Source organism: Streptomyces sp. NPDC006332 (genome assembly GCF_040612855.1).
Taxonomy (GTDB): domain Bacteria; phylum Actinomycetota; class Actinomycetes; order Streptomycetales; family Streptomycetaceae; genus Streptomyces.
This window is the reverse complement of the sequence record NZ_JBEXRA010000017.1, coordinates 57672-160699: the sequence shown is the minus strand read 5'-3', so window position 1 is coordinate 160699 and position 103028 is coordinate 57672. Positions and strand designations below refer to the sequence as shown.

Sequence of the window (103028 nt, the reverse complement as noted above, 5' to 3'; positions counted from 1 at the left end):
GGGCCAGCGGACGCAGACCCGCCTGCTGGAGCCGGCGCATGGTGAGCACCTGCACCAGGTGGCCGACGTGGAGACTGGCCGCCGAAGTGCGGGGTGTGCGCGGCACGGGACTGAGATCTGCCCGTGCTCGTAGCTCGTCGGACGACGATGGGCTCAGGCGACCGTGACCCCGTACGCCTCGGTGAACGCCTGCTGGGCGTACTCCTCCGAGGCGTAGCCGTAGCCGTCGTCGCCCCAGTTCGTGCCCCAGCTGTTGCGCACGATGAAGCGTCGCTCACGGGTGTAGCCGACGAGGGCGACGGCGTGGCCGCCGCGGGCTGTCTCCTGCTTGTAGTGGTTCAGCTCACCGTGCGTGGCCTTGGCCTCGTCCCAGGTGCGGTCCACACTGAGGCGGACCAGGATGGGGCCGCCGCCGGAACCGAGCCACTGCCGCCAATCGTCGAGTGTGCGGCCGAGATTGAAGTAGGCGGCGATGCGCATCTGTGCCGCCAGGGCGTAGAACGTCTCCGTGTCGCCGGGGTAGTTGAGCGGAGGGGGCTTGAAGGGGAGATCCTCTTCCCGTACGACGCCGAACCTGCGGGCTATGGCAAGAGCTGCCTTGAGGCTGGTGCCGTCACCCTCGATGAACGTCGTCGGCTCGGTGGTGAATTCGTCCGTCTCCTTGGATGCCATCCACATGTAGCGGACCGACAGCGAGTCGTCCTTGCGCAGACGGTTGATTTTGGTGAAGTGCCAGCGCAGCACGGAGTCCGCGCTCGCCCATCCCACGCATGAGCCTGTGGGGCCCTGGTCGCTGATGTGCCACCAGGGCTCCCGAAGATCGATCTCCTCGGGCAACTCCATGTCGGGGCCCGCCGCGAGTCCGGCCGCCTGGGCATGCCGCGATCGCCAGTCACGTTCGGTTTCCTTGGAGGGGATGCAGTTGAGAATCCTGTCCGCGGCCCCATTGCCGTTCCCGTTGTTCACGTATTCGGACACGATGACTCCCTGTCTCTCGGCGCTCCTCGTCATCGAGGAAGTGATTTCGGGCGAATAGTCGAATGTTGACGACGGCGCCTGCGGTCAGCTCGGGACCAGGGTCAGACAGTTGTCGTCGTCGTTCTTGATGAACAAGCCGCACTGGCTCGCGGCCGGGAGACGGTCCGGGGCGGAGGTGGATCGGAGAAGTTCCGCGAGGGGAACAGCGCAACCGGGAATGTCGAAAATTCGCAACTGTCGGGCGCGAGGCTCCATATGCCTACGCCATAAGCGTGACACCGCGGTGGACGGTCTGCAATTCGGAACCGCTTCTCCACGCTGTCACCGGATGACCTCCCGTTGGGAACGCACCTCTTTCTTGAGCGCTCGATCCAGATAGGTTACGGTGGGCGCATGGCAAGGACCCGTGAGTTCGACACCGACGCGGCGGCGGGCCGCGCGATGGAGCTGTTCTGGACGCGCGGGTACGAGGCGACCTCGGTGCGCGACCTGACCCAGCACCTCGGGATCGGACAGGGCTCCCTGTACGCCGCGTTCGGCGACAAGGACGGCCTCTACCGGGCCGCGCTGGAGCACTACCGCGCCACCTTCGCCACGGCCGCCCTGCGCAGCCTCGAAGAGGGGACGGACGCTCGATCGGCGATCCGTGCGCTGCTGGTCGAGCGGATCCGGATCGCCGTCGAACACGGCGGCCGCGGATGCCTGTTGATCAATGCCGCCACCGAGCGCCTACCGGAGGACCAGCCGACCCGGCGGACCGTGCGGGATGTGCTGGGTGCCAACGAGGACGCGCTCACCGACCTGCTGCGCGCGGCGGCGGAGCGCGACGAGATCTCGGCGCGGCACGACCCGCACACCCTCGCCGCGTTCCTCGTCACGTTCCTCAACGGCCTCCTCGTGTCCTCGAAGATCACGCCGGACGCCCGCGCCCTCGAACCCCTCGTGGAGGTCGCGCTGACCGCGCTCGATTGACTTTTTCGTACCCGGAATATGGATCGCTCGATCCAGATGAAAACTATCAGAAGGTGCTGAACGGATGATTTTCGACCATCAGGGAAAGCCTGTTCGCACAGGCCGTGCCGGTGTCAATGGGACGAGCCTGCACTACCGGACAGGTGGGTCCGGCCCGGCGGTGGTACTGCTGCACGGCGTGCCGAAGACCAGCTACCACTGGCGGCACCTCGTCCCGAAGCTGACGCCGCACTACACCGTCGTCACGCCCGACCTGCGTGGCCTCGGCGACTCCGCGCGTCCTGCGGACGGCTACGACTCCGCGACGATGAGCGATGACATCGCCGCGCTGATGGCCCACCTCGGGCACGACACCTACAGCGTGATCGGGGAGGACTGGGGCGCCGTGATCGGGTACCAACTCGCCGCCCGGCACCGCGACCACGTGGGCGCCCTGGTCTTCGCTGAGGCACTGTTCCCCGGGTTCGGCTTCGAGGACCACACCGCACTCACGCAGGAGAACGTCTCGAGCGGCATGCACCTGTGGCACCTGGGCTTCTACTTTCAGCCGGACGTGCCCGAGATGCTCATCACCGGACACGAACGCGAACTGATCACCTACATGATCAAATACGAGCGCAGCCACCCGGACACCGCCACCCCCGACGCGATCGAAGAGTACGTACGCTGCTACTCCATGCCTGGTGGCATCCGCGCGATGCTGTCGATCTACCGGGCGATGCTCGTCGACGCCGAGCAGAACCGGCAAGCAGCTCAGAAGAAGCTGGACATCCCGGTGCTGGCCCTCGGCGGCTCGGCCTTCATCGGCGAACGCAACGAGTCCCAGATGCGGCTGTTCGCCCACGACGTCACCGGCCACGTCTTCGACGCCGGGCACGACCTCGCCGAGGAGGTACCCGACGCGATGGCCGAGGTCACACTGCCCTTCCTGGCCAAGCAATGCGCAGCGTAGGAGCGCCCGTCGGGAACCCTTGCCTCCGCGTGTGGGAGGGGTGGCGTCACTCGCGTGCCCGTTGCGATCAGGAACGGTCGGAAAGGAGGCATTTGCTACAACTGCCGTGTCTACCCGGTCCCGGAGGCCACACTGGTCGCTCGACACGAGGGGGGCGCCAGTGGGAACCGTACGGATCACGTCCGGGGACGAGGGCCTGAGGGGCGAGCTGGGGGATCTGGGCGAGCTGGATGACTGGCTGCGGCGGGAGCCAGGACTGCGTGGGCGTGTGCGTCGGGAGCAGTCGCCGGCGCCGGGGACCTTGGGGGGCCTTCCCGAGCTGGTGATCGGCAGTGTCGTGTCGGGTGTCGCGGGGGCGCTCGCGACGGCGCTGGCACAGTCGCTGACCGGCTGGCTGAGGTCCCGGCGGACCCGTGGCGCGGGATCGCCGGGGGCGGCCCTGACGCTCACCGCGCAGGACGGACACAGCCTGACACTGGACGCTCGTTCCTCGGTGGACCCGGCGGAGGTCGAGAGGTTCCTGCGGGCCGCCTTCGGCGGGACCGTGCCCTCCCCGGACGCCGCGACCGCGCCCGCCGCACCGGTGGACGGCGACGGGAGCCTCTGACCGTGCGGCTGCCCGACCCCACGCGATCGAACGCCGTGCTGATCGGTACCGGCACCTTCCGGTCGTCCGACCTCCGGGACGTACCCGCGGTCCGGGGCAACCTCACCGACCTCGCGGCGGTCCTCAGCGACCCCGTGTTCGGGTCGTTCCCGGCGGGGCGGTGCGCGGTGGTGCCGGATCCGGCGGACGCGCGGACGGCGTGCCGCGCGTTGCGGGACGCGGCGGACGCGGCGGAGGACACACTCCTTGTGTACTTCGCCGGTCACGGGCTGCTCGGCGCGCGGGGCGAGCTGTTCCTGGCGATGGCGGACACGGATCCGGCGGAACTGCGGGTGAGCGCACTGGAGTACGACGTACTGCGGGAGGTCGTCTCGGAGTGCGGCGCGGACAACCGGGTCGTGGTGCTCGACTGCTGCTTCAGCGGGCGGGCCGTCCCCGCTCTGGGGACGGTGCTCAGTCAGACGGCGATCGAAGGGACGTACGTGCTCGCCTCGGCCCCGCCGAACGGGCTCGCCCTCGCGCCCGACGGGGCGGCACACACCGCGTTCACCGGCGAGCTGATCAGGCTCCTGCGCGACGGTGTGCCCGGTGGGCCGGAGCTGCTGGGCCTGGGCGAGATCTACCGCAGGCTGCTGCGGGCGGCCGTGCTGCGGGGGCTTCCCCGACCGGAGTGCAGTGGTACCGGCACATCGGATCTGCTGGCGCTGGCCGGCAATGCCGCCTTGGGCCCGACGAGTCCGGAGGTCCGCCGCGCTTCGGAGGTCCCGGCAAGCCCTGGAGAACCGGAGGCCGTTGGGTCGGCGAAGCCCGGAGCGTCCAAGACGCTGGTGGACGTACCGCCGCCCGGCACGCCGAGCACCACATCACCCAGCCCGACCCTCACCGGGCTCTCGCGGCGCCGGACTCTGGCGTCCATGGCCTCGGTCGCCGTGGCCGGTGGTGGGATCGGCATCGGCCTCACGGCGTGGAAGGTTCTGGACCGGGTGGGGAGTGGCGACGGTGACCACGCCGGTGGCCGGGCCTCCGGCGGTCCGTCGTCCGTCGGCGAGAGCAGCGCGACCACGAGGGTCACCGCCTCCCCCAGCGCGACCACGAGGGTCACCGCCTCCCCCAGCGCGACAGCCACCGCCAACACCGACACCAACACCAACACCAAGGCGAAGAACGGTGACGACTCCCACGCCGCCGGGGGTCCCTCCGCGGGCCCGTCCACCCCGGATGCGGGCGTTCCATCCAAGAGCGCCCCGACGACACAGGAAGACGCCTTCGCCTGGAGAGCGATCGCCGAGACGGCGGACGTCCCGGTCGGCGGCGGTCTGGTCGTCGCTCAGGAGAAGGTCGTGGTCACCCAGCCCCTACGGGGCGTGTTCCACGCGTTCACCGCGCTCTGCACGCACCAGGGCTGCACGGTGAGCACGATCAGCGAGGGGGCGATCCGGTGCCCCTGTCACGGCAGCGCCTTCGACATCACGGACGGCTCGGTGCGCAACGGCCCCGCCACCAAAGCGCTGAGCGTCCGCCGGGTACAGGTGCGCGGCGGCAGCGTCGAGATCACGGCGGACGCCTGAGGAGTGCTACCCGCCGAGCCGAGCGGACGAAGGCGGACTCCGACCCTCACGGGTTCGTCAGGATGACGAGTTGCTGGGTCGCCCTGGTCATCGCGACATAGCGGTCGACGGCTCCCTCCACGCCCTCGCCGAAGGTGTGCGGGTCGATGAGGACGACCAGGTCGAATTCGAGGCCCTTGGACAGTTCCGGGGTCAGGGAGCGGACGCGGGATGTCGTACGGAAGGTGGGGTCGCCGATGACGCAGGCGATTCCGTCGGTGTGGGTGGCGAGCCAGGTGTCGAGGATCGAGGGCAGGTCGGAAGTGGATCCGTGGCGGACGGGGACGCCGTTGCCGCGGATGGAGGTGGGCACGTTGGCGTCGGGGAGGACGGCACGGATGACCGGTTCCGCTTCCGTCATGATCTCTTCCGGGGTGCGGTAGTTGATGCTCAGGGAGGCCAGGTTGACGCGGTCGAAGCCGAGCCGTTCGAGGCGTTCCTGCCAGGACTCCGTGAAGCCGTGCCTGGCCTGGGCGCGGTCTCCGACGATGGTGAAGCTGCGGGAGGGGCAGCGCAGCAGCAGCATCTGCCATTCGGCGTCGGTGAGTTCCTGGGCCTCGTCCACGACGACATGCGCGAACGGGCCGGCCAGGAGGTCCGGGTCGACGGTGGTCAGTTCGGACTCGTCGACCAGGCTGACCTGGGCGTCCTCGCCGCGCAGCATCCTCACCAAGCCAATGCCCTCGTCACCGTCGGCACCGGAGTTGGCCACGGCGTCGATCAGGTTGTCGACGACCTGCGTCATGCGCTCGCGCTGACCGGCGATGACGGCCTGGTGCCGGCGCCTGCGCCGCGCCTCCTCCGGGTCGCCGAGCCGCTGCCGTGCCGCGTCCAGGAACGGCAGGTCGGACACCGTCCACGCCTGGGGCTGGGCGCGCTGCAGCTTGTGGACGTCGTCGCGGCTGAGCCAGGGGGCGCACATCCGCAGGTACGCGGGGACCGACCACAGGTCTCCGACCAGGTCGGCCGCTTCGAGCAGCGGCCAGGCGCGGTTGAAGGCCGTGCGCAACTCCCTGTTCTGCAGCAGCGACTTGCGCAGGAGGGCGGGTGAGACGTCTTCGCCTTCGTGCTTGTCCAGCAGGATCGTGAGGAGTTCCTCCCAGACCTGTTCGCGTGCCTCGTTGTGCGGGGTGCCGGGTTCCGCCGCGTCGAACGCCACGGCCCAGTCGTCGGCGCTCAGATGGATGTCGGACCAGTGGGTGGTGACCGTCATCGCGTCGGTGGGCGGCTCCTCGTAGAAGCGGACCGCTTTCTCCATCGCGTTCACCAGGTCCGCGGACGACTTCAGGCGGGCCACCTCCGGGTCGGCCTCGGGAGCCGCCGCGGCTCCCTCGGTGACGAGGTCCCGCAGGGTGCAGGTCTGCACGCCCTCCTCCCCGAGGCTGGGCAGGACGTCGGCGACATAGCCGAGGTAGGGCTGGTGCGGGCCGACGAACAGGACACCGCCCCGGCGGTGACCCAGGCGGGGGTCGGAGTAGAGGAGGTAGGCGGAACGGTGCAGGGCGACGACGGTCTTGCCCGTGCCGGGGCCGCCGTCGACGACGAGGGCGCCGCGGGACCCGGCGCGGATGATGGCGTCCTGGTCGGCCTGGATGGTGCCGAGCACGTCGCGCATCCGGGGCGAGCGGTTGCTGCCGAGGCTGGCGATGAAGGCGGACTGGTCGTCGAGTGCGGCGTGCCCGGCGAACCCGTCCGAGGTGAACACCTCGTCCCAGTAGTCGCTGATCCGGCCGCGGGTCCAGCGGTACCGGCGGCGGCTGGCCAGGCCCATCGGGTTGGCGTGGGTGGCTCCGAAGAACGGCTCGGCCGCGGGCGAACGCCAGTCGACCAGCAGCCGTCGGCCCGTGCTGTCGGTGAGGCCGAGCCGTCCGACGTACACGGGCTCGGAACTGTCCGCGCCGACCATGTGGCCGAGGCACAGGTCCAGGCCGAAGCGGCGCAGGGTGCGCAGGCGGCTGGTCAGTCGGTGGATCTCCGTGTCCCGGTCCATCGCCTCCCGGCCCATGCCGCCGGGTGCCCGGCGTTCGGCGTCGAGGCGGGCGGTCAGCTCGGCGATGGACTCCTCGAGGCACTGTGCGATGGCCGCGAAGTGCCGCTCGTCGTCGGCGATCAGGGCGGGGTCGGCCTTGGCGGCCAGGCGGTCGGGAAGGTCGAACGCGGTGGTGGTCAGGGGATTCACGTCAGTCGCTCCGTTTTTCCGCAGATTCTGGCCTCGGCCGGAGATTCTGCGGCACGACGGGGGGCTTGCCGCAAGCCCCCCGGTGCGCTATACGTTGAGAGTGGCAAGGAGTCCGGGACTCCTTGCCTTCGTTGTTTTTCGGGCCTGAAAGACGTCACCTGAAAGACGTCAGGCCTTGCGGTGGGCCCCCCAGGGGTCCGCTTTGCGCGCGAGGGTTCGGGCGCGACGGCGTACGTCCGGAGGCAGGTGGCGCAGGACCGTGCCGGCCGCTTGGCGGACTCGGGGGGACGCTGTCGTGCCGAGGAGGATGCGGTCGCGGACCGAGGCGTCGCCCGGTCGGCCCACGGACAGCCGGAGTTGACCGTCCCGGGCGAACCAGGTGGGAACGACCAGCCGGGGCGGCGTGCCGACGCTGACGGGGGCGAGGCCGGCGCCCCGACCGCCCGGGACGACGCGGGCCCTGCGGCCCACGCCCAGGAGTTGGGCGCTTCCCCACACCTCGTGCGTGCCGGGTTCCATCACGCCCCCGCCGGTCAGGGTGAGCGGGTCGATGACCGTCTCGCCGGTGACGACCACGCGGTGGCGGTGGCCGCCGAGGGGTTCGGTGCGCGGGGTGAGGTCGGCGTCCGGGAACCACCACAGGTCGCGGGCGGTGTCGTGGACGAGGAGCTCTCCGTGGGCGTGGCCGAGGGGGTGCGGGGCCTCCCAGTCCTCGGCGCCCTTGATGCCGGCCAGCAGGTCGGGGTCGAGCAGCATGCGGCCGTAGCGTTCGACGAGGGTGAGAGGGCGGCCGTCGGGGCGGCGCATGCCGATCGTGGTCGTGACGTGGAGCTTGCCGGCGCGCCAGCGGATGTCGTCGACGGTCAGCTCGGGTCTGATCCCCCGGGTGCGGCGGCCGAGTTCCACGAGAGAGTCCAGGTGGCCCTCCTCCAGCAGGTGCGCCCGGAGCCGGGTGAGGGCCGGGAGGCCGTCGCGCACGCCGGGCGGGTAGGCGTCGAGGGCCATGCGGCGTACGACGGAGAAGTAGCGTTCGAGGTTCTCGCCGGTGCGTTGGAGGACGCGGGACTCGCCGACCGGGCGGAGCAGTTCGACGCGGTAGGAGCGGCGTAACAGGTGGTCCTGGAGCGGGCCCGGCGGGGTGCCCTCCTTGATGGCCTCGACGACCGTGCGCAGGTGCCCGTAGTAGTCCTCGGGAGTGACCACCCGGCTGCTGGTGTTGCCGCCGTCGTCCCGGCGTTTCCACACGTAGCAGGGGTGGTGGGCGAGGATCGAGACCTTCTTGGCGCGCAGGTAGGCGCGGGCCATGAAGAGCTGGTCCTCCAGGCGCACCGGCCCCTCGGGGAAGGCGAGGTCGTGGGCGAGGAGGAACTCGCGGCGGAACATCTTGTGCGGGGTGAGGCTCTCCATCAGGGGCGCGGTCTCGACGGTGCAGTGGTCGACGGTGCGTTTGAAGACGTTGCTGGGGCCCGCCATGGTGCCGACGACCTTGCCGAGGACGATGTCGGAGCCGTTGCGGTGGGCGAGGCGGTGGAGGTGTTCGAGGGCCTCGGGGGTGAGTTCGTCGTCCTGGTCGACGAACTGGACGTAGTCGCCGCGGGCCAGCCGGACTCCGACGTTGCGGGGCTTGCCGGGCCAGCCGGAGTTCTCCTGGCGGATCACCCGCACGTGGGGGTGACGGGACGCCAACTGGTCGAGGCGCTGGGCGGAGTCGTCGGTCGAGCCGTCGTCGACGTAGATGATCTCGTAGGCGTCTCTGCCCAGGCTCTGGTTGATGAGCGACGGCGAGCAGAGGTCGATGTACCGGCCGGCGTTGTACACGGGCACCACGATGCTGACTTTGAGCGTCAACGCTCCCCCTAAGAGACCAAGTCGTCTGTCGTTCTCCTGTCGTTCTACGGACGTTCAGGCACCGGCAAGGGTTGTCCCGAGGAGAACAAGTTCAGGCGAATTCGTTCAGGTATGGCGTGATCACTCCCATCATCAGCGATCACTTCCGATCACGCGCGGCGCCACCCGTGGTCGGATCGGGTGAGTTCGTCACCGTATGGGCCTGGCATGTCGGGGAACGGCCTGATCAATCAGGAATCGAGAAGCGCGCGTCACGGAGTGTGTCTAGCCTGATCGTCATGGACATCACCATTCATACGAGCGTCCTGCCGCACGACGATCCGGACGCGTCGCTCGCCTTCTACCGCGACGTCCTCGGCTTCGAGGTCCGCAGCGACGTCGGGCAGGGCCGGATGCGCTGGATCACGGTCGGTCCGGCCGGTCAGCCCGACACGTCCCTCCTGCTGGCGCCGCCGGCCGCCGACCCGGGAGTCACCGAGGACGAGCGCCGCACCATCACCGAGATGATGGCCAAGGGCACCTACGGCTGGATCCTGCTGGCCACGCGGGACCTCGACGCCACGTTCGAGAAGGTGCAGGCCGGTGACACCGAGGTCGTCCAGGAGCCGACCGAGCAGCCATACGGCATCCGTGACTGTGCCTTGCGCGACCCTGCGGGCAACCTGGTCCGCATCCAGGAGCTTCGCTGAGCCGAACGGGTGGAAGGAAGGGGGAGTTCGCCCATGTGTCAGCCCGAGTGGCGGCGCGCACGCGTCGAGGCGCAGCGCCTGAGTGACCTCGCGCGGCTGCGCCGCGTCCGCGACCGGATCGACAGGGAGTACGCACAACCGCTGAACGTGGAGGCGCTCGCCCGCGGGGTGAACATGTCCGCCGGACACCTCAGCCGGCAGTTCCGGGCCGCGTACGGCGAGTCGCCGTACGCGTACCTGATGACGCGTCGCATCGAGCGGGCGACAGCGCTGCTGCGGCGTGGCGACCTCAGCGTCACCGAGGTCTGCTTCGCGGTCGGCTGCGCGTCGCTGGGCACGTTCACCACCCGCTTCACCGAGCTGGTCGGCATGCCGCCCGGGGCCTTCCGCAGCCGCGCGGCAGAGGCGGCGGAGGCGGCGGCCGACGGTGCCGAGGGGGCGCGTACGGGCGGTGGCGCGGGGCCCGCGGTCATGGTGGAGGGGATGCCGGCGTGTGTGGCGAAGCAGGTGACAAGACCGGTCAGGAATCGAGAAGCGCCGGCCACCGAGCGGCCCCTAGCGTGAATGCCATGACAACCACCGCATCCACCACGGCCCTCGCGTCCGTCACCCTCGAGGTGGCCGACCTCGACGCCGCCCACCGCTTCTACACCGCCTTCGGAGTGCGCACGCACATCAGCCTGCGGGCGTCCGAGACGCACTCCACCGGATTCCGTGGCTTCACCCTGGCGCTCACGGCGTCCCAGCCGGCCACGGTCGACGGCTTCCTCGGCGCCGCCGTGGACGCCGGCGCCACGGTGGTCAAGCCCGCGGCGAAGTCGCTGTGGGGCTACGGCGGCGTCGTCCAGGCACCGGACGGGACGATCTGGAAGGTCGCGACCTCCGCGAAGAAGGACACCGGCCCGGCCACCCGCGAGATCGACGAGATCGTCCTCCTGCTCGGCGTCGAGGACGTGAAGGCCACCAAGCGGTTCTACGTCGACCGGGGCCTGACCGTGGCCAGGAGCTTCGGCGGCAAGTACGCCGAGTTCGCCGCGGGTGACTCCAGCCCCGTCAAGCTGGCGCTGTACAAGCGCAGCGGCCTCGCCAAGGACCTCGGCGTCCCCGCCGACGGCACCGGCTCGCACCGCGTCGTCCTCGGCGGCACCGCCGGCCCCTTCACCGACCCGGACGGATTCGCCTGGGAGACCGCCACGCCGCTCACCCCCGCGCCGTCCACGACGTCCGCCAGGTCCTGACTTCTGGCTCCCGCGCGGACTCGGTGGCGGCAGCCCGTTCGATGCGCCGGGGGACCCGAGAGTTAGTCTCGGGGTTCGGTAATGGGCCAGTTCCGTACGTAGCAGGAGGCAGGCATGGCGAAGGTTCCCAGCGCGGTGGTCGCGGCGAGCGGGATCGTCGGCGGGTACGGCGTTGCCCGGTGGACCAGGAAGCGGCAGCTGGGCGGGGCCGTGCTGGTCGGCGCCGGGGCCGTGGCCGCGCAGCAGTGGCGGGAGCGGGCCGGCGGGAAGGCCGCGGGCGCGCTGACGGCGGCGTACGTCGCCGCCTTCGCCGGGTCCCACCCCCTGGCCAAGAAGGTGGGCGCCTGGCCTGCCGTGTTCGGGGTGGCGGGCGCGGTGGCCCTGGCGTCGTGGGCGGTCGCCGACCGGAACGGCTGACCGGCGGCGACAGCCCCCGTGCCCCCGCTACGCCGTGGCCGACCGCGGCCCCGACCCTGAAGCCCCTTCCCCCGAGGTCGCCGACGCCCCCGACTTCGACGGCGCCTGCGAGGTCTCCGAGGATTCCTCCGCCGTCAGTGGCGTGGCGATGTCCTCCAGGGAGCGGCGTTCCGCGCTGACCGCGAGGACCGCTGCGACCAGGCCGGCCAGGCACATCAGGGCCGCGCCGATCTGGAAGGCGAGGACCGTGTCGCCGACCTTGCCCGTGCCGGTGAGCTCGGCGAACAGGAGCGGGCCGCTGATGCCGCCGGCGGCGGTGCCGATGGCGTAGAAGAAGGCGATGGACATCGCGCGGGTCTCCATCGGGAAGACCTCGGAGACCGTGAGGTAGGCGCTGGAGGCGCCCGCGGAGGCGAAGAACAGGACCGCGCACCAGCAGGCCGTCAGGGTGGTCGCGCTCAGCGAGCCGCGGTCGAACAGCCAGGCCGTGCCGAACAGGAAAAGGCCGGACAGGAGGTACGTGGAGGAGATCATCACCTTGCGGCCGACCGTGTCGAACAGCTTGCCGAGCAGCATCGGGCCGAAGAAGTTGCCGACGGCGATGACGGCGAAGTAGTAGCCGGTGTCGCCGGTCGGAACGTCGTAGAACGTGGTGAGGATGGCGCCGAAGCCGAAGGTGATCGCGTTGTACAGGAACGCCTGGCCGATGAAGAGGGAGAAGCCGAGGACGGCCCGCCTGCGGTAGTCGGAGAAGACGGTGCGGCCGATCTCCACGAAGCTGACGCTGCGGCGCTGGTGGATGGTGATCTCACCCTGGGGCCGCGGGAGGGGGTCGCCCTGCTCGGCCTCGACCCGACGCTCGATCGAGGACACGATCCGTTCCGCCTCCTCGTCACGGCCGTGGATCAGCAGCCAGCGCGGGCTCTCCGGCACATGACGGCGGACGAGGAGGATCACCAGGGCGAGGACGGAGCCCAGCGCGAAGGTCAGCCGCCAGCCGACGTTCGCCGCGAAGAAGTCCGTGTTCAGCGCGAGGATCGACAGCAGCGAACCGCCGACCGCGCCCAGCCAGAAGCTGCCGTTGATCATCAGGTCGACCCGGCCGCGGTACTTCGCCGGGATCAGCTCGTCGATCGCGGAGTTGATGGCCGCGTACTCGCCGCCGATGCCGAAGCCGGTCAGGAAGCGGAAGGTGAGGAACCACCAGGTGTCGAAGGACACGGAGGTGAGCGCGGTGGCCGCGAGGTACACCGCGAGGGTGATCATGAACAGCTTCTTGCGGCCCCACTTGTCGGTGAGGCGGCCCCAGAAGAGGGCGCCCAGACACGCCCCGGCCACATAGAGCGCGGCGGCGATACCGGTGACCTGGCCGGAGCTGATCGGCAGGCCGCTGCCGGGCTCGGAGAGGCGGCCGGCGATGTTGCCGACGACCGTGACTTCGAGACCGTCGAGGATCCACACGGTCCCCAGGCCGATGACGATGGTCCAGTGCCAGCGCGACCACGGGAGGCGGTCGAGGCGGGCGGGGATGTTGCTGGTGACCGTTCGGCCGGTCGCGGCCTGCGCGGTGGTCATGGGCTCCCTCCCATCGAGCGTGACGTCTGCCCTCATCGGGCGAGAGCGTCCCGTCGGGTGCCCGCAACCGGCGCGCCTACGCCCCCAGCGCCCGCGACACCGTGTAGATCAACAGGCCCGCGAGCGAACCGACCACGGTGCCGTTGATCCGGATGAACTGGAGGTCACGGCCGATGTTCGCCTCGATCTTGCGGGTCGTGTGCTCGGGGTCCCAGCCGGCCACGGTGTCGGTGATCAGGGAGGTGATCTCCTTGCGGTAGGTGGTGACGACGTAGACCGCCGCGCCCTCGACCCAGCCGTCGACCTTGCCCTGGACCTTCGGGTCGGCGGCCATACGGGACCCCAGGGACAGCAGGGAGGCCCGCACCCGCAGCCGCAGCTCGCTGCGTTCGTCCTCGGCGGCCGAGACGATCATGGAGCGGACGGCGGTCCACGCGGAGGCGATCAGGTCCTGGACCTCGCCGCGGCCCAGCACCTCGCCCTTGAGCCGCTCCACCCGCGCGCGGGTGTCCGTGTCGGACTGGAGGTCGGAGGCGAAGTCGGTGAGGAAGCGGTCGAGGGCGCCGCGGGCCGGGTGGGAGGGCATGTCCCGCATCTCCGCGCAGAAGCGCAGCAGCTCCTTGTAGACGCGCTCGCCGACCTTCTTGTCGACGAACTTGGGGGTCCAGCCGGGCGCTCCGCCCTGTACGGCGTCCATCACGGAGTCGCTGTGCAGCACCAGCCAGTCGTGTGCCCGGGCGACGACCAGGTCGACGGCCCGGCGGTGGCCCCCGTCGGCGACGACCCGCTCCAGCATCTTGCCGATGCCGGGCGCGATCTCCTGCGCGTCGGCCCGGCGGGTGATCGCCTCGCCGACCACGGCCTGGACGTCCGTGTCCCGCAGGACGGTCAGGGCGCCCCGCAGTGCGGCGGACAGCTCCGCCGTGACCCGGTCAGCGTGCTCGGGTTGGGCCAGCCAGGTGCCGAGCCGGCTGCCGATGCCGACGGCCCGCAGGCGCTGCCGTACGACGGCCTCGGACAGGAAGTTCTCGCCGACGAACTCGCCGAGGGTGACGCCGAGCTGGTCCTTCTTCTTGGGGATGATCGCGGTGTGCGGGATGGGCAGGCCGAGCGGGTGGCGGAAGAGGGCGGTGACCGCGAACCAGTCGGCGAGCGCGCCGACCATGCCGGCCTCGGCGGCCGCGGTGACATAGGACGCCCAGGTGCCCGCGCCCTCGTTCGAGGCCCACTTGGCGAGGACGTACACCAGCGCCACGAACAGCAGTAGTCCGGTCGCGGTGAGTTTCATGCGGCGCACGCCGCGCTGCTTCTCCGCGTCCGCCTCACTGAACGTGTTCATGGCGCGGGCGGCCGCGGCGGGGACCCCGCGAGCGTCCGAAGCGGTCGCGGCGCCGTTCCCGGTCACCGCCGTCCGGGTGTCTCGCCCCACATCCAATGATCCCTTTTCGATAGATTTTGTCCGTTCCATTGACTCCACCCGTTCGTGATCTCCTGCACACATTGTCCCTTCCTGACCGACTCCTGGAACGAAACAAGAGTTCCCAGCGTCTGTCGGACGGGGGATCTCACGGAGAACTCCGCGGCCCAAAGGGGGGTCCCGTTCATCTACCCCTGACCTCATGACGCATCATGAGGTGATCACACCGGAGCCTCGGGCTCCCATCTCAAGGAGACACACAACCGCATGACCAAGCGTCACGGTTATGCGCTGCTCAGCACGATCACCGCTCTGATCGTCGTCCTGTCCGCCGCCATATACGTCGGGTTCGCCTCCGACCACGGCAGCGGCGAGAGCAGCAAGAACACCCTTTCCGGCGCCCGCGCCCCGCACAACTCCGCCGCCCCCGCGTCCACCGGCGTCTGGGTCGGCACCTGGTCCGCCTCGCCCGTCGGCGGGGAGCCCGGCACCGAGATCACCGGCATGGCCGGCCGCTCGGTACGCAACGTCGTCCACACCACCGTCGGCGGTACGAGTGCCCGTATCACGCTGTCCAACCTCTACGGCCAGGCACCGCTGACCATCACGCACGCCACCATCGCCGTCGCCGCGGGCAACGGCACCGCCGAGGCGGCCGCGGAGACCATGCGGCGCCTGACCTTCGGCGGCAACACCGTCGTCGTGGTACCGGCCGGACAGCAGGTGCTGAGCGACACCGTCGCGATCCGCGTCCCGGCGTACAGCGACATCCTGGTCACCACCTACTCCCCCACGGCGACCGGCCCGGTCACCTACCACCCGCGTGCCCGCCAGACCTCGTACGCCGCGGTCGGCGACCGCACCGAGGACGTGACCGGCACCGCGTACACCGAGCGGACCGAGTACTGGCGCTACCTGACCGCGCTGGACGTGCTCAGCGACGAAGCCCAGGGCACCGTCGTGGCCTTCGGCGACTCGCTCACCGACGGCGTCGGCTCCACCGAGAACACCAACCACCGCTGGCCCAACCTGCTGGCCGACCGGCTGCGGGCGGCGAGCGAGAGCGGCGGGGACGAGCCCCGCTACAGCGTCGTCAACCAGGGAATCGGCGGCAACCAGGTCCTCGCCGACGGCCTCGGCCGCCCCGCCGAGAACCAGGCCGGCGTGAGCCGCTTCGCCCGGGACGTGCTCGGCCGGACGAACGTCAAGGTCGTCGTCGTGGACCTCGGAATCAACGACATCCTGCGCAACCCCCACCTGGCCGACCCGAACGCCGTCCTCGACGGCCTGCGCACCCTGGTCCGCCAGGCCCACGCCCGCGGCATCAAGGTCGTCGGCGCCACCCTGATGCCGTTCGGCGGCCACCGCGGCTACTCCGCCGCCCGCGAGAACGTCCGCCAGGCGATCAACGCCCAGATCCGCGCGGGCCACGTCTACGACACCGTCGTCGACTTCGACAAGGTCGTCCAGGACCCCTACGACCCGCGCAGGTTCCGCCCCGAGTACGACTCGGGAGACCACCTCCACCCCAGCGACAAGGGGTACGAGCGGATGGCGGCCGCCTTCGACCTGGACTCCCTGAAGGGGTCGGCACCGGCGCGGCTCTAGGTCTGCCGATCTGGATCTGCCGATCTGGATCCGACGATCTGGATCCGCCGAGCAGGTGAGACGCGAGTGCCGGTCGGTGACCGGTACTCGCCCCATGGGCAGCGGCCGCCCGCGGTCAGTACTCGCCCTCGCGGCGCCGGTCCCGTTGCTGCCGACGCTCCCGCTGCCGCTCGCGCCTCAGGTCGTGATGGCCGTCCAGCATCCTGCGGTGGGCCTCATGGACGTCGTCGCGGTGCGACTCCCTGAGTTCCCGCCGTGACTCCCTGCGCTCCAGCTTCTCCTGGCGGCGCTCCTCCTTCAGGCGCTGCCGCTCCGCCCTGGTGACCTTGCGCTCGACACCGACACCGCCCCAGAAGGCGAAGCCCGTCACGATCACCCGCGGGGCACCCGGATCGCCCGGCACACCTTCCTCACGGTGGTCGAAGCCGCCCATGACGCCGATCCCCCGCACCACGACCTCGACGCCGGGCGGCACGATCACCTCCATCCCGCCCATGATCGCGATGCAGTTGATCTCGACCTCACCGGCCGCGAAGTCCGCCTCCCGCAGATCGATCTCGCCGCCGCCCCAGAACGCGAACGCCGTGAACCGCCTCGGCACCGTCCAGCGGCCCTTGCGCTGGAAGCCCGACATGACGGCGACCGCCCACGTCGACGACCCCTCGCGACCGGTGATCCGGCCCGCCCAACCCCCACTCGCCGCAGGGCTCTTGGTCATCGACACCTGAGGAGCGGGCCCGGCGGCCGCAGCGGACGGCAGGTCCCGGGTGATCGGCGCGAGTTCGCCGTACGTGCGGGCCCGGTACGTCGCGTCCAGACGCTCCTCGAACTCCTCCATGTCGAGACGCCCCTCCGCGAGGGCGTCCCGCAGAACCTCGGCGACTCGTTCACGATCGGCATCGGAGGCACGCAGCTCCGGAGCTTCCTCGGTCATGGCCAGCAGCCTACGAGGTGTCGGCGCCGGGCACTATGCGATCGCGCGGGGCGCTAGGGGGTGTCCGCAAAGTCGCGTCGTCCGCCCGAAGGGCGGGCCCTGCGACGTCATGGGGGTCCCCCCGCTCGAGCGAAGCCGAGAGTTGGGGGAGCGTGCTCTGGGGGTCCCCCCGGCCGAAGGCTGGGGGGAGTGCCGGGCGGACGCCCGCGTACTGGTCGTACTCGGGTGTTCGCCCGGTGCGGCGAGTGGGGGCACCTCCCACGCCCTTGAGGCAGTGGGGGAGGCGTGCCGGGCGTCGCGGGGCAGGCGGGACTTTGCGGACACCCCTAGAGGGCCGCCGGCTTTGGCGGGGGCCCCGGGACGTCCCCGGACGCATCCAGCATCTTCGCGATCACGGCCTCGATGTCCGGCTCCCGCACCGACAGGTCCACCAGCGGGTACTGAGCCGCGATCCCCGCGACCAGCTCGGCCGCCGACTCCGACGCCGGGAAGGCCAGCCACTGCCGGGGCCCCTCCACCTTCACCACCCGCGCGGGCGGCGGCGCGTCGATCGGCGGCAGCTCCCGCTCCAGGTCCACCACCAGCATCCGCTCGCTCTCCCCCGCCTCGTGCAGCCCGGCCAGCGCGCCGTCGTACATCAGCCGCCCGTGGTCGATGACCATCACCCGCGAGCACAACTGCTCGATGTCCTGGAGGTCGTGCGTGGTCAACAGCACCGTCGTACCGCGCTCGGTGTTCACCTCCCGCAGGAACTCCCGCACCCTGGCCTTGGAGACGACGTCCAGACCGATCGTCGGCTCGTCCAGGTACAGCACCTCCGGATCGTGCAGCAGCGCCGCCGCGATGTCGCCGCGCATCCGCTGCCCCAGCGAGAGCTGACGGACCGGCACGTCCAACAGGTCCGCCAGACCGAGGAGTTCGACGAGCCGGTCCAGGTTCTCCCGGTAACGGCCGTCGGGGATGCGGTACATGCGGTGCATCAGCCGGTACGAGTCGATCAGCGGAAGGTCCCACCACAGCGTCGTACGCTGCCCGAACACCACCCCGATCCGGTGCGCCAGCCGGGTCCGCTCCCGCGACGGGTCGATGCCGGCCACCCGCAGCCGTCCACCGCTCGGCGTCAGAATGCCGGTCAGCATCTTGATGGTCGTCGACTTCCCGGCACCGTTCGGACCGATGTAACCGACCATCTCGCCGCGCGCCACGGAGAACGACAGCGAGTCGACCGCGCGCACCTGACGCCGCTCCCGCCGCATGAAGCCGGTCTTACGACGCACGTCGAAGACCTTCTCCAGCCCGTCCACCTCGATGAAGGCGGTGTCGCCCACGCCCGTGCCGGTGCCCGCGTCCGCATCCGTGTCCGTGTCCATCAGTCCTCAGCTTCCCGTGCTCCGATACGACCGCAGCCCCGCCCGCCAGGCCAGCCCGGCGAGCGCACAGCACGCCACCGCCACCAGCGGAGGCGTGAACGCCACCCACTGCGGCAGCCCGAGCGGATACGGCCGCCCCAGCACATAGGTGCCGGGCACCCAGTTGACGAAGGCGAGCGGCAACACGAACGTCACCCCACGCACCAACTCCGTCGCGAACAGGGTCGGCGGATACTGCAGCATCGTCGTACCGCCGTACGTGAACGCGTTCTGCACCTCCGCCGCGTCCTGCGCCACGAACTGGAAGGCCGCGCCCGCCACGAACACCGCACAGAAGATCGCGAACCCGCTGACCAGCATCACCGGCATCAGCAGTACCTTCAGCACCGTCCAGTCGATGTCCGCGCCGGTCAGCGCGTACCCCAGGACCAGCGCCCCCTGCAGGATCCGGCCCAGGCGGCGCAGCGCGAAACGGTCGGCGGCCATCTGCGCGAGCGCGGGCGCGGGCCGCACCAGCAGCGTGTCCAGCGTGCCGTCACGCACCCGCTGCCCCAACCGCTCGATCGAGCCGACCGCCATGTCGGCGGCCCCGAACGTGGTGGAGGCCAGACCGTACAGGACGGCGATCTCCGGCAGCGTGTAACCGCCGAGCGCGTCCACCTGCGAGAACATCAGCAAGAGCGCGACGAACTCGAGCGCGGTCGTCGCGAAGCTCCCGAACGTGGTCATGGCGAAGGAGGCGCGGTACGCCATCGTGGAGCGGATCCACATCGCGGAGATCAGGCGGTACGCGCGCACCCCCTCGGTGAACCGGCCGAGCTCAACCACCCTGGACCACCACCCGCCGCGTCGCCACCGACTGCACCAGCCGCCCGGCCGCCAGCAGCGCCAGCGCCCACGCCCCCTGGAAGGCGTACGTGCTCCACGGATCGGCGTGCCCCAGCAGCACGTCCGCCGGCGCCTGGAGCAGCGACGACCACGGCAGCACCCGTACGACCTCGCCGAACGCCCCCGGGAACACGTTCAGGGGCAGCATCATCCCGGAGCAGAACCACCCGAGGAGCCACGCCATCTGCACGACGCCGGTGCCGTCCATCAGCCAGAACGCGGTCAGCGCCACCAGGTACCGGAGCGCGAAGCTGACCACCACCGCGAGCGCCACCGTGCCCAGGAAGGCGACCCAGAGCAGCGGATCCGAGGGCAGCGCCAGCCGAAAACACAGCGCCCCGACCACGAAGGGCACCACCCCACGCCCCAGCAGCTCGAAGCCCGCCCGCCCCAAGTCCGCCGAAAGCCACCACAGTTGGAGGTCCACCGGCCGGTACAGGTCGATTGCCACATCACCCGTGCGGATGCGTTCCATCAGCTCGTTCTCGACCCCGCCGCCACCGGACGCCACCGTCTTGAACAGCGACTGGCCGACCCACACATAGGTGAGCGCCTCCGCCAGGTCGTACCCGCCCAGCCCCGGCCGTTCGTCCCACAGAGCCGTGTACGTGAACACCATGATCAACCCGAAGACGGTGTTGGTGAACACCCCCGCCGCCGTGGCCGCCCGATACGTCGCGTACCGTCGGAAGGCCCCCGCCGCGACGGCCCCGTACAGCCGTGCCGAACCCACACCCACGGCCCTCCTCACCCGCACCGGACACCGAAGCGCAGGAGCCTAGTACGCGGGCGACCGGGCGGGCGAGCCATTTCGGCGGAAGTGGCCTGCCCGGAACAGCCGACCGGCCCGCCCTCCCGGCTCAACTCCACAGCGGATACCGCCGGATATGCCGCGCCCGCGCGGGCCGGCTCCGGCACCCGCGGGCCGCACACCCCCGCGACCGTCACCGCCCGATACGTCGCGTATCGTCTGGAGCCGCGCCCCGACGGCCGCGTACCGCTCTCCCCGAACCCACACCACGGTTCTCCTCGCCCGCGCCGGACACCGAAGCACGGCAGCCCGGTGCACGGAGGGACAGGCGGCGGGCGGGCCATTTTCGGGCGAGACGCGCGCCATATCCGGGAACGGAACGCCGGGTGCGAGAGTCTTCAGCAGGGGGCGCACAAGGCGCACGAGGCGTACGGGAACGTAAAACGCGAAACAGGAGTCCGTGCACGAGATGAGCGACGAGCCGCAGCCGCAGCCGCAGCAGCCGAAACCGCGCTGGGCGCAGAAAGCGCCGGAAACGGCCGGAGTGCCCGCGGCCGAGGGGACCGCCGTGCTGCCCGCGGTCGTAGCGCCCGCGGCCGAAGCGCCCGCCGCGGAGGCGTCCGCGGCCGAGGGGGCGGCCGGGAAGAAGCCCAAGCGGCCGGCCCGCACCGGCTGGAAGCGGATCATCCCGACCTGGCGCACGGTGCTCGGCACGTTCATCCTGGGCGTCATCCTGCTGGCGGGCCTGTTCTTCCTCGGCTACTCGATGGTCAAGATCCCGTCGGCCAACGCGTTCGCCATCAAGCAGAGCAACGTCTACCTCTACTCGGACGGCAGCCAGCTCGCCCGCGACGGCGAGGTCAACCGGGAGATCATCCCCCTCTCCCAGGTCTCCAAGGACGCCCAGCACGCCGTGCTGGCCGCCGAGGACCGCGACTTCTACACCGAGTCCGCGGTCGACCCCAAGGCGATGCTGCGCGCCGGCTGGAACACCGCCACCGGCAAGGGCAAGCAGTCCGGGTCCACGATCACCCAGCAGTACGTGAAGAACTACTACCTGGCCCAGGAGCAGACCGTCACCCGCAAGGTGAAGGAGTTCTTCATCGCGATCAAACTGGACCGCAACGAGTCCAAGGACGAGATCCTCCAGGGCTACCTCAACACCAGCTACTTCGGCCGCAACGCCTACGGCATCCAGGCCGCCGCCCAGGCGTACTACGGCATCGACGCCTCCGAGCTGGACCCCGCCAAGGCCGCCTACCTCGCCGCGCTGGTCAACGCGCCCAGCGAGTACGACGTCGTCGCCCACCCGGAGAACAAGGCGGCCGCCGAGGCCCGCTGGAACTACGTCCTGAACGGCATGGTCAAGAAGGGCTGGCTGGCCGAGTCGAAGCGGGCCCACCTCACCTTCCCCACGCCGAAGGAGAAGACCGTCGCCATCGGCAAGTCCGGGCAGCGCGGCTACGCCATCGAAGCGGTCAACCAGTACCTCACCTCGAACAAGATCATCAGCGCGGACGAGCTGGAGGCGGGCGGCTACCGCATCACCACCACCCTGCAGAAGAGCAAGCAGGACGCCTTCGTCAAGGCCGTCGACGACCAGGTGATCTCCAAGCTCGACAAGAAGAACCGCAAGGTCGACAACTACGTCCGCGCCGCCGGCGCCTCCGTCGACCCCAAGACCGGCAAGGTCGTCGCCATGTACGGCGGCATCGACTTCGTCAAGCAGTTCACCAACGGCGTGACCCGACGCGACTTCCAGGTCGGCTCCACCTTCAAGCCGTTCGTGTTCACCTCCGCCGTCCAGAACCACTCCGAGACGCAGGACGGCCGCGTCATCAACCCGAACACGATCTACGACGGCACCAACAAACGCCCCGTCCAGGGCTGGAGCGGTGGCTCGTACGCCCCGGAGAACGAGGACCAGGGCTCCTACGGCGACGTCACCGTGCGCGCGGCCACCGACAAGTCCATCAACTCGGTGTACGCCCAGATGGCCGTGGACGTCGGCTCCGACAAGGTCAAGCAGACCGCGATCGACCTGGGCATCCCCGCCACCACCCCCGAGCTGGTCGCCAGCCCCTCCGTCGCGCTCGGCGTGGCCCGGGCGAGCGTCCTCGACATGGCGGAGGCCTACGCCACCCTCGCCAACCACGGCCGGCACGGCACGTACACACTGGTCGACAAGATCACCAAGGACAGCAAGAGCGACGTCACGCTGCCGGATGAGCGGACCAGCCAGGCAGTCAGCCGCGAGGCCGCCGACACCACGACCTCCGTCCTGCAGAGCGTCGTCGACAACGGCACCGCCTCCGCCGCCCAGGCCGCCGGCCGCCCCGCCGCGGGCAAGACCGGCACCGCCGAGGAGGACACCGCGGCCTGGTTCGCCGGCTACACCCCCGACCTCGCCACCGTCGTCTCCGTCATGGGCCAGGACCCGGTGACGGCCAAGCACAAGTCGCTGTACGGCGCGATGGGCCTGGAACGCGTCAACGGCGGCGGACCGCCCGCGGAGATCTGGGCGCAGTTCACCGAGCAGGCCCTCAAGGGCAAGCCGGTCACCGACTTCGACCTGCAGCTCCAGCCGGGCTCCGACGAGTCCCAGGCCCCGAGCACCGAGGTCCCGGTGGACCCGACCACGGGCGGCATGGACACCGGCGGCACCACCGACGGCACCACCAGCGACCCGAGCACCGGAACACCCAGCGGGGACCCGACAGGCGCCGACCCCACCACGGACGGCGGCACCACCGACGGCACCACCGGCGACCCGTCCACGGGGACACCCGGCACCACCGGGGACCCGACAGGCGGCGACCCCACCACGGACGGTGGCGTCACCGACGGCGGCGCCACGGACGGCAGCAACGGCGGGGAGACCGACGCCGGCACCACCGAAGGCACCACGGACGGCAACGGCGGGGACGGAGGCGCCATGACCGAGGGCACGACGGCCGGGACGGGGTAGAAGACGTCGGTGAACTGAAAGGGGCTGGTGACCATGGTCACCAGCCCCTTTCACGCTGCTTCGAACCGCTGCTTCACAGGCGCATTACAGATACAGCCCCGTCGAGTCCTCGGACCCCTCGAACCGGTCGGCGGCCACCGCGTGCAGGTCGCGCTCACGCATCAGCACATAGGCGACACCCCGCACCTCCACCTCGGCGCGATCCTCCGGATCGAACAGAACCCGGTCGCCGGGCTCCACCGTCCGTACGTTCTGCCCCACGGCCACGACCTCGGCCCACGCCAGCCGACGACCGACGGCCGCGGTGGCCGGAATCAGGATCCCGCCACCGGAACGCCGCTCGCCCTCGCTGGTGTCCTGCCGCACGAGTACGCGGTCGTGCAGCATCCGGATGGGCAGCTTGTCGTTCAGGGTGCTGTGCTCTTTTCTCTTGGCGCTCACGGCACTGAACCTACCTGCCTTCTCCCGGCCCGTGAGCCGGTGGGTCGGCCTCGGTCAGCTCTGCCGCCGCCGGCTCCCCAGGACGAGCAGCCCCGCGAGCCCGACGACGACCAGCGCGACGGGGACGACCCGCTCCAGCCGAGGAGCACCCTCCTCGTCCACGAACTGGGACTTGACGTCACTCACGACCCGGTTGACCCCGACATAGGCCCGCCCCAGCGAGTGATCAATGTTCGACACGACCTTGGCCTTGGCGTCGCCCACGATCGTCTTCGGGTGCACCCGCACCCCGATCTCGTCGAGCGTCTCCGCCAGATTCTCGCGGCGGCGCCTGATGTCCGCCTCGATCTGCGCCGGGGTTCTGGTGTCCGACGTGTCCGCCACCGTGGGGCCTCCGAGTCAGCTGATACCGGTTGCTGCTGCCTGCTGATTGTTCTGAAAAGTTGCTCGTCCTGGACAGTCTGTCAGCTCCGCGCGCGGTCGCACGGCCAGGACCCCCGGTTACGCTTGCCCGATGAGCGAGCGACTCCAGCCCGGGGACGTAGCCCCCGCCTTCACCCTCCCCGACGCCGACGGCAACGAGGTCTCCCTGTCGCAGTACCGGGGCCGCAAGGTCATCGTCTACTTCTACCCCGCGGCCCTGACCCCAGGCTGCACCAAGCAGGCCTGCGACTTCACGGACAACCTCGACGTCCTGGCCGCCGCCGGCTACGACGTCCTCGGCATCTCCCCGGACAAGCCCGAGAAACTGGCGAAGTTCCGCGAGAAGGAGTCCCTGAAGGTCACCCTCCTGGCAGACCCCGAGAAGACCGTCACCGAGTCCTACGCGGCCTACGGCGAGAAGAAGAACTACGGCAAGACGTACCTGGGCGTCATCCGCTCCACGATCGTCGTGGACGAGGAGGGCAAGGTCGAACGGGCCCTGTACAACGTCCGCGCGACCGGTCACGTGGCGAAGATCATCAAGGACCTGGGTATCTGAACGAGATCCAGACGTCGGGAGTCAGGTCGGGCCGCCCGGGTTCCGGCCTGACCTCCTCGGACCACGCCTCCCCCACGAGCTCGGTCGCGACCCGCCGCCAGAAGCGGACGGCACCGGTGTTCTCGTACTGAAAGGGAATCTCCCAGGCCCCCGGATGCGCGGCGACCACCTCCCGTATGGCCTGGAGCCCCACCCCGCTCCTCCGTACCGCCCGCACGACGAAGAAGCTGTTGAGCACCCGAGCAGGCCCCCCGAGCGCCCGCACGAACGCGAACCCGACGGGATTCTGGCCGACACTGAACAGATACGGCGCCCAGTCCGGGTCACCGCAGAAGGCCGCCTCCAACCGCTCACTGCGGAACGTCCCGTCCGGGTTGGGCAGTTGCCCCCCGAACTCGGACAGGTCATGCCGGAAGAGCAGCCAGAGGCGTTCGACGGTTTGGCGATCGGCGGGGGTGGCCGGGCGAACGCCCAACCCTGAGTCCATGATCCTGGTCATGAAAAAAGCCTCCCGAGCGGACAAGCGTCCGCGCCTGGAGGCTTCACTGTGATCCGCAGCATATCAACGGACGGAGCGTGACTGTCCGATAACCGGGTCGTTACCCCGTGCGGGTCACGAACGTGTGGCCGAGATCGGAGGGGAACGATGGGGGCCAGTGCGTACCCGAAAGAGCGGCTGGAAGAGGCAGCTCGGGAGGCTCGGACATTGTCGGAGGCGTTGGAAAGGTTGGGGGTGGATCCGCGGAGTTCAACGCGGCGGTACATCTGCGAGCGAATGAAGAAACTGGGCGTCGATGTCTCGCACTTCGAGCGGGAAGGGGTGCGCTGGACTCGAGAGGTCCTCCAGTTGGCAGTCTCGGCGTCGACAAACATGTGCGAAGTACTGCGCCATCTCGGGCTCGAGGTGGTCGGGGGTCAGCACACGCACATCAGTCGGCGGATCAAGGCGTACGGGATCGACACCTCACATTTCCAGGTGCCGAGGCGGCGCGGCGAGCGTCGGCGCCCTCGCACGCCGGAGGGCTTTCTCGTCGAGCAGCCTGTCGGCGGGGCTCGGCGCATCCCAAGCGATCGGCTCAAGTGGGCGATGACAGCGAGGGGTGTGCTTGAGCGGTGCGCTCTGTGCGGCTCGGAAGCGGTCTGGCGAGGCCGTCCGCTCCCTCTGGAGGTCGACCATATCGACGGCAACTGGCGTGACAACCGGATTGAGAACCTGCGGTTCTTATGCCCCAACTGCCACTCGACGACGGACAATTACCGAGGACGGGGCAAGCGGAGCGCCAAGGACGGCGTCGAATGAGCGCGGGCGTCCAGTACACGCGCGAGCGACTGACCGAAGCCGCCGCACGCTGTTCCGACATCGACGAGGTCATCGTATTCTTCGGCACCACGCCATACGGGCAGCTCCGACGTTATCTCTTCAGTCGCTTCGACCACTTCGGCATCGACATCTCTCACATGCCGCGCCGGAGGCGGACCAAGAGACCCGACAAACCCGCGACCGACACGCTACGGCATGCCATCGGGCAGACGACTTCCATCGCCGGGGCCCTGCGGGCACTGGGGCTCGATCCCTACAACGGGCAAACGCGCACGCTGCTGCGTCAGTGGGTGACAGAGGATGGCCTGGACGTCTCCCACTTCTTGGGGCAGGCGCATCAGCGGGGCAAACCGGGCACAACCCCTCTCCGGCGGCCCGAGCAGATTCTGGTCAAGCACGACGGCCAGCAACGAACGAGAACTCACCTGCTACGTCGTGCTCTGCGGGAAGTCGGCGTACCCGAGGAATGCACCGTGTGCGGCGTCGGCGCCGAGTGGCACGGCAAACCCATGACACTGGAGGTTGATCACATCAACGGGGACTGGCGCGACGACCGGCGGGAGAACCTGCGGTTGCTGTGCCCAAACTGCCACGCGATCACCAGCACCTGGTGTCGAGGGGGCCGCCGACAGTCCCCCCAAGTGGATCCCAGATGACCGGTACCATGTCCGTGCAGGCGGCCGTTGCTGAATGGTATAAGCAGAGGTTTTAGGTGCCTCGGGGCATTTGCCCATGTGGGTTCGACTCCCATCGGCCGCACGCACAGAGGGGCCACCCAACAGGGTGGCCCCTCTCCTGTGCGTCAGCCCAACAGCTCACGAACCACCGGCACCAACCCCCGAAACGCCTCCCCCCGATGGCTGATCGCGTTCTTCTCCTCGGCGCTCAGTTCGGCGCACGTCCGGGTCTCGCCGTCAGGCTGGAGGATCGGGTCGTAGCCGAAGCCGTTCGTGCCGGTGGGGGTGTGGCGCAGGGTGCCTCGCAGGCGGCCCTCGACCACGCGTTCCGTGCCGTCCGGCAGGGCGAGGGCGGCCGCGCAGGCGAAGTGGGCGCCGCGGTGTTCGTCGGCGATGTCGGAGAGTTGGGCCAGGAGGAGGTCGAGGTTGGCGCGGTCGTCGCCGTGCTTGCCGGCCCAGCGGGCGGAGAAGATGCCGGGGGCGCCGTGGAGGACGTCGACGCAGAGGCCGGAGTCGTCGGCGACGGCGGGCAGGCCCGTCGCCTGGGCCAGGGCGTGGGCCTTCAGCAGGGCGTTCTCGGCGAAGGTGACGCCGGTTTCCTTGACGTCGGGGATGTCGGGGTAGGCGTCCGCGCCGACGAGGTCGTGGGGCAGGCCTGCGTCGGCGAGGATCGCCCTGAGTTCGGTGATCTTTCCGGCGTTGCGGGTGGCGAGGATCAGGCGGGTCATGCCCACCAGTATCCCGGCGTGTCCCGGGCGCGCCGGGCGGGGCTACGGCGGGGTCACGGCGTGCAGACCTTGGTCAGTTCGCCCGCCGCGTCCGTGACCGGGCTGAGGTCGGGTGTCTGGTCGCCGTTCTTGACCGCCGTACGGACGTTGCCGACCGCGGCATTGAGGTCGTCGACCGCCTTGTTGACGTCGGTGTTGTCGGTCTTGTCGCCGATCTCGTCGAGGTTCTTGTCGATGGAGTCGAGGGACTCCTCCAGCTGCGTCGGGTCGTTCGACGCGCTCTCCACGGCCTGTTGGAGATCGGTGACGCTGTCGGCGATGGCGTCGGCGGTCTGGACGCAGTCGAGGGCCTTGGTCACGGCGTCGCAGCCGGTGGTGAGGCCGACCGCCAGCCCGACGGCCGCGACGGCGGCGGCGATGGCGGTACGGCGACTACGGCGGCGTCGGCTCGCGGCCATGGATCTGTTCCCTCCCGTTGGTCAGGCCCCCGGTGGGCCCCCGTGTTGGCCGGGCGCACGGTGGTGTGCCGTGCGCCCGTACCGGTAGTGACGCGGGGACGGTCGGCGGGGTTGCCCGCGGCGGCCGTCCTTCTTGGTGCGCCCTTTACTTTTCGAGGACGGTATCAAGTGCCGCGCGCTGCAGGGCCGCCAAGTCGGCGCAGCCGGCGACCGCCAGGTCGAGGAGGGAGTTGAGTTCGTCACGGGCGAAGGGTTCGGCCTCGGCGGTGCCCTGGACCTCGACGAAGCGGCCGTCGCCGGTGCAGACGACGTTCATGTCGGTCTCGGCGCGCACGTCCTCCTCGTAGCAGAGGTCGAGGAGCGGGACGGAGCCGACGATGCCGACGGAGACCGCGCTGACCGTCCCGGTGAGGGGCTGGCGGCCGGCCTTGACGAGCTTCTTGCCCTGGGCCCAGGAGACGGCGTCGGCGAGGGCCACGTAGGCGCCGGTGATGGCGGCGGTGCGGGTGCCGCCGTCGGCCTGGAGGACGTCGCAGTCCAGGACGATGGTGTTCTCGCCGAGAGCCTTGTAGTCGATGACGGCGCGCAGGGAGCGGCCGATGAGTCGGCTGATCTCGTGGGTGCGGCCGCCGATCTTGCCGCGGACGGATTCGCGGTCGCCGCGGGTGTTGGTGGCGCGGGGCAGCATGGAGTACTCGGCGGTGACCCAGCCTTCGCCGCTGCCCTTGCGCCAGCGCGGGACGCCTTCGGTGACGGAGGCGGTGCAGAAGACCTTCGTGTCGCCGAAGGAGACGAGGACGGAGCCCTCGGCGTGCTTGCTCCAGCCGCGTTCGATGGTGACCGGGCGGAGTTGTTCGGGGGTGCGGCCGTCGATTCGAGACATGGCGATGAGCCTAGTGGTACCGACGCGAGGGCCCGTCCCTCGGTGGGAACGGGCCTCTCAGGGGGTGACGTCCGACGCGGCGTCAGAAGTGAGGCGGGGCTGGGAGTCGGGCATGAAGCCGGGGATGACTCCCCTGCTTCACATCATGTCTTCGATCTCCGCGGCGATCGGGTCGGCGTCGGTGCCGATGACGACCTGGATCGCGGTGCCCATCTTGACGACGCCGTGTGCGCCTGCGGCCTTCAGGGCGGCCTCGTCGACCTTGCCGGCGTCGATGACCTCGGTGCGCAGGCGGGTGATGCAGCCTTCGACCTCTTCGATGTTGTCGATGCCGCCGAGACCGGCAACGATCTTCTCAGCCTTGCTGGCCATGTTCTTCTCCCTGATCCGAACCGCTGGGTCGCAGAGATTCGCAGAAATCGTCCGCGGGTGGGCACCGCGAGGACGTAGCACGCCGTAACCCCGCAATCACGCGGAATTACCGCGGAATCGCGGGTTCCTTATCTCTCCTTCATCATGCTACAACGTGGTCTACACCAGTGAATGGTGTAGACCACCATCGATGGAGGAATCATGAGCTCCGCCACCGCAACGGCGGCCCCCGCGAAGAAACGGGGTTCCGGTCTGTTCCAGGGACTGCAGAAGGTCGGCCGCAGCCTGCAGCTCCCGATCGCCGTGCTGCCGGCGGCGGGTCTGTTGCTGCGGCTGGGGCAGTCAGACGTCCAGGCGAAACTGCACCTGCCCGCCGACGTCGCCAAGGTGTTCGCCGGGGCCGGCGGCACCCTTCTGGACAGCTCGTTCGGGCTGCCCCTGTTGTTCTGCATAGGCGTGGCCATCGGCTTCGCGAAGAAGGCCGACGGCTCGACGGCGCTCGCCGCGGTGGTCAGCTTCCTGACCTACTACGCGGTGATCCACCAGTTCCCGGTGAAGGAGGGGCACGAGGGCGCGACCTACACGGCCGTCGCCCCCTTCGGAGGCTTCTGGCAGAAGGGCAACGAGGCCGCCCAGGCCGCGACCTTCCAGAACCCGGGTGTACTCGGCGGCATCATCCTCGGCCTGCTGACGGCCGTGTTGTGGCAGCGCTACCACCGCAAGCGGCTCGTCGACTGGCTCGGCTTCTTCAACGGCCGTCGGCTCGTGCCGATCATCATGGCCGCCGTCGGTACCCTCCTGGGTGTCCTGGTCGTGCTGGGCTGGCAGCCCATCGGTGACGTCATCACCAACTTCGGCGAGTGGATGACCGGCCTCGGCTCCTTCGGTGCGGCCCTCTTCGGTCTGATCAACCGTGCGCTGATCCCGATCGGCATGCACCAGTTCGTCAACTCCGTGGCGTGGTTCCAGATCGGCGACTTCACCAACTCCGCCGGCGTCGTCTCCCACGGCGACCTGCCGCGCTTCTTCGCCGGTGACCCGTCCGCCGGTCTGTTCATGACCGGCTTCTTCCCGATCATGATGTTCGGTCTGCCTGCCGCCGCCCTCGCCATCGCGCACACCGCCCGCCCGGAGCGCCGCAAGGCCGTGCTGGGCATGATGATGTCGCTGGCGCTGACCTCGTTCATCACCGGAGTCACCGAGCCGATCGAGTTCTCGTTCATGTTCATCGCCCCGGTGCTGTACGCGATCCACGCGGTACTCACCGCCGTGTCGATGGCCGTGACGTGGGCGCTGGGCATGCACATGGGCTTCAGCTTCTCGGCCGGTCTGACCGACGTCGCGATCAACTGGGGCATCTCCACCAAGCCCTGGCTGCTGCTCCCCGTCGGACTGGTCTTCGCCGCCATCTACTACGCGCTCTTCCGCTTCGCCATCATCAAGTTCAACCTCCCCACCCCGGGCCGCGAGCCCGAGGAGGAGGTCGAGGACCTCACGAAGGCGTGAGCCTGCGCTGACAGACGCGAAGAGGCCCCGGAGCCGTGTGCTCCGGGGCCTTTGTCACGTCGTAAAACCTGGCGCAGGGGCCTAGATCTCGTACGACGCCCTCGGCCTCGCCAGTTCCACCGGGCCGTCGAACGTCGTGCGGGCGTCGGCGAGGTTGGCCTGGGGGTCGGTCCACGGGGGGATGTGGGTCAGTATCAGCCTCCGGGCGCCTGCCCGGGTGGCCGTCTCGCCCGCCTCGCGACCGTTGAGGTGCAGGTCGGGGATGTTCTCCTTGCCGTGCGTGAAGGCCGCCTCGCACAGGAACAGGTCGGCGTCCCGGGCGAGTTCGTCCAGCGTCGGGGTGACGCCCGTGTCGCCGGAGTACGTCAGGATCTTGCCGTCGTGCTCGATGCGGATGCCGTACGCCTCGACCGGGTGGGCCACGCGTTCCGTGTGGACGGTGAACGGGCCGATGTCGAAGGTGGACGGCTTGACCGTGTGGAAGTCGAAGACCTCGCTCATCGAGGAGGCGGTGGGGGTGTCCGCGTAGGCCGTGGTGAGGCGGTGCTCGGTGCCCTCGGGTCCGTAGACGGGGATCGGGTCGCAGCGGCCGCCGTCGTGGCGGTAGTAGCGCGCGACGAAGTACGCGCACATGTCGATGCAGTGGTCGGCGTGCAGATGGCTGAGGAAGATCGCGTCGAGGTCGTAGAGACCGCAGTGGCGCTGCAGCTCACCCAGGGCACCGTTGCCCATGTCGAGAAGCAGCCGGAAGCCGTCGGCCTCGATGAGGTAGCTCGAACAGGCCGATTCCGCGGACGGGAACGACCCCGAGCAGCCGACGACGGTGAGCTTCATAAAGCAGAAACCTCCGCTGGCGGGAATTCAGAAGATCGGGGAACAGGACGTCGGGGGGTCGTGCGGTCCGTCGAGCGTAAGGCGCAAAACACCCGGTCGCTCCTCCGGCAAGGGCTGTTGTGGGCGAACTCACCTGTGCTGTCACCGGTTCGGCTGGACCAGAGGCGCGTGAGGCTGACGAGGGGGCGCGTCGAGGGTCGCGCGCCGGTACCGTCGTCGGCATGCACACGTCCTGGTGGTTGGCGCTCGCGGCGGTGGTACTGCTCGCACTGGTCGCCACGCTCGTCGACGGTTGGGGCCGGGGACACCGGCCCGCGGGTCGCAGGACCCGGCCCTCGGGGCGCCCGAGGCGCTCCGGTGTCCGGCCCCGGCCGGCGGAGATCTGGTGGGCGATCGTGCCCTACGAGGACGAGCCGGAACCGGAGGGGGCCGCGAGACGGGGGTCTGCTGAGGGTGCCGGCGCCGGGGGAACCTCGGGTGAGTCGGCCGTGGGCGACGGGCGGGCCAAGGACCGGCCCTGTCTGGTGCTGGGGGTGCGTGGCGACCGGGCCACCGTCGCGAAGATCACCAGCAAGTACCACGTCGAGCGGGCCGGGGTGATCCCCCTGCCGCCGGGCTCGGTCGGTGACGCGCAGGGGCGCGCGAGCTTCCTGGAGACCGGCGAGCTGCGCGAGGTGCCGCTGGGGGACTTCCGGCGGCGGGCCGGGGAGGTGGACCCGGTCCTCTGGGACCGGGTCCGTCACCTCGCCCGGTAGGCCCGGGGCCGGTGGGGCTCGGGGCCGGTGGGGTGGGGACCGGAGGCACGGTCGCGCCTCCGGCGCCCCTGCGGCTTGGGCCGAACGACAGCCCTACGCCCAGAGCTGCCCCTGGAGCGCCTCGATGGCCTCCTCGGTGGTGGCCGCCGTGTAGACGCCGGTGGAGAGGTACTTCCAGCCGCCGTCGGCGACGACGAACGCGATGTCCGCGCTCTCGCCCGCCTTCAGCGCCTTCCTGCCGACGCCGATCGCCGCGTGCAGGGCGGCGCCGGTGGAGACGCCCGCGAAGATGCCCTCCTGCTGGAGGAGTTCGCGGGTGCGGGTGACCGCGTCGGCGGAGCCGACGGAGAAGCGGGTGGTGAGGACGGAGGCGTCGTACAGCTCGGGGACGAAGCCCTCGTCGAGGTTGCGCAGGCCGTACACCAGGTCGTCGTAGCGCGGTTCGGCGGCGACGATCTGTACGTCCGGCTTGTGCTCGCGCAGGTAGCGGCCGACGCCCATCAGGGTGCCGGTGGTGCCGAGGCCCGCGACGAAGTGGGTGATCGACGGGAGGTCGGCGAGGATCTCCGGGCCGGTCGTCGCGTAGTGGGCGCCCGCGTTGTCCGGGTTGCCGTACTGGTAGAGCATCACCCAGTCGGGATGCTCGGCGGCGAGTTCCTTGGCGACCCGTACGGCGGTGTTGGAGCCGCCCGCGGCAGGGCTGGGAACGATCTCGGCGCCCCACATGCCGAGCAGGTCCCGGCGCTCCTGCGAGGTGTTCTCCGGCATCACGCACACCATGCGGTAGCCCTTGAGCTTGGCGGCCATGGCGAGGGAGATGCCGGTGTTGCCGGAGGTGGGCTCGAGGATGGTGCAGCCGGGAGTCAGGCGGCCGTCCTTCTCCGCCTGTTCGATCATGTACAGGGCGGGCCGGTCCTTGACCGAGCCGGTGGGGTTGCGGTCCTCCAGCTTGGCCCAGACGCGGATGTCGGCGGACGGCGAGAGCCGCGGCAGGAGCACCAGAGGGGTGTTGCCCACCGCGGCCAGCGGGGAGTCGTAACGCATGGGTGGTCAGCGGGCCTTAGGCCATGCCGCCGGCCACGGCCGGCAGGATCGTGACGTTGTCGCCGTCGGCGAGCTTGGTGTTGATGCCGTCCAGGAACCGGACGTCCTCGTCGTTGAGGTAGACGTTGACGAAGCGGCGCAGCTGGTCGCCGTCCACGATGCGGGCCTGGATTCCGGTGTGACGGTTCTCGAGGTCGGCGAAGAGCTCGGCGAGCGTGTCCCCGTTGCCTTCCACCGCCTTCTGGCCGTCGGTGTAGGTGCGGAGGATGGTCGGGATGCGGACCTCGATGGCCATGGTTGCGGGCTCCTGTCGGAAGTGGTCAGGTCGGTGGGCGCACGACAGCGCGGTACAGCTGGGTTGTACGGGTGAGGTTCTCCCGCGCTCGGCCTCGCTCACGCGGGAGGTGCCCCCACCGGCTCACGGCCGTACGGCGGCACGGGGCAGCGTCAACAGATGGCGCTGGCGAGCCTGCACAGGTCGACGTGCAGCCGCGCCACGAGCAGCGTGCCCGGCGTCTTCTCGCTCACGTCGTCAAGAACCATGGGCTCATCGTATCGATTCCCGGTCCGGATCCCGGAGTACGGTCTCACATCGTGGGCGGTTGACGGCCGGAGAGTGAGACTGGCCAGCTCACGCGGACTCCCGGAGCACCAGTCGGGTGGGCACGACCACCGAGGACCGGGTCGGCGCGCCGGGGTTCTGTGTGATGTCGAACAGCAGCCGGGCCATCAGGCGGCCCATCTCCTCGACGTCCTGGTGGACGGTGGTCAGCGGCGGGTCGGTCGACTCGGCGATCTCCGCCAGGTCGTCGAACCCGACCACGGCCACGTCCTCGGGGACCCGGCGTCCGCTCTCCCGCAGCGTCTGCAGCGCGCCGGACGCCATCAGGTCCGAGGCGACGAAGACGGCGTCCAGGCCGGGCTGCCTCCGCAGCAGTGCGGCCATCGCGTCGGCGCCGCCCCGCAGGGTGTAGTCGGCCCGCTCGATCAGGTCCGTGGAGGCGGCGGGCAGGACGTCCCGGTACCCGGCGAGCCGGTCGGCGGCGGAGTTCTCCTGGTCGTAGGGGCCGGTGACGGTCGCGATGCGGGAGCGGCCGAGCGAGACCAGGTGCTGGACGGCCTGCCGGGCGCCCCCGCGGTTGTCGCCGTCGACGTAGGCCTGGCCGCCTCGCTCGGGGTCCCCGTCCCGCAGCAGCGGACGGCCGCCGAAGACGGCGGGCAGGCCGATCCGGTCGACCATCTCGTGCAGTCGGTCGCCGGGCCGCAGGGAGAACAGGAGGGCGCCGTCGACATGGCCGCCGCCGAGGTAGTCGGCGACCCGTGCGTAGTCGTCGGGGTCGTCCAGGAACAGCAGGACGGCCTGGGCGCCGTGGCCTGCGAGTTCCCGGCGGATGCCGCGCAGGAGGAGGTCGAAGAACGGGTCGAGGAAGAGGCGGTTCTCCGGCTGGGCGGCGACCACCGCGACCGCGCCGGTGCGGTGGGTGACCAGCTGGCGGGCGGCCTGGTTGGGCACGTAACCCAGTTCGACGATCACCTGCCGGACGCGGTCGACGACCTCGGCACTCACCCTGGGCTCCGCGTTGATCACCCGGGACACCGTGGACCTCGACACCCCCGAGCGCCGTGCGACGTCCTCGAGCGTGGGACGGTGACCGGTCGTCCGTCGCGTCAACACCATCTCCGATACGGCGAGTTGTCAGGGCGTACGACGATCAGTATGCCTCGACGACCTGTACCTCCTCCTCCGTCACCTCGCCCTCCAGGATCCGGAAGGAGCGGAACTGGAAGGGGCCGGCCTCGTCGGTGTCGGCGGTGGAGACGAGGACGTAGTGCGCGCCGGGCTCGTTGGCGTAGGAGATGTCGGTGCGGGACGGGTACGCCTCGGTGGCCGTGTGGGAGTGGTAGATGATCACGGGTTCCTCGTCCCGGTCGTCCAGCTCGCGGTAGAGCTTGAGCAGGTCGCCGGAGTCGAACTCGTAGAACGTGGGCGAGCGGGCGGCGTTCAGCATCGGGATGAAACGCTCGGGGCGGCCCGTGCCCGCCGGGCCCGCGACCACGCCGCACGCCTCGTCGGGGTGGTCCTCGCGTGCGTGGGCGACGATCTGGTCGAACAGGGCCTGGGTGATGGTCAGCATGCTGGTCAGGATAAGCAAAGGGGCCGCCCCGTACCGAGGAGTGGTACGGGGCGGCCCACATGGCGGACGTCCTGAGCGGCGGCCGCCGGGGGCTCCACGAGAGTTCCCGGTGGCCGGACGTCCGACCCGCTAGCGGGCGACCTTCTCGAACTCCGCGTCGCGGCGAGCGGTGCCGCCCGCGTTGCGGCTCTTGAGGACCAGCCAGCCGATTCCCAGGCACACGAACCAGAGCGCCATCACGTACAGACAGACGCGGGCGTCGGCGTCGTACGCGATCAGGCCGGTGACGAAGAGCAGGAAGGCGATGGCGACGTAACTGCACTTCGAGCCGCCCGGCGCCGGGAAGGAGGAGGCGGGCAGGCGGCCCGCTTCGACCGCGCGGCGGTAGAGGACGTGGCTGATCAGGATCATCAGCCAGGTCCAGATGCCGGCCGCGGTGGCCACCGAGGTGACGTAGCCGAAGGCCTTCTCCGGGACGATGTAGTTGAGGATCACGCCGATGCCCATGAAGAGCACCGAGACGGTGATGCCGAAGGCGGGGGTCCTGGACGCGGACAGCTTGCTGAAGACCCTGGGGGCCTCACCGCTGTCGGCCAGGTTCCGCAGCATGCGGCCCGTGGAGTACATGCCGGAGTTGCAGGAGGACAACGCGGCGGTCAGCACGACGAAGTTGACGATGCCGGCGCCCGCCGGGATGCCGATCTTGGCGAAGGCCTCCACGAAGGGGCTCACCCCGTCGGCGAACTCGGTCCACTTCACCACGCAGAGGATGACGGTGAGGGCGCCGACGTAGAACAGCGCGATCCGCCAGGGCAGGGTGTTGATCGCCTTGGGGAGGGTCTTCTCCGGGTCCTCAGACTCTCCGGCGGTGACACCGACGAGTTCGACGGCCAGGTAGGCGAACATGACGCCCTGCAGGGTCATCAGGGACGAGCCGATGCCCTTGGGGAAGAAGCCGTCGAAGGCCCACAGGTTGGAGACGGCGGCGGTGTCACCGGCGGAGCTGAAGCCGAAGGTGAGGACGCCGAGGCCGATCACGATCATGCCGATCAGGGCGGTGACCTTGACCATCGAGAACCAGAACTCCAGCTCGCCGAAGAGCTTCACGGAGATCAGGTTGACCCCGAACAGAACCACCAGGAAGACCAGGGCCGTCACCCACTGCGGGATGGACGGGAACCAGTAGTTCACGTAGATCGCGGCGGCCGTCAGTTCGGCCATACCGGTGACCACCCACATCAGCCAGTACGTCCAGCCGGTGAAGTAGCCGAAGAACGGGCCGAGGAACTCGCGCGAGTACTCCGCGAACGAGCCGGAGACCGGGCGGTAGAGCAGGAGCTCGCCGAGCGCCCGCATGATGAAGAAGATGATGACGCCCGCGAGGGCGTACATGAAGATCAGGCTGGGTCCGGCCTTGGCGATGTTCGCCCCGGCTCCCAGGAAGAGGCCGACGCCGATCGCGCCGCCGATCGCGATCATCTGGACCTGGCGGCTGCCGAGTCCGCGCTCGTACCCCTCTTCCGACTCCTTAGGGGCCTTTTCCTTGTCGACCTGCGCTGAGGTCATGTGTGGTGCGCCTTTCTCCATGCCGACCCGGGCCTCTCGTCGGCCACGGATCGGATCTCGATCCCCCCGGATTGCTGGAGCTGAGCGGAGTCCGCTCGTGCCTGGCCGGCGGTCGCCGGCTCGGTGGCGCACCCGGACGGACATGGGTGGTGTTCGCCGGGCGGTCGTGAAGATTTATCACGGCCGCAACACTGATCACTGGCGTGACATGTGAGGCAGCGCACAAGAAGAACCGGACAAAGAACACCGCGGAGGGTCATAGGTGCCCGCCGCGGTGATGTGATCGTTATCCGGATTTGAGCGTCCGTTGAGCGAACACAGAATCTACACAAGATGGGGCATATGCCCAGCGCTCACCCGCGCTCGCCCTGTGTCACCCACACTCCCACGCGCTCCCCCGCGCTTACGGCATCAGGGTGGTCACCAGCGTCTCCTGAAGCCCTCCCAGCCACAGGTACGCCATCACCATCGGCTTGCGCGGGTCGTCGTCCGGGAGGTGGTACAGGAGATCGCCGTCGTCCTCGTCGCTGATCTCCAGCCGGGAGCCGATCGCCAGCCGCAGGTCGTTGAGGGAACGAAGCCACTGCTGGGACTCACCGGGCGCCAGCTTGAGGATCGCGCCGCCCTCGCCGGACGGACTGAGCGCGTCCAGGGAGCGGATCACCGCGAGGGCGTTCTCCCGCTTGCCGGCCCTGAGGTCGTTCTCGGTGTAGCGGCGGAACTCGGCGGAGTACTCGCGCTCCTCCTCGGCGCGCTTCGGCCCGGCGGCGCCCTCCGGGTCGCTGTAGGCGTCGGGGAAGAGCCGCTTGAGGACCGGGTCGGACGGGGGTTCGCTGGGGCCCTCGGCGAACAGCTCGGCGAGCGGGTCGTCGGGGGCGTCCTCGGCTGGGCCGGGGCCGATGAGTTCCAGGAGCTGGACGGCCAGCGACCGGATGATGGAGATCTCGACGTCGTCGAGGGCGACGGCCGCGCCGCCGCCGGGGAGCGGTTCGAAGTGTCCTGGCATGGAATCTTTTCGCTGCTTGGCGGTCTGCTGGGCTGCTTCTCGGCGGTCTGTCGGGGTACCTGTCGGCGGCTGCCGGACTACTTGCGGTCCTGCTGGAGCGTGGCCCACAGACCGTAGCCGTGCATGGCCTGCACGTCGCGCTCCATCTCCTCGCGGGTACCACTGGAGACGACCGCCCGGCCCTTGTGATGGACGTCGAGCATGAGCTTGGTGGCCTTGTCCTTGGAGTAGCCGAAGTACGTCTGGAAGACGTACGTCACATAGCTCATGAGGTTGACCGGGTCGTTGTGGACGATGGTGATCCAGGGGACGTCCGACTCGGGGACGGCGAAGACCTCCTCCGCCGACTCGGTGCGTTCGATCTCTAGGGGAGCGGGTGACGTCACATGGCCATGCTGCCACGCTCCCCGTAAATCGTCACACTGACGAAATGGGGGTAGCATCCGTTCCTATGAACACAGCGGACCTTGGGCTGCCGGTGGACGTTCCCTCGACGGCGCTCTTCACGGACCAGTACGAACTGACGATGCTGCAGGCCGCGCTGAAGGCGGGTACCGCCGAACGGCGCAGCGTGTTCGAGGTCTTCACCCGGCGGTTGCCGGAGGGGCGCCGCTACGGCGTGGTGGCGGGCACCGGGCGCGTCCTGGACGCGGTGGAGAACTTCCGTTTCGACGCGGACGTCCTCGGCTTCCTGCGCGAGCACTCCATCGTCGACGAGGCGACGTCGGACTGGCTCGCCGCGTACCGCTTCTCGGGTGACGTCTGGGGCTATCCCGAGGGCGAGGTCTACTTCCCGGGCTCGCCGATCATGCGGGTCGAGGGCTCGTTCGCCGAGTGCGTGCTGCTTGAGACCGTGATCCTGTCGATACTCAACCACGACTCGGCCATCGCAGCGGCCGCCTCCCGGATGTCCTCCGCCGCCGGTGAGCGCCCACTGATCGAGATGGGGGCCCGGCGCACCCACGAACTGGCCGCGGTCGCCGCCGCGCGCGCCGCGTACGTCGGCGGCTTCACCACCACCTCGGACCTGGCGGCCGGTTTCCGCTACGGCATCCCCACCGTGGGCACCTCCGCCCACGCCTTCACCCTCCTGCACGACCAGGAACGGGACGCCTTCCAGGCCCAGGTGGACTCGCTCGGCCGGGGCACCACGCTGCTCGTGGACACGTACGACGTCGCCGAGGCCGTCCGGACGGCCGTGGAGGTCGCCGGGCCCGAGCTGGGCGCCGTGCGGATCGACTCCGGGGACCTGCTGCTGGTCGCGCACCGGGTACGGCAGCAGCTGGACGAGCTGGGCGCCACCGACACGAAGATCATCGTGACCTCGGACCTGGACGAGTACGCCATCGCGTCGCTGGCCGCGGCGCCCGTGGACGCGTACGGCGTCGGCACCCAGCTGGTGACCGGCTCCGGGCACCCGACGGCCTCGATGGTCTACAAGCTGGTCGCCCGCGCCGAGACCGCCGACCCGAAGGCCCCGCTGGTGCCGGTGGCGAAGAAGTCCTCCGGCGGCAAGACGTCCATCGGCGGCCGCAAGTGGGCCGCGCGGCGGCTGGACCGGTACGGGTCCGCGGAGACCGAGGTCGTCGGCACCGGGCCGGTGCCGGCCGAGCTGGCCGAGCGTCAACTGCTGGTCCAGTTGGTCAGGGGCGGGGAGGTCGTCGCGCGGGAGCCGCTGGATGTGGCCCGCGACCGGCACGCGGCCGCCCGGGCGGGCCTGCCGCTGTCGGCGACCCAGCTGTCCCGCGGGGAACCGGTCATTCCGACGGAGTATGTACAGGGGCGCTCGGGTAGTTAGAGCGGGTGCGCCCGTCCCTGTCGCTCGCGCCCTGCGACGCCCCCTCCCGCCCCGCCTCTCCAGTCCGTAGGCTCGGAGGTTCACCGGCCGGGCACCCCTTCTCTTCCCCGACCCCATAGTCGAAGGACACCGACCATGCGCCGCGCCTTGATCGTCGTAGACGTGCAGAACGATTTCTGCGAGGGCGGCAGCCTCGCCGTGACCGGTGGTGCCGATGTGGCCGCCGCTGTCACGGAGCTGATCGGTCAGGCGGGCGGGTCCGGTTACCAGCACGTCGTCGCCACCCGCGACCACCACATCGCGCCCGGCGGCCACTTCGCCGACAACCCGGACTACGTCCACTCCTGGCCGGCGCACTGCATCGCCGGCACCGAGGGGGTGGGCTTCCACCCGAACTTCGCCCCCGTGGTCGCCTCCGGCGCGATCGACGCCGTCTTCGACAAGGGGGCGTACGCGGCGGCGTACAGCGGGTTCGAGGGTGCCGACGAGAACGGGGTGACGCTCGCCGACTGGCTGCGGGCCCGCGAGGTCGACGAGGTGGACGTGGTCGGCATCGCGACCGACCACTGCGTCCGCGCCACCGCGCTGGACGCGGCCCGGGAGGGCTTCCGTACCCAGGTCCTGCTGGATCTGACCGCCGGGGTGGCCGAGGCCACGACCGGGCGGGCGCTGGAGGAGATGCGGGGGGCGGGCGTCGAACTGTCCGGCAAGCCCGTGGTGGCCTAGGACCTGCGCGGGCCTGGCCGGATGGTCAGACGAGGCGCTTGCGACCCCAGACGATGATGAATGCCGCGATGCCGACGGTCAGAGCCAGCAGGATCGAGGCGCCGAGCCACTGCATGCCGGACATCTCAGACATCGGGATGTAGTCGACCGACCAGCCGACCACCTGCGCCTTCTCCAGGCAGGCGTTCACGGCCTTGTCCGTCGCCGCGTTGCAACTGCCCCAGCCGATGGTGTCGCCCGAGGCCGTGAGGTAGGACTGGTCCACGACGTTGGCGCTGTCGGGCAGGTTCGGATAGACGTTGTCCCCCGTGACACCGTTGTGGGTGGTGGCCGTGACGACGTTCCCGAGGGACATCCGGAAGTGCGACCAGACCAGCCGCAGGACGACGGCGAAGCCCAGGGTGACGACCATGGACAGCAGGGTCCGCCGCAGCAGCATGCCGATCGCCACGCCGGCGACGACGGTGAGCAGGGTGAGTGCCACGGGCATGGGTCCACTGCTGTCGAAGCCGGCACCGTCGTACCAACTCAGGGCGTACGACGATGGCCTGACCGGTGACCACCACCACGTGAACGCGGCGGAGACCGCCGTGGTGCACACCACGACCACGAGTGCGCTCACACCGAGCTTGGTGGTGATCCAGCGGACCCGGCTGACGGACTGAGCGCTGACGAGCTTGGCGGTGCCGCTCTCCAGATCGCCGGCGAGCAGGGGCGCACCGAGGAAGACACCGATCAGGACGGGCAGGAGCTGGAGCACCTGAGAAGTCGAGTTGAGCGGCGCCGGGTCGAACTTGTCCTCCCAGCCGTCCTTCAGGTGGGGATAGCCGTACCCCTCGAGGTACGTCATCATCTGCTGGCGCTGGTAGACCATCACCGCGACGGCGATGGCGGCGACGGCCAGGAGCGTCCAGTACGCGGCGCGGTGCTGACGCCAGACGAGCCAGTTCATGCCGCTGAGCCGGAGGCGGCGGCCACGGCCGGCTTCGGTGCGCACCGAGTCGGAGGAGGTGCTGCCGGTGCTGATCATCGTGCTCATGCCGCCACCGCCTGCGGGGCGACGTAGGAGCTGGGACCGATCAGCGGCGGGGCTTCGGGTGAGCGCAGATAGGCGAGCAGGAGTTCCTCCAGGTTCGGGGTGCTCGCCTGCCATGGGCCGGTGACCGGCCCGTCGGGGCGGACCAGCGAGGTGAACTGCCGTCCACTGATACGGGTTTCGACGACCGTGTGGTAGGCCAGCTCCGGGGGCGTCCGCCCGTCGGAGTGGGCCCCGGTCAGCAGGGTGTGGGCGGTGCGGAGTTCGTCGACCTCACCGGCCATGCGCAGCTCGCCGCCCGCGATGACCAGCAGGTAGTCGCAGGTGTTCTCCAGCTCGGCGAGCATGTGGGTGGACATCAGCACGGTGGTGCCGTGTTCGGCGGCCTCGGCCAGCAGGACGCCCATCAGTTCGTGGCGCACCAGCGGGTCGAGGTCGGACATCGGCTCGTCGAGGAGCAGCAGGTCGGGGCGCTTACCGAAGGAGACGGCGAAGGCCACCCGGGTGCGCTGGCCGCCGGAGAGCGTGCCGATCTTCGCGTCGAAGGGCACATTGCCCGCGCGGACGATGTTCTCGGCGGCCCGCTGGTCCCAGTCGGGGTTCAGTTCGCGGCCCATGCGCAGGGTCTCGGCGACGGTGAAGCGCCGGAACAGGGGCTTCTCCTGGGCGAGGAACGCGGTACGCCGAGTGGCCTCCGCGGACTCCGGGGCCGCACCGAACACGCGCAGGGTGCCGGTGGTCGGCTCCAGCAGGTTGGCGGCGATGGCCATCAGCGTGGTCTTGCCGGCCCCGTTGGGGCCCACCAGACCGCAGATCCGCCCGGCCGGCAGCCGGAAGGAGCAGTCCCGCAGCGCCCAGCCCCGGCGGTACTTCCGGCCTAACCCACGGGCTTCTATCGCGGACGTGTCCGCCGACCCCCCGTGGCCTGTCTCGTAGCTCATCATGCGTGTCCTCTTGTTCCCATGGTTCCTGTTGCGCCTGTTGCGCCTGTTGTACCTGTTGCGCCTGTTGCGCTCGTTGTGCTCGTTGCGCTCGTTGTGCCTGTTACGTCTGTTAAGTCTGTTACGCCTGCGTGCCCGCCTGGTCGGCAGCGGGCCAGGTCGCGGCGTACCGCTCCTCCATCACCGACGTGACCAGAGCGGTCACGTCGTCCGGCTCGAGACCCGCCTCGCGGGCCCGGTCCATCCAGGCCTCCAGCTCACCGCGCAGCGGCGAATCGGCCGCCGCCTGTGGACGAGCGAGCGACTGCCGGACGAAGGTCCCCAGGCCCGGCCTCGCTTCGACCAGACCCTCCCGCTCCAGTTCGCGATACGCCTTGAGCGTGGTGTTGGGATTGACGGCGGAGGTCTGGGCGACCGCCTTGGCCGTGGGCAACTGGTCCCCGGGCACGAGTACGCCCAGCCGCAGCGCCTGCTTGGTCTGCTGCACGATCTGCTGGTAGGCGGCGATCCCGCTCCGCCGGTCGATACGGAACTCCAACCGCTTCACCATCATTCCACTAGTCGACTAGTGGAATGATGGTGAAGTACTGACCGCGCATCTGTCAAAGCTCACAGGTCGGGGCGCCGGCGGCGTGGCGGACGCACGCCGCGGGTCTGTCGCGTTGCCTGGGGCGGGGGGAGACCCTCCAGAACGGGCGGCACTTCCACGCCCTTGACGCATGCCAAAGGTGCGCCGGTCCGCTGACCTGCGCATTCATTGGCTTACAACCCGGTTGACTTTACTTTCTGTTTGCGATTGGCTGCGGGCTCCGACCTTCACGATCCGGGGGGATCCCATGAACCGCACCGTCCGCGCCGCCGTCTGTTCCGTCGCCGTCGCAGGCCTCGCGCTCGGCCTCAGCTCCTGCTCCGAGACGGTCGACAAGGTCGACAAGGCGGTGGACGAGACGTACGAGGTCACCTACGAGGTCACCGGGAAGAGCGTCGAGTCGATCGACTTCCACGGTGGCGGCGGCACGGCCATGGAGCCGAAGATCGAGTCGGTGAAGAAGCCGAAGCTGCCCTGGACGAAGACGGTCACCCTGCGCGGCATCATGCCCGCGGGGGTCATGCCCATCGGCACGGACCCCGAAGGCGCCCAGGTCACGTGCAAGATCACCCACAAGGGCAAGGTGCTGGAGGAGCAGCGCGGCAAGGGCCTGGTGGCCACCGGCGGCTGCATCGCGGAGTCCCCGGTCACGGGGTGACCCCGGGACCGGCACCACCGAACCCACGGCCGCCGGGGCGCTATGTCACGGTCGGCCCCGTCACGCCGGTGTCGTCATGGTCGGCCCTGTCACGCCGATGTCGTCGGGCGCCTCAGCAGCGACCGGATGGGGCGCCACAGCTCCTGGACCAGTTCCGGTCCGACGACACCGTTGTCAGGCGCCGTGCGCCATATCAAACCGTCCGGGTGGTGCAGGACCGCGGTGATCTCGTCCGGCGTCGGCGGGGCCGCGTTGCCCCGCAGGTAGACCGCGCGCATGCCCAGGTTGCGCAGCCTGGTCAGGGCGCGCGCACGGTTGCGGGCATGGACGAGGACGCGGACCGAGCCCACGCTCTCGGCGGCGGGGCTGGGCAGGTTCAGCGCCACCACCACACTGCCGGTCGGCAGCTTGCAGAAACCTCCTGCGGCCATGCGGTCATACCCCCGTGCGAGTCGGCGTCGTGGTCGGTGTCAATAAGGGAGTCACAGGACGCACCTAAACACGATCGGCGGCAACCCGCCAGGGGGTTGCCGCCGATACGCGTTTGACCTGCGGAAATACCGTCTACTTCGCGGACGGTCCGACCTGGAGCGAGATCGTGGAGCCGTCCAGCGGCTCCTTGGAGATCTTGATCCGGGTGTTGGTGTCAGTGATCTTGACGCCCGCGAGGGGGTTCGAGGCGTCGTAGTACGTCGACGTGCCGTCATCGAAGACCGGGACACCGGCCCGTGACTTGATCTTGGTCGGGACGCCCGCGTTGTGGAGCGTGATCGCGTCCGTCTGCTGCCGGCTGAAGGTCGAGTCGTAGGCCTGGATGCGGTTGCGCATCAGCGTGCCGTCGGACCACTTCAGCGGCGTCGGGTGGGAGTCGATCGGCAGGATCAGGCCCTGACCGGGGTGCTGGCTGGTGTTGTCGTCGGCCTGGGAGGTGTCCCACTTCCAGATCAACAGGCCGTTCTGGTAGGCGTAGTGCTCCACCCAGCCCGGACGGGTCGTCGAGAAGCCGTAGTTGTACGGGCCGACCTTGAGGGTCTTGTCGTACGACACGTACTGGCGGTTCTCGGCGATGTAGTACTGCGGGTAGTCGTCCGTGATGGACGCGCCGACCCGGGAGAAGCCGTTCGCGGCCCAAGCGGCGTCGGCGGACTCGGCGTTGTCGGAGAACAGGGGGGCGCCGTCGGCGGTCACCGTGATCTCGTCGGCCGTGAAGCCCTTCTGGGCCACGCCACCGTCGGTCTGGTAGCGGAAGCGCAGGCCGATCTTCTGGCCCGCGTAGGCGTCGAGCGGGTAGGTCAGCTTCTGATGGGCGTCCACCGTGCCGGTGAGGGCGGGCTTGCCGCTGGCGTCACGCGGGACGGCGCTGCCGTCGGCCAGCTTGCCGTCGATCGGCGTCCAGTTGGCGCCGCCGTCCGTGGAGACCTCGGTGTAGACGTAGTCGTAGTCCGTCTCGGTGTCCCACCAGCCGTCGAGGGTCAGGCTCGCGGCGGACTTGCCGGTCAGGTCCACGGTCCGGGAGAGCGTGTTGCGCAGGTCGTTGCCGCTGCCGCTCCACCACTGCCTGGTGCCCTGCGCCGGGGTGACGATCTTGGTGGTGACCGTCTTGTCGGGCAGTTGGACCACGAGGGCCTGCGGGTTCTTGGTGTTGTACTCGGCGAGCCCCAGGGTGTGGTTCGACTTCTTGCCCGCCTGGGCGATGTCGTAGTCGAGCCAGCCGAGTTGCAGCTTGTCCCAGGAGTTCATGTCGCCGGGCAGGTCGCCGATGGACTCCTTGCCGGTGCCGAGCCAGGAGCCGGACGACATCAGGGTCCAGAAACCGGTGGAGTTCTCGCCGCCGCCGGAGGTGTCGTACTCGTCGGGCAGGCCCAGGTCGTGGCCGTACTCGTGGGCGAAGACGCCCAGGCCGCCGTTCTCCGGCTGGATGGTGTAGTCGCCGACCCAGATGCCGGTGTCGCCGATCTGGGTGCCGCCGAGCTTGTTGCCTTCGGGGCCGGTGGAGCCGGCGTCGGTGCCGAAGGCGAACCAGCGGTGGGCCCAGATCGCGTCCTCGCCCTGCGCGCCGCCGCCCGCGGACTCGTCCTCGCCGGCGTGCACGATCTGGAAGTGGTCGATGTAGCCGTCGGGCTCGTTGAAGTCGCCGTCGCCGTCGAAGTCGTTGCGGTCCCACTGGTCGAACTCGGCGAGCTCGGCCTTGATCTCGGCGGGGGTGTCACCGGCCTCCTCGCGCTGGGCGACCCAGGCGGTGACGCCGTCCCGGACCGCGTACCAGGCGCCGGTGGTCGCGTCGTTGGAGCCGTACCGGGCCTCGTTGTAGGGGACCTTGACCCAGTCGGTCACCTCGCCCTCGACGGAGTAGCGGCCCGAGGACTGCTTCTCGTAGTACTTCTTCAGCGACTCGGTGTTCTTGCCGGTGCCGAAGTACAGCTGCTCGAAGTGCTGCTGGTTGTAGTCGGACTGCCAGGCCGTGCTGTTGTCGTCGGCACGGTCCGGCTGGGCTATCTGGTTGTGCAGCGGGCCGGGCGTGCCGCCGTAGCGGCTGTCGACCTGGTCGCCGAACTCGACCAGGATCGTGAAGATCTTGTCCGTCTTCTCGCGGCCGACCTCGACGTACTTGTCCTCGCCCTTGAGCTTGACGACCTTCGAACCGTCCCGGTCCTTGACCTTGGCGGCGCCGGATATGACCTGGTCGAGTGCTTCCTCGCGCTGCGCCTCCCGCGTCTTGGACAGCGGGCCGTCGAAGTCGTGCTCCCTGCTCTTGGCCGGCTGCGGGTCGTTCCCGTCCACGGCCGCGGGCGCGCCCGCGGCGGTCGAGTCGGCCTGGGCGACCGCGAAGGTCGAGAAGGTGGCGGTGGCCGCGGCCACCGCGACCACCGTCGCCGCCGTTCTGAACTGCCAGGATCTGCTGGTCACTTGAGTTCCTCCCCCGCGTCCGGGCGCGCGGAAGGAGGGGGGCCTTCGCCTGGTGTGTCCGCGCGCGCGTGTTCAACGCGTGTAGTCAAGTGACGACATTGGACTAGAGGTTGGCGAGAAAAGACAGATCTTGACTTGGACAAGTCAATTGCACTATGCGGAGTTGGCGTCCGCTTTACGAACGCCGGAGTGCGCCCCGGGCACGTCGGCCTCCGGTCGGCAGGGCGCCGGGGGCTCATCGAACGGGCGCGCGGATCTGTCCACCTGCTGGACCGCATGAACCCGTGCGCCCCCCGTGCACCGGCCCTGTTGGTCAGGTCACGCTTACCTGTCGTTCCGCTCGGGCATGCAGGCGATTAGAGTCGATTGGCGGAACGCCCTGAATTCGGCGGAAAGCCAGGCCGACGCCCCCGTGGACCCCCACTTCCGAGGACACGATTGCCATGCCTCGTCCGACTGTCACGCCTCGCCCGACGGCCGCACAGCTCGCCTACGGTTCGTGCACCGTGATCTGCTCGACGTTCGCCATGCTGCTGCTGTCACAGACGAGTTCCGGCGTGGGGATCGCGATCATCGCCGTCGCGGCGCTCGCCCTCGGGCTGCTGGTCGCCATGACGGTCCCGATGCCGAAGTCCCGCGTGGCCGCGGTGGACCAGCCCGCCGCACAGCCCACCGAAAGGGCACAGACGCCACAGGCGCCCGTACCGGCGGTCTCGGTCGCCGCGGTGACGCCCGAGCGGCCGGTGCACGAGCGGGCCGCCTCCTGACCCGGCCTACGGGTGCTCAGTCCGTCTTGACCACCACCGTCTTGGCCGCCTTGTCGTGCAGGCCCTGCTTGTAGGGCTTGTCGAAGAAGCTCCAGCCGCCCGCGATCGCGGTCCAGACACAGGCGCAGCAGAAGGCGAACGGGATCCACAGCACCGCCGAGCGGATCAGGTTGGTCTGCACGGAGGGGGTGGCCCCGTTGTCCAGGTTGGCCACCCGCATGCCCAGCCACTTCTTGCCGAACGTCTGGCCCGTCCGGCTCATCAGGATGGTGTCGTAGGCCATGTAGAGCACGGCCGCCACGATCGACTGTCCGAGGGACTTGCTGTACTCGATCTTGTCGTTGTCGAAGTCGTACTCGTGGACGTTGATGGCCCAGGTGAGCAGCCAGACGACGATCCCGACCATGATCATGTCGATGATCCGGGCGAGCGTGCGCCGGCCGCTGTCGGCGAGCGGCGGCATACCGGCCAGCGGGTCGCCGGGGTACTGACCACCACCGCCGTACGGACCGCCGCCACCGCCTCCGTACGGGTCGCCGCCGCCTCCCCCGTACGGGTCGCCGCCCCCGCGCGGGCCGCCGCCTCCGTAGGGGTCACCGCCCTCGTGGGGCGGGGGCTGAGCGCCGTACGGCGAACCCGAACCCTCGGAGGGCGGGGGCTGCTTCCTGAACGGGTCGTCTTCCGGCGGCTGACCGGAGCCGGGGGGCGGTTCGGTGCTCATGGCCCGAGTCGACCGCGAACCCTCCGGCTCCGCATCCGGCGAGCGGCCGTCCGGAGTACCGCGGCCTGCGGTACTCCCGGCCTGCGCGCATCCTGCGGTGCGTTCGCTCTGTCCGCTCAGCCCGCGACGAACGTGTGCGCGGCCTTGTCGTGCCAGCACTGGCGCCACGGACGGTCGAACAGGCCCCACAGGACACCCAGGACGCCGATGGCGAGCAGACCGGGCACGCTGTAGACGAGCCAGCGGCGCAGGGCGGCACCGAAGGACGGGGCCTCGCCGCCCTCGATGTCCCGCACGTCCAGCCCGAACAGCTTCTTGCCAAGGGTGCGGCCCCACTTGGCGGTGGGCAGCGCCTCGTACAGGACGCCGAAGACCAGCAGGACGGCCAGGACGATGCCCAGATACGTCGATGTCGTGCCGTCCAGCAGCCAGACCGTGACGGTCTCGCCGGACTGCTTGGCCACGTCGATCTTCTCGTTGACGTGGTCGAGCGCCTTCGTGCCGAGCGGTACGGCGGCCACGGCGGTGACCGCGGCGAGGACGATGGTGTCCACGAGCCGGGCGCCCAGCCGCTTGCCGAGTCCGGCGGGACGGGCCGACGACTGCCGCCTGGCGGCCGCCTGGAACACGTCGTCCACGGGCGGCTTCCAGGGCACGACGGGCTGCTCGTCGTCGGACGCGCCCGCGAGCCGGTGCACCTGCTGGGCCCAGGAGGGCTGCCCGCCACCGGCGCCGGGCGCCATGGGGCCGCCCGGCTGGGGCACGGCTCCCTGCTGAGGCACGCCGGGCTGCTGGGGCACGCTCGGGGCGGCGGCTTGGAGAGGCGTCTGCTGAGGGCCGGAGAGGGCACTGGGGGCCGCTGCGGCGGCCTGGGCGGCGGCTGCGGCCCCCGCTTGCCCCTGCGCGCCCGCCGCACGCGCGGCGGCGGCCTTACCGGCCCCGAACCCGGGCGTTCCGGGAGCGCCGGAGGACTCAGCGGACGCGGCGGCGTCCGGGGGCGTGGCCTGGGCGCCGATGCCCGGCTGGGCTGCGGCGCCGGGCCCGGCCTCCCGATGCCCCGCGCCCGCCGAGAACTGGGCGCCGAACGCTCCCGGGACCGCACCGGGAGCGGAGTGCGCGCTTCCGGCACCCGGGGTGCCCGTGCTCCCCTGATGCGCCCCCGCCGCCCCGTTCTGCTGGGCCGCGCGCGGGGAGAGCGCGCGGAAGGTCACGGTGCCCTCGTCGACGGGGCCACCGGGGCCCGGGACACCGGGAGTTCCGCCGTCGGCGCCGCCCGCCGCTCCCCCGGGTCCGGGCGTCGGCCGACGGAAGAGGAAGGTGTTGCCGGCCTCGTCCTGGTCGGCGGGCGGGATCGTCGCGCTGCCGTCGGTACGGGCGGAGCGGCCCTCCGGCTGGGGCGGGCCGTCAGCGGGCCCCGCCGCGCGCGGCACCCGCGGATCCGCACCCTGCGGTGCCCCCCACGACACCCGGCGGTCCTGGTCGCCGCCGAAGCCCGACTGCCGGGATCGGTCTGCGCCCCAGGCGGCCGCGGGTTCGGGCCGGTCACCGTGCTGGTCACCGGCCGGGGGCGGGTCCTCGTCGAAGAAGTGCGGCCCCGTCTCCTCGACCGGGGCGGCCGGGGACGGATCCGCATCCGCGCCGGACGGCGGCGCGAGCGGTACGCCGTCGGTCGGTGCCGGACGGCTGGTGCCCGGTACCCAGGAGGCACCGTTCCAGTACCGGACATATCCAGGAATGGACGGGTCCGGGTAATACCCTTCGCGGGGCCTGTCGTCACCAGGTGCCGGGGTTGGGGCGCTCATGTCCGTCGTCCCGTATCTGCTCGGGGGTCAAATGGGGGCCTCCACATCTATCAGACCGGCGCAACCCCCACCGCCAGTCCCGCCGGACCCACCCCCTTTCGGGCAATGCCGTGCACCGGCTTCACAGATCCGGAAAGAAATCCTCCGAACCCGCGTAATGCGCACCGCTCCCGCGCCTCTCCACTCGTACCGGCCCACCGCGGGCCCCTGCGAGCGAGCGCGAGAGAGGAAACACCGCCATGCGATACACCGTTGTCGAGCGCGACGTGGAGCTCAGACTGATTCTCTCCCGGGACCACGACATCCCGGTCCCGGCCCGGCTCGGGTACCGCACCGACGACCCGTACGCCGTCCACATCACCTTCCACACCGCCTCCGAGCAGCCGGTGAACTGGACGTTCTCCCGCGATCTCCTGGTGGACGGGGTGTTCCGGCCGTGCGGGTACGGGGACGTGCGGGTGTGGCCGGCGAGGGTGGACGGCCGCGGCGTCGTCCTGATGGCGCTGAGTTCACCTGATGGTGACGCCCTCCTCCAGGCCCCGGCCGCCCAGATGTCCGCCTGGCTGGAGCGGACGCTGCGGGCGGTACCGCCGGGGACCGAGGGCGAGCAGCTGGGGATCGACGGCGAACTCGACCAGTTGCTCGCCCAGTGACCGTGCCGGGGCTCGCGGGTCAGAAGAGCTTGCCGGGGTTGAGGATGCCCAGCGGATCGAACACCTGCTTGATCTGCCGTTGCATCTCCACCCCGACCGGGCCGATCTCGCGGGCCAGCCACTCCTTCTTCAGGACGCCCACGCCGTGTTCGCCGGTGATCGTGCCGCCGAGTTCCAGTCCGAGGGCCATGATCTCGTCGAAGGACTCGCGGGCGCGCCGGGACTCCTCGGGGTCCTGGGCGTCGAAGCAGACCGTGGGGTGGGTGTTGCCGTCGCCGGCGTGCGCGACGACCCCGATGGTCAGCTGGTACTTCTCGGCGATCCGCTCGGTCCCTTCGAGCATCTCGCCGAGCCTCGACCGGGGCACGCACACGTCGTCGATCATCGTGGTGCCCTTGACCGCTTCGAGCGCGGTGAGCGACAACCGCCGCGCCTGGAGGAGCAGTTCGGACTCGGCCAGGTCGTCGGCCGGGACGACCTGGGTGGCGCCGGCCGCCTCGCACAGCGCGCCGAGGGCAGCCAGGTCGGCGGCAGGGTCCGGGGTGTCGAAGGCGGCCAGGAGGAGGGCCTCGGTGCTCTCCGGCAGTCCCATGTGCGCGAGGTCGTTGACGGCCTTCACCGTCGTACGGTCCATCAGTTCGAGGAGGGACGGCACATGGCCGCCCGCCATGATCCGGCACACGGCGTCGCAGGCGGCGGCCCCGGACGAGAACTCGGCCGCCAGCACCAGCTGCTCGGGGGGTTTCGGCCGCAGCGCCAGGGTGGCCCCCACGACGATGCCGAGCGAGCCCTCCGAGCCGACGAAGAGGCGGGTCAGGTCGTACCCGGCGACGCCCTTGGCGGTACGGCGGCCGGTGGACATGAGCCGCCCGTCGGCCAGCACCACGTCGAGTCCGAGGACGTACTCCGCGGTCACTCCGTACTTCACGCAGCACAGGCCGCCCGAGGCGGTGCCGATGTTGCCGCCGATCGTGCACATCTCCCAGCTGGAGGGATCGGGCGGGTAGTAGAGGCCGTGTTCGCCCACCGCGCGGGAGAGCGTGGCGTTGACGACACCCGGTTCGACGACGGCGACACGGTCGACCGGGTTGATCTCCAGGATCCGGTCCATCTTCGTCAGGGACAGCACGACGCAGCCGTCGGAGGCGTTGGCCCCGCCCGACAGACCGGTGCGGGCGCCCTGCGGGACGACCGGGACGCGCAGTGCGGTGGCGGTGCGCATGACGTGCTGGACCTGTTCGACCGTGCGCGGCAGGACGACCACGGCGGGGGTACCGGCCGGGCAGAAGCTGGCCATGTCGTTGGCGTAGGAGGCCGTGACGTCCGGATCGGTGAGGACGGCGTCGGCGGGCAGGCCGTCCAGCAGACGGTCGAGGAGGTTGCCGGTGCCTGCCGTGTCTTCCTCGCGAGGCGCTTCGATACGGCTCATGATCACAGCTTGGCACCCGGGGCCATCGGTGTGAACCCCGTGTGGGGCAGCCGCCGTATGGCGGAGGGTGGTTCTCCGGTTGACGCACAGTGAGCGCCATGGAGAACCACGAGGAGGCTCCTTCGCCGGTGGGCGGGCCGTGGGGCAGGTGGCTGAAGGGCAGGCGGATCAGGGACCGTCGGGTCCTGGTCGTCTCCGTCGCCGCCTGCGCCGTCCTCGGCGGGGTGCTGACGCTGCTGCCCCGGGAGGGTGAGGCGACCCGGGCACGGGCGCCGGCGGCGCGGGCCCGAGCGGCGGTGGCCGCGGGGGCGCCGGCCGCGCTGCCCGACCTGGCGGTGCTGATCGGCGAACGCGAGGCGCGGGTGCGCGCGCGTCCCGGGGACGCGGGATCGTGGGCGGTGCTCGGGGCGGCGTACGTGGAGCAGGGGCGGCGCACCGCGGACCCGGTGTACTACCCGAAGGCCGAGCGGGCACTGCGCAGGTCGCTGGAGGTGCGGGGGAAGCGCGACGCCGAGACGCTCGGCGGGCTGGCGGCCCTGGCGAACGCGCGCCGGGACTTCCGGGCGGCGCTGACCTGGGCCCGGGCCGCCCAGCAGGCCGCACCCGGGCGCTGGACGACGTATCCGCCGCTGATCGACGCCTACACGGGGCTCGGTGACCTGAAGGCGGCCCGGGGGGCGCTGGGCCGACTGATGAAGCTGCGGTCCGGGCCGGCCGTGCTGGCGCGGGCGGCGGCCGTCTACCGGGACGGGGGGCGACGGGAGGACGCGGCTGTCGCGTTGTCCGACGCGGCGGCGGGCGCGCGGGCGCCGGCCGAGCGGGCGGCGTATCTGGAGCGGGCCGGGCAGCTGGCCTGGGAGCGCGGTGAACCGAGGGTCGCGCTGCGGTACTTCCGGGAGGCCCTCCGCCTCGACCCGGACCAGTCGGCCGCGCAGGCCGGGCAGGGGCGGGTGCTGGCGGCGCTGGGGCGCACGACGGAGGCGCTGAGCGCCTACCGGGCGGCGCTGGCCGATCAGCCGTGCCCGCAGTACGCGCTGGAACTGGGCGAGCTGTACGAGTCGCTGGGGCTCGGGCGGCCCGCCCGGGAGCGGTACGACCTGTTGCGGGCGCGGGTGCGTGAGGCCGCCGCGGGCGGGGTGGACGAGGAGCTGGTGCTCGGCCGGTTCGAGGCGGACCACGGTGACGCGAGGTCGGCAGTGCGGCGGCTGCGGGCCGAGTGGGCGCGGCAGCCGGGGATCGCGGTGGCCGACGCGCTGGGGTGGGCGCTGCACCGGGCCGGGGAGCACCGGGAGGCGTTGCGCTTCGCGACCCTGGCGACGGACGGGGTGCGCGGTGGGGGCGTTCGGAGTGCGCCGTACGCCTTTCACCGGGGCATGATCGAGCGGGAGCTGGAGCGGTACGGGCCGGCCCGCAGGCACCTTCGGGAGGCGCTGCGGATCAACCCGTACTTCTCGCCGGTCCACGCGCGGGCGGCTCGGGCGGCGCTGGCCGAGCTGGGTGAGCCGTCCTTGCGGGACGTGCCGGTGATGGAGGTGCCGGCGATGGAGATGCCGGCGACGGACGCGAAAGGAGTGACTACAGGTTGCCCCTCTTGTCCTGTTCCCGTTCGATCGCCTCGAACAGGGCCTTGAAGTTGCCCTTGCCGAACCCCATCGAGCCATGGCGTTCGATGATCTCGAAGAACACCGTCGGGCGGTCCTGGACCGGCTTGGTGAAGATCTGCAGCAAGTAGCCGTCCTCGTCGCGGTCGGCGAGGATCTTCAGCTCGCGCAGGGTCTCGACCGGGACGCGGGTCTCGCCGGCCCACTCGCCGAGGGTGTCGTAGTACGAGTCCGGGGTGTCGAGGAACCGCACCCCGGCCGCCCGCATCGTCCGTACGGTCTGGACGATGTCGTTGGTGTTGAGCGCGATGTGCTGGACGCCGGCGCCGCCGTAGAACTCCAGGTACTCGTCGATCTGGGACTTCTTCTTGGCGATGGCGGGCTCGTTGATCGGGAACTTGACCTTGAGGGTGCCGTCGGCGACGACCTTCGACATCAGCGCGCTGTACTCGGTGGCGATGTCGTCGCCCACGAACTCCTTCATGTTCGTGAAGCCCATGACCTTGTTGTAGAAGCCGACCCACTCGTTCATCCGGCCGAGCTCGACGTTGCCGACGCAGTGGTCGACGGCCTGGAAGGTGCGGTGGGCGGGCGGCTCGACGATGGGCTCGGCGTGCTCGTATCCGGGGAGGTAGGGGCCGTCGTAGCCGGTGCGCTCGACCAGGGTGTGGCGGGTCTCGCCGTAGGTGGCGATCGCGGCGAGGACGACGGTGCCGTGCTCGTCCTTGATGTCGTACGGCTCGGTGATCGAGCGGGCGCCGTGCTCGACGGCGTAGGCGTACGCGGCGCGGGCGTCCGGTACCTCGATGGCGAGGTCGACCACGCCGTCGCCGTGCTCGGCCACGTGCTGGGCGAGGAAGTGGCCCCAGGGGGTGGCGGCCTTGATGACGGAGGTGAACACGAAGCGGGCGGAGCCGTTCTCCAGCACGTAGGAGGCGGTCTCGCGGCTGCCGTTCTCCGGTCCGGAGTAGGCGACCAGCCGCATGCCGAAGGCGGTGGAGTAGTAGTGCGCCGCCTGCTTGGCGTTGCCCACGGCGAAGACGACGGCGTCCATTCCCTTGACCGGGAAGGGGTCGGCCTGCCGGGCGGTGTCGGGAGTGTGCTGTGTGGTCTGCGTCATAACGGTAGCGTCGTCCGTGGCGGCAAGGTGCGCAACGGTTCGTGTTTTCGCTGGACAACATGACCAGCGACAGGGCCGCATTGGCGGTCTTTCTGTACAGGATGACCAGGGTCCGGAGGGCTGACATGGGGATCGACCGGCTGGACGGGCGGATCATCGTGCTGCTGGCGCGGGAGCCGCGGATCGGGGTGCTGGAGATGTCCCGGCGACTGGGGGTCGCGAGGGGGACGGTGCAGGCGCGGCTCGACCGGCTTCAGTCGAACGGAGTCATCCGCGGGTTCGGTCCCGAGGTGGATCCGGCGGCGCTCGGCTATCCGGTCACGGCGTTCGCGACGCTGCAGATCAGGCAGGGGCAAGGGGCGGACGTCCGGGCACACTTGGCGACCGTTCCGGAGGTGCTGGAGCTGCACACCACCACCGGGAGCGGGGACATGATGTGCCGGCTCGTGGCCCGCTCGAACGCCGATCTCCAGCGGGTCATCGACCGGGTTGTCGGTTTTGATGGCATTGTCCGGGCCTCCACCGCCATCGTCATGGAGAACCCCGTTCCGCTGCGGGTCATCCCCCTGGTGGAGCAGGCGGCTCAGGACACGGAGGGAACCTAGGCCCTGTCGTTTGGATCAGGACGGCTACAGGTCACGGTGCCTTCCGGCCAACCCGAGCGGGGTCTGGTGCGTGCAGCTGCAAGGCGGAGGAGGGCGACAACGCGGTGGGGGTCCCCCCGCGCGAGCGAAGCCGAGCGTGGGGGAGTTGGCAACCGACGACAACGCCGCAGATGTGCGTGCCAGACCCCGCGACGCCGGGGTGATCCAAACGACAGGGCCTAGCCGACCTGGGGTGAGCGGAGTGAACTTCTGGGAGTACCTCGGCACCAGCCACCAGCAGCTGCTGACGGACGCCTACCAGCACGCGAGTGTCGTCTTCCAGTGCATGGTCATGGCGACGCTGATCGGGGTGCTCATCGGCGTGGCCACCTCCCGCAGCCAGTGGGCCGGCGGCCTCGCGACCACGACCGCCTCGATCATCCTGACCGTTCCGTCGCTCGCCATGATCGGTCTGCTCATCCCCCTGGTGGGCCTGGGTGTGCCGCCCACGGTGATCGCGTTGACGCTGTACGGGCTGCTGCCGATCGTGCGCAACGCGATCGTCGGACTGCGCGGGGTCGACCCCGCGCTGGTGGACGCGGCGAACGGCATCGGAATGTCCCGGCTGACGCGACTGGTACGGGTCGAGCTGCCGCTGGCCTGGCCGCCGATCCTGACCGGGATCCGGATCTCCACCCAGATGCTGATGGGCATCGCGGCGATCGCGGCGTACGCCTCCGGGCCCGGCCTGGGCAATGTGATCTTCCGGGGTCTGGCGTCCCTGGGCAGCAGGAACGCGCTCAACCAGGTCCTCGCGGGCACCCTCGGGATCGTCGTCCTGGCCCTGCTGTTCGACGCCGCGTACGTCCTGATCGGGCGGCTGACCATCCCCCGGGGGATCCGTGGCTGAGACAGCGGCCCTGGGCGCGTCCATCGAGCTGGAGAACCTCACCAAGCGGTATCCGGGCAGTCCGGGCCCGGCCGTCGACAACGTCTCCATGGAGATCAAGGCGGGCGAGATCGTCATCTTCGTCGGCCCGTCGGGATGCGGTAAGTCGACGACACTGAAGATGATCAACAGGTTGATCGAGCCGTCGGGCGGTCGCATCCGGATCGGCGGCGAGGACGTGACCGACATGGATCCGGTCAGGCTGCGCCGCAGGGTCGGCTACGCCATCCAGGCCTCAGGTCTCTTCCCGCACATGACCGTCGCCCAGAACATCGCGCTGGTCCCGAGGATGGTCGGCTGGCCGAAGGGGCGGATCAAGGACCGGGTCGAGGAGATGCTGGACCTGGTCGGGCTGGATCCCGGCGAGTTCCGCGGCCGCTATCCGCGTCAGCTGTCCGGCGGTCAGCAGCAGCGGGTGGGCGTGGCCCGGGCGCTGGCCGCCGATCCCCCGGTCCTGCTGATGGACGAGCCGTTCGGCGCCGTGGACCCGATCACCCGGGACCACCTCCAGGACGAGCTGATCCGGCTCCAGCACGAGCTGCGCAAGACCATCGTCTTCGTCACGCACGACTTCGACGAGGCGATCAAGCTGGGCGACCGGATCGCCGTCCTGCGCGAACACTCGCACATCGCCCAGTTCGACACCCCGGAGGCGATCCTCACCAATCCGGCCGACGACTTCGTGTCCGGTTTCGTGGGCGCGGGGGCGGCGCTGAAGCGCCTCAACCTCACCCGCGTACGGGACGTGGAGATCACCGACTATCCGACGGTGGCCGTGGACGACCCGCTCCAGGAGATCTTCACCAAGCTCCGCTCCAGCAGCACGAGCGAGATCCTGCTGCTCGACGGGCACGGCCGGCCGTACAAGTGGCTCCGGCGCGGGGACCTGATGCGCGCCAAGGGTTCGCTCGCCCGCGCCGGGACGCTGGTGAGCGACACGGTGACCCGGGACGCGACCGTGCGGGACGCGCTGGAGGCGGTACTCACGGACAGCGCGGGGCGGGTCGCGGTCATCGGGCGGCGCGGCGAGTACACGGGCGTGGTGGACGTGGAGACTCTGATGAACTCCGTGCACGAGCTGCTGGAGGCCGACCGGCTGGAGGCGATCGCGCACCGGCACGACCTGGCGGAGCTGCGGGCCACCCAGACCCACGCCGAGCAGGAGGGCGACGGAGGGGAGAGGAAGGCGTGAGCGTCCCCGTCGGCGTGACCGCCCGCCCGCCGGACAACGAGGGCCCCGGAGAGGTCGAGGCGGAGGCCCCGCCGCCACCGCCGGGTCCGTTGAAGCCGCGCGTCACCTGGCAGAAGCTGACGTTCCTGCCCGCGGCGCTGGTGGCGGTACTGCTGGCGACCTGGCTGTGGTTCGAACGGGCCGACCTCGACCCGCTCACCGAGAACGCGCTGTCGAACGGCCAGGTGACGAAGGCGCTGCGGCAACAGATCGAACTGACGGTGATCTCGACGTTCTTCGTGCTGATCATCGCGATCCCGCTGGGCATCCTGCTGACCCGGCGGGCGTTCCGCAAGGCGACCCCGGTGGCGATGGCCTTCGCCAACATGGGTCAGGCGACCCCGGCGATCGGCCTGCTGGCGCTGCTGGTGATCTGGCTGGGCATCGGCATGAAGGCGGCACTGATCGGCATCATCAGCTACGCCGTCCTCCCCGTCCTGTCGAACACGATCGCGGGCCTGAAGGCCAACGACCCGACACTGCTGGAGGCGGCGCGCGGCATCGGCATGTCACCGTGGGGCGTGCTCGGGCGGGTGGAACTCCCACTGGCCGTCCCGCTGATCCTCGCCGGTGTGCGTACGGCCCTGGTCCTCAACGTCGGCACGGCGACCCTGGCAACCTTCGGCGGAGGCGGCGGCCTCGGTGTGCTGATCACCACCGGCATCACCAGTCAGCGCATGCCGGTGCTGGTGCTCGGCTCGGTCCTCACCGTCTCCCTCGCCCTGCTGGTGGACTGGCTGGCCTCGCTCGCCGAACTGCTGCTGCGCCCGCGCGGTCTGGACGTGCGCACATGATCACGCGAAGGCGCACCTGTCTGTCGGCGGCCGTGGTGCTGGTCGCGGTGGCCGGCTGCGGTCTGACCAGCGGCTCCCCCATGGTCGACGACGTCTCGCCCGGCACGATCGGGCGGGGCAGGCCGTTGAAGGGCGCCGAACTCACCGTCGTGTCCAAGCAGTTCACCGAGCAGCTGATCCTCGGCGCGATCATGGGCATCGCCTTCGAGGCGGCCGGCGCGCAGGTGCTCGACCGCACCGGCATCCAGGGCTCCGTCGGCACCAGGGCGGCCGTCGAGAACGGCGACGCGGACGCCGCGTACGAGTACACGGGGACCGCCTGGATCACGTACCTGGGCAACAGCGAGCCGATTCCCGATCCGCGGCGGCAGTGGCGGGCGGTACGTGACGCGGACGCGAGGAAGGGGCTGACCTGGCTGCCGCCGGCGCCGATGAACAACACCTACGCGCTGGCGACGAACCAGGCCAACTACAAGAAGTACCGCACGACGACACTGTCGGACGTCGCGAGGTTGTCGAAGTCCGATCCCGGTGCGGTGACGCTGTGCGTGGAGGGCGAGTTCGCCAACCGCGCGGACGGGTTGCCGGGCCTGGAGAAGACGTACGGCATGGACCTCCCGGCCCGCAACATCACCCAGATGGACACCGGCATCATCTACACCCAGACCGCCAAGGGCGCCTGCACCTACGGCGAGGTGTACACCACGGACGGCAGGATCAGGTCGATGCACCTGGTCGTGACCCAGGACGACCGGAAGTTCTTCCCGAACTACAACGCGGCGCCCATGATCCGCACGGCCACCTTCGAGAAGTGGCCGGCGATCGCGAACGTCCTCGACCCGATCACCAGGAAGCTGGACAACTCGGTGGCGCAGGAGCTGAACGCGAAGGTGGATGTCGAGGGGGAGGATCCGCATGCGGTGGCGTTGGAGTGGTTGAAGGGGGAGGGGTTCGTCAAGTAGGGGCGGGGGGTGGGGACTTTCGGGGGTGGTGATGCAAAAGGTTGGTTGCAAAGGAAGCTTTGCAACGCTATCTTTGTACGCATGGACGACCCCAAGGCCCCGCAGGTCCGCAGTCTCGACGCCCGCTCCCTCCGGGGACTCGCGCACCCCCTGCGGATGCAGCTCCTCGACGCCCTGCGCTTCGGGGGACCTGCCACCGCGTCCCAACTCGCCGAGAAACTGGGCGAGTCGAGCGGCGCCACCAGCTACCACCTGCGCCAGCTCGCCACCCACGGCTTCGTCGAAGACGCTCCTGACCGAGGCAAGGGCCGGGAGCGGTGGTGGAAGGCGGTCCACCAAGGCCTGCGGTTCGACGACGCACTGCTCTCGGACGTCGATCCAGCAGTACGCGGGGCGGCCGACATGTACCTGCACCAGATCGCGACCACCCAGACCCAGGACCTCTCGACCTGGCTGGGCAACCGAGCCTCCTGGCCCGAGGAGTGGAACCGAGTCTGGGACATGAGCAGCGCGACGCTACGGCTGACACCCGAGCTCACCCGCGAACTCATCGAGAAAATGCACGCGCTGATCGACACCTACCGCGACCGGGCAGCGACCGAGGACGACGCCGACGTGGCCCAGGTACGCCTGCACACGCACGCCTTCCCGATCACCACTGACTGAGAGGCACCGCCCGATGCACCCCGAAACCCACCTCACCCTGCACCACACCCGCGCCGCCGAACTCCGCGCCCAGGCCGATGCCCACCGCCTCGCCGCCACCCACGCCAAGCCGCCGCACGATCTCCGTACCCGCCTCGGCTGGACCCTGGTGGAGGTCGGCTTACGACTGGCGACCCCGAAACCGGCCCTCTCCCCCAGCCCTAGCAGCTAGGGACGGAACCCTTCCCGCTCTCCAGCGCCGTCAGTGAGTTCACCGCGCTCTTGAGCGTGGTCACCGGAATCAGGCGGAGCCCCTTCGGCAGTTCGGCCTTCGCGTCGGAGCACTCCGCCTTGGGGACCAGGAACACCGTCGCCCCGTCCCTGCGCGCGGCCTGCGTCTTCAGGGCCACTCCCCCGACCGCGCCGACCTCACCGCCGGCGTCGATCGTGCCCGTACCGGCGATGGTGCGGCCGCCGGTGAGGTCGCCGCCGCTGCCGTCGCCGTTCAGCTTGTCGATGATGCCGAGGGTGAAGAGCAGACCGGCGCTGGGGCCGCCGACGTCGGCGAGCTTCAGGGTGACCTTGACGTCCTTGTCGTCGAGCTTCAGGTAGTTCAGGGCGGCCTCGGTCGCCGCGTCCTGGGACTGCTCCATCTCCGCGGTGTTGTGCTTCTCGATCTCCTTGACGCTCTGCCCGCTCGGGTAGACCGCGTCCCGCGGCATGACCGCCTGGTCGGTGCGGAACCAGCTGTCGATCACGTCGCCGAGCGAGACCCGGGTGTCCGGATTGGTCGCCTCGATCGTGGTCATACGCAGCTGCCCGCTTGTCTCCCGGGTGGGAGCGCCGGAGATCGTGATCACCTCGGTGCCCTTGTTCTCGCCGAGCACGTTCGCGGTCAGACCGGGCTGCGTGAGCGAGAACGGCAACGGCGCGAAGACCGCCGTGGCGATCAGGCCCACGACGGGCAGGGCGCAGACGGTGACGGCCCGGGGGCGCGAGAGACGAGAAAGCACGGGATCAATCTAACGCGGGGGTGGATTCCGGCCAGGCGCAGGTGGGCCCCCGTGCATCGGGGCCGTCAGCGCAACGCCTCGGCCACTTCCCGGGCCGCGTCCATCACCCGCGGCCCCACCCTCTCCGGCACCGCGTCCGCCAGCATCACGACCCCGACACTGCCCTCGACGCCGGTGACGCCGATCAGCGGCGCCGCGGCCCCGCAGGCTCCCGCCTCCAGCTCCCCGTGCGTCAGGGTGTACCCGGGGCCCTCCGGCACGTGTTGCCGCGCGGCGAGTATCGCGCGCCCCGCGGCTCCCCGGTCCAGGGGATGCCGGAACCCGGCCCGGTAGGCCACGTGGTAGTCGGTCCACGAGGGTTCGACGACGGCCACGGCCAAGGCGTCCGCCCCGTCCACCAAGGTCAGATGGGCCGTCGCCCCGATGTCCTCGGCCAGCGATCGCAACGCCGGCAGCGCGGCCTCCCGTACCAGCGGATGCACCTGCCGGCCCAGCCTCAGCACGCCGAGGCCCACCCGTGCCCGTCCGCCCAGGTCACGCCGTACGAGGGCGTGCTGCTCCAGGGTGGCGAGCAACCGGTAGACGACGGTCCGGTTCACGCCCAGTTTGTGGGAAAGCTCGGTGACGGTCAGCCCGTGATCCGTGTCGGCGAGCAGCTTGAGGACGCGCAGTCCCCGGTCGAGCGTCTGAGAGGTCTCCGCGGTCACGACGCCCACTCCTTAAGTGGTGAGTCGGCAGCCCCCGTCGCGGCAGATGCGTGACCGAGTCCCGTCGGCGACGCGCTGAAGAGGCCGCCGATCGGCCGGCGGCCCGGCCTGTCCGGACCGCGTCGCTTCACGGCTGCGCTCCGCGGCGGCGCTGCCACGGGGCGTATGCGTAGCGGGACAGTAGCGAAGCCGGTTCGCTGAGCGGAAGCCTCCGTCCAGAATCCGGTCAACCACCAAGCCAAACCCGTCCGCTTTGGATGCATTTGGGGTTCGGAGACCTGACCCGGGGGACTTGTGATCGAGCGCGCCGAAGCCCCACCTAAGGGGCGCGGGGAACTGCGCGCCAAGCCCCCACCAACCCGCACCCGCCCCACGACAGCCACCCCCCTGACCTGACCGCCCGCCCGCCAAGGCACAGCGCCCAGCGTCACCGCATGCGCGTAGCCCACTCCTGCACCTTGGCGATCCGCTGCCGCAACTGTCCCGCCGTGGCCTCCGCACTCGGCGGCCCACCGCACACGCGGCGCAGCTCGGTGTGGATGACCCCGTGCGGCTTGCCGCTCTGGTGGACGTACGCACCGACCATCGTGTTGAGCTGCTTGCGCAGCTCCATCATCTCCTTGTGCGAGACCACCGGCCGCCGCTCGGCGGGCAGTTCGAGCAGGTCAGCCTCGTCGTCCGGCTTCTTGCGGCTGTGCGCGATCTGCCGGGCCTGGCGTTTCTGGAGGAGGAGCTGCACCTGGTCCGGCTCCAGCAGTCCCGGGATCCCGAGGTAGTCCTGCTCCTCCTCGCTGCCCGGGTGGGCCTGCATGCCGAACTCGGCACCGTCGTAGAGGACCCGGTCGAAGACCGCCTCGGACTCCAGTGCCTCGAAGGAGAACTGCTCCTGCTCGCCGGTGTCCTCGTCCTGCTCCTTGTTCGCCTCGTCCATCTCCTTCTCGGACTCGGCGTACGGGTCCTCCTCGCCCTCCTTCTTCGGCTTGTCGAGGGCGTGGTCCCGTTCCACCTCCATCTCGTTGGCGAAGGTGAGGAGGTCGGGGACGGTGGGCAGGAAGACGGAGGCGGTCTCGCCGCGCCGCCGGGACCGTACGAAACGCCCGACGGCCTGGGCGAAGAAGAGGGGCGTCGAGATGGTGGTGGCGTACACACCGACGGCGAGCCGCGGTACGTCGACGCCCTCGGACACCATCCGCACCGCGACCATCCACCGGTCGTCGCTCGCGCTGAAGTCGTCGATCCTGCTGGACGCCCCGGCGTCGTCGGACAGCACCAGGGTCGCCTTGCTGCCCGTGATCTCACGGATGAGCTTGGCGTAGGCGCGGGCGGAGTCCTGGTCCGAGGCGATGACCAGGGCGCCCGCGTCCGGGATGGCCTTCCTGACCTCGGTCAGCCGCTGGTCGGCCGCCCGCAGCACGCTCGGCATCCACTCGCCGCGCGGGTCGAGGGCCGTACGCCAGGCCTGGCTGACGGCGTCCTTGGTCATCGGCTCGCCGAGCCGGGCGGCGATCTCGTCGCCGGCCTTGGTGCGCCACCGCATGTTGCCGCTGTAGGACAGGAAGATCACCGGGCGGACGACCCCGTCGGACAGGGCCGACCCGTACCCGTACGTGTAGTCGGCCGCCGACCGCCGAATCCCGTCGTTGCCCTCCTCGTAGGTCACGAAGGGAATGGGATTGGTGTCGGACCTGAAGGGCGTACCGGTGAGCGCGAGCCGCCGGGTGGCCGGCTCGAAGGCCTCCAGACACGCCTCACCCCACGACTTGCTGTCACCGGCGTGGTGGATCTCGTCGAGGATCACGAGCGTCTTGCGCTGCTCGACCCGGTTGCGGTGCAGCATGGGCCGTACGCCGACACCCGCGTACGTCACCGCGACACCGTGGTAGTCCTTGCCGAGCGGCCCCGCGCTGTACTCCGGGTCCAGCTTGATCCCTATCCGGGCGGCCGCCTCGGCCCACTGCTTCTTCAGGTGCTCGGTCGGCGCGACCACGGTGACCTGCTGCACGACATGGTGGTGCAGCAGCCAGGACGCCAGCGTCAGCGCGAAGGTCGTCTTGCCGGCGCCGGGCGTGGCGACCGCGAGGAAGTCACGTGGCTGCTCCTGGATGTAGTTGTCCATCGCCCCTTGCTGCCAGGCACGCAGCTTGCTGGCCGTGCCCCAGGGCGCGCGGCCGGGGAACGCGGGCGACAGGTGATGGGAGGAGGCGGCGGTGGTAGTCACGGTCTCCGTTGGTGGGTCGAGTGCGAGGGACCACGCGAAGTGCGTCGACTGTCGACTACGGCGACGGCGGACGACGGGCGGACGGCTCGGCGAACTGGTGGAACTGCTCGGCTACGTATGACAACCGGGCCACCCTACCGGCGGCCCGGCGGCGATCATGTTCGAACAAGGCCGGGGGGCCCGCAGGTGGGACTCACGTCACAGCAAGAGAAGGTACGGCGTCGCGTCAGCGCGCGAAGCGCGGCAGCAGGGCCGCGATCTTGGGTACGTCCAAGGCACCCTGGCAGACGTCCAGTACGAACCGTTCGGCCTCGTCGACGTCGAAGTCCGGGTCCAGAGGACGCCCGTTCATGTGCAGGTAGACCCAGGTCGCGTACCAGGCGATGCGCTTGTTGCCGTCGACCAGACCATGGTTGCGAGCGAGGGACTCCATGTGCGCGGCCGCCTTCTGCCACACGTCCGGGTAGGCGTCCTGCCCGAACACGCTCGACTGGGGGCGCGCCAGCGCGGAGTCCAGCAGCCCGTAGTCGCGCACCTCGTCCGCCCTGAGCCGCTGAGCGAGGTTCAGCAGCTCGGGCATCGTGAGGTAGTGCATCAGGCGAGTCGCCTGTTCAATTCGGCACTGGCCTTCAGCACATGCTCGGCGGCCTCGTTGAACAGCCGCGAGTGCTCGTTGATGGCCGCGATCACCGCGTCGTGCGCGAACGCCTGCATGCTGCGCCCCTCCGCCGCCGCCCGCTCCCGCAGCGCATCAAGCTCTTCGTCCGTGAATCGCAGGTTCAGTCCAGCCATGTACCGACGGTACTACGTGGTACCACTTAGTGTCACCCGGATAGCACCCGAACCCGGGCAGCCACCCAAGCCCCCACCAACGCCACCCCCGCCATCGGCAGGAACACGGCCACGAACGCGGCAGGATGCGCACCGGACGCCTCTGTCGCCGCGTGGCGCACCGTCCCGCCGCCCAGGGCCGCGAAGGCCGCGCCGCCCGTCGAGAGCAGGATCACGTTGGAGAGGCCGTCGGAGATCTGGAGGGCGGCGGAGTTGGTGCCGGCCTCCTCCGGGGCGGAGAGCTTGAGCAGGAGCACGCTGGTGGAGGAAATCACCAGGCCCATGCCGAAGCAGCCGAAGGCCCAGGCGACGGCGACGGTCCAGGCGGGCACGGACGGGATCAGCACACTGGGCGCGGCGGCGATCGCGGCGGCGACCAGCACCATCCCCACCGTCATCAGCCGTTGTTGGTACGGCTCCACGCGCGGCCGGGACTGCACCCACGACCCCAGCGCCCACGTCCCGCCGCCCGCCGCGAGCGAGAACCCGGCCAGCGTCGGGGACAGCCCCCGCTGGGTGACCAGCATCAACGGCACGAAGGACTCGGCCGAGATGAAGGACCCCGCGGCGACCCCGCGCAGCAGCACCACGGACGGCAGTCCGCGCGCCGCCCGGTACGTGCCGCGCGGCAGCAGCCCCAGGGCGGCCGGCACGAGCAGCGCGGCACCCACCGCACCGGGGGCCAGCGAGAACCACCGCAGATCCTGCGCCGCGTACTGGAGCAGCCCCGCGCCGAGGGAGATCCCCAACGCGAGCCGGATACGCCGCCGGTCGAAGGAGCCGCGGCCTCGCACGGACCGCCCACGCTTCACGGAACCGCTGTCGCTGCCGAGGCCGCTGCGGTCGTCGGCGTCGGCGAACGGAGCGATCACCGGACCGGCCGCCCGCCGCCGTATCTGCGGCAGCGCGAGCGCCAGCGGGAACACCACCAGCACCGGAATCCCGATGAACACCCAACGCCAGCCGAGGTGCTCGGTCACCGCACCCGCGGCGAGCGGACCGACGATCGACGGCACGACCCAACTCGCGGCGAAGGCCGCCATGATGGCCGGACGCAACCGCTCCGGGTACGCCCGCCCCACCACGACGTACAACGCGACGATCACCAGCCCGCCCCCGAGCCCCTGCACGGCCCGCCCGAGGATGAACAGCCACATCGCGCTCGCCGTCCCCGCCAACAGCAGCCCCGCGGCGAAGGCGGCGATCCCCGTGGTCAGCGCCCCGAGCGGGCCCCGCCGGTCCGACCACTGCCCGGCGAGCACCATCCCGAACAGGCTGGTCGTGAAGTACCCGGAGAACGCGAACGCGTACAACGACACCCCGTGCAGCTCGCGCGCCGCGACCGGCATCGCCGTCCCGACCGCGGTCGCCTCGAAAGCGATCAGCAGCACGACGGAGACGATGCCGATGCTGAGCGCCCGAAGCGGACGGCTCAACACGGTCTCGTCCCGCGCCGGGCCGGAGGATGAGGCGGCTAGGTCCGCGACCTCGGCGTCACGGCGTTCCAGGGCGGTCATGGTCGCCAGCGTAAGAGCCACGAACGACTTTGACCCCTGTCTGAAGCCTGCCCCGACCTCAGACCTTGGTCGTACGACCACCCCGGCCCCCGTCCCCTTTCATGAACGCGGTGTGGCAGTCCCATTGCAGCCCCAGGCTTTCTCTTGAGCCCCCTTCCCACCACGCCATACGGTCGTTCCACCGGGTTCGGCAGGAGCACCACGCTCCACCGACACGGCCGTGTGCCCGAGTGGTTCAGGGGCTCGCCTGCAAAGCGAGTTACGTGGGTTCGAATCCCGCCACGGCCTCCAGTGCCTGACCGTGCGGGAGCGCCTCAGGCCTCCGGGTCGCGCAGGCCGACGCAGTCGTAGGCCCAGAAGACCTCGGAGTAGACGAAGGTGCCCGTCATCCACGGCTCGTGGGCGGACAGCCGGGCGACCTGGAACGCGGCTTCCGGGATACGCAGCGACGGGGAACGGAAACCCGCCGTGCCGGCGCCCTCGAAGCCGCGCGTGCCGTAGTAGGCCGGCGAACCCTCCAGGAACACCGCCGGCACACCCTGGCTGTCGGCGGCCGCGAGGGCGTGTGCGATGAGCCGAGTGCCGATGCCCTGGCGCTGGAACTCCGGGGCCACACCCAGCGGTGACAGGGTCAGGACGTCAACGATCCGGCGGGGCGCGTCCAACCGCGCCGCGCTCAGCAGGACATGCCCCACGACCCGGTCATCTGCGGTGGCGACGAAGGACATCGGCGCCAACGCGGCCTCCGCGACACGAAGTGCCTCCACGAGCCCGGGAACGCGCTCGCTGTCACCGAAGGCGCGCGTATGAACCTCGCGCACCTCTCGGTGGTCGTCAGCGGTCTCCTGCCGGATCGACAGCCCGGCACCACCAGGGGCGATCTGGGAGCCCTCGGGGGCATCGTGTGACGTCATGGCCGCGAGGGTAAGTCGCGGTGCGGTTCGTGCGCGAGGCAAATACGTACCAGGTGCGGCCCCCGGGAGTCACGGGGTCGCGCCGTCGACCCGCGTGTGCAGCAACCGCGGTGAGTTCTCGAAGCCTTGGCGGGTGTACGCCGGTATCGCTCGGGATGTCGAGTGGACCGTGACTCGTTCGAGGCCCAGGTCGCGGGCGGTGGACAGGACGGCGTCGATGAGACGACCGCCGAGGCCCAAGTCGCGGGCCTGGGGGACGACGTACACGCACTGCAGGTCGCCGGAGGCGCGGTGCAGGGCGTGCGGGGTCGGGACGCGGGGGACGATCGCGAGCCAGGCCATGCCGATGATCTCGGTGTCACGGACGAGGACCATGCAGCGGTGTGAGGACGCGTTCTCGGCGGCCCAGGCGACGAAGTGCCGTTCGAAGTCGTCGCGGTCGAGGGTTTCGGGGGCGGTGCCGTTCTCGACGATCCAGCGCCAGCGGAGTCCGGCGACCGTGGCCAGTTCACCGGGTTCGGCCTGGCGGACGGTGATGTTCTTGACCTTCACCTTCGGGGGTCTCCCTATCTGCAGTGCGGGGTCAGCATCTGCCATGAGGGTCAGAGCACCCCGCAGTCCTCGTCCTGGAACAGCTTCGTCCAGTAGTGCCAGTCGGCGGCGGCCGTGGTCGCCGCCGGGTCGATGGCCGACAGGAGCTGGATCATCGTCGTGGCGACCTGGGCGTAGTGCTGGTGGGTCAGTTCATGGGCCAGCGCACCGTCGATCGTTCTCTCCCGGTGCAGCAGCCAGAGAGTGAAGGCGAGGGTGGAGACGTCGGTGTTCAACGGGTGCAGAGTGGCGTCGGACTCGCTCCAGTGCAGGACCGCGCCCGTCTCGCCGTCGACGACCAGGCTGTTGTCCTGGACGAGGTGGCCGAGGCGTATGAGGTGGCCGGCGCGGGCCGGGAGGCCGTCCGCCCGCTCGTCGGCGCAGCTCTCGGCGAGGGTCGGCAGCGGCATGTCCGTGTCGAGGCAGAACAGGGTGCCGTCGTCGGGCAGGCCGGTGTCGCGCAGGAAACGACGGGTCGGCTCGTGGGTGAGCGTGGTGGGGAAGTCGATGTCCTCGAAGCGCATCATCTTGCCCCGGCCGAACTCCTGGTCCAGGAGACGGGGCGGGAGGTCCAGGGCGAGTCCGGCGGCCGAGCCCGGGCCCGCCACCAGGGCCAACGGACGGATCAGGGCCGCGATCTTCCAGAACGCCGGCACCTCGGCGCCCATGTCCTCCTCGAACACCGCCAGCAGCTGCCGTGTGGCGTCCTCGACCACCTTCGGTCCGAAACGGCCGGCGTAGGAGGCGAACCGCCCGCGTCGGCAGGTCAGTTCCTCGGTCGCCGTCGCGAAACGCACCAGGGTGGGCAGCGAGGGCGCCAGCGGGGCGCGGTCCATCAGGTCGGGACGGGCGCGGAAGAAGGACGTCGTCGAGACCTCGCCGGTGGCGCCGTCGAGCAGCAGCGGCCGTGTTTCCTGCCCGTCCAGGCCTGCCAGCCCGCCCAGCACCAGTTGGTCGCGCAGATCCGCCACCGCGCGGTCCGGGACGCCGACCGAGTCCGCCACTCTCCGCAGGCCGCTCCGGCGCAGCTCGGCGAACGTGAACAGGCAGCTGTCGCCGGGCAGTCCGGGGCCCGTCAGCCAGCTGCGCGTCGACGCGTGCGTGACGTAGGGATCCAGTTCGGCCTCGGTCAGTCTGATCGTCGCCGGGCCGGCGTCGGTCGTCGTACTCATGTGTTCCCCCGTGTGTACGTGCTCACAGTCCCGCCCGGGGCACGCACGGCCCGACCAGCTCCGGCAGCCGTCCCCCCACTGCTCAGAACACTACGCGCCACCACTGACAACGCCCCCGGACCAGGAAGACGTCAAAGCACCCTGGCGCGTTCCCGTCCAGCCACGATCGCGTCCACCGTCTCCGCCACTGTCAGCGTGGAGGTGTCCATCCACAGGCCGATCCGCGGTGTCGACGTCCGCAGCCCCTGGTTCAGCCCCTCGATCGACCAGGCGTCCTCGGCCGGGTCGCCGGTCCCGTAGCCGGTCTTCGCCCGTCCCGCCTCGCGGGCGGCGACGGTTTCGGTGTCCGGCGCCAGCACGACGACGTGCAGCGGGCGGGTGCGGACCAGTTCGACGTACGACGCCAGTTCCGGCCCCAGCAGCACGTCCTGCACGACCGCGGTGAATCCCGCCTCCGCGTACGCGTCCGCCGTCGCCGCCGACAGCCGGTAACGCAGCCGGAGTTGGGCCTCGGCCGCACCGCCGGGCTCGGCCCCGGGCGTGAAATCCTCGCGCCCCGACACGATCATCCGCCGGAAGACGTCACCCCGGACATGCGCGGCCCTCGGCAGCCTCTCCGCCAGGGCCTGCGCCACCGTCGACTTCCCGGCCGCCATCACGCCGGTGATGACCACGACCCCGTGCATACGTCCCCGCCCCCCTCGTCAAGCCCGGCTCTCACCATCACGTCCCGGACGCCCGCGCGTCGCGGGCCCCCGCCTCACCCACACCCCCGTGCACGTGCCGCGCCCCGCGTATCACGCGAAGTACACGCCACCCACCACGACCACGACCGCCGCCACCACGAACAGCAGGATCCACAGCGCCAGCTTCCCCACGCCGGGCGGGGGTTCGTAGCGCGGCTGCTCGCCAGGGCCGGGCCGCGGCCCGCTCACTGGGAGGTCACCACCGCCGCCTGCGGGCGGATCGGGAGTCGGTTGACGGGGCGGCCCGTAGCGGCGCGGACCGCGGAGGCGATCGCCGCGGGGGACGTCACCACCGGGACCGCGCTGGCCGCCTTCGCCCCGAAGGGGGCGACCACGTCCCGTTCCTCGACCAGCTTCACGATCCGGATGTCCGGGGCGTCCAGGGCCGTCGGCAGGGCGTACCCGGTGAGGTCGGGGTGGCGGATCACCCCGCGGTTGCTGCGCAGGTTCTCGGTGAGCGCGATGCCCACGCCCTGCGTGACTCCCGCCTCGATGCGTGCCGCCAGCTGGGCCGGGTTCAGGACCCGGCCGACGTCCTGGGCGAGCGCCAGCTCCACCACCCGCACCGAGCCCAGCTCGATGTCGACGTCCACGACGGCGCGGATCGCGCAGAAGGCGAGCCCCACGAAGGCGTCGCCCTGGCCGGTCTCGTCCAGCGGTTCGGTCGGGTGCGGGCGGCACTGGGCCGTCGCCCACAGCTCCTTGCCGTCCATCTCCTCGGTGACGGTGGTCGACAGCACGCCGTCGTACGAGGTGATCTTGCCGTCGGCGATCTGGAGCAGCTCGGTGGACATGCCGAACTTGTGCGCCAGGGGCTGCAGCAGCTGCGTACGGACCATCTTCGCCGCGCGTTCCACCGCACCGCCCGACACCCAGGTGTGGCGGCCGCGGCAGCTCGGGCCGGCCGGCGGCTGGTCGGTGTCGACGGGGGCCACGTGGACCTCGTCGATACCGAGGGTCTCCTGGACGATCTGCCGGGCCAGTGTGGTGAAGCCCTGGCCGGTCTCCACCGCCGCGCACAGCACCGTCGCCACGCCGTCCTGGACCCGGACGGTGGCCGTGGAGACCTCGTCCGTGCCCTCCGCACCCAGCATGTGCACCATGCCCAGGCCGTAGCCGACGCCCCGGCGCACCGCGCCCGGTTCGCCCGCGCCCTCGGGCCCGCCGGGCAGCAGCCACTGATCCTCGGGCGTGTCCTTGGGGAGCGCGGGCAGCGGGAAGTCCCGTACGGCCTGCAGCAGTTCGGCGACCGGCGCCGGGCAGGTCACCGACTGGCCGGTCGGCAGGAGGTCCCCGGTGGCCATCACGTTGCGCAGCCGCAGCTCCGCCGGGTCGACGCCGAGCTTCTTGGCCAGCTTGTCCATCTGCGCCTCGTAGGCGGCGCACACCTGCATCGCGCCCTCGCCGCGCACATGGCCGGAGGGCGGGTTGTTGGTGCGCACGGCCCAGCCCTCGATGAAGGCGTTCGGGACGACGTACGGGCCGCAGGCGAACGAGACCGCGGCGGCCAGCGACTCGGACGAGGTGTCCGCGTACGCGCCGGCGTCGAGCAGGATCTGGGCCTCGACCTTCACCAGCCTGCCCTCGGCGTCGGCGTGGTGGCGGTACCGCAGCAGCGTCGGATGCCGGTGCGCGTGACCCAGGAAGGACTCCTCGCGGGTCGCGGTGATCTTGACCGGGCAGCCGGTCCGGAGCGCCAGCAGACCCAGCGGAAGCTGGAAACCCTGGTCCTCGCGGTCGGCGGTGGCGCCGGGCACACCGGTGACGACGACCTTCACGCGCTCCGGTTCCAGGCCGTAGCAGGCGGCCGCGGTGTCGCGGTCGGTGTGCGGGTCCGTGGAGGCCACGTACAGTTCCACGCCGCCGTCGGGCCGCGGCACGGCGAGTCCGGCCTCGGCGCCGATGGGGGCCGGGTCCTGGCGGCCGATGCGGTACAGGCCCTCTACCACGATGTCGCCGACCGCTTCCGGGTCGCCGTGGCGCAGCGGGATGTGCCGGATCAGGTTGCCGTCGGGGTGCAACGCCTCGGCCTCGAAGGCCTGTTCCGGGTCGGTCACCGGGTCGAGCACCTCGTACTCGACGATGACGGCGGCCGCGGCCATCCGCGCGGTGTCGGGGTGGTCGGCGGCGACGGCCGCGATGGGCTCGCCGTGGTGGCGTACGACCTCGGAGGCGAACACCGGACGGTCGGGTCTGCCGCGGCCGTGCAGCGGACTGCCGGGCACGTCCTCGTGCGTGACGACGGCCCGTACGCCGGGCATCTCACGCGCGTGGGAGGTGTCGATGGACAGGATGCGGGCGTGCGGGTGCGGGGCGCGCAGCACGGCCGCCCACAGCAGGCCCTCGGCCCACAGGTCGGCCGCGTACGGGAAGGTGCCCTCGGTCTTGGCCTGGGCCTCGGCGGCCGTCAGGGACACCCCGAGGCCGTGCGGGATCGGCTCGGGAGCGGGTGCTGCCTCCGCGGCGGTGGTCGCGGTGGCGGCTTCGTTGCTCACGCCTGCCCTCCGTCCTGTCCCTGTGCCTGTCCGGTTCCGTACGTCCGGTCGTGCGAGGCCGGTTCGAACGCCGACCGGTTGACCCCGCCGGCGCCCGGTCCCGCCTGGTGCGGAATACGTGCCTCGTCCGCGTCCGTCTCAGCGTCCGCCTCGGAGTGCGCCTCGCGTTCCGCGACGACCTCCTTGACGGCGTCCACGACGCCCCGGTAGCCGGAGCACCGGCAGAGGTTGCCGCACAGCGCCTGGCGGGTCTCCATCTCGGTCGGCGCCGGGTTGCCCTCCAGCAGGTCGTGCAGGGTCATCGCCATGCCCGGCACGCAGAAGCCGCACTGCACCGCGCCGCACTTCGCGAGCGCCCGCTGTACGTCCGAGGGCTGTCCGTCGACGGCGAGCCCCTCGACGGTACGGACCTCGCTGCCTGCCGCGGTCACGGCCGGGACCAGGCAGGACGCGACGAGCCGGCCGTCGACCTGGACGTTGCAGGCGCCGCACTCGCCCTGCGAGCAGCCGTCCTTGGCGCCCGCGAGGCCGAGCCGCTCACGCAGCACGTAGAGCAGCGACTCGCCGATCCAGGCGTCTGGGACGGGGCGTTCGACGCCGTTGACCCGCAGGACGTAGGAGGCGAGCGGGTGTTCCTCGCCAGAGGGCGCGGGTGCCCCGTCCTCCGCCTTGGGGTCCTCGTCCGCGGGCTCCCCGGCGAACTCCGGTGCGGACTCGGCGTGCGGGGCGGGGTCGGGCTCGGACTCGGCGGCGTCCACGACGGCCTCGACGGCTGTCTCGGCAGTCGCTACGGCCTGCTGGGCGTGTTCTGCCGCCTCGGCGGCCTCGGCGGCCTCACCGTGCCCGTGGGGGCGGTGTGCGGCGGCTGTGCCGGTCTCGTCGGGTTCGTCGGTGGACGTCTCGCCGGGGTGCCGCTCGGGCGGGAGCGACTGGGGCTGCTCGGACGCATGGGCCGGCGGCTGCTCGTAACCGGCCGGGTGCGGCTCCTCGGGCGCGTCGGCCTCGGGCGTGTGCGCCTCGGGCGCGGGCCGGTCCTGGGCGTGGAGCTCCTGGTCGGGCGCCTCGGGAGCGTACGGGTCGGCCGCGTGCGTCTCCGGGGCGTGGTGCTCCGGGGTGCGGTGCTCGGGTGCGTGGTGCTCGGGCTGATGCGGTTCCCGCGTGTGCGGGACGGGCGACGGGACGCCGCCGTGTGTCTCGTGCTGTTCGTGCGCGTCGCCGGAGGCCGCCGGCCGGTCGAAGTCGGACCAGCCGTCCGTCGGCTGATCGTGCCCGTGGTCGGCACCGGCCGACGGGTCGTCGTAGGCGGACCCGGCCCCGGGCCCCGAAGGCCGGCCGTGCGTGTACTCGGCGCTCGCCGGCCGGTCGAACTCGGGTGCTGCCGACTGCCCGTATCCCTGCCCGGAGCCGCTGGGCTGCTGGGCCTCGTGGCCGGTTCGGTGGCCGTGGCCATGACCCTGGTCCGTCGGCTGGTCCTGCGTCGCGGGCGGCTGCCCCCAGGGCTGCCCCGTCGGCTCCGTCGCCCAGGGGGCGGAAGCGCCGCCCGGCAGGGTGGCCGGCGGAGTGCCGCCCCACTGCTCCACCAGGGACGACGTGGTGAACTCGCCCGATTCGTCCGGGAGGTCGCCGTCGGCAACCGGGATCGACCACTGGCCGGTGACGTCGTGGCCCTGCGCCGCCGCGGCCCGCGCGGCTTCCGCCGCACCCGTCTCCTCGAAGTTCCACTGCCCGGTGGCACCCGGGTTGTACGTGTACCGGTCGTCAGCGGTGATGTGGGGCACCGCGTTCGGGTCGGGCCACCGGGCACCCTCGGCGGGCGCGGGTGGCATCGCCCAGGAGCCCGTGCCCGCCGGGTCGGTGCCCGCGCCGGTGTTCGGGTTGACCGTTATCTGCGGCGGCACATAGCCGTGACCGGGCGCGGCCAGCGGGCTGTCCGCGGAGGCCAGGAGGGCTTCGACACCCCCCTCGGGGAGTTTCACGAAGGCGGTGGCGCCGTCGTCGTAGTCGCCCTGGGGCAACGGGTCCCAGCGGCCCGCGCTTTGGGGCCGGCCCTCTTCGTGCTGGTCGTCGGTCACGACAGCGCCCTCCCCAGTGCTCGTCGGGCCAGCGCGGCGACGGTGCGCCGCAGGTGCAGTACGGCGGGCGGAAGCTGCTGTACGGAGCCGTCCTCGGCCGGGACCGGGTCGGGGATGCAGGCCGCGGCGACGTACTCGCCGAAGGCGCTGAGCGCCTCCGGGACGAGGGCCCGGCTGTTGTCCCAGTCGATCAGTTGGGAGACCCACTGCTCGGCCTGCAGTGGCCTGAGGGCCATCGGCGCTATGGCGCCGACGGCGCACCGGACAGCACGCCGGGCGGGGTCGAGGACGAGGGCCACCGAGGCGACGGCGCGCCCGGGTCCGGTGCGTCCGGTGGCCTTGAGGAAGACCTGCGGCGCGTGCAGGAGCGGTACCCGCACGAAGCCGATGAGTTCACCGGCGCGCAGCAGCTCCATGCCGGCCAGCAGGTGCGACACCGGGATCTCCCGGCGGGCTCCGCCCTGGCCCGCGATGATCAGTGTCGCCTCCAGGGCGGCCAGCACCGGCAGAGCGTCCCCCGTGGGGGCGGCCGAGGCGATGTTGCCGCCCAGGGTGCCCGCGTTACGGATCTGCGGCGGGCCGGCGGCGCGCGCGGAGGCCGCGAGCGCCGGGATCAGGGCGGCGAAGTCGGGACGGCCCATCCGCGCGTGGGTGAGGCCCGCGCCGAGCAGGGCGTGGCCGTCCTGGTACTGCCAGCCGCGAATCTCGCTGATCTTGCCGAGGCCGACCAGCGCGGCGGGCCTGAGCTGCCCCGAGTTGACGGCGGCCATCAGGTCGGTGCCGCCCGCCACGGGCACGGCTGCGGGCATGGCGGTGAGCGCCGCCACTGCCTCGTCCAGCGTTGTGGGCAGGGTGACGGCCTGCGCCGCCTGCGGTGCGTGCGTGGTCAAACCGGCTGCCCCTTCCCGCTGCCCCACCTGGTCCCGCCTGTGTTGCCGTACCGTACGTGCTGACAGGGCGGACGTGGCAACTCTGGCACATCTTCGCAGGACCCGAAGACGGGGGTCCGCTAGGAGGCATTTGCCCACCTCGTCAGCGAGATAGGCAGTTTTCGCGGGGCATCACCCTTGCGTACCGATTGACACTCTTCGGTGACTCTTGACGTCTTTTCTCCCCTACTTGTTGGGGGGCGCCCCGTCGATCGGCCGGCCGAGCACCCCGGGCCGGCGCTGCCACGGCAGCGGCCCGGTGGGTGGCCGATAACCGACGCCCAGGGCGTCAAGGCGCGGGTAGTGGGCGGTCATCCGCCGCTCGAAGTCGGCGAAATCCCGTTCCCCGGGGGCGGGCAGCGGGCGCCATGCCACCTCGGCGAAGGCGGCGAGCCGCGGGAACGTCTGGTAGTCGACGCGCCCGGAGTCCTCCATCACCTCGGTCCACACGTTGGCCTGCGTGCCGAGCACGCGCCGGGCTTCGTCCGCCGTCAACTCCGGTGGAACGGGTTCGAACCGGTAGACGTCCTCCAGGGTGCGCACGTACGCGATGGGGACCGGCTCGTCCGGGCCCTCGTGCTGCCGGTAGTCGAGATACACCTGCTGCTCGGGGCACATGACGACGTCGTGTCCGGCGCGGGCCGCCGCGATGCCGCCCGCGTAGCCGCGCCAGGACGACACGGCCGCCCCTTCGGCGAGGCCGCCCTCCAGGATCTCGTCCCAGCCGATGAGCCTGCGCCCGCGCGCCGAGAGCCAGGTGTCGAAGTGTCTGATGAACCAGGACTGCAACTCGTCCTCGTCGGCGAGGCCGAGTTCCTCGATACGGGCCTGCGCGGTGGGCGAGGCCCGCCACTGGTCCTTGAGGCATTCGTCGCCGCCGACGTGCACGAACGCCGAGAACTCGGCGGTGCCCGCGGGGAACAGTTCCAGGAGTTCCTCGAACACCCCCTCGTAGAACCGCAGGGTGTTGTCGGTGGGGGCGAGTACGTTCTCGGAGATGCCCCAGTTGTCCCAGACCGAGAGGGAGGTCGTGTCGATGACGTCGGTGTTGCCGAGTTCCGGGTACGCGGTGATGGCGGCCTGCGAGTGTCCCGGTACGTCGATTTCGGGGACGACGGTGATATGCCGCTCGGCCGCGTAGGCGACGATCTCCCGGATGTCGTCCTGGGTGTAGAAGCCACCGTGCGGCTTCTCCTCCCACAGCGGTGACTCCCCGTGGCCGATTTTCGTGCGTGCCCGCCAGGAGCCGGTCTCGGTCAGCTTCGGGTATCGCTTGATCTCGACGCGCCAGCCCTGGTCGTCCGTCAAGTGGAAGTGGAGCACGTTGAGTTTGTGCGCGGCCATCAGATCGAGGTAGCGCAGGACACCGTCCTTGGGCATGAAGTGCCGGGCCACGTCGAGCATGAGACCGCGCCAGCGGAAGCGGGGGCTGTCCTCGATCGTGACCTCCGCGAGGTCCCAGTCCCGGCCCGGCCGCACCGGAGCCCGCCGGTAGGCGTCGGGGCCGAGCAGTTGCCGGAAGGTCTGCGCACCCCAGAAGACACCGGCCGCGCTGCCGCCCTGGATCAGGATCGCGGAGCCGTCGACGACGAGGCGGTAGCCCTCCAGCGGCAGTCCCGGCTCGATGCTCAGCGCGAGTCGGCCCGCGCCGTCCCCACTGTCCGGACGGCCGCTGTCCGGAAGCCCGCTGTCCGGACGACCGCCGCTGTCCGCGAGGGGGAAGCCGGTCGCCGCGCCGACCGTCGCCCGCAGCCAGCGCGCGACGCCCTCGGTGCCGGGGCCGACCTCCAGCCGGGTCTCCTCGTCGAGGCGCCCGCGCTGACCCCGCTGGTCGCGGACCAGGTGCCGGGGCGCCGGAATCAGCCCCACCGATTCCGCCGAATCCGTTGTCGCCGTCGTTTCCTTGGACACCGTCGTTCCATTCCTTGCTGTCACGTCAGTCCTTGACCGCTCCGCCCAGTCCGGAGACCAGACGTCGCTGTACGAGTACGAAGAAGATCAGAACCGGAATCGTCATCACCGTGGAGGCCGCCATCACACCGCCCCAGTCCGGGTCGTCCGGCTTGTAGAAGACCAGCAGGGCCATCGGCAGGGTCGACTGGGCGGTGTCGCTGATGATGAACGACTTGGCGAACAGAAAGTCGTTCCAGGCCGAGATGAAGGAAAACACGCTGGTGGCCACCAACCCGGGGAAGACCAGCGGGAAAAGGATCTGCCACAGGAATCGCCCGCGGCTCGCCCCGTCGATGTACGCGGCCTCCTCCAGCGCCTCCGGTACGGCTTTCACGAAACCGCGCAGCATCCAGATCGCGAAGGGCAGCGAGAAGGCGATGTGCGGCAGGATCAGCGAACCCAGTGTGTTCAACTGCCCGGCGTCCCGCATGAGGAAGAACAAGGGGATCGTCAGGGCCTCGACGGGCACCATCTGGGCCACCAGAAACATGATCAGCAGCGTGGTACGGAAGCGGAACCGGAATCGCGTCACGGCGGTCGCCGCGAGAAACGCGACCAGTGCCGAGACGATCACGACACTGCACGCCACGACAAGGCTGTTGAGGAAGTACCGGCCGAATTCCTGCTGTTCGAACACGCGCCGGAAGGAGTCCAGGGACGGCGACAGAGTCCAGGGTCTCGGCTCGGACGACTCGATTTCGCCGGCCGGTTTGAAGGCGCTGAGCACCATCCAGTACAGCGGGAACGCGACGACGACCGCGATCAGCAGCGCGGAGGTCTCGGCGGCCAGCCGCCAGGGGCGCCGCAGTTGCTGTCGTAGCTGGTTCACAGCTCCTCCCCCTGCCGACGCAGCAGCCGCAGGTACACCAGCGTGACCCCGAGCAGGATCAGCAGCATCACCACGCCGATCGCCGAACCGAGGCTGTACTGCGAGGACGCGAACGCCTGTTGGTAGGCGTACACGTTCAGTACGAGGTTCTGGCCGGCGATGCCGCCGCCGTTGGTCATGACGTAGATCTGGGTGAAGACCTTGAAGTCCCAGATGACCGACTGGATGGTGACGACGGTGAGGATAGGCCGGAGCATCGGCGCGAGCACGGACCGCCAGATGCGCCACTGGGAGGCGCCGTCCAGGGCGGCGGCCTCCAGGACCTCGCTCGGCACGGCACGGATCCCGGCGTAGACCGTCACCATCACGAACGGGAAGGAACACCACACCACTTCGAGCAGGACCAGGAAGAAGGCGCTGATCCGGCCGTACGTCCAGGAGTGGTCGCCCAGTCCCAGGACCCGGTTGACCGGGCCGAAGTCGGGGTCGAAGAGGAACAGCCACACCGTGGAGCCGGTGATCGCGGGCGTGGCCCAGGCACCCAGCGCGGCCAGCATCAGCGCGAGCCGGGGCACCGCACGCACCCGCGTGAGCAGCACGGCCAGCGCGCAGCCGACGGCGAGCGTCGAGACGACGCAAGCCGCCGCGAAGAGCACCGTCGCCAGCAGCACCTGCCAGAACTGGTCGTCACCGAACAGCTCGGCGTAGTTCCCGAACCCCCGAAAGGTGGTCGGTTCACCGCCACTGACCTGGGCCTGGGTGTACTGGAGGACCGAGATCAGGCCGAGCTGGTAGATGGGGTAGACGAGCAGCCCACCAAGGATCACCAGTGCGGGAGCTAGGTAGAGCCAGGGGGCCTTTTGACTCCGCGCACCCCGACCCCGAAAGGGGCGCGGGGCTGCGCCGGATGTGCGGCTGCCGCCGCGTGGGCGCGACCAACCACGGCCGACCCGCAGCCGCCAACGATCCACAGCCCCCGAGCTATAAGGCGTCATCCGCGTCACCCAGCGGAGCCAAACGCATCGTTCATCTTCTTCGCCGCGTCCTCAGACGCCCCCGCCACGTCCTTCTTGCCGCTGATGACCTCCTGGAACATGGTCGGCAGGACCAGCGAGGAGTCGATCTGCGCCCAGGCGGGCGAGGCCGGGACGAACTTGGTGCCCGCCGCGAGGGTCTGCGCGAAGGGCTTCACGTACGGCTCCTTCGCCGCCGCCTGCTGCCGTACGTCCGCGAAGGTCGGCAGGAAGCCCATCGCGTCGAAGAGTTCGGACTGGGTCTTCTTCGAGGCGAGCTGTTCCATCAGGTCGATCGCCAGGGTGCGGTGCGAGGTGCTCTTCAGGACGCCGATGTTGTTGCCGCCCGCGAAGGCCGGCGCTATCGAGCCGGAGTTCACGCCCGGCAGCGGCACGACCGCGTACTCGCCCTTCACCTTCCCGGCCTCGACGGCGGTGTGGCTGAAGTCGCCGCCGATCGCCATGCCCGCCTTGCCGGCCGCGAACGCGGTGATCGTGTCGTTGCCTCCCATGCCGGCGCACTTGGCGGCTGGGCAGTTGTCGTCGCCGAACAGGGACGTGTACGCCTTGATGCCCTTCTGCGCGGCCGCGCTGTCGATCGCGGAGGCGTACGAGCCTCCCTTGCCGCCGGCGAGTTCACCGCCGTTGGCCCAGATGAACGGCATCGCGCCGTACGTGTAGGCGCCGCCCACGACCAGGCCGTAGAGGTCGGGTCTGGCGCTGCGGATCTGGCGGGCCGTGGTGGCGAGTTCGGCCATCGTCTTCGGGACCGCGAGGCCGAGTTCCTTGAAGACGTCGGTCCGGTAGTAGAGGGCGCGGACGCCGACGTAGAAGGGGGCGCCGTAGATCTTGCCGTCCACGGTGACCGACTGCTTCGCGGTGGGGTCGGTGTCCTTGGCCTCGCTCCAGGCGCCGAACTCCTTGGTGACGTCGAGGAGTCCGCCGTCCTTCACGTAGCCGGCCGTGTCGGTGTTGCCGTACTCGATGACGTCGGGGGCGGAGGCGGGGTCGTTGAAGGCGGCCTTGACGCGCTGGGCGCGGGTGTCGACCGGGATGTACTCGACGGCGACCTTGGTGCCCTTGTGGGCCTTCTGGAAGGCGTCGACGACGGAGTCGACGACCTTCTCCTTCGGCTTGTTGCCGACCTCCTGGAAGAGCCAGACCCGCAGGGTGCCGGTGTTCTCGTCCTTGTCGGAGGAGGAGTTGTCCGAGGTCTGGGGGGCACAGGCGGTGACGACGGCGACGGCGAGCAGTACGGCCAGTCGGGGGGCGAGCTTCATGGAGTGATCCTCCGGGCGCGGCGTTGCAACATATGCAATGACGGTTTCGCTCTGTACAACACCACGGAGGCTAGGGACTACATGAACATGTCCACAAGAGGTCTCTACCACTTCGTGACCCAGGAGGGCCCAGAAGGGGCGCGCAAGGGGCACGGAGGCCGCGAGCCGGGCACGCGAAAGGCCCCGGGGGCGCTCTGCGGCGCCTCCGGGGCCTTCGGGAACCTCAGCCGGGCAGGGCGGCTACTTGTCTCCGCCCTTGTCCTTGTCGTCGCCGGCGCCCATGGACTCGTAGATCTCCTTGCACATGGGACACACCGGGTACTTCTTCGGGTCGCGGCCCGGTACCCAGACCTTGCCGCAGAGCGCCACGACGGGGGTGCCGTCGAGGGCGCTCGCCATGATCTTGTCCTTCTGGACGTAGTGGGCGAAGCGCTCGTGGTCGCCGTCGCCGTGGGACACCTGCGGCGTCGGCTCTACGAGTGTCCCCGTCCCAGTGCCTCGCTGCGGCTGGGTCTCAGGCTCAAGAGTGCTCATGAAACCCAAGGGTACTGAAGCTCACACCCATCAGTTGAGCGAAGGGTCGTCCGGATACGTGGCCACCATCGCGAGCTCGCTGCGCTGGCGGCGCAGGACCCCGCGCCAGAGCGTCTCGGGCGACGGGGAGGAGACGTCGCCGGGTTCCGATTCGACGACGTACCACGCCCCGTCCGCCAGCTCGTCCTCCAGCTGGCCCGGGCCCCAGCCGGCGTATCCGGCGAAGATCCGCAGACTGCCCAGGGCCGAGGCGAGGAGTTCCGGCGGGGCCTCCAGGTCGACCAGACCGATCGCTCCGTGCACCCGGCGCCAGCCGAGCGGGGCCCGGTCGACGGCGCCGCCGCCGGGAATGACGGCGACGCCCAGCGCCGAGTCCAGGGACACCGGGCCGCCCTGGAAGACGACACCGGGTGCACCGGTGAGGTCCGCCCAGCCCTCCAGGATGTCGCCGACGTCCACCGGGGTCGGACGGTTGAGGACGACGCCGAGGGAGCCCTCCTCGTCGTGGTCGAGGAGGAGCACCACCGCGCGGTCGAAGTTCGGGTCCGCCAGGGCGGGGGTTGCCACGAGCAACCGCCCTGTGAGCGAGGACACCTCGGTCATGCCAGACATGATCCCGCATCTTGCGGTGCGGTGGGGAGCCAATCGGGGTTCGGGAGTGAAGGGCCGCCACGAACCGGAGGAGCGGCCTGGTAGGGCTCCCTTTTGCGAGTGGCGGTGGGAGACGCGTGGGCACAGAGGTGCGCCTCCCGAGCACGAACCACGTCGGTGACGCCATGTACCCGGCGGCGAACGGTCCGTGTTGTGACAGAGCTATGACGGACCTGAGTGGTCCTTGGGCTTACAGAAGGGGGGTGGGCGGCGATTACCCTTTCCCTTCTGGCCCTGCCCCCCTCATCGGAACGCGAGATACATGACCGTCAACGACGATGTCCTGCTTGTCCACGGCGGAACCCCGCTGGAGGGCGAGATCCGTGTCCGCGGTGCGAAGAACCTCGTACCGAAGGCCATGGTCGCCGCCCTGTTGGGTAGCGAGCCGAGTCGACTGCGCAACGTACCGGACATCCGTGACGTGCGTGTCGTACGCGGACTGCTGCAACTGCACGGGGTGACGGTCCGTCCGGGTGAGGAGCCGGGCGAGCTGGTGATGGACCCGACCCGTGTCGAGAGCGCGAACGTCGCTGACATCGATGCCCACGCGGGTTCGTCGCGCATCCCGATCCTCCTCTGCGGTCCGCTGCTGCACCGCCTCGGCCACGCCTTCATCCCCGGCCTCGGCGGCTGCGACATCGGCGGGCGGCCCATCGACTTCCACTTCGAGGTGCTGCGGCAGTTCGGCGCGACGATCGAGAAGCGGGCGGACGGTCAGTTCCTGGAGGCGCCGCGGCGGCTGCGGGGTACGAAGATCACGCTGCCGTACCCGTCGGTCGGGGCGACCGAGCAGGTCCTGCTGACGGCCGTGCTCGCCGAAGGTGTCACCGAGCTCTCGAACGCGGCCGTGGAGCCGGAGATCGAGGACCTCATCTGCGTCCTGCAGAAAATGGGCGCCATCATCGCGATGGACACCGACCGCACGATCCGCGTCACCGGCGTGGACCAGCTCGGCGGCTACGACCACGGCGCCCTGCCGGACCGCCTGGAGGCCGCCTCCTGGGCGTCCGCCGCGCTCGCCACCGAGGGCAACATCTACGTCCGCGGCGCCCAGCAGCGTTCGATGATGACGTTCCTCAACACCTACCGGAAGGTGGGCGGCGCGTTCCGGATCGACGACGAGGGCATCCGCTTCTGGCATCCCGGGGGCCAGTTGAAGTCCATCGCCCTCGAAACGGACGTGCACCCCGGGTTCCAGACGGACTGGCAGCAGCCGCTGGTGGTGGCGCTCACCCAGGCGACCGGCCTGTCCATCGTCCACGAGACGGTGTACGAGTCCCGGCTGGGCTTCACGTCCGCGCTGAACCAGATGGGTGCTCACATCCAGCTCTACCGCGAGTGCCTGGGCGGCTCCGACTGCCGCTTCGGACAGCGCAACTTCCTGCACTCCGCGGTCGTGTCCGGCCCCACCAAGCTCCAGGGCGCCGACCTCGTCATCCCCGACCTGCGCGGCGGCTTCTCCTACCTCATCGCCGCCCTGGCGGCCCAGGGCACCTCCCGGGTCCACGGCATCGACCTCATCAACCGGGGCTACGAGAACTTCATGGAGAAGTTGGTGGAGCTGGGCGCGAAGGTCGAGCTGCCGGGCAAGGCACTGGGCTGACCTCAGCCACGCGGCCCGGTCCGCACGGCGAATGAGCACGACGATGGGGCGGCCCCCGATGAGGGGGGCCGCCCCATTGGCGTTACCGAGCCTCGTACGCAGTGTCGTCGCGTACGGAAGGCTTACTTGCCCTTGGCGGCTTCCTTGAGCTTCGAGCCCGCCGAGACCTTGACGCTGTAGCCGGCCGGGATCTGGATCGGGTCACCGGTCTGCGGGTTGCGCGCGGTGCGAGCGGCACGGTGGGTGCGCTCGAAGGTCAGGAAGCCGGGGATGGTGACCTTCTCGTCGCCCTTGGCGACGATCTCGCCGACGGTCTCGGCGAACGCGGCCAGTACGGCGTCGGCGTCCTTGCGAGTCACCTCGGCGCGGTCGGCCAGCGCGGCCACCAGCTCACTGCGGTTCATGTTGTTACTCCCGTGTTCTTCTTGCCGTTGAGGCGTGCCACGCGGCGGAGCCGCATGTTGGGCACAGCGAAAGCCGATGCTGCCAGGTGCCTCGGTGAGTTCCCGGAGCCGGGTCCGTCGTCAGACCCTCGCGCCCAGGGACGCATCCTGCCCCTACCTGCGGCGGGAAAGCCAATCCGGCGCCCGTAGGAGTCCTGAGAACACCCTTGGGGGTCACCCGAAGAGGGCCTGAGCCTGGCCGACACGATAAACGTCGGCCATGGAACCCGGGTTCCACGACGCGCCGATGTCAGGCCTGCCGTGGCGATCCTCACAGCGAGTACACCCCCACGGGCGCCTACGACGCCGTGAGAGCGGACGCGCCCGCGGCCTTCGCCGCGTCCCGCACCGCCCCGGCGACCGCGCCCGCGACCTTGTCGTTGAACACGCTGGGGATGATGTAGTTCGGGTTCAGCTCGTCCTCGGTCACCACGTCCGCCAGCGCCTTCGCCGCGGCGATCATCATCTCGGTGTTGACCGTGCGGGACTGCGCGTCGAGCAGACCGCGGAAGACGCCCGGGAAGACCAGCACGTTGTTGATCTGGTTCGGGAAGTCGGAGCGGCCGGTGGCCACGACCGCCGCCGTCTGGCGGGCGATCGCCGGATCGACCTCGGGGTCAGGGTTCGCGAGCGCGAACACGATCGCACCGTCGGCCATGGCGGCCACGTCGTCCCCGTCGAGGACGTTCGGAGCGGAGACGCCGATGAAGACGTCCGCGCCGCGCACGGCCTCCTTCAGCGTGCCGGTGAGGTTCTCCGGGTTGGTGTTGTCGGCGATCCAGCGCAGCGGCGAGTCCGCGGCGGCGTCGACCAGGTCCTCGCGGCCGGCGTGCACGACACCGTGGATGTCGGCGACGACGGCGTTCTTGACGCCCGCCGCGATCAGCAGTTTGAGGATGGCCGTACCGGCCGCGCCGGCCCCGGACATGACGACCCGGATGTTCTCGATGGCCTTGCCCGTCACCCGCAGCGCGTTGGTGAGCGAGGCGAGCACGACGATCGCGGTGCCGTGCTGGTCGTCGTGGAAGACGGGGATGTCGAGGGCCTCCCGCAGCCGCGCCTCGATCTCGAAGCAGCGCGGGGCGGAGATGTCCTCCAGGTTGATGCCGGCGAAGCCCGGGGCGATCGCCTTGACGATCTCGACGATGGCGTCGGTGTCCTGGGTGTCCAGGCACAGCGGCCAGGCGTCGATCCCGGCGAACCGCTTGAAGAGGGCCGCCTTGCCCTCCATGACCGGCAGGGCGGCCTTCGGGCCGATGTTGCCGAGGCCCAGCACGGCCGAGCCGTCCGTCACTACCGCAACGGAGTTGCGCTTGATGGTCAGGCGGCGCGCGTCCTCGGGGTTCTCCGCGATGGCCATGCAGACGCGGGCGACGCCCGGCGTGTAGATCATGGACAGGTCGTCGCGGTTGCGGATCGGGTGCTTGGAATCCATCTCGATCTTGCCACCGAGGTGCATCAGGAAGGTACGGTCCGAGACCTTGCCGAGCGTGACGCCCTCGATGCCGCGCAGCTGCACCACGATCTCGTCGGCGTGTGCGGTGGAGGTCGCCGCGATGGTGACGTCGATCCGCAGCTTCTCGTGACCGGAGGCGGTCACGTCGAGGCCGGTCACCGAGCCTCCGTGGGACTCCACGGCCGTGGTGATCTGGGAGACCGCGCTGCCGCCGGCGGGCACCTCGAGCCGGACCGTAATCGAGTAGGAGACGCTGGGCGCCGTTGCCATGGCCGACTTCCTCTGCTTTCACCTGTGTGACGCTGGATCCGTCCGATGGTCGCACCTACCGCCGAGTAGGCGTTAGCCGGGTGGGATTGCGAACTTTTTGTTCGCCGGGCCGCAGAGAACTCGCGCTGAAGTCGCAGGGAATTCGCAGGGAAGTCGCAGCGGAGTCGTGGAGAAGCACGGAAAAGAGGCCCACGCCACGTGGTGGCGTGAGCCTCTCATCCGTTCAGTGACACCGACCCGCCATGCTCGCCTCGCGGCAAGTGGTCGCTCGTAGCGACGATGGTTGGGCCCGGGGGCTTGGATCGGGCCGGTGCCACACTCAGGCTAACAAACGGATGCCCGAACGCCATTCCCGTCCGGGGAGTTCACAGCAATCAGTCCCGCAGCAGGTCCGGCACGCCGTCGTCGTCCGGCGTGTCCCGCTCCGCCGACACCACCGTGAGCTGCTGCGTCGCCCGGGTCAGGGCCACGTACAGCACGCGCAGGCCGGCCGGTGACTCGTCCGCGATCTCCGCCGGGGAGACGACCACCGTCGCGTCGTACTCCAGGCCCTTGGCCTCCAGGCTGCCGAGGGCCACGACCCGGTCACCCAGTCCGGCGAGCCACCGTCGCGCCTCGTCGCGGCGGTTCATGGCGACGACGACGCCGACGGTGCCGTCGACGAGGTCGAGGAGCCGGGCGGACTCGGCCCGGACCGTCTCCGGGAGCGATCCCGGTGTGCCGGACGGCGTGACGTCGTCGACGACGGCGAAGCGGGGCTGGACGCCGGTGGAGCGGACTGCCGACGGGGACGGCGAGCCCGGCATGGCCAGCGCCAGCACCCTGGCCGCCAGTTCGGCGATCTCCGCCGGGTTGCGGTAGTTCACCGTCAGCTCGAAGCGGCGGCGCGGGCGGGTGCCCAGGGCCTCGTCGCGGGCCTGGGCGGCCTCGTCCGGGTCGGACCACGAGGACTGGGCGGGGTCGCCGACGACCGTCCAGGTGGCGTGCCGGCCGCGGCGGCCGATCATCCGCCACTGCATCGGCGTGACGTCCTGCGCCTCGTCGACGATGACGTGGGCGTACTCGGTGCGCTCCTGGGCGAGCCGCTCGGCCCGTTCGCGCTGGGTCTCCTCGCGCACCGGCATCAGTTCCTCGAGGCCGGTGAGCTGGTCGAGCGGGTCCGCCTCCCGCTTGCGGCGCGGGCGGGCCGGGGTGCCGAGGATGGCCTGGAGCTCGTCCAGCATGGCGATGTCGTGCACGGACAGACCGTCCCGACGCAGGGACCGGGCGACCCTGCGGACCTCGCCGGGGTTGAGGATCCGGCGGGCCCAGCGGCCGAGTCGGCGCTCGTCGGCCATGGCGTCCAGGACGGCCCTCGGGGTCAGCTCGGGCCACCAGGACTCCAGGAACTCCAGGAAGCTGTCCTCGGAGCTGACGTCCTCGTCGAAGGAGGAGCGCAGCTCGGCGGCCAGCTCCGGGTCGGTGTGCCGGCCGGCCGCGCCGGACCGCGTCCACAGGGCGTCCAGGAGCAGTTTGCGGGCGCGCGGGCGCAGCAGGTTCACAGGCGCGGTGCCGCTGAGGGCGCTCTGCCGGATGCTGTTCAGTTCCGCGGCCTCCAGCTCCAGCCGCCGCCCGAAGGCGACCACCCGCAACCGGGTGGGCGGGCCGGCGGAAACCTGCGGCTTCTCGTCGGTCCCGGTGGTCCCTGTGGTCTCGTCGGTCGCTTCGGTCCCGTCGGTCTCGTCGCCGAAGGTGAGCTGTCGGGACGCGGGCGGGTCGGAGTGGGCGCCGCCGGTGGCCCCCCTGCCCCTGCTCCTGCCTCTGCCGGGTCCGGTGCCGCCGCCCTCCCCTTCCAGCGCGCCCCGGGCGGCCTTCCGCAGCACCTTCAGCATGCGGTACGAGCCCTTGGCGCGGGCGGTGGCCGGGGAGTCGTACAGGGTGGCCTCCGCGCCGTCGACGAGGGAGCCGATCGCGCGGATGGCGACCTGGCCCTCCTCGCCGAGGGACGGGAGGACGCCCTCGGTGTACGCCACGAGCAGCGGGGTCGGGGAGACGATCAGGATGCCGCCCGCGTACCGGCGCCGGTCCTGGTAGAGCAGGTAGGCGGCCCGGTGCAGGGCGACCGCCGTCTTGCCGGTGCCCGGGCCGCCCTCGACGTACGTCACGGAGGCGGCGGGGGCGCGGATCACCAGGTCCTGTTCGGCCTGGATGGAGGCGACGATGTCCCGCATGGAGTGGGTGCGGGCCTGGCCGAGGGCGGCCATCAGGGCGCCGTCGCCGATGACGGCCAGCTCTCGTCCGTCGAGCTGGGCCCGCAGCTCGGGGCGCATCAGGTCGTCCTCGACGCCGAGCACCCTGCGGCCCTTGGAGCGGATCACCCTCCGGCGCACCACCCGGCCCGGGTCGACCGGGGTGGAGCGGTAGAAGGGGGCTGCTGCGGGCGCCCGCCAGTCGATGACCAGCGGGGCGTAGTCCTGGTCGAGGACGCCGATGCGGCCGATGTGCAGGGTCTCGGCGATGTCGGCGGTGTTGTCGTCCCGTACCGCGCCGTCGGCGGGTTCGACGGCGGTGTAGGCGCCGTCGGGCCCCTTCTTGCCGTCCTTGCCGAGGAGCAGGTCGATACGGCCGAAGAGGAAGTCCTCGAACTCGTTGTTGAGGCGGTTGAGGTGGATGCCGGCCCGGAAGACCTGTGCGTCCCGCTCGGCGAGTGCGCCGGGGGTGCCGACCTGGCCGCGCTTCGCCGCGTCGTCCATGAGGAACTCGGCCTCGTGGATCTTCTCCTCGAGGCGCCGGTACACCCGGTCCAGGTGTTCCTGTTCGACGTTGATCTCGCGCCTGCGCACGGAGTCCTGTGCGGATTCCTGGACCGTGTCCTGTGCGGCGACGCGAACGGCCGTTTCCTGCTGAGCCTGAGCGGCCACCGGGCCCCCTTCTGACGTGCTGGGCAGCCGTCAACCGTACGCGAAGGGGGCCCGGGGAAGCTATGTATCCGTTTCAGCGATTCACGCGTCGACCTGCACGAGCTTCTTGCCGTCGAAGGTCATGACCTCGTAGTGGTCGGTCTCGTTCGGGGTGAAGGCCGCTCCGCCGCCGATGTAGAGCGGGTTCTTGGCCTTGTCGGTCTTGGCGTCCGGCAGGCCGTAGCCCCAGTCGGGGACGGACCAGGAGGAGATCGTCTCGCGCTCGCCGTTCTTGCCGACGGCGATCAGCGAGCACTTGATGGGGCCCTTGACGTTCTTCAGCTCGAGGACGACCTCGGAGCCCCAGTCCTTCTGCTGCGTGCCGATGGTCGCACTGACGTCCGTCGAGGGGTCCGTGGCCGTGACCTTGTCGTCCATGGCCTCGAAGGTGGTCTTGGCCGAGCTCGCCAAGGGGGTCGCCTCGGTGCCGCCGCCCGCGTCGCCGCCGTTCGCGGCCACCGCGACCAGCGGGCCGCCGATGATCAGCGCGGCCGCGGCCGCGATCATGTAGAAGCTCTTGCGGCGCTTCTGCGCGCGGCGCTCGGCCACCTCGTCGACGAGGTTGTTCACCAGCCGTGGGCTGGGCTTGGCGGACAACGAGTCACCGATGCCGGGTGTACCGGAGCCCGGCAGGTCGGCGAGCGCGGCCAGCATCGGTTCCATGCCGGCGAGTTCGTCGAGTTGCTGGGCGCACCATTCGCAGGAGGCGAGATGGGCCTCGAACGCGGTCGCCTCGGCGTCGTCGAGGAGGCCGAGGGCGTAGGCACCGACGGTTTCGTGCTCGTTCGGGCCTGGAGATCCCATCATGGGGCCAGACATACCCGTACCACCCGTACCGAATCCCTGTGATCCCCCGTACACACTCATCACGCCGTCACCCCCCGCTCCTCCAGTGCCAGCTTCATCGACCGCAGGGCATAGAAAACCCTTGAGCGAACGGTGCCACTGGGTATGCCCAGGGTTTCGGCCGCTTCATTGACCGTACGCCCCTTGAAGTACGTCTCGACGAGTACCTCCCGGTGGGCCGGGGTCAGGTCGTCGAGCGCATCGGACAACGTCATCAGCCACAGCGCCTTGTCGATCTCGTCCTCCGCGGGGATGACCTCCAGCGGCGACGGATCGACCTCCTGCGGCCGGGCTTGCCGACTGCGGTGGCCGTCGATGACGATGCGCCGGGCGACCGTCACCAGCCAGGGGCGTACCGATCCGGTCGCTCGATTGAGCTGGCCGGCGTTCTTCCAGGCACGGATGAGTGTCTCCTGCACGACGTCCTCGGCTCTTTGCCGATCGCCGGCAACCAGGCGGAGGACGTACGCAAGGAGAGGTCCGGCGTGCTCCCTGTAGAGGGCACGCATCAGCTCCTCATCAGGTTCCGAGGGCTGGGACATGCGATGTCGGGCCCTCGATCCATGTTCATTGGCCACGACAGAATCCTTGCGCACGCCCACCTCCGATGTCCCGGGGTTCCCCCAGTCGGTCGCTCGCCCACGAGTACGGGTGCGACCAGTCGGGTGTTCAAAGTGGGGCGACAGTTTTCTTGTGGGTGTCGTGACGAGGACGGACATGACCACACATTCCAACCGCGCGATCTTCACATTTCCGCCACACGCAAAAGGTCACGCCGCCTGCCCGGGAGGTTCCTCAGGTAAACGATGTGTAATCGAAATCACTTCGACAGTGGCTCCACATAAGGCGCATATCGCCGCTCAAGCGCGGGTGAGTGCCACCCGCCGACGATGCCTGGCGACTCTTTCGCGGTTCCCGCAGACCTCACTGGAGCACCAACGCCTCCTGCGACCCCGTGAGGTGTCGAGGTAGACGATGGGGCAGTTGTCCCCTTCGCACTGTCTGAGCCCCGCCCGCGCGAGCGGATCGGTGAGCAGTTCCACGACGTCCCGGGCGACGGCCCCGAGCAGCGCCGTGCACGCGGGCGGTCCCCCCAACTCGCGCACCAGCGCACCGTCCGGACCGGGCACGGCTCGGGGAGCCGGGGGCGCGGCACGGGCGATCTCGTTGACGTGGGCGAGCGCGAGGTCGTAGGGCCGCCCCTCCGGAGCCAGGCCGCCCGGCACCAACTGCCCGATACGGGACCGCAGTTCACGGAATCCGGCCAGCCAGGAGGCGTCGGCGTGCGCCAGGGCGGTGCCCGCCGGGACCAGGCCCGACCCGGCGATCCAGGCGCGCAACACCGGGACGGAACCGAGGCGTTCGACGGGGTGGGTGGTCGCGAGGAGGTCCAGACAGATCCGCCCGGCGTCGAACCGCAGCTCGTACGCGTCCGTGGCCGTACCCAGTGCCATGTGCCTGTCACCGCCTAGGTCACCCCGGTGGGGAGGGGTGGGTGAATGCCAGCGAGGGGGTTGGGGGGAGCGTGCCGCCCCGTGCCCTCTAACAGTGCCTGCCCGATCCCGCCGCCGGAACCCCTCGTACCGCCGGCGAGCGGCAGCCGCCGGACGACGGTCACCCAGTCGCCGGGCACCTGCTCCAGCACCGGCCCGGCCATTTTCAGCCCGTCCGGCGTTTAAGGACGAGGCCGTCCAGGCCGACAGCGGGGGGCAGGGGGCGGCAGCCCCCAGACGACGGTCACCGAGCCAACAGTCACCCAGCCGACGAACGCCCAGCCGCGAGGCGACTACTCCCCGTCCGAGTACTTCGCGTCGGCCGCCGGATCCAACGCCAGCCGGTACCCCCGCTTCACCACCGTCTGGATCAGCTTCGGCGCCCCCAGAGACGTCCGCAGGCGAGCCATCGCCGTCTCCACGGCATGCTCGTCGCGACCGGAACCCGGCAACGCCCGCAGCAGTTCCGAGCGGGCCACCACCCACCCCGGCTGACGGGCCAGGGCGCGCAACAGGGACATCCCGGCCGGCGGCACCGGCTTCAGATCCCCGTCCACCAGCACCGCGTGGCCGCGGATCGCCACCCGGTGCCCGGCGATCGGCAACGTCCGCGCCCGCCCCGGCAGTTCCTGGCACAGCAGTTGGACGAGCGGACCGAGCCGGAACCGCTCCGGCGAGACGGTGTCGACGCCCCGGGCCTGCAGCGGCAGCGCGGTGACCGGGCCGACACAGGCCGGCAGGACGTCGTGGTTGAGCGCGCCGAGCAGCTCGGGCAGCAGACCGCGTTCCTCGGCCCGGGACAGCAGCGAGGCGGCGGCCGGCGCGCTGGTGAAGGTGAGCGCGTCCAGTCCGCGGGACACCGTGGCGTCCAGCAGCCGGTCCACCGGCCCGATGTCCTCCGGCGGCATCCACCGGTAGACCGGCACCCCGAGCACCTCCGCTCCCCCGGCCCGCAGCGACTCCACGAACCCCGGCAGCGGCTCACCGTGCAGCTGTACGGCGACCCGGCGGCCGTCCACGCCCTCCTCCAGCAGCCGGTCGAGGACCTCGGCCATGGACTCGGACGACGGCGACCACTCCTCGGTCAGACCGGCGGCCCGTACCGCGCCCTTGACCTTGGGGCCGCGTGCCAGCAGCTCCACGCCCCGCAGCCGGGCCAGCAGTTCCTCGCCGAGGCCCCAGCCGTCGGCGGCCTCGATCCAGCCGCGGAAGCCGATCGCGGTGGTGGCGACCACGACGTCCGGCGCCCGGTCGATGACCTCCTTGGTCGCCGCGAGCAGCTCGCTGTCGTCGGAGAGCGGCACGATGCGCAGGGTGGGGGCGTGCAGGACGGCCGCTCCGCGCCGTTGGAGCAGTGCGCCCAGCTCGTCGGCCCGGCGCGCGGCGGTCACCCCCACGGTGAAGCCCGCGAGGGGGCCGTGGTCCGGTAGCTGCTGTTCGTCGTCCATCAACTCTCGTTAACTCTCGTCCCGCACTCGAGTCGGCACCTGCGTGAGGTGGTGGCTCCCAGGTCTGAGGTGCCGCACCCAGGTGTGGGGGCGGGCACCGCATGCCGATCGAGCCTGTCAACGGTGCGTGACAGGCTCGGTTCGGCATGATGTCAGCAGTGTTACGTCACACTTCCGCGTAGTTGAGCTGCGGCTTCGTGTCGGTGGACGCCGCCGTCGTGACCTGACGGGCCGGCCGGCGAAGGTATACGGCCCAAGTGACCACGAAGCAGGCGCCGTAGAAGGCGAGGAAGGCGACGAAGGCGCCGGTGCCGGAGCCGTAGGAGAGGAAGGACTGCCGGAAGGCGAGGTTGATGCCCACACCGCCGAGCGCGCCGACCGCGCCGATCAGACCCATGGAGGCACCGGAGAGGCGGCGCCCGTACGCGGCGGCCGCTTCGCCCTCCAGCCCCTTGGCCAGGGCCTTCGTCTGGAAGATGCCGGGGATCATCTTGTACGTCGAGCCGTTGCCGAGGCCGCTGAGGACGAACAGCACCACGAAGGCGCAGGTGAACAGGGTCAGCGACTTCTGCATGCTGGCGGCGATGAGAACCGCGGTCGCCACGCCCATCCCGACGTAGTTGTACAGCGTGATCTTCGCGCCGCCGTACTTGTCGGCCAGCGAACCGCCCACGGGCCGGATCAGCGAGCCGAGCAGCGGGCCGATGAAGGTGACGTACGCGGCCTCCAGCGGGGTGCGGCCGAACTGGTTCTGCAGGACCTGGCCGAAGGCGAAGCTGTATCCGATGAACGACCCGAACGTCCCGACGTAGAGGAAGGACATGATCCAGGTGTGCCCGTCCTTCGCCGCGTCCTTGGCGGCGCCGGTGTCGTTCTTCACGGACGCGAGGTTGTCCATGAAGAGCGAGGCGAGGACCGCGGCGACGACGATCAGCGGGATGTAGATCCCCAGGAGCACTCGCGGACCACCGCTGGCGCCGATGATCGCGAGCGCGACGAGCTGGATGACCGGTACGCCGATGTTGCCGCCGCCCGCGTTCAGGCCGAGGGCCCAGCCCTTCTTGCGGAGCGGGAAGAAGGCGTTGATGTTGGTCATCGACGAGGCGAAGTTGCCACCGCCGATACCGGCCAGCAGGCCGACCAGCAGGAAGGTGTCGAAGGAGGTGCCCGGCTTCATCACCGCGAACGCGGCGACAGTCGGGACGAGGAGGAGGGCGGCCGAGATGATCGTCCAGTTCCGCCCGCCGAAGATCGCGACCGCGAAGGTGTAGGGCACCCGCACGACGGCTCCGACCAGCGTCACCATCGACGTCAGCAGGAACTTGTCCGCCGGGGTGAGCCCGTACTCCGGGCCCATGAAGAGCACCAGCACGGACCACATGGTCCAGATCGAGAACCCGATGTGCTCGGAAAGGACGGAGAAGAGCAGGTTGCGGCGGGCGACCTTCTCTCCGCCCTCCTTCCAGAAGGTCTCGTCCTCCGGATCCCACTGCTGGATCCAGCGGCCGCCCCTGCTCGGGGGTGCGGGGGCTGTGCTAGGGGCTGTCATGACGCCTCCACGGTGCTCCGGGGCTCAGTCGTTCGGGGGAGTGGCTGAGTCCCGACGGTAGGGAGGGCGCGTTTCCGGGCTGTGGCACTGGGTGACCGGAAGGGAACTTTGCTCTCACGGAGCCCGTGGCGCGGATGAGAGGTCTCGGAACGTCATGTGACCCGGTTCATAGAGGTCACTCCGTCTTCTTGGAGGTCACTCCGTCTTCCTGGAGGCCACCCCGTCAGCGGTGCCTGCCGCTACGGCCGCCGCCAGCCGACCTCGACCCGTCCGGCCACAGCCTCGGCCGCCTCTTGGCCGCCACGTCCTCCATCCAGCCGAAGGCGAGGATGCAGCAGGCGGTGAGGGCCCAGATGACGACCAGCAGGGGCCAGGAACTCTCCAGCAGCCAGGGGGTGTGCTCCTCCAGCAGCGGAACGTTCCACAAGTGGTCCCACAGCGACTCCGCGACCACGATGCAGACGTTGTGCCACAGGTAGATGGTCACCGCCCGGGAGTTGAACAGGGTGACCACCCGGTCCCAGCGGCGCAGCGGGCGCGGCCACTCGGACCAGGAGGGGCTGAAGTGCAGGAGCAGCAGCACGGTGGCGAAGGACCACAGGGACTGGGCGAAGGGGATGTCGTCGAGGTCGTGCTCCGGTCGGAAGCCGTGCGTGAGCATGTACCACAGGCCCAGGCAGCCGACGACGGGCGCGAGCGAGGGCACGACGTAGCGGGGCAGGCGCTGCAGGATGCCTTCCTGGTGGGCCATGCCGAGGAGCCAGCAGGCGCCGAACGCGCCGAAGTCGACGAGGTTGGAGTCCAGCCGCCAGCTGGGCACGTTGAGCCAGCCGAACTCCAGCGCCGCGGACAGGGCGATCGGCGACAGGATCGTCGGCCAGGGCAGCGCGCGCAGAGCCTTCAGCAGGAACGGCGACAGCAGGACGAACCACAGGTAGGCACGGATGTACCAGAGCGGTACGGCCAGCTGTTCGGCCCATTCGCTGCCGATCAGCCCGTGGATGCCGGGCAGGCCCTCGCCGTACGGCGGGTCGCTCAGCGGCAGGATCCAGAAGGAGAGGTGGATCCACCACCAGCCCGGATGGCCCTCGGAGTCCGGCCCCCAGCCGCCGAGCAGCATGCCGGACACCCCGATGGTGCCCAGCAGCCACAGCGGCGGCAGCAGCCGGCGCATACGGCCGCGGACGACCTGCACCGCGGGGCGACTCCTGAGGGAACGGGCCATGAGGTTCCCGGCCAGGGCGAACATCACACCCATGGACGGGAAGATCACCGGGAGCCAGGCCCAGCCGAACAGGTGGTAGAAGACGACCCGGAACAGGGCGATGGCCCGCAGCAGGTCGAAGTAACGGTCACGGCCGGGAGCAGCGGCCGCCCGTTGCTCGGGCACCTCGCCGGGCTGTTCCTGCGTGACGGGCTGTGTGGGTGCGGTACTCATCCCACCGGCCTCCTTTCCGCGACCTTCGCGCTCTGCGCGGGCGCGTTCGGCGGCGCCGACACCCCGCCCATGCGCCGCAGCTTCTGCCAGCGCAGCCGGCCGCCGGTGAGGGCGGTGATCCAGGACTGGAGCAGGACGACGTACATCAACTGGCGGTAGAGGATCTGTTGCAGGGGCAGTGAGATGAGCGGGGTCAGCCGCTCGCGGTCCAGGACGAAGGAGTACATGGCGCAGGCCGCCTGGATGGCGAGAACGCCGAACCAGGCCCCGATCGTCTTCTCGGTGGGGCCGAAGACCAGGCCGTAGACGAGGAACACGTCGATCAGCGGTGCCAGCAGCGGTGCCAGCACCATGAAGAGGGACACCAGCGGCAGCCCGACCCGGCCGAAACGGCCCGAGGGGCCCCGGTCGAAGAGGGCGCCGCGGTGTTTCCAGATCGCCTGCATGGTGCCGTAGGACCAGCGGTAGCGCTGGGACCACAGCTGCTGGACGGACTCCGGGGCCTCGGTCCAGGCGCGGGCGTTCTCGGCGTAGACGACGCGCCAGCCGTCGCGGTGGATGGCCATGGTGATGTCGGTGTCCTCGGCGAGCGTGTCGTCGCTCATGCCGCCGACCCGTTCCAGGGCCGTGCGCCGGAAGGCTCCGACGGCGCCCGGGATGGTGGGCATGCACTGCAGGACGTCGTACATCCGGCGGTCCAGGTTGAAGCCCATCACGTACTCGATGTGCTGCCAGGCGCCGATGAGGGTGTCCTTGTTGCCGACCTTCGCGTTGCCGGCGACCGCGCCGACCCGGCTGTCCCCGAAGGGCTGCACGAGTTCGCGGACCGTGGACGGTTCGAAGACGGTGTCGCCGTCCATCATCACGACGAGGTCGTACCGGGCGTTCGCCACGCCCCGGTTGAGGGCGGCGGGCTTTCCCGCGTTGAGCTGGCGGACCACCCGGACGCCCGGCAGGGCGAGGTCCTCCACGATCCGGGCGGTGCCGTCGCTCGACCCGTCGTCGATGACGATGACCTCGATGGGATGGTCGCTCTGCATCAGTGAACGAACGGTGCTCTCGATGCACTTGGCCTCGTTGTACGCCGGGACCAGCACCGACACCGGTTCGGTGACCGGCGCTCCCCAGCGGAAGCCGCGGCGGCGGACCCGACGGACGTGGATGGCGGAGAGCAGGAACATCAGGCCGAAGCGCGAGATGACCAGGAACCCGATGACGGCGAGGCCGACCACCAGGACGGCGGTGATGTGGTCCGAGGCCTGCACGAGGAAGACCCAGGCCTTGCCCTTCCACAGGTCGACACCGGTGACCGGGGTGAGCGCGCTGGGCGCGTCGAGGGCCTCGGTGAGGTTGTCGAACTCGTAGCCCTTGGCCTGCATGTCGGGCAGGAAGCGGTCGAGTGCCTGCACGGTCTGGTGGCGGTCACCGCCGGAGTCGTGCATCAGGACGACGGCGCCCTTGCCGCCCTTGGGCGTGGCGTTGCGCATGATCTGCGCGACGCCCGGCTTGCGCCAGTCCTCGCTGTCGGTGTTGTTGACGACGGTGATGTAGCCGCGGCCGCCGATGTACTCGGTGACCGGCCAGGACTTGTCGTCCATGGCGTCGGCGAAGGAGGAGTACGGCGGCCGGAAGAGCGAGGTGCGGATGCCCGCGGCGCCGGTGATCGCCAGCTGGGTCTGGGACAGCTCCCAGTCGATGCGCTTCGCCGACTGGTAGGAGAGGTCGGGGTGGTTGAAGGTGTGCAGGCCGACCTCGTGGCCCTCGTCGACCATGCGCTTGACCAGGTCCGGATAGCGCGAGGTCATGGTGCCGGTGACGAAGAAGACGGCGTGCGCGTGGTGCTTCTTGAGCACGTCCAGGACCTTGGGGGTCCAGGTCGGGTCGGGGCCGTCGTCGAAGGTGAGGACCATGCGATGGTCCTTCACGTTCAGGCTGGTGGTGCGGCCTGAGCGGGTGTCGATGACCGGGCCCCCGTCGAGTATCTTCTCGGGCACCTTGTCGGTGGCGGCCTCGGGACGGACCCGGTGGTCGGCGAGGATCTCGCTGTGGACGTAGCCGCGCAGCATCAGCATCGCCATCAGCGCGACGAGGACGAGCAGCGGCAGCAGCAGACGCATGGGCAGGCGGCGGCGCCGGGAGCCGTCGGGGGCCCCGGAACGGCGGGTGCGGGATGGCATCAGAGGTTGTGCTCCGGGGACGGGGATGCCATCGGGCGATGGACACCGGGGACTGGGGTGCCACCGGACGACGAACGTTCGTGCGGCGGACGTGCGGAAACCGGGCGCCCTCCACCGGAAGGCGCCAGGAGCGGTCGGTCCATCAGGTGACGGGGCCTGTGGACGACGTGGGAGCCGGGTGGGCGGTGGTCGACTCCGTGGCGATGGGCGTCGGGCCGTTCGGCCCGTCGGCCACCGGGCCGGTGCCGGGGGCCGGACTGTCGCTGGTGCCCGTGGTCACGGTCGGTGTGGGCGTGGCCGTGGTCGGCGTGTCGGTCGGCGTCGGGGTGGCCGGGTCCGTGGTCGACGGGGTCACCGTCGGCGTCGGGGTGGACGCGGTCGGACCGGTGCCCGGCCCCTTTGCGGTGCTGGTCGGGCTCGTCTTCGGGGCGGCCGAAGTGCCCGGCTTGGCGGGGCTGGCGCTGGCACCGGACGCGCTGGCGCCGGGTGTCGGAGCGGTGGCGGTGCCCTGACCGACCGTCGGGGTGGTCGAGTCGGGTGTGCTGCCGTCGGTGCCGGCGCGCGTCGCCGAGTCGGTGGGCGGCGTCGAACTGCCGACCTTGCCGGCGGGCTTTCTCTCGTCCTGGCCCGGCACCGGCAGCCAGGGCGCGTTGGAGTTGCCGGACAGCAGGGTGACGACGATGACGACGGCGTACACCGCGCAGGCGAACCCGACGGCGATGCCTATCCGGCGGTACAGGCGGCTGCGGCGACCCGACTCGTCCACGAAGACGGGGCCGTCGGAGCCGTCCTGAGCGGCACCCAATTCATCGGCACCGCCGCTCCCTACGAGCAGGTCCTCCAGCTGCCGCCCCATGCCGTCGAGTTGGACCGTCACCTCGTGCGGATCATGGTCGAGGGCGTGGCTGGAACCCGACCCGTCGGACTCCCCCCACGGGTCCCGCACACCGGCCGTCAGACCCGCCGACCCGGTACGCCCCACGGACGCTCCCGACGACCCGACAACATCGGCACCGTCGTTCCGACCCGCATCCGGGAAACCCCGAACACGCCGCCCGAGCCTTCCCACCCCACCCGCCAACGAGGCGGACCGATCACTCTGACTCGGGATTCCGTTTTCCCCCAGCATGGGCATCTCGGTCCCTCTGGTCTCCGGAAAGGCCTGGGTACGACCTCCTGGAGCGGCCTGGGGCCATTCCGTTTGGGCTTCTTCCTGCCACTTCTTCACGTGCACGCACATCCCCCCACGGGACAGTTGCGGGCGCGCGTTCGACCTCAGCACCCGCCGGTCGAACCGAGCCCCCACCCGGTTCGAGCGCCCCGTTTATCACACTGTGCTCAGGGCTCGAATGTAGCGCACGAGGAGGTTCTGTGTTGGCATCGTGTCAATAACAAGTGCCCCCGAGCGCTATATCAATGGCTGAAACTCGCCCCTCAACGTCTCGCTCAGACCACCGCCCCTCGCCCGCCAGTTCGATCACAGCCCGCCCGAGCGCTCAAAACCCCGTTCACATCAGCCCCTTACGTCACACCAGTGACACGAGTGACCAAGAAACGACCTCACCCCAAACCCACGCCACCACCACCCGCTTGGCCGGAAATTCCACCACCCCAAAAACCACACCCCGCCCCTTCCCCACCCCCAACAGCCCCCACACAGGGGGCGCGCCCCCACCCCCTTCCCCGCAAACACCACCCCCGTCTCACCCCACCCCACCCCAGCGCACGCGCTCCCCCCAACCCCCGCGCTCGCGCCCACCCCTGCCCCGATGGACAAGCCCGCCCCCGGCGCGAAGGAATCGCAGCGCCGCACCCGCGCACGGCGCCAAGGGGACGGGTCGGGGGTGTCCGCCCGCAGCGGTTGTCGCGTCAACACCGCCAAGTTGATGAGAAACCGATTCCGCGACGTTCCGAGGACGGACACCCCCGACCCGGCCCCGACCCACCCCCCGAACCGCAGGCGCAACACGCACCCCCACCCACCCCCCACACACGCCGCCGCAGGCACCCCCACCCCGTCGAACCGCTTCCCCCAATCCCGGCACACCCCATTGACGCCCCCACCCCCACCACATACCTTCGCCCGTCGAAGCGCTTCGACGTCACGCATCGAACCCATTCGACCGACCCCGCGTGACGCCCCGATACCCATCCGGCTCCCCTGGAGGCAAGGATGACGGCACGAAGGCGTACGACCACGGCGATCGCCGCGATACTCGGCGGAGCACTCCTCCTGACAGCCTGCGGCGGCAACGACACCGGCTCCGGCGACGGCAAAACGCTCAGACTCTGGCACTACGAGGCCCCGAACAGCGCGATGGGACAGGCCTGGAACGAGGCCATCAAGGAGTTCGAGGCCACGCACCCCGGCGTGAAGGTGACGTTCGAGGCGAAGGGCTTCGAGCAGATCCAGAAGACCGCACAGATGGTCCTCAACTCCTCCGACGCCCCCGACCTCATGGAATACAACAAGGGCAACGCCACCGCAGGCCTGCTCTCCAAACAGGGCTTACTCACCGACCTCACCCCCGAGGCGACAACCCGCGGCTGGGACAAGAAGATCGGCAAGAGCGTCCGCACCACCAGCGTCTACGACACCGACGGAGTCATGGGCACCGGCAAGTGGTACGGCGTCCCCAACTACGCCGAGTACACGATGGTCTTCTACAACAAGGACCTCTTCGCCAAGTACAAGGTCCCCGAGCCGAAGACGTTCGACGACCTGACCGCCGCGATGGACAGGTTCGTGGCCGAGGACATCACCCCGCTCGCCAACGCCGGCGCCGAATACCCCGCCCACCAGTACCTGTACCAGCTCGCCCTGTCGAAGGCCGACCGCGCCTGGGTCGACGCCTACGAGCTGTACAAGGACAAACCCGACTTCCACGACCCCGCCTGGACCTACGCCGCGACCACCTTCGCCGACTGGGTGAAGAAGGGCTACCTGAGCGAGAAGTCCACCAGCGCGAAGGCGGAGGACGCCGGAGTCTCCTTCCTCCAGGGCAAGTCGCCGATCCTGTTCTCCGGCAGCTGGTGGTACGGCCGCTTCCAGGACGAGGCGAAGTTCGACTGGGGCACCTTCCTGTGGCCCGACTCGAACCTCACCCTCGGCTCCGGCGGCAACCTCTGGGTCGTCCCCAAGGGGGCCAAGAACAAGGATCTCGCCTACGACTTCATCGACATCACCCTGTCGAAGAAGATCCAGAACCTGCTCGGCAACAAGGGCGGCGTCCCGGTCGCGGCGGACCCGAGCGCCGTCACCGACCCCAAGTCCAAGGGTCTCATCGATGACTTCAACACCCTCTCCCGCCGCGACGGCCTGGCCTTCTACCCGGACTGGCCGATCGCCGGCTTCTACGACGTCCTCGTCTCAGAGACCCAGAAACTGCTGACCGGCAGCGAGAACCCAAACGACTACCTGGACGCGTTGCAGAAGGCGTACGACAAGGACGCCCCAAAACCATGACGGCCACCGCCGAACGCAATCACCACCACCCCACCCACGCCTCCCACCCCGCACAACGACGCCACCGCCACCGCTACCGCCCCCACGACTCCTACGCCCTGTTCCTGCTCCCCGGCACCCTCGCCTTCCTGGTCGTGATCGTCGTCCCGTTCCTGATGAACACGGGCGTGAGTTTCACCGACTGGCAGGGCGTGGGCTCCCCCGGCTGGTCCGGCCTCGCCAACTACCGGGAACTGCTGGACGACTCCGAGTTCTGGGCGTCCTTCCGGCACAGCCTCTTCATGGTCGTAGCGATGGCGGCGCTGCCGACGGCGATCGGGCTGGTCCTGGCCGCCGCCCTGTTCGACCACGTCGGCAAGCACTTCGGCGACAGGATCACCACCGTCCTGCGGGCCTGCTTCTACCTCCCCCAGGTGCTGCCGATCGCAGTGGCGGGCATTGTCTGGAGCTGGATCCTGGCCCCCGACAACGGCTCGCTCAACGAGCTGCTCAAGGCGGTGGGCCTGGGCTCCTGGCAGCAGGACTGGCTCGGCGACCCGGACCTCGCGCTCTACAGCGTCATGGGCGTGATGGTCTGGGTCCAACTCGGCTTCCCCCTGGTCGTCTTCATGGCGGGCCTGCAACGTGTCGACCCACAGCTGTACGAGGCCGCCGAGCTGGACGGCGCCGGCTGGTGGCGCCGCTTCAGACACATCACGCTGCCGCAGATCCGCCCGGAGATCTACGTCGTGCTGACCTGGTGCACGATCGCCGCGCTCAAGGTGTTCGGCGCGGTGTACGTCCTCACGAAGGGCGGGCCGGGCGGCGCGACGAACGTCCCCTCCTACTTCTCGTTCACCACGTTCTTCGAGAAGACGCAGGTCGGCTACGGCGCCGCGATCTCCACCGTGCTCACCGTGATCATCCTGCTGCTCTCCCTGATCGGCCTGAAGCTCCAGACCCGCGCCGAGGACGCCGAGGAAGGGGCCCCCGCATGACGAGAGCACTCCGCCGCTACCCGGTCCTGGTGGCCCTCTGCATCGCGGCACTCTTCATGATCGTCCCGTTCGCCGTCGTCGCCGTCAACGCGGTCAAGTCCCCCGCGGAGTACGCCCAGAACGGCCCGCTCAGCCTGCCCGAGGGCCTCTACCTGGACGGTATCGAGGACTTCTGGGACCGCGTCGACTTCGGACAGAAGCTGGTCAACTCGTCGCTGATCAGCGGCGCGGTGGCGGTGCTGGCCGTCGTCCTGTCGGTGCTCAACGCGTACGCGATCGGCATCGGCCGGATCAAGGGCCGCACCTGGATCCTGGCCTTCTTCGTCCTGGCGAACATGCTGCCGCAGGAGACGCTGGTCTACCCGGTCTACTACCTGAGCAAGCAGGCCGGCCTGTACGACACCCGACTCAGCGTGATCATCGTCTTCACGGTGATCCAGACGGCCTTCGGCACGTATCTCCTCTCCTCCGTCCTCGGCCAGTTCCCCCGCGAGATCATCGAGGCCGCCCGGATCGACGGCGCCAACAAGTGGCAGGTGCTGTGGCGGATCGTGGTCCCCGTCAGCCGCCCCACGCTCGGCGTGCTGCTGGTCTTCTTCTTCATCTGGACCTGGAACGAGTTCCTGCTCCCCCTGGTGATGCTGATCTCCAACGACAACCAGACCGTGTCGGTGGCCCTCGGCGTGCTGCAGGGCCAGCGTCTGATGGACGCCACGATGACCAACGCGGCCGCCCTCCTGGGCGTCCTGCCCGCCCTTGTCTTCTTCCTCGTCTTCCAGCGAACTCTCACCCGCGGGATCGCCGTGGGTGCCGTGAGGTAAGGACCCCCCACATGAAGTTCACCGACGGCTACTGGCTGCTGCGCGAGGGCGTCGTCGCGGACCACCCCGCGGAGGTCCTCGACGTCACCGCGGCGGACGGCGCGCTGGAGATCCACGCGCCCTCCCGCCCCATCCGCAGCCGCGGCGACCTGATGACGGGACCGGTCATGACGATCAGCGCCCACTCCCCCATGCCCGACGTCATCGGCGTCACGTTCACCCACTTCCGGGGCGAGCGACCCACCACCCCCGAATTCGAACTGACCGGACACGAGTGCACCCCGCACACCGAGCACGACGACGACCACGCGACCCTGACCTCCGGCACCCTCTCCGTCCGGTTCGCCCGCTCCGGCCCCTGGCACGTCGACTTCCTCGCCCACGGCCGGGTCCTGACCAGCAGCGCCACCAAAAGCATGGGCATCATGCGGGACGCCACCGGCGCCCACTACCTGCGCGAGCAGCTCAATCTGGGCGTAGGCACCTCCGTCTACGGCCTCGGCGAGCGTTTCGGCCCGCTGGTGAAGAACGGCCAGGTCGTCGACGTGTGGAACGCCGACGGCGGCACGACCACCGAGCAGGCCTACAAGAACGTGCCGCTGTACCTGACCGACGCCGGTTACGGCGTCTTCGTCGACCACCCGGGCAAGGTCTCCTTCGAGGTCGGCTCGGAGGCGGTGTCCCGGGTGCAGTTCAGCGCGGAGACCCAGGAGTTGACGTACTACGTCATCCACGGCCCGAGCCCGAAGGAGATCCTGCGCAAGTACACGGCCCTGACCGGCCGTCCGGCCCTGCCGCCCGCCTGGTCGTTCGGTCTGTGGCTGTCCACGTCGTTCACCACGTCGTACGACGAGGAGACGGTGACCTCCTTCATCGAGGGCATGCGGGAGCGCGAACTGCCGCTGTCCGTCTTCCACTTCGACTGCTTCTGGATGCGCGAGCACAACTGGTGCGACTTCCGGTGGGACCCGCGGGTCTTCCCGGACCCGGAAGGCATGCTCGCGCGGCTCAAGGAGCG

Annotated in this window: 98 protein-coding genes and 2 tRNA genes (1 of these 100 only partly in view); 35 read left to right on the top strand and 65 right to left on the bottom strand. The window is 70.2% G+C overall.

Annotation, left to right across the window (positions count from 1 at the left end; all coding sequences use genetic code 11):
• Positions 1–153: 153 nt before the first annotated feature.
• Positions 154–978 carry a C1 family peptidase gene (locus ABZ027_RS18145; protein ID WP_356769324.1) on the bottom strand — a complete coding sequence of 275 codons (825 nt, stop codon included), beginning with the start codon at positions 976–978 and terminating at the stop codon, positions 154–156.
• Between the two features lie 393 nt (positions 979–1371).
• On the opposite strand from ABZ027_RS18145, the gene ABZ027_RS18140 reads away from it, so the two are divergent.
• From ABZ027_RS18140 to ABZ027_RS18125, 4 genes are all read left to right on the top strand, one after another.
• Complete coding sequence (locus tag ABZ027_RS18140; RefSeq protein WP_356769322.1) at positions 1372–1950, top strand: TetR family transcriptional regulator; 579 nt, start codon at positions 1372–1374, stop codon at positions 1948–1950.
• A 64-nt stretch (positions 1951–2014) separates the two neighbouring features.
• Positions 2015–2902 (top strand): alpha/beta fold hydrolase, encoded by an 888-nt coding sequence (locus ABZ027_RS18135; protein ID WP_356769320.1) that lies wholly within the window; start codon positions 2015–2017, stop codon positions 2900–2902.
• Positions 2903–3062: 160 nt separating this feature from the next.
• Positions 3063–3509 (top strand): hypothetical protein, encoded by a 447-nt coding sequence (locus ABZ027_RS18130; protein WP_356769318.1) that lies wholly within the window; start codon positions 3063–3065, stop codon positions 3507–3509.
• A gap of 2 nt (positions 3510–3511) precedes the next feature.
• Entirely contained in the window at positions 3512–5077 is a 1566-nt protein-coding gene (locus tag ABZ027_RS18125; protein ID WP_356769316.1) for a Rieske 2Fe-2S domain-containing protein, read from the top strand.
• A 46-nt stretch (positions 5078–5123) separates the two neighbouring features.
• On the opposite strand, the gene helR is transcribed toward ABZ027_RS18125, so the two are convergent.
• Both helR and ABZ027_RS18115 read right to left on the bottom strand, forming a co-directional pair.
• Positions 5124–7295: an RNA polymerase recycling motor ATPase HelR gene (gene helR, locus ABZ027_RS18120; RefSeq protein WP_356769315.1), complete on the bottom strand. Its 2172-nt coding sequence runs from the start codon at positions 7293–7295 to the stop codon at positions 5124–5126.
• Between the two features lie 168 nt (positions 7296–7463).
• Complete coding sequence (locus ABZ027_RS18115; protein WP_356769313.1) at positions 7464–9143, bottom strand: glycosyltransferase; 1680 nt, start codon at positions 9141–9143, stop codon at positions 7464–7466.
• Positions 9144–9421: 278 nt separating this feature from the next.
• On the opposite strand from ABZ027_RS18115, the gene ABZ027_RS18110 reads away from it, so the two are divergent.
• From ABZ027_RS18110 to ABZ027_RS18095, 4 genes are all read left to right on the top strand, one after another.
• The gene (locus tag ABZ027_RS18110; RefSeq protein ID WP_356769311.1) at positions 9422–9832 is read left to right on the top strand and encodes a VOC family protein; all 411 of its coding nucleotides are present in this window, start codon (positions 9422–9424) and stop codon (positions 9830–9832) included.
• A 33-nt stretch (positions 9833–9865) separates the two neighbouring features.
• Entirely contained in the window at positions 9866–10396 is a 531-nt protein-coding gene (locus ABZ027_RS18105) for a helix-turn-helix transcriptional regulator (protein WP_356769309.1), read from the top strand.
• A 5-nt stretch (positions 10397–10401) separates the two neighbouring features.
• Positions 10402–11070 carry a glyoxalase gene (locus ABZ027_RS18100; protein WP_356769307.1) on the top strand — a complete coding sequence of 223 codons (669 nt, stop codon included), beginning with the start codon at positions 10402–10404 and terminating at the stop codon, positions 11068–11070.
• A gap of 114 nt (positions 11071–11184) precedes the next feature.
• Positions 11185–11487, top strand: coding sequence for a hypothetical protein (locus tag ABZ027_RS18095; protein WP_356769305.1), 303 nt, complete (start codon positions 11185–11187; stop codon positions 11485–11487).
• Positions 11488–11514: 27 nt separating this feature from the next.
• Here the strand turns inward: ABZ027_RS18095 and ABZ027_RS18090 are convergent, their stop codons facing one another.
• Both ABZ027_RS18090 and ABZ027_RS18085 read right to left on the bottom strand, forming a co-directional pair.
• Positions 11515–13062 carry an MFS transporter gene (locus tag ABZ027_RS18090; protein ID WP_356769303.1) on the bottom strand — a complete coding sequence of 516 codons (1548 nt, stop codon included), beginning with the start codon at positions 13060–13062 and terminating at the stop codon, positions 11515–11517.
• Between the two features lie 76 nt (positions 13063–13138).
• Positions 13139–14563: a DUF445 domain-containing protein gene (locus ABZ027_RS18085; RefSeq protein ID WP_356769301.1), complete on the bottom strand. Its 1425-nt coding sequence runs from the start codon at positions 14561–14563 to the stop codon at positions 13139–13141.
• A 183-nt stretch (positions 14564–14746) separates the two neighbouring features.
• On the opposite strand from ABZ027_RS18085, the gene ABZ027_RS18080 reads away from it, so the two are divergent.
• Positions 14747–16087 (top strand): SGNH/GDSL hydrolase family protein, encoded by a 1341-nt coding sequence (locus ABZ027_RS18080; RefSeq protein WP_356769299.1) that lies wholly within the window; start codon positions 14747–14749, stop codon positions 16085–16087.
• Positions 16088–16202: 115 nt separating this feature from the next.
• Here ABZ027_RS18080 and ABZ027_RS18075 read toward each other — a convergent pair whose 3' ends face one another.
• From ABZ027_RS18075 to ABZ027_RS18060, 4 genes are all read right to left on the bottom strand, one after another.
• Entirely contained in the window at positions 16203–17021 is an 819-nt protein-coding gene (locus tag ABZ027_RS18075; protein ID WP_356769297.1) for a DUF1707 domain-containing protein, read from the bottom strand.
• Positions 17022–17347: 326 nt separating this feature from the next.
• Complete coding sequence (locus tag ABZ027_RS18070; protein ID WP_356769295.1) at positions 17348–18391, bottom strand: ABC transporter ATP-binding protein; 1044 nt, start codon at positions 18389–18391, stop codon at positions 17348–17350.
• A gap of 6 nt (positions 18392–18397) precedes the next feature.
• A complete protein-coding gene (locus ABZ027_RS18065) occupies positions 18398–19162 on the bottom strand; it encodes an ABC transporter permease (protein WP_356769346.1) in 765 nt (254 codons plus the stop codon).
• Positions 19163–19211: 49 nt separating this feature from the next.
• Positions 19212–20012 (bottom strand): ABC-2 family transporter protein, encoded by an 801-nt coding sequence (locus ABZ027_RS18060; protein WP_356769344.1) that lies wholly within the window; start codon positions 20010–20012, stop codon positions 19212–19214.
• 487 nt (positions 20013–20499) lie between these two features.
• On the opposite strand from ABZ027_RS18060, the gene ABZ027_RS18055 reads away from it, so the two are divergent.
• On the top strand, positions 20500–22998 hold the full coding sequence (locus tag ABZ027_RS18055) for a transglycosylase domain-containing protein (RefSeq protein ID WP_356769293.1): 2499 nt from the start codon (positions 20500–20502) through the stop codon (positions 22996–22998).
• Between the two features lie 84 nt (positions 22999–23082).
• Here ABZ027_RS18055 and ABZ027_RS18050 read toward each other — a convergent pair whose 3' ends face one another.
• Positions 23083–23439 (bottom strand): co-chaperone GroES, encoded by a 357-nt coding sequence (locus tag ABZ027_RS18050; RefSeq protein ID WP_356769291.1) that lies wholly within the window; start codon positions 23437–23439, stop codon positions 23083–23085.
• Positions 23440–23493: 54 nt separating this feature from the next.
• Positions 23494–23823, bottom strand: a complete 330-nt coding sequence (locus tag ABZ027_RS18045; RefSeq protein WP_356769289.1) for a DUF3618 domain-containing protein — start codon at positions 23821–23823, stop codon at positions 23494–23496.
• 130 nt (positions 23824–23953) lie between these two features.
• Between ABZ027_RS18045 and bcp the strand changes: the two genes are divergently transcribed.
• A complete protein-coding gene (gene bcp / locus ABZ027_RS18040) occupies positions 23954–24421 on the top strand; it encodes a thioredoxin-dependent thiol peroxidase (RefSeq protein ID WP_356769287.1) in 468 nt (155 codons plus the stop codon).
• On the opposite strand, the gene ABZ027_RS18035 is transcribed toward bcp, so the two are convergent.
• On the bottom strand, positions 24402–24920 hold the full coding sequence (locus ABZ027_RS18035; protein WP_356769285.1) for a GNAT family N-acetyltransferase: 519 nt from the start codon (positions 24918–24920) through the stop codon (positions 24402–24404). The genes bcp and ABZ027_RS18035 overlap by 20 nt on opposite strands.
• Before the next feature lie 147 nt (positions 24921–25067).
• Between ABZ027_RS18035 and ABZ027_RS18030 the strand changes: the two genes are divergently transcribed.
• The 3 genes from ABZ027_RS18030 (at position 25068) to ABZ027_RS18020 (ending at position 26501) form a co-directional block, all read left to right on the top strand.
• Entirely contained in the window at positions 25068–25721 is a 654-nt protein-coding gene (locus ABZ027_RS18030; protein WP_356769283.1) for an HNH endonuclease signature motif containing protein, read from the top strand.
• Entirely contained in the window at positions 25718–26398 is a 681-nt protein-coding gene (locus ABZ027_RS18025) for an HNH endonuclease signature motif containing protein (RefSeq protein ID WP_356769281.1), read from the top strand. Before ABZ027_RS18030 ends, ABZ027_RS18025 begins: the two co-directional genes overlap by 4 nt.
• 20 nt (positions 26399–26418) lie before the next feature.
• Positions 26419–26501 (top strand) — tRNA-Leu (locus ABZ027_RS18020).
• A 43-nt stretch (positions 26502–26544) separates the two neighbouring features.
• Here ABZ027_RS18020 and rdgB read toward each other — a convergent pair.
• The 4 genes from rdgB to ABZ027_RS18000 form a co-directional block, all read right to left on the bottom strand.
• Entirely contained in the window at positions 26545–27147 is a 603-nt protein-coding gene (rdgB, locus tag ABZ027_RS18015) for an RdgB/HAM1 family non-canonical purine NTP pyrophosphatase (protein ID WP_356769279.1), read from the bottom strand.
• 53 nt (positions 27148–27200) lie between these two features.
• On the bottom strand, positions 27201–27605 hold the full coding sequence (locus ABZ027_RS18010) for a hypothetical protein (RefSeq protein WP_356769278.1): 405 nt from the start codon (positions 27603–27605) through the stop codon (positions 27201–27203).
• Between the two features lie 145 nt (positions 27606–27750).
• Positions 27751–28488 (bottom strand): ribonuclease PH, encoded by a 738-nt coding sequence (gene rph / locus ABZ027_RS18005; protein ID WP_356769276.1) that lies wholly within the window; start codon positions 28486–28488, stop codon positions 27751–27753.
• A 138-nt stretch (positions 28489–28626) separates the two neighbouring features.
• Positions 28627–28875, bottom strand: a complete 249-nt coding sequence (locus ABZ027_RS18000) for a PTS glucose/sucrose transporter subunit IIB (RefSeq protein WP_356769342.1) — start codon at positions 28873–28875, stop codon at positions 28627–28629.
• Between the two features lie 186 nt (positions 28876–29061).
• Between ABZ027_RS18000 and ABZ027_RS17995 the strand changes: the two genes are divergently transcribed.
• Positions 29062–30366 carry a PTS transporter subunit EIIC gene (locus ABZ027_RS17995; protein WP_356769274.1) on the top strand — a complete coding sequence of 435 codons (1305 nt, stop codon included), beginning with the start codon at positions 29062–29064 and terminating at the stop codon, positions 30364–30366.
• Positions 30367–30447: 81 nt separating this feature from the next.
• Here ABZ027_RS17995 and ABZ027_RS17990 read toward each other — a convergent pair whose 3' ends face one another.
• Positions 30448–31200 (bottom strand): MBL fold metallo-hydrolase, encoded by a 753-nt coding sequence (locus tag ABZ027_RS17990; RefSeq protein ID WP_356769272.1) that lies wholly within the window; start codon positions 31198–31200, stop codon positions 30448–30450.
• Positions 31201–31421: 221 nt separating this feature from the next.
• On the opposite strand from ABZ027_RS17990, the gene ABZ027_RS17985 reads away from it, so the two are divergent.
• Positions 31422–31955: a type II toxin-antitoxin system PemK/MazF family toxin gene (locus ABZ027_RS17985; RefSeq protein WP_356769270.1), complete on the top strand. Its 534-nt coding sequence runs from the start codon at positions 31422–31424 to the stop codon at positions 31953–31955.
• Between the two features lie 93 nt (positions 31956–32048).
• Here ABZ027_RS17985 and ABZ027_RS17980 read toward each other — a convergent pair whose 3' ends face one another.
• From ABZ027_RS17980 to clpS, 8 genes are all read right to left on the bottom strand, one after another.
• Complete coding sequence (locus tag ABZ027_RS17980; protein WP_356769268.1) at positions 32049–32999, bottom strand: cysteine synthase; 951 nt, start codon at positions 32997–32999, stop codon at positions 32049–32051.
• Positions 33000–33015: 16 nt separating this feature from the next.
• Positions 33016–33294: a MoaD/ThiS family protein gene (locus ABZ027_RS17975; protein ID WP_356769266.1), complete on the bottom strand. Its 279-nt coding sequence runs from the start codon at positions 33292–33294 to the stop codon at positions 33016–33018.
• A gap of 152 nt (positions 33295–33446) precedes the next feature.
• Positions 33447–33542, bottom strand: coding sequence for a putative leader peptide (locus ABZ027_RS17970; RefSeq protein WP_324606347.1), 96 nt, complete (start codon positions 33540–33542; stop codon positions 33447–33449).
• 88 nt (positions 33543–33630) lie between these two features.
• Entirely contained in the window at positions 33631–34677 is a 1047-nt protein-coding gene (locus tag ABZ027_RS17965; RefSeq protein WP_356769263.1) for a LacI family DNA-binding transcriptional regulator, read from the bottom strand.
• Positions 34678–34711: 34 nt separating this feature from the next.
• The gene (locus ABZ027_RS17960) at positions 34712–35134 is read right to left on the bottom strand and encodes a M67 family metallopeptidase (RefSeq protein WP_356769261.1); all 423 of its coding nucleotides are present in this window, start codon (positions 35132–35134) and stop codon (positions 34712–34714) included.
• Positions 35135–35263: 129 nt separating this feature from the next.
• Positions 35264–36700 (bottom strand): amino acid permease, encoded by a 1437-nt coding sequence (locus ABZ027_RS17955; RefSeq protein ID WP_356769259.1) that lies wholly within the window; start codon positions 36698–36700, stop codon positions 35264–35266.
• 403 nt (positions 36701–37103) lie between these two features.
• Positions 37104–37706: a DUF2017 domain-containing protein gene (locus ABZ027_RS17950; protein WP_356769257.1), complete on the bottom strand. Its 603-nt coding sequence runs from the start codon at positions 37704–37706 to the stop codon at positions 37104–37106.
• Positions 37707–37783: 77 nt separating this feature from the next.
• Positions 37784–38149, bottom strand: a complete 366-nt coding sequence (gene clpS, locus ABZ027_RS17945; RefSeq protein WP_356769255.1) for an ATP-dependent Clp protease adapter ClpS — start codon at positions 38147–38149, stop codon at positions 37784–37786.
• An 8-nt stretch (positions 38150–38157) separates the two neighbouring features.
• Between clpS and ABZ027_RS17940 the strand changes: the two genes are divergently transcribed.
• On the top strand, positions 38158–39504 hold the full coding sequence (locus ABZ027_RS17940; RefSeq protein WP_356769253.1) for a nicotinate phosphoribosyltransferase: 1347 nt from the start codon (positions 38158–38160) through the stop codon (positions 39502–39504).
• 135 nt (positions 39505–39639) lie between these two features.
• Complete coding sequence (locus ABZ027_RS17935; protein ID WP_356769251.1) at positions 39640–40230, top strand: nicotinamidase; 591 nt, start codon at positions 39640–39642, stop codon at positions 40228–40230.
• A 25-nt stretch (positions 40231–40255) separates the two neighbouring features.
• On the opposite strand, the gene ABZ027_RS17930 is transcribed toward ABZ027_RS17935, so the two are convergent.
• From ABZ027_RS17930 to ABZ027_RS17920, 3 genes are all read right to left on the bottom strand, one after another.
• Entirely contained in the window at positions 40256–41269 is a 1014-nt protein-coding gene (locus tag ABZ027_RS17930) for an ABC transporter permease subunit (protein ID WP_356769249.1), read from the bottom strand.
• Positions 41266–42210, bottom strand: a complete 945-nt coding sequence (locus tag ABZ027_RS17925; protein WP_356769247.1) for an ABC transporter ATP-binding protein — start codon at positions 42208–42210, stop codon at positions 41266–41268. The genes ABZ027_RS17930 and ABZ027_RS17925 overlap by 4 nt, the downstream gene beginning before the upstream one ends.
• A gap of 118 nt (positions 42211–42328) precedes the next feature.
• Complete coding sequence (locus ABZ027_RS17920; RefSeq protein ID WP_356769340.1) at positions 42329–42757, bottom strand: GntR family transcriptional regulator; 429 nt, start codon at positions 42755–42757, stop codon at positions 42329–42331.
• 286 nt (positions 42758–43043) lie between these two features.
• On the opposite strand from ABZ027_RS17920, the gene ABZ027_RS17915 reads away from it, so the two are divergent.
• On the top strand, positions 43044–43454 hold the full coding sequence (locus ABZ027_RS17915; RefSeq protein ID WP_356769245.1) for an MmpS family transport accessory protein: 411 nt from the start codon (positions 43044–43046) through the stop codon (positions 43452–43454).
• 89 nt (positions 43455–43543) lie between these two features.
• On the opposite strand, the gene ABZ027_RS17910 is transcribed toward ABZ027_RS17915, so the two are convergent.
• A complete protein-coding gene (locus ABZ027_RS17910) occupies positions 43544–43885 on the bottom strand; it encodes a hypothetical protein (RefSeq protein ID WP_356769243.1) in 342 nt (113 codons plus the stop codon).
• 133 nt (positions 43886–44018) lie between these two features.
• Positions 44019–46361 (bottom strand): immune inhibitor A domain-containing protein, encoded by a 2343-nt coding sequence (locus tag ABZ027_RS17905; protein ID WP_356769241.1) that lies wholly within the window; start codon positions 46359–46361, stop codon positions 44019–44021.
• A gap of 443 nt (positions 46362–46804) precedes the next feature.
• Here ABZ027_RS17905 and ABZ027_RS17900 point away from each other — a divergent pair, with 443 nt between their 5' ends.
• On the top strand, positions 46805–47128 hold the full coding sequence (locus ABZ027_RS17900; protein WP_356769239.1) for a hypothetical protein: 324 nt from the start codon (positions 46805–46807) through the stop codon (positions 47126–47128).
• Between the two features lie 16 nt (positions 47129–47144).
• Here the strand turns inward: ABZ027_RS17900 and ABZ027_RS17895 are convergent, their stop codons facing one another.
• Together ABZ027_RS17895 and ABZ027_RS17890 are read right to left on the bottom strand one after the other, a co-directional pair.
• Positions 47145–47849 carry an RDD family protein gene (locus ABZ027_RS17895; protein ID WP_356769237.1) on the bottom strand — a complete coding sequence of 235 codons (705 nt, stop codon included), beginning with the start codon at positions 47847–47849 and terminating at the stop codon, positions 47145–47147.
• Between the two features lie 116 nt (positions 47850–47965).
• On the bottom strand, positions 47966–49651 hold the full coding sequence (locus ABZ027_RS17890) for an RDD family protein (protein ID WP_356769235.1): 1686 nt from the start codon (positions 49649–49651) through the stop codon (positions 47966–47968).
• Between the two features lie 239 nt (positions 49652–49890).
• Between ABZ027_RS17890 and ABZ027_RS17885 the strand changes: the two genes are divergently transcribed.
• Complete coding sequence (locus ABZ027_RS17885) at positions 49891–50304, top strand: SsgA family sporulation/cell division regulator (protein ID WP_356769233.1); 414 nt, start codon at positions 49891–49893, stop codon at positions 50302–50304.
• A 19-nt stretch (positions 50305–50323) separates the two neighbouring features.
• Here ABZ027_RS17885 and ABZ027_RS17880 read toward each other — a convergent pair whose 3' ends face one another.
• The gene (locus tag ABZ027_RS17880) at positions 50324–51739 is read right to left on the bottom strand and encodes an FAD-linked oxidase C-terminal domain-containing protein (protein WP_356769231.1); all 1416 of its coding nucleotides are present in this window, start codon (positions 51737–51739) and stop codon (positions 50324–50326) included.
• Positions 51740–51831: 92 nt separating this feature from the next.
• Between ABZ027_RS17880 and ABZ027_RS17875 the strand changes: the two genes are divergently transcribed.
• Positions 51832–53364 carry a tetratricopeptide repeat protein gene (locus ABZ027_RS17875; protein ID WP_356769229.1) on the top strand — a complete coding sequence of 511 codons (1533 nt, stop codon included), beginning with the start codon at positions 51832–51834 and terminating at the stop codon, positions 53362–53364.
• On the opposite strand, the gene hppD is transcribed toward ABZ027_RS17875, so the two are convergent.
• On the bottom strand, positions 53309–54454 hold the full coding sequence (hppD, locus tag ABZ027_RS17870; protein ID WP_356769227.1) for a 4-hydroxyphenylpyruvate dioxygenase: 1146 nt from the start codon (positions 54452–54454) through the stop codon (positions 53309–53311). The genes ABZ027_RS17875 and hppD overlap by 56 nt on opposite strands.
• Positions 54455–54579: 125 nt before the next feature.
• Between hppD and ABZ027_RS17865 the strand changes: the two genes are divergently transcribed.
• From ABZ027_RS17865 to ABZ027_RS17835, 7 genes are all read left to right on the top strand, one after another.
• Positions 54580–55059, top strand: coding sequence for an Lrp/AsnC family transcriptional regulator (locus ABZ027_RS17865; protein ID WP_356769225.1), 480 nt, complete (start codon positions 54580–54582; stop codon positions 55057–55059).
• A 241-nt stretch (positions 55060–55300) separates the two neighbouring features.
• The gene (locus tag ABZ027_RS17860; protein WP_356769338.1) at positions 55301–55948 is read left to right on the top strand and encodes an ABC transporter permease; all 648 of its coding nucleotides are present in this window, start codon (positions 55301–55303) and stop codon (positions 55946–55948) included.
• Positions 55941–57179, top strand: coding sequence for a betaine/proline/choline family ABC transporter ATP-binding protein (locus ABZ027_RS17855; protein WP_356769223.1), 1239 nt, complete (start codon positions 55941–55943; stop codon positions 57177–57179). The genes ABZ027_RS17860 and ABZ027_RS17855 overlap by 8 nt, the downstream gene beginning before the upstream one ends.
• 14 nt (positions 57180–57193) lie before the next feature.
• Positions 57194–58012 carry an ABC transporter permease gene (locus ABZ027_RS17850; RefSeq protein WP_356769336.1) on the top strand — a complete coding sequence of 273 codons (819 nt, stop codon included), beginning with the start codon at positions 57194–57196 and terminating at the stop codon, positions 58010–58012.
• Positions 58009–58974: a glycine betaine ABC transporter substrate-binding protein gene (locus tag ABZ027_RS17845; protein ID WP_356769221.1), complete on the top strand. Its 966-nt coding sequence runs from the start codon at positions 58009–58011 to the stop codon at positions 58972–58974. Before ABZ027_RS17850 ends, ABZ027_RS17845 begins: the two co-directional genes overlap by 4 nt.
• An 81-nt stretch (positions 58975–59055) precedes the next feature.
• Positions 59056–59640, top strand: a complete 585-nt coding sequence (locus ABZ027_RS17840) for a helix-turn-helix domain-containing protein (protein ID WP_356769219.1) — start codon at positions 59056–59058, stop codon at positions 59638–59640.
• Positions 59641–59653: 13 nt separating this feature from the next.
• Positions 59654–59851 (top strand): hypothetical protein, encoded by a 198-nt coding sequence (locus ABZ027_RS17835; RefSeq protein WP_356769217.1) that lies wholly within the window; start codon positions 59654–59656, stop codon positions 59849–59851.
• Here the strand turns inward: ABZ027_RS17835 and ABZ027_RS17830 are convergent.
• The 6 genes from ABZ027_RS17830 to ABZ027_RS17805 all read right to left on the bottom strand — a co-directional run bounded on the left by ABZ027_RS17830 (position 59841) and on the right by ABZ027_RS17805 (position 65905).
• Entirely contained in the window at positions 59841–60632 is a 792-nt protein-coding gene (locus tag ABZ027_RS17830) for a S16 family serine protease (protein ID WP_356769215.1), read from the bottom strand. The two genes, ABZ027_RS17835 and ABZ027_RS17830, sit on opposite strands and share 11 nt — an antisense overlap.
• Positions 60633–60697: 65 nt before the next feature.
• Positions 60698–61339, bottom strand: coding sequence for a helix-turn-helix domain-containing protein (locus ABZ027_RS17825; RefSeq protein WP_356769213.1), 642 nt, complete (start codon positions 61337–61339; stop codon positions 60698–60700).
• A gap of 427 nt (positions 61340–61766) precedes the next feature.
• Positions 61767–63557 (bottom strand): DEAD/DEAH box helicase, encoded by a 1791-nt coding sequence (locus tag ABZ027_RS17820; RefSeq protein ID WP_356769211.1) that lies wholly within the window; start codon positions 63555–63557, stop codon positions 61767–61769.
• Between the two features lie 226 nt (positions 63558–63783).
• Positions 63784–64152 (bottom strand): Fic family protein, encoded by a 369-nt coding sequence (locus ABZ027_RS17815; RefSeq protein WP_356769209.1) that lies wholly within the window; start codon positions 64150–64152, stop codon positions 63784–63786.
• Positions 64152–64349: a hypothetical protein gene (locus ABZ027_RS17810; RefSeq protein ID WP_124441851.1), complete on the bottom strand. Its 198-nt coding sequence runs from the start codon at positions 64347–64349 to the stop codon at positions 64152–64154. Before ABZ027_RS17810 ends, ABZ027_RS17815 begins: the two co-directional genes overlap by 1 nt.
• A gap of 32 nt (positions 64350–64381) precedes the next feature.
• Positions 64382–65905, bottom strand: a complete 1524-nt coding sequence (locus ABZ027_RS17805; RefSeq protein WP_356769207.1) for an MFS transporter — start codon at positions 65903–65905, stop codon at positions 64382–64384.
• Positions 65906–66121: 216 nt separating this feature from the next.
• Here ABZ027_RS17805 and ABZ027_RS17800 point away from each other — a divergent pair.
• A tRNA-Cys gene (locus tag ABZ027_RS17800) sits at positions 66122–66196 on the top strand.
• A 23-nt stretch (positions 66197–66219) separates the two neighbouring features.
• Here the strand turns inward: ABZ027_RS17800 and ABZ027_RS17795 are convergent.
• The 14 genes from ABZ027_RS17795 to ABZ027_RS17730 form a co-directional block, all read right to left on the bottom strand.
• A complete protein-coding gene (locus ABZ027_RS17795) occupies positions 66220–66819 on the bottom strand; it encodes an N-acetyltransferase (RefSeq protein ID WP_356769205.1) in 600 nt (199 codons plus the stop codon).
• Between the two features lie 69 nt (positions 66820–66888).
• Positions 66889–67416 carry a GNAT family N-acetyltransferase gene (locus ABZ027_RS17790; RefSeq protein WP_356769203.1) on the bottom strand — a complete coding sequence of 176 codons (528 nt, stop codon included), beginning with the start codon at positions 67414–67416 and terminating at the stop codon, positions 66889–66891.
• A 5-nt stretch (positions 67417–67421) separates the two neighbouring features.
• Positions 67422–68582 (bottom strand): SUKH-4 family immunity protein, encoded by a 1161-nt coding sequence (locus ABZ027_RS17785; protein WP_356769201.1) that lies wholly within the window; start codon positions 68580–68582, stop codon positions 67422–67424.
• Between the two features lie 131 nt (positions 68583–68713).
• Positions 68714–69268: an AAA family ATPase gene (locus tag ABZ027_RS17780; RefSeq protein WP_356769199.1), complete on the bottom strand. Its 555-nt coding sequence runs from the start codon at positions 69266–69268 to the stop codon at positions 68714–68716.
• A gap of 111 nt (positions 69269–69379) precedes the next feature.
• Complete coding sequence (locus ABZ027_RS17775; protein WP_356769197.1) at positions 69380–69517, bottom strand: hypothetical protein; 138 nt, start codon at positions 69515–69517, stop codon at positions 69380–69382.
• The gene (locus ABZ027_RS17770; protein WP_356769195.1) at positions 69514–71823 is read right to left on the bottom strand and encodes a molybdopterin cofactor-binding domain-containing protein; all 2310 of its coding nucleotides are present in this window, start codon (positions 71821–71823) and stop codon (positions 69514–69516) included. Before ABZ027_RS17770 ends, ABZ027_RS17775 begins: the two co-directional genes overlap by 4 nt.
• Entirely contained in the window at positions 71820–73895 is a 2076-nt protein-coding gene (locus tag ABZ027_RS17765; protein WP_356769193.1) for a 2Fe-2S iron-sulfur cluster-binding protein, read from the bottom strand. Before ABZ027_RS17765 ends, ABZ027_RS17770 begins: the two co-directional genes overlap by 4 nt.
• Positions 73892–74785 carry an FAD binding domain-containing protein gene (locus ABZ027_RS17760; protein WP_356769191.1) on the bottom strand — a complete coding sequence of 298 codons (894 nt, stop codon included), beginning with the start codon at positions 74783–74785 and terminating at the stop codon, positions 73892–73894. Before ABZ027_RS17760 ends, ABZ027_RS17765 begins: the two co-directional genes overlap by 4 nt.
• 225 nt (positions 74786–75010) lie before the next feature.
• Entirely contained in the window at positions 75011–76693 is a 1683-nt protein-coding gene (locus tag ABZ027_RS17755) for a beta-N-acetylhexosaminidase (protein ID WP_356769334.1), read from the bottom strand.
• Positions 76694–76760: 67 nt separating this feature from the next.
• On the bottom strand, positions 76761–77606 hold the full coding sequence (locus ABZ027_RS17750) for a carbohydrate ABC transporter permease (protein WP_356769189.1): 846 nt from the start codon (positions 77604–77606) through the stop codon (positions 76761–76763).
• A complete protein-coding gene (locus ABZ027_RS17745; protein WP_356769187.1) occupies positions 77603–78601 on the bottom strand; it encodes a sugar ABC transporter permease in 999 nt (332 codons plus the stop codon). The genes ABZ027_RS17750 and ABZ027_RS17745 overlap by 4 nt, the downstream gene beginning before the upstream one ends.
• 5 nt (positions 78602–78606) lie before the next feature.
• Positions 78607–79899: an extracellular solute-binding protein gene (locus tag ABZ027_RS17740; protein ID WP_356769185.1), complete on the bottom strand. Its 1293-nt coding sequence runs from the start codon at positions 79897–79899 to the stop codon at positions 78607–78609.
• Positions 79900–80139: 240 nt separating this feature from the next.
• Positions 80140–80433 (bottom strand): DUF3039 domain-containing protein, encoded by a 294-nt coding sequence (locus ABZ027_RS17735; protein WP_356769183.1) that lies wholly within the window; start codon positions 80431–80433, stop codon positions 80140–80142.
• A 30-nt stretch (positions 80434–80463) separates the two neighbouring features.
• Positions 80464–81036 carry a YqgE/AlgH family protein gene (locus ABZ027_RS17730; protein WP_356769181.1) on the bottom strand — a complete coding sequence of 191 codons (573 nt, stop codon included), beginning with the start codon at positions 81034–81036 and terminating at the stop codon, positions 80464–80466.
• A 310-nt stretch (positions 81037–81346) separates the two neighbouring features.
• On the opposite strand from ABZ027_RS17730, the gene murA reads away from it, so the two are divergent.
• Positions 81347–82687 (top strand): UDP-N-acetylglucosamine 1-carboxyvinyltransferase, encoded by a 1341-nt coding sequence (murA, locus tag ABZ027_RS17725; RefSeq protein WP_356769179.1) that lies wholly within the window; start codon positions 81347–81349, stop codon positions 82685–82687.
• 122 nt (positions 82688–82809) lie between these two features.
• On the opposite strand, the gene ABZ027_RS17720 is transcribed toward murA, so the two are convergent.
• The 11 genes from ABZ027_RS17720 to ABZ027_RS17670 all read right to left on the bottom strand — a co-directional run bounded on the left by ABZ027_RS17720 (position 82810) and on the right by ABZ027_RS17670 (position 97728).
• Positions 82810–83091, bottom strand: a complete 282-nt coding sequence (locus ABZ027_RS17720) for an HU family DNA-binding protein (protein WP_007382399.1) — start codon at positions 83089–83091, stop codon at positions 82810–82812.
• Between the two features lie 337 nt (positions 83092–83428).
• Positions 83429–84856 (bottom strand): NAD-dependent malic enzyme, encoded by a 1428-nt coding sequence (locus tag ABZ027_RS17715; RefSeq protein WP_356769177.1) that lies wholly within the window; start codon positions 84854–84856, stop codon positions 83429–83431.
• Positions 84857–85230: 374 nt separating this feature from the next.
• Positions 85231–87756 (bottom strand): UvrD-helicase domain-containing protein, encoded by a 2526-nt coding sequence (locus ABZ027_RS17710; RefSeq protein ID WP_356769175.1) that lies wholly within the window; start codon positions 87754–87756, stop codon positions 85231–85233.
• An 81-nt stretch (positions 87757–87837) separates the two neighbouring features.
• Positions 87838–88662, bottom strand: a complete 825-nt coding sequence (locus ABZ027_RS17705; protein ID WP_356769173.1) for a zf-HC2 domain-containing protein — start codon at positions 88660–88662, stop codon at positions 87838–87840.
• The gene (locus tag ABZ027_RS17700; protein WP_010039908.1) at positions 88662–89183 is read right to left on the bottom strand and encodes a sigma-70 family RNA polymerase sigma factor; all 522 of its coding nucleotides are present in this window, start codon (positions 89181–89183) and stop codon (positions 88662–88664) included. The genes ABZ027_RS17705 and ABZ027_RS17700 overlap by 1 nt, the downstream gene beginning before the upstream one ends.
• Before the next feature lie 318 nt (positions 89184–89501).
• Complete coding sequence (locus ABZ027_RS17695) at positions 89502–90095, bottom strand: ABATE domain-containing protein (protein ID WP_356769171.1); 594 nt, start codon at positions 90093–90095, stop codon at positions 89502–89504.
• A 332-nt stretch (positions 90096–90427) separates the two neighbouring features.
• Entirely contained in the window at positions 90428–91582 is a 1155-nt protein-coding gene (locus ABZ027_RS17690) for a uroporphyrinogen-III synthase (protein WP_356769169.1), read from the bottom strand.
• Between the two features lie 166 nt (positions 91583–91748).
• Positions 91749–93131, bottom strand: coding sequence for a nitrate/nitrite transporter (locus ABZ027_RS17685; protein ID WP_356769167.1), 1383 nt, complete (start codon positions 93129–93131; stop codon positions 91749–91751).
• 223 nt (positions 93132–93354) lie between these two features.
• Complete coding sequence (locus tag ABZ027_RS17680) at positions 93355–94569, bottom strand: acyltransferase (protein ID WP_356769165.1); 1215 nt, start codon at positions 94567–94569, stop codon at positions 93355–93357.
• The gene (locus tag ABZ027_RS17675) at positions 94566–96746 is read right to left on the bottom strand and encodes a glycosyltransferase (protein ID WP_356769163.1); all 2181 of its coding nucleotides are present in this window, start codon (positions 96744–96746) and stop codon (positions 94566–94568) included. Before ABZ027_RS17675 ends, ABZ027_RS17680 begins: the two co-directional genes overlap by 4 nt.
• Positions 96747–96888: 142 nt before the next feature.
• On the bottom strand, positions 96889–97728 hold the full coding sequence (locus ABZ027_RS17670) for a hypothetical protein (protein WP_356769161.1): 840 nt from the start codon (positions 97726–97728) through the stop codon (positions 96889–96891).
• Positions 97729–98919: 1191 nt separating this feature from the next.
• Between ABZ027_RS17670 and ABZ027_RS17665 the strand changes: the two genes are divergently transcribed.
• The 4 genes in view from ABZ027_RS17665 to yicI are tightly spaced (at most 11 nt apart) and all read left to right on the top strand, a layout consistent with a single transcriptional unit that may run on beyond the window.
• Positions 98920–100212 carry an extracellular solute-binding protein gene (locus tag ABZ027_RS17665; RefSeq protein ID WP_356769159.1) on the top strand — a complete coding sequence of 431 codons (1293 nt, stop codon included), beginning with the start codon at positions 98920–98922 and terminating at the stop codon, positions 100210–100212.
• Positions 100209–101189 (top strand): sugar ABC transporter permease, encoded by a 981-nt coding sequence (locus ABZ027_RS17660; protein ID WP_356769157.1) that lies wholly within the window; start codon positions 100209–100211, stop codon positions 101187–101189. Before ABZ027_RS17665 ends, ABZ027_RS17660 begins: the two co-directional genes overlap by 4 nt.
• The gene (locus ABZ027_RS17655; RefSeq protein ID WP_356769155.1) at positions 101186–102010 is read left to right on the top strand and encodes a carbohydrate ABC transporter permease; all 825 of its coding nucleotides are present in this window, start codon (positions 101186–101188) and stop codon (positions 102008–102010) included. Before ABZ027_RS17660 ends, ABZ027_RS17655 begins: the two co-directional genes overlap by 4 nt.
• A gap of 11 nt (positions 102011–102021) precedes the next feature.
• Positions 102022–103028: the beginning of an alpha-xylosidase gene (gene yicI / locus ABZ027_RS17650; protein WP_356769153.1), read on the top strand. The gene runs 1243 nt beyond the window's last position; the window shows 1007 of its 2250 coding nt (coding positions 1–1007); it begins with the start codon at positions 102022–102024; its stop codon lies beyond the right edge, outside the window.

Coding starts and splice junctions, on each gene's coding strand:
- ABZ027_RS18135 (WP_356769320.1), top strand. CDS start 2,015: ATGATTTTCGACCATCAGGGAAAGCCTGTTCGCACAGGCCGTGCCGGT.
- ABZ027_RS17875 (WP_356769229.1), top strand. CDS start 51,832: ATGGAGAACCACGAGGAGGCTCCTTCGCCGGTGGGCGGGCCGTGGGGC.
- ABZ027_RS17690 (WP_356769169.1), bottom strand. CDS start 91,582: ATGGACGACGAACAGCAGCTACCGGACCACGGCCCCCTCGCGGGCTTC.
- ABZ027_RS18035 (WP_356769285.1), bottom strand. CDS start 24,920: ATGACCAGGATCATGGACTCAGGGTTGGGCGTTCGCCCGGCCACCCCC.
- ABZ027_RS17930 (WP_356769249.1), bottom strand. CDS start 41,269: ATGAGCACGATGATCAGCACCGGCAGCACCTCCTCCGACTCGGTGCGC.
- murA (WP_356769179.1), top strand. CDS start 81,347: ATGACCGTCAACGACGATGTCCTGCTTGTCCACGGCGGAACCCCGCTG.
- ABZ027_RS18010 (WP_356769278.1), bottom strand. CDS start 27,605: ATGGCCGCGAGCCGACGCCGCCGTAGTCGCCGTACCGCCATCGCCGCC.
- ABZ027_RS17965 (WP_356769263.1), bottom strand. CDS start 34,677: ATGGTGTTGACGCGACGGACGACCGGTCACCGTCCCACGCTCGAGGAC.
- ABZ027_RS17970 (WP_324606347.1), bottom strand. CDS start 33,542: ATGGTTCTTGACGACGTGAGCGAGAAGACGCCGGGCACGCTGCTCGTG.
- ABZ027_RS17895 (WP_356769237.1), bottom strand. CDS start 47,849: ATGAGCACCGAACCGCCCCCCGGCTCCGGTCAGCCGCCGGAAGACGAC.
- ABZ027_RS17695 (WP_356769171.1), bottom strand. CDS start 90,095: ATGGCACTGGGTACGGCCACGGACGCGTACGAGCTGCGGTTCGACGCC.
- ABZ027_RS17735 (WP_356769183.1), bottom strand. CDS start 80,433: ATGAGCACTCTTGAGCCTGAGACCCAGCCGCAGCGAGGCACTGGGACG.
- ABZ027_RS17845 (WP_356769221.1), top strand. CDS start 58,009: ATGATCACGCGAAGGCGCACCTGTCTGTCGGCGGCCGTGGTGCTGGTC.
- ABZ027_RS18070 (WP_356769295.1), bottom strand. CDS start 18,391: ATGGACACGGACACGGATGCGGACGCGGGCACCGGCACGGGCGTGGGC.
- ABZ027_RS18100 (WP_356769307.1), top strand. CDS start 10,402: ATGACAACCACCGCATCCACCACGGCCCTCGCGTCCGTCACCCTCGAG.
- ABZ027_RS18105 (WP_356769309.1), top strand. CDS start 9,866: ATGTGTCAGCCCGAGTGGCGGCGCGCACGCGTCGAGGCGCAGCGCCTG.
- ABZ027_RS18065 (WP_356769346.1), bottom strand. CDS start 19,162: ATGTGGATCCGCTCCACGATGGCGTACCGCGCCTCCTTCGCCATGACC.
- rdgB (WP_356769279.1), bottom strand. CDS start 27,147: ATGACCCGCCTGATCCTCGCCACCCGCAACGCCGGAAAGATCACCGAA.
- ABZ027_RS17740 (WP_356769185.1), bottom strand. CDS start 79,899: ATGAAGCTCGCCCCCCGACTGGCCGTACTGCTCGCCGTCGCCGTCGTC.
- ABZ027_RS17715 (WP_356769177.1), bottom strand. CDS start 84,856: ATGGCAACGGCGCCCAGCGTCTCCTACTCGATTACGGTCCGGCTCGAG.
- ABZ027_RS17925 (WP_356769247.1), bottom strand. CDS start 42,210: ATGATGAGCTACGAGACAGGCCACGGGGGGTCGGCGGACACGTCCGCG.
- ABZ027_RS17660 (WP_356769157.1), top strand. CDS start 100,209: ATGACGGCCACCGCCGAACGCAATCACCACCACCCCACCCACGCCTCC.
- ABZ027_RS17990 (WP_356769272.1), bottom strand. CDS start 31,200: ATGAAGCTCACCGTCGTCGGCTGCTCGGGGTCGTTCCCGTCCGCGGAA.
- ABZ027_RS17655 (WP_356769155.1), top strand. CDS start 101,186: ATGACGAGAGCACTCCGCCGCTACCCGGTCCTGGTGGCCCTCTGCATC.
- ABZ027_RS18090 (WP_356769303.1), bottom strand. CDS start 13,062: ATGACCACCGCGCAGGCCGCGACCGGCCGAACGGTCACCAGCAACATC.
- ABZ027_RS18140 (WP_356769322.1), top strand. CDS start 1,372: ATGGCAAGGACCCGTGAGTTCGACACCGACGCGGCGGCGGGCCGCGCG.
- ABZ027_RS17720 (WP_007382399.1), bottom strand. CDS start 83,091: ATGAACCGCAGTGAGCTGGTGGCCGCGCTGGCCGACCGCGCCGAGGTG.
- ABZ027_RS17940 (WP_356769253.1), top strand. CDS start 38,158: ATGAACACAGCGGACCTTGGGCTGCCGGTGGACGTTCCCTCGACGGCG.
- ABZ027_RS17950 (WP_356769257.1), bottom strand. CDS start 37,706: ATGCCAGGACACTTCGAACCGCTCCCCGGCGGCGGCGCGGCCGTCGCC.
- ABZ027_RS17960 (WP_356769261.1), bottom strand. CDS start 35,134: ATGCTGACCATCACCCAGGCCCTGTTCGACCAGATCGTCGCCCACGCA.
- ABZ027_RS17980 (WP_356769268.1), bottom strand. CDS start 32,999: ATGCGTTACGACTCCCCGCTGGCCGCGGTGGGCAACACCCCTCTGGTG.
- hppD (WP_356769227.1), bottom strand. CDS start 54,454: ATGACGCAGACCACACAGCACACTCCCGACACCGCCCGGCAGGCCGAC.
- ABZ027_RS17835 (WP_356769217.1), top strand. CDS start 59,654: ATGCACCCCGAAACCCACCTCACCCTGCACCACACCCGCGCCGCCGAA.
- ABZ027_RS17795 (WP_356769205.1), bottom strand. CDS start 66,819: ATGACGTCACACGATGCCCCCGAGGGCTCCCAGATCGCCCCTGGTGGT.
- ABZ027_RS17730 (WP_356769181.1), bottom strand. CDS start 81,036: ATGACCGAGGTGTCCTCGCTCACAGGGCGGTTGCTCGTGGCAACCCCC.
- ABZ027_RS17840 (WP_356769219.1), top strand. CDS start 59,056: ATGGACGACCCCAAGGCCCCGCAGGTCCGCAGTCTCGACGCCCGCTCC.
- ABZ027_RS18030 (WP_356769283.1), top strand. CDS start 25,068: ATGGGGGCCAGTGCGTACCCGAAAGAGCGGCTGGAAGAGGCAGCTCGG.
- ABZ027_RS17805 (WP_356769207.1), bottom strand. CDS start 65,905: ATGACCGCCCTGGAACGCCGTGACGCCGAGGTCGCGGACCTAGCCGCC.
- ABZ027_RS18095 (WP_356769305.1), top strand. CDS start 11,185: ATGGCGAAGGTTCCCAGCGCGGTGGTCGCGGCGAGCGGGATCGTCGGC.
- ABZ027_RS17900 (WP_356769239.1), top strand. CDS start 46,805: ATGCCTCGTCCGACTGTCACGCCTCGCCCGACGGCCGCACAGCTCGCC.
- bcp (WP_356769287.1), top strand. CDS start 23,954: ATGAGCGAGCGACTCCAGCCCGGGGACGTAGCCCCCGCCTTCACCCTC.
- ABZ027_RS17955 (WP_356769259.1), bottom strand. CDS start 36,700: ATGACCTCAGCGCAGGTCGACAAGGAAAAGGCCCCTAAGGAGTCGGAA.
- ABZ027_RS18080 (WP_356769299.1), top strand. CDS start 14,747: ATGACCAAGCGTCACGGTTATGCGCTGCTCAGCACGATCACCGCTCTG.
- ABZ027_RS18075 (WP_356769297.1), bottom strand. CDS start 17,021: ATGACCGAGGAAGCTCCGGAGCTGCGTGCCTCCGATGCCGATCGTGAA.
- ABZ027_RS17995 (WP_356769274.1), top strand. CDS start 29,062: ATGAGCTCCGCCACCGCAACGGCGGCCCCCGCGAAGAAACGGGGTTCC.
- ABZ027_RS17885 (WP_356769233.1), top strand. CDS start 49,891: ATGCGATACACCGTTGTCGAGCGCGACGTGGAGCTCAGACTGATTCTC.
- ABZ027_RS17910 (WP_356769243.1), bottom strand. CDS start 43,885: ATGGCCGCAGGAGGTTTCTGCAAGCTGCCGACCGGCAGTGTGGTGGTG.
- ABZ027_RS17865 (WP_356769225.1), top strand. CDS start 54,580: ATGGGGATCGACCGGCTGGACGGGCGGATCATCGTGCTGCTGGCGCGG.
- ABZ027_RS17705 (WP_356769173.1), bottom strand. CDS start 88,662: ATGAGTGTGTACGGGGGATCACAGGGATTCGGTACGGGTGGTACGGGT.
- ABZ027_RS17700 (WP_010039908.1), bottom strand. CDS start 89,183: ATGTCCCAGCCCTCGGAACCTGATGAGGAGCTGATGCGTGCCCTCTAC.
- ABZ027_RS17815 (WP_356769209.1), bottom strand. CDS start 64,152: ATGCACTACCTCACGATGCCCGAGCTGCTGAACCTCGCTCAGCGGCTC.
- ABZ027_RS17935 (WP_356769251.1), top strand. CDS start 39,640: ATGCGCCGCGCCTTGATCGTCGTAGACGTGCAGAACGATTTCTGCGAG.
- ABZ027_RS17675 (WP_356769163.1), bottom strand. CDS start 96,746: ATGCCATCCCGCACCCGCCGTTCCGGGGCCCCCGACGGCTCCCGGCGC.
- ABZ027_RS17745 (WP_356769187.1), bottom strand. CDS start 78,601: ATGACGCCTTATAGCTCGGGGGCTGTGGATCGTTGGCGGCTGCGGGTC.
- ABZ027_RS17985 (WP_356769270.1), top strand. CDS start 31,422: ATGCACACGTCCTGGTGGTTGGCGCTCGCGGCGGTGGTACTGCTCGCA.
- ABZ027_RS17975 (WP_356769266.1), bottom strand. CDS start 33,294: ATGGCCATCGAGGTCCGCATCCCGACCATCCTCCGCACCTACACCGAC.
- ABZ027_RS18055 (WP_356769293.1), top strand. CDS start 20,500: ATGAGCGACGAGCCGCAGCCGCAGCCGCAGCAGCCGAAACCGCGCTGG.
- clpS (WP_356769255.1), bottom strand. CDS start 38,149: ATGCTACCCCCATTTCGTCAGTGTGACGATTTACGGGGAGCGTGGCAG.
- ABZ027_RS17890 (WP_356769235.1), bottom strand. CDS start 49,651: ATGAGCGCCCCAACCCCGGCACCTGGTGACGACAGGCCCCGCGAAGGG.
- ABZ027_RS17685 (WP_356769167.1), bottom strand. CDS start 93,131: ATGACAGCCCCTAGCACAGCCCCCGCACCCCCGAGCAGGGGCGGCCGC.
- ABZ027_RS17680 (WP_356769165.1), bottom strand. CDS start 94,569: ATGAGTACCGCACCCACACAGCCCGTCACGCAGGAACAGCCCGGCGAG.
- ABZ027_RS17810 (WP_124441851.1), bottom strand. CDS start 64,349: ATGGCTGGACTGAACCTGCGATTCACGGACGAAGAGCTTGATGCGCTG.
- ABZ027_RS17915 (WP_356769245.1), top strand. CDS start 43,044: ATGAACCGCACCGTCCGCGCCGCCGTCTGTTCCGTCGCCGTCGCAGGC.
- ABZ027_RS17665 (WP_356769159.1), top strand. CDS start 98,920: ATGACGGCACGAAGGCGTACGACCACGGCGATCGCCGCGATACTCGGC.
- ABZ027_RS18025 (WP_356769281.1), top strand. CDS start 25,718: ATGAGCGCGGGCGTCCAGTACACGCGCGAGCGACTGACCGAAGCCGCC.
- ABZ027_RS17790 (WP_356769203.1), bottom strand. CDS start 67,416: ATGGCAGATGCTGACCCCGCACTGCAGATAGGGAGACCCCCGAAGGTG.
- ABZ027_RS18085 (WP_356769301.1), bottom strand. CDS start 14,563: ATGTGTGCAGGAGATCACGAACGGGTGGAGTCAATGGAACGGACAAAA.
- ABZ027_RS17785 (WP_356769201.1), bottom strand. CDS start 68,582: ATGAGTACGACGACCGACGCCGGCCCGGCGACGATCAGACTGACCGAG.
- ABZ027_RS17780 (WP_356769199.1), bottom strand. CDS start 69,268: ATGCACGGGGTCGTGGTCATCACCGGCGTGATGGCGGCCGGGAAGTCG.
- rph (WP_356769276.1), bottom strand. CDS start 28,488: ATGTCTCGAATCGACGGCCGCACCCCCGAACAACTCCGCCCGGTCACC.
- ABZ027_RS17920 (WP_356769340.1), bottom strand. CDS start 42,757: ATGGTGAAGCGGTTGGAGTTCCGTATCGACCGGCGGAGCGGGATCGCC.
- ABZ027_RS18110 (WP_356769311.1), top strand. CDS start 9,422: ATGGACATCACCATTCATACGAGCGTCCTGCCGCACGACGATCCGGAC.